This is a genomic window from Glycomyces sp. TRM65418 (assembly GCF_019710475.1).
Taxonomy (GTDB): Bacteria; Actinomycetota; Actinomycetes; order Mycobacteriales; family Micromonosporaceae; genus Glycomyces.
In genome coordinates, this window is sequence record NZ_JAJFAX010000006.1 from 229274 (window position 1) to 343565 (window position 114292).

At 68.6% G+C, this 114292-nt stretch carries 102 protein-coding genes and 2 pseudogenes (2 of these 104 cut by a window edge); 49 read left to right on the forward strand and 55 right to left on the reverse strand.

Annotated features, from left to right (window positions below):
• Positions 1–2243, forward strand: partial view of a caspase family protein gene (locus tag K3N28_RS15370; protein ID WP_228093531.1) — the 3' portion only. Its footprint begins 538 nt before the window's first position; 2243 of the gene's 2781 nt are visible here — the last part of the coding sequence; the start codon falls outside the window, past its left edge; the stop codon is at positions 2241–2243.
• Positions 2244–2602: 359 nt separating this feature from the next.
• Here the strand turns inward: K3N28_RS15370 and K3N28_RS15375 are convergent, their stop codons facing one another.
• Positions 2603–2776: a hypothetical protein gene (locus K3N28_RS15375; RefSeq protein WP_228093429.1), complete on the reverse strand. Its 174-nt coding sequence runs from the start codon at positions 2774–2776 to the stop codon at positions 2603–2605.
• Between the two features lie 229 nt (positions 2777–3005).
• Between K3N28_RS15375 and K3N28_RS23360 the strand changes: the two are divergent.
• Positions 3006–3404, forward strand: a pseudogene (locus K3N28_RS23360) (alpha-hydroxy acid oxidase); the annotation flags it as partial.
• A 51-nt stretch (positions 3405–3455) separates the two neighbouring features.
• Here K3N28_RS23360 and K3N28_RS15385 read toward each other — a convergent pair.
• Positions 3456–4229, reverse strand: coding sequence for a transposase family protein (locus K3N28_RS15385; RefSeq protein WP_228093430.1), 774 nt, complete (start codon positions 4227–4229; stop codon positions 3456–3458).
• Positions 4230–4599: 370 nt separating this feature from the next.
• Between K3N28_RS15385 and K3N28_RS15390 the strand changes: the two genes are divergently transcribed.
• Complete coding sequence (locus K3N28_RS15390) at positions 4600–5499, forward strand: TIGR02391 family protein (protein ID WP_228093431.1); 900 nt, start codon at positions 4600–4602, stop codon at positions 5497–5499.
• A 148-nt stretch (positions 5500–5647) separates the two neighbouring features.
• On the opposite strand, the gene K3N28_RS15395 is transcribed toward K3N28_RS15390, so the two are convergent.
• Both K3N28_RS15395 and K3N28_RS15400 read right to left on the reverse strand, forming a co-directional pair.
• Positions 5648–6037, reverse strand: a complete 390-nt coding sequence (locus K3N28_RS15395; RefSeq protein ID WP_228093432.1) for a hypothetical protein — start codon at positions 6035–6037, stop codon at positions 5648–5650.
• Positions 6038–6414: 377 nt separating this feature from the next.
• Positions 6415–6699: a hypothetical protein gene (locus tag K3N28_RS15400; RefSeq protein WP_228093433.1), complete on the reverse strand. Its 285-nt coding sequence runs from the start codon at positions 6697–6699 to the stop codon at positions 6415–6417.
• Positions 6700–7201: 502 nt separating this feature from the next.
• Here K3N28_RS15400 and K3N28_RS15405 point away from each other — a divergent pair.
• Positions 7202–7489, forward strand: coding sequence for a hypothetical protein (locus tag K3N28_RS15405; protein ID WP_228093434.1), 288 nt, complete (start codon positions 7202–7204; stop codon positions 7487–7489).
• Between the two features lie 472 nt (positions 7490–7961).
• Here the strand turns inward: K3N28_RS15405 and K3N28_RS15410 are convergent, their stop codons facing one another.
• The 6 genes from K3N28_RS15410 to K3N28_RS15435 all read right to left on the reverse strand — a co-directional run bounded on the left by K3N28_RS15410 (position 7962) and on the right by K3N28_RS15435 (position 16126).
• The gene (locus K3N28_RS15410; protein WP_228093435.1) at positions 7962–8726 is read right to left on the reverse strand and encodes a transposase; all 765 of its coding nucleotides are present in this window, start codon (positions 8724–8726) and stop codon (positions 7962–7964) included.
• 697 nt (positions 8727–9423) lie between these two features.
• Positions 9424–10326: a type I-C CRISPR-associated protein Cas7/Csd2 gene (gene cas7c / locus K3N28_RS15415; protein ID WP_228093436.1), complete on the reverse strand. Its 903-nt coding sequence runs from the start codon at positions 10324–10326 to the stop codon at positions 9424–9426.
• Entirely contained in the window at positions 10323–12293 is a 1971-nt protein-coding gene (gene cas8c, locus K3N28_RS15420) for a type I-C CRISPR-associated protein Cas8c/Csd1 (RefSeq protein WP_228093437.1), read from the reverse strand. Before cas8c ends, cas7c begins: the two co-directional genes overlap by 4 nt.
• Complete coding sequence (gene cas5c / locus K3N28_RS15425; protein WP_374209796.1) at positions 12212–12784, reverse strand: type I-C CRISPR-associated protein Cas5c; 573 nt, start codon at positions 12782–12784, stop codon at positions 12212–12214. The genes cas8c and cas5c overlap by 82 nt, the downstream gene beginning before the upstream one ends.
• Before the next feature lie 122 nt (positions 12785–12906).
• Positions 12907–15153 (reverse strand): CRISPR-associated endonuclease Cas3'', encoded by a 2247-nt coding sequence (locus tag K3N28_RS15430; RefSeq protein ID WP_228093439.1) that lies wholly within the window; start codon positions 15151–15153, stop codon positions 12907–12909.
• 715 nt (positions 15154–15868) lie between these two features.
• Entirely contained in the window at positions 15869–16126 is a 258-nt protein-coding gene (locus K3N28_RS15435; protein ID WP_228093440.1) for a hypothetical protein, read from the reverse strand.
• Positions 16127–16228: 102 nt separating this feature from the next.
• On the opposite strand from K3N28_RS15435, the gene K3N28_RS15440 reads away from it, so the two are divergent.
• A complete protein-coding gene (locus K3N28_RS15440) occupies positions 16229–16399 on the forward strand; it encodes a hypothetical protein (protein ID WP_228093441.1) in 171 nt (56 codons plus the stop codon).
• 1720 nt (positions 16400–18119) lie between these two features.
• Here K3N28_RS15440 and K3N28_RS15445 read toward each other — a convergent pair.
• The 3 genes from K3N28_RS15445 to K3N28_RS15455 form a co-directional block, all read right to left on the reverse strand.
• Positions 18120–19976, reverse strand: coding sequence for a carbohydrate-binding module family 20 domain-containing protein (locus K3N28_RS15445; RefSeq protein ID WP_228093442.1), 1857 nt, complete (start codon positions 19974–19976; stop codon positions 18120–18122).
• Positions 19977–20306: 330 nt separating this feature from the next.
• Positions 20307–21368 carry a methyltransferase domain-containing protein gene (locus K3N28_RS15450; protein ID WP_228093443.1) on the reverse strand — a complete coding sequence of 354 codons (1062 nt, stop codon included), beginning with the start codon at positions 21366–21368 and terminating at the stop codon, positions 20307–20309.
• Between the two features lie 512 nt (positions 21369–21880).
• The gene (locus tag K3N28_RS15455) at positions 21881–22192 is read right to left on the reverse strand and encodes an FCD domain-containing protein (RefSeq protein WP_228093444.1); all 312 of its coding nucleotides are present in this window, start codon (positions 22190–22192) and stop codon (positions 21881–21883) included.
• Positions 22193–22214: 22 nt separating this feature from the next.
• Here K3N28_RS15455 and K3N28_RS23565 point away from each other — a divergent pair, with 22 nt between their 5' ends.
• Positions 22215–22574: an alpha-L-rhamnosidase C-terminal domain-containing protein gene (locus tag K3N28_RS23565; RefSeq protein WP_374209797.1), complete on the forward strand. Its 360-nt coding sequence runs from the start codon at positions 22215–22217 to the stop codon at positions 22572–22574.
• 185 nt (positions 22575–22759) lie between these two features.
• Here K3N28_RS23565 and K3N28_RS15460 read toward each other — a convergent pair whose 3' ends face one another.
• Positions 22760–23560: a DeoR/GlpR family DNA-binding transcription regulator gene (locus K3N28_RS15460; protein ID WP_228093445.1), complete on the reverse strand. Its 801-nt coding sequence runs from the start codon at positions 23558–23560 to the stop codon at positions 22760–22762.
• A gap of 136 nt (positions 23561–23696) precedes the next feature.
• On the opposite strand from K3N28_RS15460, the gene K3N28_RS15465 reads away from it, so the two are divergent.
• Genes K3N28_RS15465 through pdxA form a run of 6 tightly spaced genes read left to right on the forward strand, consistent with a single transcriptional unit; the run spans position 23697 to position 30091 of the window.
• Positions 23697–25103, forward strand: coding sequence for an Nramp family divalent metal transporter (locus K3N28_RS15465; RefSeq protein WP_228093446.1), 1407 nt, complete (start codon positions 23697–23699; stop codon positions 25101–25103).
• A 10-nt stretch (positions 25104–25113) separates the two neighbouring features.
• Complete coding sequence (locus K3N28_RS15470) at positions 25114–26073, forward strand: phosphoglycerate dehydrogenase (RefSeq protein WP_228093447.1); 960 nt, start codon at positions 25114–25116, stop codon at positions 26071–26073.
• Positions 26070–27029, forward strand: coding sequence for an aldo/keto reductase (locus K3N28_RS15475; protein WP_228093448.1), 960 nt, complete (start codon positions 26070–26072; stop codon positions 27027–27029). The genes K3N28_RS15470 and K3N28_RS15475 overlap by 4 nt, the downstream gene beginning before the upstream one ends.
• 11 nt (positions 27030–27040) lie before the next feature.
• Complete coding sequence (locus tag K3N28_RS15480) at positions 27041–27796, forward strand: HpcH/HpaI aldolase/citrate lyase family protein (RefSeq protein ID WP_228093449.1); 756 nt, start codon at positions 27041–27043, stop codon at positions 27794–27796.
• An 8-nt stretch (positions 27797–27804) separates the two neighbouring features.
• Positions 27805–29016: a four-carbon acid sugar kinase family protein gene (locus tag K3N28_RS15485; RefSeq protein WP_228093450.1), complete on the forward strand. Its 1212-nt coding sequence runs from the start codon at positions 27805–27807 to the stop codon at positions 29014–29016.
• Between the two features lie 28 nt (positions 29017–29044).
• Positions 29045–30091: a 4-hydroxythreonine-4-phosphate dehydrogenase PdxA gene (gene pdxA, locus K3N28_RS15490; protein ID WP_228093451.1), complete on the forward strand. Its 1047-nt coding sequence runs from the start codon at positions 29045–29047 to the stop codon at positions 30089–30091.
• A 21-nt stretch (positions 30092–30112) separates the two neighbouring features.
• On the opposite strand, the gene K3N28_RS15495 is transcribed toward pdxA, so the two are convergent.
• From K3N28_RS15495 to K3N28_RS15505, 3 genes are all read right to left on the reverse strand, one after another.
• A complete protein-coding gene (locus K3N28_RS15495) occupies positions 30113–31057 on the reverse strand; it encodes a carbohydrate ABC transporter permease (RefSeq protein WP_228093452.1) in 945 nt (314 codons plus the stop codon).
• The gene (locus tag K3N28_RS15500; protein ID WP_228093453.1) at positions 31054–32040 is read right to left on the reverse strand and encodes a sugar ABC transporter permease; all 987 of its coding nucleotides are present in this window, start codon (positions 32038–32040) and stop codon (positions 31054–31056) included. Before K3N28_RS15500 ends, K3N28_RS15495 begins: the two co-directional genes overlap by 4 nt.
• A gap of 88 nt (positions 32041–32128) precedes the next feature.
• Positions 32129–33826 (reverse strand): hypothetical protein, encoded by a 1698-nt coding sequence (locus K3N28_RS15505; RefSeq protein WP_228093454.1) that lies wholly within the window; start codon positions 33824–33826, stop codon positions 32129–32131.
• A 192-nt stretch (positions 33827–34018) separates the two neighbouring features.
• Between K3N28_RS15505 and K3N28_RS15510 the strand changes: the two genes are divergently transcribed.
• The gene (locus K3N28_RS15510) at positions 34019–35230 is read left to right on the forward strand and encodes an ROK family protein (protein WP_228093455.1); all 1212 of its coding nucleotides are present in this window, start codon (positions 34019–34021) and stop codon (positions 35228–35230) included.
• 34 nt (positions 35231–35264) lie between these two features.
• Here K3N28_RS15510 and K3N28_RS15515 read toward each other — a convergent pair whose 3' ends face one another.
• Positions 35265–36239 carry an ROK family protein gene (locus tag K3N28_RS15515; protein ID WP_228093456.1) on the reverse strand — a complete coding sequence of 325 codons (975 nt, stop codon included), beginning with the start codon at positions 36237–36239 and terminating at the stop codon, positions 35265–35267.
• A 552-nt stretch (positions 36240–36791) separates the two neighbouring features.
• Between K3N28_RS15515 and K3N28_RS15520 the strand changes: the two genes are divergently transcribed.
• The 13 genes from K3N28_RS15520 to K3N28_RS15580 all read left to right on the forward strand — a co-directional run bounded on the left by K3N28_RS15520 (position 36792) and on the right by K3N28_RS15580 (position 53193).
• Entirely contained in the window at positions 36792–37241 is a 450-nt protein-coding gene (locus K3N28_RS15520; protein ID WP_228093457.1) for a beta-galactosidase, read from the forward strand.
• Positions 37133–37759 (forward strand): beta-galactosidase trimerization domain-containing protein, encoded by a 627-nt coding sequence (locus tag K3N28_RS15525; RefSeq protein WP_228093458.1) that lies wholly within the window; start codon positions 37133–37135, stop codon positions 37757–37759. Before K3N28_RS15520 ends, K3N28_RS15525 begins: the two co-directional genes overlap by 109 nt.
• Before the next feature lie 64 nt (positions 37760–37823).
• Positions 37824–40358: a glycoside hydrolase family 2 protein gene (locus K3N28_RS15530; RefSeq protein ID WP_228093459.1), complete on the forward strand. Its 2535-nt coding sequence runs from the start codon at positions 37824–37826 to the stop codon at positions 40356–40358.
• Positions 40359–40608: 250 nt separating this feature from the next.
• Complete coding sequence (locus K3N28_RS15535; protein WP_228093460.1) at positions 40609–41556, forward strand: DMT family transporter; 948 nt, start codon at positions 40609–40611, stop codon at positions 41554–41556.
• 141 nt (positions 41557–41697) lie between these two features.
• Positions 41698–42969 carry a DUF3500 domain-containing protein gene (locus K3N28_RS15540; protein WP_228093461.1) on the forward strand — a complete coding sequence of 424 codons (1272 nt, stop codon included), beginning with the start codon at positions 41698–41700 and terminating at the stop codon, positions 42967–42969.
• 486 nt (positions 42970–43455) lie between these two features.
• Positions 43456–44367, forward strand: coding sequence for an alginate lyase family protein (locus K3N28_RS15545; protein ID WP_228093462.1), 912 nt, complete (start codon positions 43456–43458; stop codon positions 44365–44367).
• Positions 44361–44501: a hypothetical protein gene (locus K3N28_RS15550; RefSeq protein WP_228093463.1), complete on the forward strand. Its 141-nt coding sequence runs from the start codon at positions 44361–44363 to the stop codon at positions 44499–44501. The genes K3N28_RS15545 and K3N28_RS15550 overlap by 7 nt, the downstream gene beginning before the upstream one ends.
• Before the next feature lie 199 nt (positions 44502–44700).
• Positions 44701–46134 (forward strand): cellulase family glycosylhydrolase, encoded by a 1434-nt coding sequence (locus tag K3N28_RS15555; protein WP_228093464.1) that lies wholly within the window; start codon positions 44701–44703, stop codon positions 46132–46134.
• A gap of 203 nt (positions 46135–46337) precedes the next feature.
• On the forward strand, positions 46338–47537 hold the full coding sequence (locus K3N28_RS15560; RefSeq protein ID WP_228093465.1) for an RICIN domain-containing protein: 1200 nt from the start codon (positions 46338–46340) through the stop codon (positions 47535–47537).
• A gap of 124 nt (positions 47538–47661) precedes the next feature.
• Positions 47662–48366 carry a hypothetical protein gene (locus K3N28_RS15565; RefSeq protein WP_228093466.1) on the forward strand — a complete coding sequence of 235 codons (705 nt, stop codon included), beginning with the start codon at positions 47662–47664 and terminating at the stop codon, positions 48364–48366.
• A gap of 95 nt (positions 48367–48461) precedes the next feature.
• The gene (locus tag K3N28_RS15570; protein WP_228093467.1) at positions 48462–50039 is read left to right on the forward strand and encodes an RICIN domain-containing protein; all 1578 of its coding nucleotides are present in this window, start codon (positions 48462–48464) and stop codon (positions 50037–50039) included.
• A 141-nt stretch (positions 50040–50180) separates the two neighbouring features.
• Positions 50181–51371 carry an ROK family protein gene (locus K3N28_RS15575; RefSeq protein WP_228093468.1) on the forward strand — a complete coding sequence of 397 codons (1191 nt, stop codon included), beginning with the start codon at positions 50181–50183 and terminating at the stop codon, positions 51369–51371.
• A gap of 64 nt (positions 51372–51435) precedes the next feature.
• Positions 51436–53193: a DUF2264 domain-containing protein gene (locus K3N28_RS15580; protein ID WP_228093469.1), complete on the forward strand. Its 1758-nt coding sequence runs from the start codon at positions 51436–51438 to the stop codon at positions 53191–53193.
• Between the two features lie 50 nt (positions 53194–53243).
• On the opposite strand, the gene K3N28_RS15585 is transcribed toward K3N28_RS15580, so the two are convergent.
• From K3N28_RS15585 to K3N28_RS15590, 3 genes are all read right to left on the reverse strand, one after another.
• Positions 53244–53906 (reverse strand): alpha/beta fold hydrolase, encoded by a 663-nt coding sequence (locus K3N28_RS15585; protein WP_308062170.1) that lies wholly within the window; start codon positions 53904–53906, stop codon positions 53244–53246.
• Between the two features lie 3 nt (positions 53907–53909).
• On the reverse strand, positions 53910–54038 hold the full coding sequence (locus tag K3N28_RS23260) for a hypothetical protein (RefSeq protein WP_255640281.1): 129 nt from the start codon (positions 54036–54038) through the stop codon (positions 53910–53912).
• 74 nt (positions 54039–54112) lie between these two features.
• The gene (locus K3N28_RS15590) at positions 54113–55090 is read right to left on the reverse strand and encodes a carbohydrate kinase (RefSeq protein ID WP_228093470.1); all 978 of its coding nucleotides are present in this window, start codon (positions 55088–55090) and stop codon (positions 54113–54115) included.
• Positions 55091–55238: 148 nt separating this feature from the next.
• Here K3N28_RS15590 and K3N28_RS15595 point away from each other — a divergent pair, with 148 nt between their 5' ends.
• From K3N28_RS15595 to K3N28_RS15625, 7 genes are all read left to right on the forward strand, one after another.
• The gene (locus K3N28_RS15595) at positions 55239–56270 is read left to right on the forward strand and encodes an NAD(P)-dependent alcohol dehydrogenase (RefSeq protein WP_228093471.1); all 1032 of its coding nucleotides are present in this window, start codon (positions 55239–55241) and stop codon (positions 56268–56270) included.
• A gap of 77 nt (positions 56271–56347) precedes the next feature.
• On the forward strand, positions 56348–57694 hold the full coding sequence (locus K3N28_RS15600; protein ID WP_228093472.1) for a sugar ABC transporter substrate-binding protein: 1347 nt from the start codon (positions 56348–56350) through the stop codon (positions 57692–57694).
• 7 nt (positions 57695–57701) lie between these two features.
• The gene (locus K3N28_RS15605; protein WP_228093473.1) at positions 57702–58655 is read left to right on the forward strand and encodes a carbohydrate ABC transporter permease; all 954 of its coding nucleotides are present in this window, start codon (positions 57702–57704) and stop codon (positions 58653–58655) included.
• A gap of 3 nt (positions 58656–58658) precedes the next feature.
• Positions 58659–59564: a carbohydrate ABC transporter permease gene (locus K3N28_RS15610; RefSeq protein WP_228093474.1), complete on the forward strand. Its 906-nt coding sequence runs from the start codon at positions 58659–58661 to the stop codon at positions 59562–59564.
• On the forward strand, positions 59564–60571 hold the full coding sequence (locus K3N28_RS15615; RefSeq protein WP_228093475.1) for a zinc-dependent alcohol dehydrogenase family protein: 1008 nt from the start codon (positions 59564–59566) through the stop codon (positions 60569–60571). The genes K3N28_RS15610 and K3N28_RS15615 overlap by 1 nt, the downstream gene beginning before the upstream one ends.
• 101 nt (positions 60572–60672) lie before the next feature.
• On the forward strand, positions 60673–61485 hold the full coding sequence (locus tag K3N28_RS15620; RefSeq protein ID WP_228093476.1) for a DeoR/GlpR family DNA-binding transcription regulator: 813 nt from the start codon (positions 60673–60675) through the stop codon (positions 61483–61485).
• Positions 61482–62219, forward strand: a complete 738-nt coding sequence (locus K3N28_RS15625; RefSeq protein WP_228093477.1) for an HAD family hydrolase — start codon at positions 61482–61484, stop codon at positions 62217–62219. Before K3N28_RS15620 ends, K3N28_RS15625 begins: the two co-directional genes overlap by 4 nt.
• Before the next feature lie 268 nt (positions 62220–62487).
• Here the strand turns inward: K3N28_RS15625 and K3N28_RS15630 are convergent, their stop codons facing one another.
• From K3N28_RS15630 to K3N28_RS15650, 5 genes and pseudogenes are all read right to left on the reverse strand, one after another.
• Positions 62488–62889 carry a hypothetical protein gene (locus K3N28_RS15630; protein WP_228093478.1) on the reverse strand — a complete coding sequence of 134 codons (402 nt, stop codon included), beginning with the start codon at positions 62887–62889 and terminating at the stop codon, positions 62488–62490.
• Between the two features lie 297 nt (positions 62890–63186).
• Positions 63187–64203: a PLP-dependent cysteine synthase family protein gene (locus tag K3N28_RS15635; protein WP_228093479.1), complete on the reverse strand. Its 1017-nt coding sequence runs from the start codon at positions 64201–64203 to the stop codon at positions 63187–63189.
• A gap of 9 nt (positions 64204–64212) precedes the next feature.
• Positions 64213–64422, reverse strand: a pseudogene (locus K3N28_RS15640) (hypothetical protein); the annotation flags it as partial.
• A 174-nt stretch (positions 64423–64596) separates the two neighbouring features.
• Positions 64597–65856 (reverse strand): ISAs1 family transposase, encoded by a 1260-nt coding sequence (locus tag K3N28_RS15645; RefSeq protein WP_228093480.1) that lies wholly within the window; start codon positions 65854–65856, stop codon positions 64597–64599.
• Positions 65857–66015: 159 nt separating this feature from the next.
• Positions 66016–66429 (reverse strand): nuclear transport factor 2 family protein, encoded by a 414-nt coding sequence (locus K3N28_RS15650; protein ID WP_228093481.1) that lies wholly within the window; start codon positions 66427–66429, stop codon positions 66016–66018.
• An 87-nt stretch (positions 66430–66516) separates the two neighbouring features.
• Here K3N28_RS15650 and K3N28_RS15655 point away from each other — a divergent pair, with 87 nt between their 5' ends.
• Positions 66517–66966, forward strand: a complete 450-nt coding sequence (locus tag K3N28_RS15655) for a MarR family winged helix-turn-helix transcriptional regulator (protein WP_228093482.1) — start codon at positions 66517–66519, stop codon at positions 66964–66966.
• Between the two features lie 81 nt (positions 66967–67047).
• Here K3N28_RS15655 and K3N28_RS15660 read toward each other — a convergent pair whose 3' ends face one another.
• A complete protein-coding gene (locus K3N28_RS15660) occupies positions 67048–67578 on the reverse strand; it encodes a hypothetical protein (RefSeq protein WP_228093483.1) in 531 nt (176 codons plus the stop codon).
• 175 nt (positions 67579–67753) lie between these two features.
• Between K3N28_RS15660 and K3N28_RS15665 the strand changes: the two genes are divergently transcribed.
• Together K3N28_RS15665 and K3N28_RS15670 are read left to right on the forward strand one after the other, a co-directional pair.
• Positions 67754–68230: a hypothetical protein gene (locus K3N28_RS15665; RefSeq protein WP_228093484.1), complete on the forward strand. Its 477-nt coding sequence runs from the start codon at positions 67754–67756 to the stop codon at positions 68228–68230.
• A 43-nt stretch (positions 68231–68273) separates the two neighbouring features.
• Positions 68274–69080, forward strand: coding sequence for an IS5 family transposase (locus K3N28_RS15670; RefSeq protein ID WP_228093485.1), 807 nt, complete (start codon positions 68274–68276; stop codon positions 69078–69080).
• Between the two features lie 9 nt (positions 69081–69089).
• On the opposite strand, the gene K3N28_RS15675 is transcribed toward K3N28_RS15670, so the two are convergent.
• From K3N28_RS15675 to K3N28_RS23570, 5 genes are all read right to left on the reverse strand, one after another.
• Positions 69090–72185 carry an NACHT domain-containing NTPase gene (locus K3N28_RS15675; protein WP_228093486.1) on the reverse strand — a complete coding sequence of 1032 codons (3096 nt, stop codon included), beginning with the start codon at positions 72183–72185 and terminating at the stop codon, positions 69090–69092.
• A gap of 802 nt (positions 72186–72987) precedes the next feature.
• Positions 72988–74256, reverse strand: a complete 1269-nt coding sequence (xerC, locus tag K3N28_RS15680) for a tyrosine recombinase XerC (protein ID WP_228093487.1) — start codon at positions 74254–74256, stop codon at positions 72988–72990.
• A gap of 375 nt (positions 74257–74631) precedes the next feature.
• Complete coding sequence (locus tag K3N28_RS15685) at positions 74632–75393, reverse strand: hypothetical protein (protein WP_228093488.1); 762 nt, start codon at positions 75391–75393, stop codon at positions 74632–74634.
• Positions 75394–75828: 435 nt separating this feature from the next.
• Positions 75829–76431 carry a hypothetical protein gene (locus K3N28_RS15690; RefSeq protein ID WP_228093489.1) on the reverse strand — a complete coding sequence of 201 codons (603 nt, stop codon included), beginning with the start codon at positions 76429–76431 and terminating at the stop codon, positions 75829–75831.
• 38 nt (positions 76432–76469) lie between these two features.
• Positions 76470–77000, reverse strand: coding sequence for a YbjN domain-containing protein (locus K3N28_RS23570; protein WP_374209798.1), 531 nt, complete (start codon positions 76998–77000; stop codon positions 76470–76472).
• 32 nt (positions 77001–77032) lie between these two features.
• Here K3N28_RS23570 and K3N28_RS15700 point away from each other — a divergent pair.
• Positions 77033–77838, forward strand: a protein-coding gene (locus K3N28_RS15700) for an IS5 family transposase (protein ID WP_374209790.1) whose coding sequence is annotated in 2 segments (ribosomal slippage) — positions 77033–77372 and positions 77372–77838 — 807 coding nt in all. Because the reading frame shifts where the segments join, the coding sequence is not laid out codon by codon here.
• Positions 77839–78148: 310 nt separating this feature from the next.
• Here the strand turns inward: K3N28_RS15700 and K3N28_RS15705 are convergent.
• The gene (locus K3N28_RS15705; protein ID WP_228093492.1) at positions 78149–79093 is read right to left on the reverse strand and encodes an SDR family oxidoreductase; all 945 of its coding nucleotides are present in this window, start codon (positions 79091–79093) and stop codon (positions 78149–78151) included.
• A 235-nt stretch (positions 79094–79328) separates the two neighbouring features.
• Between K3N28_RS15705 and K3N28_RS15710 the strand changes: the two genes are divergently transcribed.
• Positions 79329–80168 (forward strand): helix-turn-helix transcriptional regulator, encoded by an 840-nt coding sequence (locus tag K3N28_RS15710; RefSeq protein ID WP_374209799.1) that lies wholly within the window; start codon positions 79329–79331, stop codon positions 80166–80168.
• Between the two features lie 782 nt (positions 80169–80950).
• Here the strand turns inward: K3N28_RS15710 and K3N28_RS15715 are convergent.
• Positions 80951–81616 carry a GAP family protein gene (locus tag K3N28_RS15715; RefSeq protein WP_228093494.1) on the reverse strand — a complete coding sequence of 222 codons (666 nt, stop codon included), beginning with the start codon at positions 81614–81616 and terminating at the stop codon, positions 80951–80953.
• An 806-nt stretch (positions 81617–82422) separates the two neighbouring features.
• Positions 82423–82854, reverse strand: a complete 432-nt coding sequence (locus tag K3N28_RS15720; protein ID WP_228093495.1) for a hypothetical protein — start codon at positions 82852–82854, stop codon at positions 82423–82425.
• Between the two features lie 105 nt (positions 82855–82959).
• Here K3N28_RS15720 and K3N28_RS15725 point away from each other — a divergent pair, with 105 nt between their 5' ends.
• Genes K3N28_RS15725 through K3N28_RS15735 form a run of 3 tightly spaced genes read left to right on the forward strand, consistent with a single transcriptional unit; the run spans position 82960 to position 85043 of the window.
• Positions 82960–83580, forward strand: coding sequence for a TetR/AcrR family transcriptional regulator (locus K3N28_RS15725; protein ID WP_228093496.1), 621 nt, complete (start codon positions 82960–82962; stop codon positions 83578–83580).
• Positions 83577–84035, forward strand: a complete 459-nt coding sequence (locus tag K3N28_RS15730; protein WP_228093497.1) for a DUF6463 family protein — start codon at positions 83577–83579, stop codon at positions 84033–84035. Before K3N28_RS15725 ends, K3N28_RS15730 begins: the two co-directional genes overlap by 4 nt.
• A gap of 27 nt (positions 84036–84062) precedes the next feature.
• Complete coding sequence (locus tag K3N28_RS15735) at positions 84063–85043, forward strand: RimK family alpha-L-glutamate ligase (protein ID WP_228093498.1); 981 nt, start codon at positions 84063–84065, stop codon at positions 85041–85043.
• 1185 nt (positions 85044–86228) lie between these two features.
• Here K3N28_RS15735 and K3N28_RS23575 read toward each other — a convergent pair.
• Entirely contained in the window at positions 86229–86480 is a 252-nt protein-coding gene (locus K3N28_RS23575; RefSeq protein WP_374209791.1) for a hypothetical protein, read from the reverse strand.
• Positions 86481–86618: 138 nt separating this feature from the next.
• Complete coding sequence (locus K3N28_RS15745) at positions 86619–87227, reverse strand: TetR/AcrR family transcriptional regulator (RefSeq protein ID WP_228093500.1); 609 nt, start codon at positions 87225–87227, stop codon at positions 86619–86621.
• Positions 87228–87311: 84 nt separating this feature from the next.
• Between K3N28_RS15745 and K3N28_RS15750 the strand changes: the two genes are divergently transcribed.
• Positions 87312–88256, forward strand: a complete 945-nt coding sequence (locus K3N28_RS15750) for a beta-ketoacyl-ACP synthase III (protein ID WP_228093501.1) — start codon at positions 87312–87314, stop codon at positions 88254–88256.
• Between the two features lie 135 nt (positions 88257–88391).
• Here K3N28_RS15750 and K3N28_RS15755 read toward each other — a convergent pair whose 3' ends face one another.
• On the reverse strand, positions 88392–88970 hold the full coding sequence (locus K3N28_RS15755; protein ID WP_228093502.1) for an ABATE domain-containing protein: 579 nt from the start codon (positions 88968–88970) through the stop codon (positions 88392–88394).
• A gap of 91 nt (positions 88971–89061) precedes the next feature.
• Between K3N28_RS15755 and K3N28_RS15760 the strand changes: the two genes are divergently transcribed.
• The 7 genes from K3N28_RS15760 (at position 89062) to K3N28_RS15790 (ending at position 93138) form a co-directional block, all read left to right on the forward strand.
• Positions 89062–89451 carry a RidA family protein gene (locus K3N28_RS15760; protein WP_228093503.1) on the forward strand — a complete coding sequence of 130 codons (390 nt, stop codon included), beginning with the start codon at positions 89062–89064 and terminating at the stop codon, positions 89449–89451.
• A gap of 416 nt (positions 89452–89867) precedes the next feature.
• The gene (locus K3N28_RS15765; protein ID WP_228093504.1) at positions 89868–90383 is read left to right on the forward strand and encodes a GNAT family N-acetyltransferase; all 516 of its coding nucleotides are present in this window, start codon (positions 89868–89870) and stop codon (positions 90381–90383) included.
• A 195-nt stretch (positions 90384–90578) separates the two neighbouring features.
• On the forward strand, positions 90579–90932 hold the full coding sequence (locus K3N28_RS15770; RefSeq protein ID WP_228093505.1) for a YbaB/EbfC family nucleoid-associated protein: 354 nt from the start codon (positions 90579–90581) through the stop codon (positions 90930–90932).
• The gene (locus tag K3N28_RS15775) at positions 90933–91253 is read left to right on the forward strand and encodes a type VII secretion target (protein ID WP_228093506.1); all 321 of its coding nucleotides are present in this window, start codon (positions 90933–90935) and stop codon (positions 91251–91253) included.
• The gene (locus K3N28_RS15780) at positions 91250–92272 is read left to right on the forward strand and encodes a hypothetical protein (RefSeq protein ID WP_228093507.1); all 1023 of its coding nucleotides are present in this window, start codon (positions 91250–91252) and stop codon (positions 92270–92272) included. Before K3N28_RS15775 ends, K3N28_RS15780 begins: the two co-directional genes overlap by 4 nt.
• Complete coding sequence (locus K3N28_RS15785) at positions 92269–92532, forward strand: hypothetical protein (protein ID WP_228093508.1); 264 nt, start codon at positions 92269–92271, stop codon at positions 92530–92532. Before K3N28_RS15780 ends, K3N28_RS15785 begins: the two co-directional genes overlap by 4 nt.
• 282 nt (positions 92533–92814) lie before the next feature.
• Positions 92815–93138, forward strand: coding sequence for a hypothetical protein (locus K3N28_RS15790; protein ID WP_228093509.1), 324 nt, complete (start codon positions 92815–92817; stop codon positions 93136–93138).
• 70 nt (positions 93139–93208) lie between these two features.
• Here the strand turns inward: K3N28_RS15790 and K3N28_RS15795 are convergent, their stop codons facing one another.
• From K3N28_RS15795 to K3N28_RS15875, 17 genes are all read right to left on the reverse strand, one after another.
• Complete coding sequence (locus K3N28_RS15795) at positions 93209–93943, reverse strand: adenosylcobinamide-GDP ribazoletransferase (RefSeq protein ID WP_228093510.1); 735 nt, start codon at positions 93941–93943, stop codon at positions 93209–93211.
• Entirely contained in the window at positions 93943–94986 is a 1044-nt protein-coding gene (gene cobT, locus K3N28_RS15800; RefSeq protein ID WP_228093511.1) for a nicotinate-nucleotide--dimethylbenzimidazole phosphoribosyltransferase, read from the reverse strand. Before cobT ends, K3N28_RS15795 begins: the two co-directional genes overlap by 1 nt.
• Positions 94983–96611: an Rv2231c family pyridoxal phosphate-dependent protein CobC gene (gene cobC / locus K3N28_RS15805; protein ID WP_228093512.1), complete on the reverse strand. Its 1629-nt coding sequence runs from the start codon at positions 96609–96611 to the stop codon at positions 94983–94985. Before cobC ends, cobT begins: the two co-directional genes overlap by 4 nt.
• Complete coding sequence (locus tag K3N28_RS15810; RefSeq protein ID WP_228093513.1) at positions 96608–97507, reverse strand: sirohydrochlorin chelatase; 900 nt, start codon at positions 97505–97507, stop codon at positions 96608–96610. Before K3N28_RS15810 ends, cobC begins: the two co-directional genes overlap by 4 nt.
• Positions 97504–98115, reverse strand: a complete 612-nt coding sequence (locus K3N28_RS15815; protein WP_374209800.1) for a precorrin-8X methylmutase — start codon at positions 98113–98115, stop codon at positions 97504–97506. Before K3N28_RS15815 ends, K3N28_RS15810 begins: the two co-directional genes overlap by 4 nt.
• A 5-nt stretch (positions 98116–98120) precedes the next feature.
• Positions 98121–98324: a 4Fe-4S binding protein gene (locus tag K3N28_RS23580; RefSeq protein WP_374209792.1), complete on the reverse strand. Its 204-nt coding sequence runs from the start codon at positions 98322–98324 to the stop codon at positions 98121–98123.
• Positions 98321–100090: a precorrin-3B C(17)-methyltransferase gene (gene cobJ / locus K3N28_RS23365; protein WP_304608728.1), complete on the reverse strand. Its 1770-nt coding sequence runs from the start codon at positions 100088–100090 to the stop codon at positions 98321–98323. Before cobJ ends, K3N28_RS23580 begins: the two co-directional genes overlap by 4 nt.
• The gene (cbiE, locus tag K3N28_RS15830) at positions 100087–101292 is read right to left on the reverse strand and encodes a precorrin-6y C5,15-methyltransferase (decarboxylating) subunit CbiE (RefSeq protein WP_228093515.1); all 1206 of its coding nucleotides are present in this window, start codon (positions 101290–101292) and stop codon (positions 100087–100089) included. The genes cobJ and cbiE overlap by 4 nt, the downstream gene beginning before the upstream one ends.
• Complete coding sequence (locus K3N28_RS15835; RefSeq protein ID WP_374209801.1) at positions 101289–102470, reverse strand: cobalt-precorrin-5B (C(1))-methyltransferase; 1182 nt, start codon at positions 102468–102470, stop codon at positions 101289–101291. Before K3N28_RS15835 ends, cbiE begins: the two co-directional genes overlap by 4 nt.
• Before the next feature lie 104 nt (positions 102471–102574).
• Positions 102575–103345 carry a precorrin-4 C(11)-methyltransferase gene (gene cobM / locus K3N28_RS15840; RefSeq protein WP_228093517.1) on the reverse strand — a complete coding sequence of 257 codons (771 nt, stop codon included), beginning with the start codon at positions 103343–103345 and terminating at the stop codon, positions 102575–102577.
• A complete protein-coding gene (cobI, locus tag K3N28_RS15845) occupies positions 103342–104055 on the reverse strand; it encodes a precorrin-2 C(20)-methyltransferase (protein WP_228093518.1) in 714 nt (237 codons plus the stop codon). Before cobI ends, cobM begins: the two co-directional genes overlap by 4 nt.
• Positions 104052–105407, reverse strand: coding sequence for a cobyrinate a,c-diamide synthase (locus tag K3N28_RS15850; RefSeq protein WP_228093519.1), 1356 nt, complete (start codon positions 105405–105407; stop codon positions 104052–104054). The genes cobI and K3N28_RS15850 overlap by 4 nt, the downstream gene beginning before the upstream one ends.
• Complete coding sequence (gene cobO / locus K3N28_RS15855; protein ID WP_228093520.1) at positions 105401–105997, reverse strand: cob(I)yrinic acid a,c-diamide adenosyltransferase; 597 nt, start codon at positions 105995–105997, stop codon at positions 105401–105403. The genes K3N28_RS15850 and cobO overlap by 7 nt, the downstream gene beginning before the upstream one ends.
• Positions 105998–106007: 10 nt before the next feature.
• A complete protein-coding gene (locus tag K3N28_RS15860) occupies positions 106008–108092 on the reverse strand; it encodes a magnesium chelatase subunit D family protein (protein WP_228093521.1) in 2085 nt (694 codons plus the stop codon).
• On the reverse strand, positions 108089–111862 hold the full coding sequence (gene cobN, locus K3N28_RS15865) for a cobaltochelatase subunit CobN (RefSeq protein WP_228093522.1): 3774 nt from the start codon (positions 111860–111862) through the stop codon (positions 108089–108091). Before cobN ends, K3N28_RS15860 begins: the two co-directional genes overlap by 4 nt.
• Positions 111859–113406, reverse strand: a complete 1548-nt coding sequence (locus K3N28_RS15870; protein ID WP_228093523.1) for a cobyric acid synthase — start codon at positions 113404–113406, stop codon at positions 111859–111861. Before K3N28_RS15870 ends, cobN begins: the two co-directional genes overlap by 4 nt.
• A protein-coding gene (locus tag K3N28_RS15875) for a cobalamin biosynthesis protein (protein ID WP_228093524.1) crosses the window boundary here: on the reverse strand, positions 113403–114292 show its 3' portion. 58 nt of this gene lie beyond the right edge of the window; 890 of the gene's 948 nt are visible here — the last part of the coding sequence; its start codon lies beyond the right edge, outside the window; it ends in the stop codon at positions 113403–113405. The genes K3N28_RS15870 and K3N28_RS15875 overlap by 4 nt, the downstream gene beginning before the upstream one ends.

Consider the following 114292-nt stretch of genomic DNA (forward strand, 5'->3'; position numbering starts at 1 on the left):
AGGATAATGCCTGCACGTCCTTCACTGGCGAGCTGCGGGACCTTGTCCGGGCCGGCATCAGCCACGCCCCCATTGACCTGACGTTCGAGGCGATCTATCCAGCGCTACGAGCAAGGTTGCAGGCGAAAGGTCTGCCACTTCCCAACCAGCGCGGAACTGACACCGCCAGTCGATTTCCGCTGGCGCTTAATCAGGCTGCGCTCGCGGCCTCCGGGCACTTGCACCGCACAGAGACGGGCACCCACGACCCCGGTCGCGCAGCAGAGGTAGAGTCAACTGATCCTAGGGTCTCGTCAAGTGAGATCCTCGACTTGGCCATCAAACTTGCCGAGGAAGCAGGCACTCTCAACGAAATCGCATGCAGCGTAGTCGAAGCAGATCCGACCAGGACCGAAGCGATCGCCCGAATGATCCCCGACGAATCAGAGCGAGGATCGAAGCCGGTTGCGCTCGCTGCTATGGCCGACAGCCTCGCGAAAATCGACCCCGTCCGGTCCGAACGTCTCGGGGCAAGTGCAGAGCAGCTTGTTATGTCCTGTGAGGTCGTCTCCAAGAAGATCTCGGGTCTGTCCTGGGTCGCCTGGGCACTCAGCAGCGAACAGCCCATGCGGTCAACGAGAATGATCAACGAGCTTGTTCGGATCGCCGACCCTCGACTGATCGACTCGGATGACTGCATCAAGGCGTTGACAGCCGCATCGGCTCTCATGTATGCCAGAGACCCCAGTCGGTCCCATGCATTCGCCCGGAAGGCCGCTGATCTTGCCGAACGCGATAGGGAAAATCGATACCCGGTACTGAAGGCGATCGCCTCTGCGATGGCACTGGCCGATCCAAACGGCGCGAAGCGTTGGGCAGCTGGGGTGGGACTTCCGCAGGAACTGGCTGAGCCTACATCCACACAGGTCCAGGTCATTGCGATGACCGATCCTCTTCGCGCTGAAGCGGTTGCACAGCACTGCACCCAGGATGCAAACGCTGCTCTTGCGTTGGCTCTGGTTGCCGACATGGTTTCGCGCACGGATGAGGGGCGTGCACGCGAGGTGCTGGCCAGGGCGGAATTGTTTGCTCAACGCATTGAAGATCCCGCACAGTTCGTTCACACGATGTCGTTCATTGCGAGAATCCACGCCGAGATCGGCTCCTACGAGGCCGAACGACTCCTCGAGCAGTGTCAGCGAATAGTGAATGAGATCCTCATTGCTTCGGTGCACCAGCAGGCGAAGGCCGAAGTCGAGCTGGTGAACGCCAGCATTGCGAAGCGCTTGGCGCACATCGATCCCGACGCCGCGATGGAAACCGCGCGGTCGATCGAGAGCAACCGCGCGCGAGCCGTGGCGCTCGCTGGCATCGCGGGCGAGCTTGCGAAATCAGACCGGCGAACCTCGGGTGCAGGCGCCGCCGCCGTGGAGATCGCCAACGCCGATGACCCGAGCGTCATGTTTCAGCGAAGTGTTACCCCAGCGCATGCGGCAGACCATTTTCCTGCAGAAGATGCAGGGCTCGCCCCGAGCGCTTCGGTTCCGATATGGGTAGCTGCCGTGCCTCAACCGATCCGAAACGAGCACTTGCTCGCTGGCGCCCTCGGGACCAGCCCTGATGCACGCAATTGGATATCCAACCGCCTACGGGCGGCCGATGAGGCACTTCAAAAACAAATCGACGACGCGGCTCTCGGCTCGCGGATACATGGACCCGGGCTGGCGGGCACGTTCCAACGAACCAACGTGACCCGCCGAGCCGGTTTTGTTCGGATGCAGCGAGACCACGAAGGCTGGCTGCGAGTAGTCGCGAACGAGCGTGCGGTTCCAGAGGTGAACCTTCTAGAAATCGGAGAATCTGGCAGCTCCGCGATGTTCGCTAACTACCTCACGCCACGTCGATATCGCGATGACGACCCCCGGGTTTTTCAATGGCGGCGAGCGCTGGGGATCGTCTACGCGACCGTTCTGCTATCGAGAGAGCTGGTCACCTCCGTAGGCCTCAAGGCGGACATCGATGTGGCCGTGCGAATCAACGGCATGGAAGGCTTTCTCCCGGAAGTACCTCTGGACGGCCTTCAAGGCATACAGGCCGACTGGAGGGCCGCCGAGCGGAACCCGATCATCGACAACTGCTACGAGGTGCAGACGACATGGACCTTTGCTGAGCTTGAGGCTGGCTCACTCGAGCCGATGTACCGCCTCTTCGGCTCACTTCTGCGGAGCATGAACCTCGACGACTTCCGCAAATCGGGCACCTGATCGCGGGCTCGTAACAGGGTTTCGGCGATCAATCGAATGGTCCATGAGGCTGGTAGGGCAGCCAAAAAGGCAGCCATTGGGAGCGGAAAACGAAGACTAGCATTGGTGAATGACGATTAACGAAGACTATCGCGAGGTATGATCTACCTGCGAGGATGGCATCCAAATCAGACGGTTGCGGACATAAAATAGGCTTTTTTGAGGTGCTAGTGTCCTATTACGGAGGTGGGGGTTCAAGTCCCCCCTCGCGCACAGATTCGAAGGCCCCGGTTGCCCGGGGCCTTTCTTTTTGTAGTGATCCCTGCGAATGGCCTTTGTCGGTTGCTAGCGGGTAGCCATTCATGGAGCCAATTTGGCTCCTACTGTGGTCCTTTTAGGTCTGGGTGTTGATTCCTGAAGGCTTCGTCGAGGAGTTCGGCGCCCTTGGTGATGACGGGGCGGAGCTGGTGGCGGTAGACCTTCCAGGTGGTGGCGATGTCCTTGTGTCCGAGAAGGTCGGCGATGAGCTCGATCCGGGCCCCGTTGTCGGACATGATCGAGGTGAGGTGTGGCGCAGCTCCCGGGCGTCCAGGAACCGCGCAGGCCGGCCTTGGCGGCGATCGCCTGGACCTTGTCGTGGACGGACTCGGCAACCTGGACCGTGTCGGAGCGGGTGCCGAACACGTAGACGATCCCCTCCGACTTCCAGCCGTGCTTGGCGCGCCACTTCTGTTGCTGTTCCTGGTGTTCGGTGAGGATCTCGACCGCGAGCTCGGGGAGAGTGACGGTGCGCCGGCTCTTGGGGGTCTTGGTGTCGCCGTCCTCGCGAACCGAGTGTCACACCACGGCGGCCGCCAACTGGACCGCGCGCCGGTTCCTTTCCACCTGCTGCCTGAGGTTGTCAGGGAAATCGGGGGAGAAGCCGAAATCCACCTGGACACTGGTATTGCTTCCGGCGCCGACATCGTGGCTGCGGTTGCGCTGGGTGCACGGTTCACCATGATCGGAAGGGCATACCTCTACGGGCTCATGGCCGGCGGTCGAGACGGGGTCGATCGGGCAGTCGCCATTCTGCATGGCGAGGTGGAGCGCACCATGCGCCTGCTCGGTGTCGCGTGCCTCGAGGACCTTAAGCCCGGTCACGTCCTACAACTGCATCGACTCACCCCGCGGCAGGGGTGACACCGTTTTTCTAACGAGGCGGTGCTCGCTGGCGCCTACACTGAGCCTTTCTCAACCTGATTGGCGCTCTTGGTTGTTCAGTGCGGCGATGGCGCGGGCGATCGGTGTGGCCCGGTTGGGATCGCAGCGGAGTTTCCGCAGGACACGCCACTTCTTCAACTCGGCGAAGGCCCGCTCGCCAGGGCCTCGGAGCCGGGCGTGGAGCTGGTTGTGCTCCTTCTGATAATCAGGTTTGTCCTTGCCTTTGTAGGGCGTGACCACCAGGTCGTGGTCCAGGCCCTGGTAGCCCTTACCGGCCAGGGCGAACAGCGCATGATCGGCGAGCAGGCGTGGCAGCTGCCAGATCCGGGCCGCCTTGGTGTCGTGGACCGAACCGCGGATCGCCCCCGAGACCCACAGCAGGTTCCCTCGCCAGTCGGTGATGGCCTGGAGGTTCATGCCATGGCAGCGGTGCTTGCCCTGGTAGTGGGGCCGGTCGGCGGCGAGCCGGTCGGTAGGGATGAGGGTGCCGTCGAGGATGACATAGCCACGGCCCGAGCGCTTCGCCGCTCGCAAGCCCTCGCGGAGTTTCGGGGCGCAGGTGGCGAGGAGGTTGATGGTCTCGTGGATGCGGCGGGCAGCGGTGGTGCGGGAGATGCCGAAGCCGGGCGCGAGTTGCTCGTAGGTGTGGCCTTGGTGCAGGTAGGCGAGGGTGAGCAGGGCCTGGCCGGCGGGGTCGAGCGTTCGCCATCGGGAGCCGATGGCGGCTCGGTGGGCGCGGATGAGGCGCGCGGTGAAGGTCAGGGTGCGGCTCGACAGCGGCAGGGCCGCCTGGTACAACAGCATGGAAGCTCCTGGGAGACAACGTGTCTGGCGACTGTTGTTGTACCAGGAGCTTCTTCATTGCCGCGCAACGGAACTCACCCAGGTTGAGAATGGTTCACTGAATGCGGCGACGTGCTCGCCGCACTTGTTCGTGAGAGACGTGCACTCGATGGCGCGCGGAAGTGCTAGCACGTAGTGATCGGAGGCGGTTTGGCGGGCCGCAGAGTGCATTTGACGACCGCGCGAATGATCCGGCAAGGGAGCGCAGGAACTCCACGACCGACGCCAGTGGGCGTGGGCTCGGGGACCTCGGGCTCAGGCTTACTGGTTACGCTGAACGAACCCAGACTCTTACATGCCGGGGGTTTGTGGCGAGAGGAAGCAGATCGAGATGCCAGATTACGGAGCGGACTACCTTCGTCGACTGGACGCGGCGGTCATGGAATTCCAGACCGCCTTCGACGCCTGGATGACTACGCAAGTCGAACTTGGTTTCGGGGCGCCGTACGGCCACTTCCCGACGGTGCGAATGAGGGACAGCCTGGATCGTGCCGAGGAGCGTCGACTCGCACTCGATGTGGCTGAGAAGGCGGGGAGCGCCGCGAGAGCGGTGCAGGTGACGGGGACCTACATGCAGGTAGAGGGCCTGGGGCCACTTGATCCGATTGCGAACTGGTCACTGATGTCTTCGGTGAAGGCAGTGTTCGAGCCGAAAGACATCCGCAATGCCGCTGCCACTACGCGGGGTCGGCTACACGGAATGATCATTGAGGCAGAAGCTGCGGAGGAATCCGACCTTCCGGCGTTCGCGCCCTCGTTGTTCCACGCGGTGATCTGGGGTGCTGCTGCGCCGTACTGGACGACCCACAAGTACCGGGTTGCGGTGCGTGAAGCGGCCGAAGCGCTGACCGAACACTGGCGGAAGGAACTCGGGCGCATGGACGTCAGTGGCACGACCTTCTGGGAGCAGACGCTCTCGGCTCCGAAGTCGCAACGTCCCAAGGACGCGTCGGACTGGCCGCGGCTGGTCTGGCCCGGAGAGCCGAACGACAAAACCGTCAAGAGCATTCGCAATGGACTTCCGCCGCTCGCCGCATCGCTGAAAGGACTTGCGGAAGGGCTGAATTCAACCGTGCGGAACCCGACCTCGCACTCCAGTGAAGAACTCAGCGAACAGGAAGCGATGGAACGGCTCGCGGCCTACAGCTTCCTCGCCCGCCTCCTCGACCAGTGCGACATTCAGCGGCCTGCACGATCTGACACAGAATCGGTCGATGAACCGCGCCCGTAGGGTCGTAGGTCTGCGGTGGCACGTCGGCCGTCACACCAGCCGGGGGTAACAGGCGCGTCGGCAATGTCGAGGCGAAGTTCGATCGCGATGGTAGGCCCTCGTCGAAACGGAGGCGCTGGCTTCCACCGGCGATGCCTGGCGCGAGGTGTCAGGGTGCTCCCGAGGGGCCCTTCAGCCCGAATATTCCTGTTTGGCGTGAGATGACGCGGTGGACCTCCGATACCAAGCGCACGACGGGCGTAGTGGGCTGATCGTCGGCGTATTCGCGTTCACTCTTGCGCAGGAGGGCCGACCACAGTAGCCGCGCAAGCTCGGTCTTGGACTCTGACATGCGCATCTTGGAGAAGACGAACTTGATGTCGACGTGCTTTGCACGTGCGTCGCGTAGCGTCGCGGCAAGGTCTTGCTCCCAGGTGGGTTCGCCCAGCCGAGGGTTCCCCTGTCTCTGTGCGATCTGCGTGAGTGCGGGCATGAGCTCTTCGTCAGTGAAGTTGGCTAGCTCGTAGGTGTCTTCGCCCCAGACGAAGATGTGCACCAACTCGTCGAGGGAAGCATCGGTGATAGCGAACTCGGCTGGCCGCGCTCGCCGGGCGCCACACCGAAGCGCTTGTCTGGAAGGAGGCGATACACAGGGAACTCCTGGAGGCAAGCAACCCGGTTGCCATCCCCGCATTCAAACTATGGGCGGCGTCGCTCTCGGAAAACATGATGCAACCCCAGGACGATATCGCTGCCTACGTCATCAGCGTGCTCGGTCTCGTCAGCCACATGCACCCACTGCCGCCTTTGGCCAATCTCAGCGGACCGACAGGAGAAGCGTGGGCATGCTAAGGCCAGATCCTCTGGCACATGCACTATCCCAGCCTCACCAGCGAGGAGGTAGCCGATCGATGTCGACCACAGTGGCAGCGGCTACTACATGAACTGAACGACCACGCCGCCGAGCCACTCTTCTAAATCAGCGATACCTACCAGACCCCGGTCAGAAACGCCCTCCACAGCATCCTGGACCGATTCCCTGAGGAGACCCGCGCCATCCTCGAGTCCGGCATCGCCCGACCCGAGCGACAGTTGCAATTGACGCGGTGGCCAAATCAACTTGCCCACATGCGCCGTTACATCCAGCTTCTCACCAGGGTTGGCAATCATGCCTCCCAGCGACTGCTCGCCTCCATGGCGGACGATCCCGACCTCGGTCACGACGCAGCGACCGCCGCACGCCACCTCAGCGAGCGCTGAGGAATCAATGCCACTGACGACAGTAGCCGTCGATATGGTCTACGGCACCGATGCCTCCGGCAACTGCACCTGGGCCGCCGAATTGGGTCGGAGGTCTACGGTGTCATCCTCCCGCCTGCGGTTGCCGCCGCGGGGGCGTTAGTGCGGCACACTCAGCTTCCGGCCTTGCCGCGCTGGAGCCACCGCCATCCGGCCGCTGCGGCAGCGAGAGCGACGCCCGAGCGCCAGCCGACCACGAGAGTCACCGAGCCGCTGATGAGTCCAGCGGTAATGAGGGCGGGCAGGACGCAGCAGGCGACATTTCTACGGGAACAACGGGCGGCCGCGTAACAGCAAAAGCGAGATCGTGATGCCGGATCTGCTGGGCCGGTGCACGGACGCAAAACTGTCACCCGTCCGGATCAAAGAAGCGCCCAACGTGCAAGTTCGGCTCGCAATCCGCCGTGCCCGCTACAGTGATTTCATGACCGACATCGAATCGAAGATTCTCGAGGAACTTAAGAACATTTCATTTTTGATGGGGGATCTCAACTTTATTCGTAATGGCGAATACGACCCGCCGTTGGGGTCCGGTTCGACGGGCCGCGCGGTGGGATCCCAGGCCACGCCGAACGACCTCGCGGTGCACCTCGCGAGCATCGCGGGCTCACTGGAGCAGATCGCGGAGGACACCGCCGCGATTCGGGAGGCCGTGGTCGGCGAGGCGGACGGCACGCGACCTTGGTATCGGTCCGAGCACCACCCTCGATGAGGTGGATGCGATCGAGGATGGGCTCAAGGAAGTTCTCGGTGAAGCGTGGCCTGAGGCGGGAAGGGTCCTGGTTTGGCGTGGGCTACGGGAACGTCTCGAACAGATTTGGGCGCGTTCGACGGGAACCGCGCAATGATCGGAACCGATCCCATCTTTGGCCCTTGGAACGTCGGTGCCGCCTTGGTACTGGCACTCGCTCGCGTCTGCATCGTCGTTATCGCATTGCGCGGAACCACTCCCCCGGACCGACCCGCCATCCTGCGTGCGTTGCCTGGGCGGATCTCCATCGGCCGCGGCGGATCGGGATCGCAGATGCAAGAGGAGTCTGAGTGACGCGTGCGGCTAAAGACCCGTGAGTAAAATGCGGCTTAAAGCCGTGGCCACGTTCGCGGTTGAGTTGGCCTAGAGATTGTCCCGTTATTGGTTGTGGGCGTTGCTGATCGCCGTGGTGGCCGTGGCTGTTTGAGGTTGTTCAGGCGGTGCGTGCGAGGTTGTGGAGGCGTGCGATGCCGAGCATCGCTTCGGCGACACCGTCGCCACGGAGGCGGCAGTCGCGCAGGATCTTCCAGGTCTTCATCCGCGCGAACGCGTGCTCGACGCGGGAGCGGACCTGCCGATGGGAAGCATTGTGCGCTTCCTTCCAGGCGGTCAGATCCTCGCCGGGTCGGCGGCGGTGCGGGATGATCGCCGAGGTCGCGATGTAGCCGCCATCGCCGATCACCGTCGCGTTCCGGACGGCGTGCTCGGCTCCGGACTCGCCGAACGCGCGGCAGTCGTTGCGGTTGCCCGGCAGCGGTGTGCCGACGACGACCACCAGCTGGGTGTCGGCATCGATGACCACCTGGTGGTTGGTGGAGTGCCGGTAGTTCTTGCTCGGCGCGGCGATGGATCGGTCGCAAGTGGGAACCAGAGTGCCGTCAACGATCAGTACCGTGCCAGGGGCGAAGCGTTTGCGCGGGCGCAGGGCCAGCTTCGGGCCCAGGTCGTCGATGATGCGGTCGGCAGCGGACTTCGAGACACCGAATAGCGGCGCGAGTTGGCGCATCGTGAGGTTGGTCCGCCAGTACGCGGCGACCAGCAGCACCCGGTCGGCCAACGAAAGGCTCCAAGGCCGGCCCCGACGAACCGGATCGGCGCCCTCGCGCTCCAACTGCCGGACCAGCTTGGCGAGCACCCGAGGTCGCAGCCCCGAAAACGGCTCGATCCACGACTCCTCGGCCGCCGTCACCACACCCACCCGGGCATCCTAAACCCTTGCCCCACAACCAATAACGGGACAACCTCTAGGCACAATTACACAAAGGCGACCCAAGGCGAACCTCCAGCGCGACCTCCCTGAGACCGGGCGGGGCCTGCCAAATCCCGTGGTTGCGATCCTCGCTGGAGGCGGACCTCCGGCGCCACTCGATGGTCGGGTCGAGCTCGACGCCGAGGGAGGCGTTGCGATCCTCGCCGGAGGCGAACCTCCGACGCCACGGACGTCCCTTTCCCGATCGCCGCCTCGAAGACCCTGTTGCGATCCTGGCTGGAGGTGAACCTCCGGCGCCACCTCGGCACGGTCCTTGAAGCCGCCAGGGTCGTTCCAGTTGCGATCCTCGCCGGAGGCGGACCTCCGGCACCGCACGCCCGGACAGCCGCTCACTCCCCAGGCGGCATAGTTGCGAACCTTGCCGGAGGCGAACCTCCGGTTCCACCAAGCTCTCCGGCCTGACCGGGATGATCCCCGACTGGTTGCGAGTCTCGCCGGAGGGGAACCTCCAGCGTCACCTCGAAGACGAGCTGGCTGCCGCGCTGGATGACCCGGTTGCGAACCTCACTGGAGGCGAACCTCCGGCGCCACGTCGACCTCAGCACCTACGACAGGTGGGAGTCAGGGTTGCGATCCTCGTCTACGCAGCGTGGTTCTTCGGAGATCCTCTACCCACGCCCTCTCGTTATGAGGCCGTCCACAAGTCAACGAGTACCGAAGCCTCCACGCCTGCGGGCAGGTTTTCAAGGTCGACTTGCATGCGGTAGTCGGTCATTTCGCGTGCGGGTTTGCCGTCGAGGGCCTCGGTGCGTTCGATGCGCACTCGTTGGGCGAGCGCGTGTGCGGGGGCGTTGCCGAGGAGCGAGGCGTGGCTGAAGACGATCAGGCCGCAGAGTTTCATCTCGCCGCGGGCGGAGGAGCGGTCGTGTTCGAACATGTACTCGATCGAGCGCCACAGCACCTCCAAGTCCTCGGCCTGCACCCCGGTCTTCGCGCCCTTCGCCGCCGAGTAGTGCAAGGTCCCGCGGTAGAGGCCGTAGGGGACGGTCCACTTGCGGCCCATCTCGGAGACCTTGCCGCTCTCGAGGTCCGCGGGTTTCGTGGGCGTGACCCTGGTGATGGTGTGTTCGATGGGTGCGATCTCTTCGATGCTGCGGGCGAAGGAGATCTGGACCGGCCCGTAGACGTGTCCGGCGCCGCGTTGGTTGCCGACTTTCTCGCCGGTGGACATGACCGCGCCGAACATGCGGATGTCGAAGTAGCGCTCGCACAGCCACCGCTGCGCCGCGGCCGGGTCGCGTTTGCCCTTAGCGGGAGCGGTCGCGTCCAAGGCGCCGTCGATGTGGGTGTTCAGAGCGGTGCCGGCCTCGACGAAGATGCCGTAGCGGTCGTCGCCTTCCTTGACCAGCGGCACGGTGTTGCGGATCTTGCGTTTGATGGCGACGTCGCTGACCAGGCCTTGGCCGGTCTCGCCGTCCTGGCGGGGTTGGTTGCCAGCGTCGGGGTCGCCGTTGGGGTTGCCGTCAGTGACGTCGAAGAGCAGCACGGCGTCGTGGCGCACGGCGGGGTTGAGGTAGGGAGCGGTCATTCGTCGTCGCCTTCTGGTGAGTCGTTGTCGGCAGCTTCGCCGTTGTCGTCGGTGGGCTTGACCGTCCGGTGCTGCCCTTGGTGGTGGTAGCCGAGGATGAAGTCCATCTGCTGGTCGTGTCGGCCCCGATCGGGCTCAGGTTCCATGAGCCGGTGGAGTCGCTCGATCTCGTTCTCCACCCAGATCCGGTAGCCCTTCTGCTTCTCGTCGCTGCGCAGGCGCTTGGCCCAGGCGGCCGAGAGCTGCGCACCCGCTCGTAGTCCGAGGGTCGGGTTGACGACCGAGCCTGCGTAGTAACGGTCTTTGAAGGTCGTGTTGATCGCGGTTCTGCCGCCATCCTTGCGGCCTTGCATGTATTCGTTGCTCGAGCGCCGTTGCAGGGATTCGTACAGGGCGAACAGCCTTCCCGCCAGGTATCCGAAGGTGTGGCGGTTCTCGTCCAGGCCCGCTGTCATGCGTCCGCTCCTTTCGTAGTGTCGGTTGAAGACGAGCCGCAGGACGGCGGCTCGGGCGGCGTCGACGCGGCCGTCGCGCCGGATACGGGAGACGAGGTGCTGCGAGATCGCTAGCGGCGGCTGGTGTCCGAACAGGGCGCAGTGCAGCAGGGTCGTCTCGAAGCGAAGTGGCCGGTCTGCGCCGGTCGCGCCGAACGGGGCGTACTCGCCGGCCTTGCCGGTCTTTTTCACGCTGGTGCGGATGAACCGCCCTGATGCGTAGGCGAGTTTCTTGATCGAGGGGTGGATGATCCCGTTCCAGGTCTCGATCGCGATGTCGTCGAACCAGAGCCCGAGGTTCCGCCGCACCGCGGGCAGCGGCATCTCCACCCAGTCGTGCACCATCAGGCGCGACACGTTCCCGCTGATCGTCGCCGAGTAGAACAAGTCGACCGCTGTCTCGGCGTGCTGCACGGCCTTCTCGTGTCCGCGTTCGGCCGCCAGGACCAGGTCCTCGATGACCTCCCGTCGGCGGCGCCGTTCCTCGTTGCCACCGGCTCGCATCACGTACTGGACCGGGATTTCGGCGTCTTCTTTGGTCCACCACACCATCGCTGCGCCATCGGCTTGCGCGCAGTGCTCGGCATTCTCAAGGAGCGACCGCAAAGCGGTCGTGGAGCGCCGGCCGCAGTCGCTGCAGATCGGCGCGTGTCGCAGGTCGGTGGCGCCGAGGAATCCGTGCGTCGGCTTGTTGACGCTGGTGAGCACCACACTCTGCGTCGCGCCGGGCACCAGATGCTTCGGCAGTTGCTGCGGGATGGTCTTCAGCAGCTGCCCGGCCTCGCCGCACAGCAGGCAGTGCCCGGTCTCGCCGCTGCCTTTGCGGCCTTCGGCCTGGGTCCGCCAGAAGGACTGGGCGCTCGGGTGCCCGAACGCGTACTTGCCGTCGACCTTGAACGCCACCAGGTCGCCGCGGGCCCAGGTCGGCATTTCGATCTCGTTGCCCTCGTCATCCTTCCCGATCGCGGTCGGCTGGGCGATCCGCTCATGGTGACCAGCGGCGAAGAACGCCGCGATCACCGCCGCAGGCCCATCCGGGTCGGCACCAGCCCACGCTGCGTTGAGCGCCACGAAGGCATCGTGGCAGCGGTGGACACGTTCCGGCTTCGAGGGAGCCTTCGGATCGGTACTTACCCAGCCGAGCGCGTACTCGAGCGTGTCGACGCCGATGCTCGGGGAGATGGCGGACGTCTTCGTCACCGAGGGCACCGGCAACGGCAGGCCGAATCGGTGCTCCTTCTCGCCCTTGAGGGTCCGCAAGCGGGCTTGCTTGGGGGACCCGTCCGGGTTGAGCGCGATGACCCAGGCGACCGGTTTGCGCTGATAGAACGCGGGTATCTGGTCGCCCGTCTCGAGATGGTCGCGCGCGTATGCGGCCAGTTGCTTGAGCATCAGGGCACCTGCCCGGCCGGCAGCGCGATCCCGCGCGCGGGCACCCGGAGGACGCCGCGTTCGAGCCGGGCGGTGAACCACTCCGTGCGGCCGGTCTGGTAGTCCACGCGCAGCGGCATGGTCCCGAGGTCGCGCGAGTCCATGATGCGCTGCTCGTCGTCGGCGTTCCCGAAGTAGGCCGTGAACTCTCTGGTGCCCAGGTACGGCTGGGCGAAGCAGGCACCGCGGTCGACTCTCCGCCGCAGCTGGTCCCGGTAGGCGGCGATCGGTTTGTCGGCGTGCGGTAGGCGAACCAGGTGCGCGTGGATCCGGTACTTCACCTCGCGCAGGCACAGCGCGTTGCGCTGGTCGCGGCTCGCGGCCGTGTCGACCCGGCGAGTCCCCTTGGCGGCCTCGAAGAGCGGCGGCAGGTCGCTGGTCTCGTTGCGGCGGATCTCGAACTGCTTGATGGGAGCGAGGACCTCGATCGCCGCGATCTCGTAGCGGACCTCGGGCTTCCAGTAGATGGCCTCCAGGACGCCTTTCGCCGCGCTGGGCGTCATGGCGTCGTAGGTGAGCCGCTCGGTCTTCATGTCGGGCCGCGTGAACAGCGCGCCTTCGCCCCAGACCTGGACGACCAGCGCGGGCTGGCGGTCCGGGCCCGGGTCTAGGACCAGCGGCTCGGGGTCGCGGTCGACGACCGCTTGGTTGGGTCTCATTCGATTTCCAGACCGGTGAGTGGGTTGTAGGTTCCTTGCCACACCGCGACCGATCCCGGTCGGGCCGGCTCGCCGATGATGGTCTTGAGACGAGACTTGACCGTGTCCTTCTGGGCGCGGTGCAAGCTCAGATTCACGATGTACGGCTGCAGCCCCCGCATCGCCGCCCGGCTCCTGCCGGGATCGGCGGCGCGTTTGACGAGCGCATCCGGTGCCCCTTGGAGCGGAACACCATGGTGCACCGAGGGTCCGACATGAAGGCCCGAACAGGCCGATGCAGACACGATCACGGCGATCGTCTCGTCATCGATCATCTTGAACGCCCGGCCCCGGTCCCGCAAGCTCGGCTTGTCGCGGTCCTTCGTCAAGGGCCCCAGGGCGACCGCCTCGTAGTCCAGTTCCAAGCGCGCCTGCTGGATCGCGGCGGCCGCGGAGCCGGGCGCGTCGAGGTTCAGCTCGTCCCAGAGCTCGTTCCAGTAGTCGGCCTGCGCCCCGGCCGCATCGGGGTCGGCCAGGCCCGGGCCGAAGTGGTCGAGGGTCAGGCCGATGAGCTTGTCCAGGCCGGCGGGCTTGCCGCCGTCGAGCGGGTTGAACACGACCACCAGACCGCCGCCGGCCCACCGCCGCTCGCGGTCCGCACGCCCGGCCGCCTGGAGGATCGAATCGATCGAGGTGATCGCCCTGAAGACGACCGGGAAGTCCAGATTCACCCCGGCTTCGATGAGTGGCGTCGAGGCGACGAGCGTCGGGAGCTTCGCATCGAGCCGCTGCCGGATCAGCTCCATGACCGCCAGACGGTGGCCGGGCATGAGCAGCGTCGAAAGGTGAAAGACGCCCTCACGGCCTGCCGTTTCCCAGGCCTTCGCGACCGTCGCGGCATCGGCAATGGTGTTCGTGACCACCAGGGCGGACCCGTGCTCGGCGGCCCGCGCCGCCACCTGGCTGAGCCGCGGTCGCGGATCAAGCCACCACTCGTACCGAATCGGCGTCGTTGCCACCGGCACCGCCAGCGGCTTCGGCACGATGTCGGTGACCGGCAGACCCTGGAACGGCTGCAGCGACCAGAACGCCGGCTGCGTGGCCGAGCACAGCAGCACGGTCGCGTTGAAGTGCTCGACGAACGAGCGGAGTCCGTCGAGGATCGGGACCAGCAGCCGGTACGGAAGCCCCTGGACCTCATCGAGGATGATGACCGAGTTGGCCAGCCGATGCAGACGCCGCGTCGCCGAGGCGGTACGACCGAACATCGACTCGAACAGCCGCACCGTCGTCGTGATCACGACGGGCGCATCCCAGTTCTCCGCGGCCTCGCGCTCCCACCTGCGACCCGCCCCTTCCATGTCGACACCCGAATGGTGCTCGAGCACCACCCGCTCCTCCGCCGTGTCAAGGAGATGCCGGTACTCCTCGGCGTTCTGCTCGGTCACCGTCTTCCACGGCACCGCCACGACCACCCGCCGCTTGCCATGAACCGCGGCATGGCTGAGCGCGAACCCCATGCCGCTGAAGGTCTTGCCCAGGCCGGTGCCCACCGAGAGCCGGTAAATGCCCGGCGCGGACACGGCCGCCTCGATGCATGCCTCGTAGATCGCCTGACGCTCAGGATCCCGCGGCGACGGTTCACGATCGGCCAGCGTCGCCTCTCTCGCCTTCTCAAAACGGCGGAGAAGATGATCGAAGTCAGCGGGAGCCGCAGGGGTCGCCTGCTCCTGGTCCGCGAAGTGCGCCGCCGTATCGAGGAAGTCGGCGTCGACCAGCGCACTGAACAGCAGCCGCAGACCCATCTCCGTGACATGGGGGTGCTCCCAGGGAAGCCGGAGCTGCTCGGCCCACTGGAGATCACCGGTCACCTCCGTGTAGCGGCCTCGCGCGTCGGCGAGCGCCTCCAAATCGATCCGGCCCAGCGATTCCCTGCTGCGTTTCACCGACCGCGGCGAGGTCAGCCCGCCGTGATGACCGTGCAGCACTACCGAGAGGTCGCCGAGACCGAGCTGTTCGGCCACTTCGCACCCGAGCGTCTTATGGTCGATACCGACCCGCTCTTTCGTCCCACTGACAGCTTCAAGCTTCTCCTGCCACACAACCGCGCACTTGCCGCAGTCATGCAGCAGACCGATCAACCGCGCCAGATCCGAGCAGTTGAACTCGACCGCGAACCATGCCGCCAACTCACCTACCTCGCACAAATGCACCGCAAGCGGATGCACCTTCCCTCGCTTCGACTTGCTGTGAGCGAATGCCAAAGCCACCTCCTCGATTCCCCGAGCGTCAACACGGCAAAACGCCGCAGACTATTGCAAACCTCGACCACCGCTCGGTCGCTGAAGAAGCCACGCTCGGAAAACTGCACGACCTCTTGTGCGACAAGAGCTCCAACACTGCAAACCACACATGACTGAACTTCAGATTGCGCTATGTCCATCCTCGACGCAAGGACGGGGCGACGGATTCACCCATCTGAGTGTTTCCAACATCGAGGTCGACCAGTACCGCCCGACTCGGGCGAGGATCCGCACCTGCTCGACACTCCCGAGCATTCCCGCGGCCAGCAGGCGATCAGAGGTTCGCCTCCCGCAAGGAGGGCAACTCATCTCAGAGCCGCAGCTCGATGTAGGTTTCGGATAGCGCCGAAGGTTCACCTTCGGCAAGGATCGCAACATGCTCCTGGTGCTGGATGCACTGCGCGAGCGACCGTGACATCGGAGGTTCGCCTTCGTCGAGGATCGCAACGCGGGTGAGCAGTGCATCAGCGTACCGGCCCCCTGGTGACGCCGGAGTTTCGCCTCCGGCGAGAATCGCAACCGATGACCACCACCACCCCTGTCCCGTCCGACACCGACGTGGCGCCGGAGGTTCGCTTTCGGCGAGGATCGCAACCAGCCGCGCTTGCCAAGCTGGACGCCCCATCGCTGTGACGCCAGGGTTCGTCTTCGGTGAGGATCGCAACCCAACTACCGTTTACCTTGAACCGTTCCACGGGAAGTGGCGCCGGAGGTTCGCCTTTGGCAAGGATCGCAACTCGAGGTCGGTCATGCCGCCGCCGGACGGCGTGCGGTGGCGCTGGAGGTTCGTTTTCGGTGAGGATCGCAACGAGCCGACCTGGTCGAGCTTGACCGCCAGCTCGTAGTGGCGCCGAAGATCCGACTCCGGCGAGGATCGCAACGCCTCCTTCGCACCGGGGAGATCGGCCACCACCAGGTGGCGCTGGAGGTACACCTTCGGTGAGGATCGCAAGAAGGGCACCGACGGCTCGGACTACGTGTGCGGGCGTGGCGCCGGAGATATGCCTTCGGCGAGGATCGCAACAGGATCTGGAGGATGATGCCGCCGATGGCGGCGGTGTGGCGTCGGAGGTTCGTTTTCGACGAGGATCGCAACCAATCCATCGTGCAGTGCTGGTGCATGACCACGGGGTGGCGCCGGGGTTTTGCCTTCGGCGAGGATTGCAACCGGCTCCAGCTCGACGACGACGGGCTCACGCTCATGTAGCGATGGAGATTCGTTCGGTGAGGATCGCAACAGCTGGGCCTGGGCGAGGGTGACAGGCATGGCGCATAGCGCTGGAGGTTCGTCTCCGGCGAGGATCGCAACTGCTACACCGATGCTGAGGAGATCGCGCGCACCGAGTGGCGCCGGCGGGTCATCTCCAGTGAGGATCGCAACCGCATCTTCCGCCTGGGCCAGTGGGTGGACGGCGTGTGGCGCTGGAGGTTTGCCTCCGGCGAGGGTCGCAACTGGAATTGGATCGAGTACTCCGTGACGGTGTCAAGGTAGTGCCGGAGGTCCGCCTTCGGCGAGGATCGCAACCACGGCTAAGTCTGGAAGTCCAGGCCTTTCTGGAATGGCGCCGGAGGTTGGCCTCCGGCGAGGATTGCAACGACGAGTACACCGAGCTCAAGGTCTCCGTGCAGTTCGGCAGTGGCACCGGAGGTTTGCTTTCGGCGAGGACTGCAACACGGGCCCTATACTTGACAACCGTCTCACGAGATGTGGCGCCAGAGGTTCGTCTTTGGCGCGGTCTGTTTAGACCTTCGTGTTCTTTCTAATTATCCGCGATCTTCCCGTTTCTAATGGAATTGCACCGAGCCTACGGCCTGGCGTGACATAGCGGATAGGTCTCGCGCTCAGACGTCACTGGATCCAGTCGGACAGGTTTCACCGGTTCAACGCGATTCTTAGGCGTACAGCGGCCCTATAGCGGCCCCGTCCTTCTAACCGCTAATGATTTTGATGCATACCGGCAGGTAGACGCATATTTCTCTGAGAAATGCACGTCCGCCTGAAAAGCGGAAGGTCGCTGTTGGCGAGAATACGGGTTAAGCCGCAGGTCATGGTCTGAGCCAGGAAACTCGGGGAGGAGCCGTATTCGGCCAGTTCAGGGGCGCACGGATCCGCGGCATGACCTGGGTGTGTTCCGGACTGTTCCTACCGGGTTGGAGCCGGCCAATCTGGCGACGCGGCGTCTGGTTGGAACCCTGGGTGCGCGCGCCCTACGCACCCTGTCGCGGAGAGGACGCGCACTTGCCGGAACGCGCGTGCTGGATCTTGGAACCAGGCCCTTTGTGTTGTGCTCGTCCGTCGCATGGTCTCACGGAACTTCGCCGAGCACAGGCGCAGCGAAGCCGGGGGAGAGGGCTCTCTTCGTTGCGGATGGCGTGCGTCTTCCTCGGGGAAACAGAGGCACGCAGCGAGGCGCGGATGGCTTCGTCATGGCCCTGGCGGTCCGGCCGGGCAGCCAAAAAGACCGCCATTGGGAGCGGAAAACTAAGCTTGATTTTTAACCTTTCAGCGATCGAGGGCGCCAGGGGAGTCGGTGTCTTGCCTGCTCAACCCTCCTACCTCGCTGCGTTCGACGGCCGCCTAGCGTTTCGAGACACCGGCCGCTCGAAACGATGCGTTATCGGTGTTCCATAACTCCGCGCTGGCCGATCGGTCATATCAAGCATGGCGCGATCTCGTCGGTTGCCGTCGGCCGGCACGCTGAGCAGCGCCGACGAGGACCGATGGCACCCTGCCCGATCGGGGTGCAGCGCCACCGATTCCCACTGCGAACGCCGCAGCCGACGGGAAAGAGGTTAAAAATCAAGCTAGTGACGTTGTGGTTGGGAGGGTGGATTCGATTTGGTGTGGTGGCAGTGGTGCGCTGATGGGCCGGGTTCGGTGGTAGGGGGCCGACAGCTCGAGTGCGGCCGACCCCCGCCGAGCTGGGTCAGCTGTGCCAGTAGTCGGTGAAAGTGAAGCAGCCCTGGTAGTCGTCGGGTGGGGTGGTGAAGTACCGGTTAGTGCCGGTCTCCCATTCCACCGAGCCGTTCGGGGCGACCTTGATGTACTTGAACTCGAAGTAGGTGTCGGCGGGGAGATAGATGTTCTCGCCCCACCATGGGTAGTGGTCCGCGGCGAGGTGTGCGTCAGCGGTTGGTCTCCAGTCGCCGAGTTCATTGAGGGATCCGGTGATGTAGACCTGTTGGCCGTACCAGGTGGTGGCGTTCACGTTCACGTTGACGCAGACTTTGCCATCACCGGGCCCCCCGGGGTTGCCAGGGTTGCCGGGCGCTTCACAGGCGCCGTCGACGTAGGGGGCGCCGATGTGGATGGCGAGAGCCTTGTTCGCGGCCACGGTGGCGGTGAAAGTACCGCTAGCGCCTACGGTGATGGTGTTGCCGCCGAGGATGTTGCAGTACTGGCCGGCGGGCATGGAGGTGGTGAAGGTGGCGTTGATCGAGGAGGACTCGTTGTTGAGGACGATGTACCCGGCGTTGCCGCGGCCGAAGCCGAGGGCGTCCTCGTCGTTGTGCCACTTGTTGTTCACGCCGGTGCCGGCGACGGATTCGCGGAAGGCAGCCATGCCGGCGAAGTAGGCGCCGCGGTGCTGGCAGACCCATCGGCCGGTGATCGCGTCGCAGTCGACGTCGGCCACGTCGGAGTTGGCGCCGCCGACGAGGTTGGGGCCCTGGTCTTTGTTGCTGTAGGAGTAGTCCGACATCTGCGAGGGGACACCGTAGTCGTAGGCCATCATGTAGGCGTTGGCGAGCAGGTAGTCGCTGCCGCCGGTGAAGTAGTTGAGGTAGTTGGCGGCGTCGCCGGCCCGCGGCGTGTCGTGGTTCTGCACGAACACCTGAGCCTTGTCGTCGGGCGACAGGCCCCAGCTCTCAGCGAGGTTGAGCAGATACGAGGTCTTGGAGTCACCGGCGAAGTGGTTCTTCATCCAACGCGAGAAGTCGAACTGCTGGACCGTGCCCGAGCCGTAGTACTCGCTGGGTTTGATCGGCTCGTTCGAGTCCTTGGCGTAGATGACCTCATGGGTGACGTACGGGTCGCCGTCGAGGCGGCCCAGGATGTTCTCCAGGTCGGCGGCGGGGATGTGCTTGGCGGCGTCGACGCGGAAGCCGACCACGCCGAGATCGAGCAGGTCCTGGAGGTAGGCGGCGATGGTGGCGCGCACGTCGTCCTGCTCGGTGGCGAGGTCGTTGAGGCCGACCAGGTGGCAGTTCTGGACCTGCCAGCGGTTGGTGTAGTCCGAGATCTCGCAGTAGGAGGAGCCGGTGGAGTGGAAGTCGGAGGCGTCGTAGCCGGCTGCGGGGTAGTGGAACTGGCGGTACTCGCTGCCCGCCTGGCCGTGGCGGGTCGAAGTGGAACCGGCGGCCATGTGGTTGATGACGACGTCGGCGACGATGCCGACGCCTTCGGCCGCGCAGGTGTCGACCATGTTCTCGAACTCGGCACGGGTGCCCAGGCGCGAGTCGAGCTTGTAGCTGACCGGCTGGTACTGGATCCACCAGTTGTCCGGTGTGTTCGTGTCGGAGGCGAGGATGTGCTCCTGGGGCGGGGAGATCTTGATGTGGGTGTAGCCCGAGTCGCCGAGGAAGTCGGTGCATTCCTGGGCGATCGAGTTCCAGTTCCACTCGAACAGCTCGATGATCGACGAGTCGCCGGTGACGGCCGGAGCCGCAGCGGCCTCGACCTCTTGGGCGGTCGCGGGTGCGGTGACGGCGGCGAGCGCACCGGCTGCGACGGCGAAGGCACTGGCGAGCGCCGTCGCCCGTCGGCCGTGGCGTGGTTGGCTCAATGACATGTGAGGGTTCTCCGTTCTAACCGTCCTGCAAGTTTTTGCATTCAACGTCGTAACGGACGCATATTTGTATTGAAACTTGCGGATATTGCAAAGAGTATGCAGGCGCCTGTGCGATGTCAAGCACCGATCGTGTGCGGCCATGCCTCGGTCGGGAGAGCGACACCTCCGTCCTCCTGAGAGTGCGAACTCGGCTTCAGGTCCGCCATCGCCTGCTGGCCGCGCCTTCGCTGCTGGCCATGGCGGATCTCAGGGATGATCTGCGCCGTTTGCTGCTGGCAGAGCGCGGCTGCGGTCGTCCCTTGATTCCCTCGCTCGAGGCCGCGTTCAGCGGCGCTTCGGCTCGGCGAGGGCGATGACCGGGTGCTGCCCGGACAGGCTGAGTTGATGGCGCTCGACGAGGTTCCAAGCCGATCGCTCGGTCTCGAAGTCGCGCAACAGCTCCGGCGGCACCAGGCACACGAGCCGCCCGTCTGCGGCGATGACCCGCCGCCACGCTGCCAAGAGCGCGGGGAAGCGCTGCACCGTGGCGACCTGGCGTCCCCAAGCCGGATTGGTCACGATCCGGTCGATGCTGCCGGTGGGCATCGGCAGCCGGGCGGCATTGGACTTCGTGAACGCGATGCCGGTGAGGTGCTGCGCGTTGCGCGCAGCAGCGGCGAGTGCCTCCGCGTTGAGGTCTGAACCGATGAAGTCGCTGCTGGGAGCGAGTCCTCGGGCCTCGACGAGGATCGTTCCGGCTCCGCAGCAGGGATCAAGGACGGTCATCCCCGTTTCAATCCCGGCGAGCCGGGCCGTGGCCGCCGCGACCGGCGGGTGCAGCGTGCCGGGAATCGATGCGGTCTTCCAGGCCCGGCGGTGGAGAGGCGGGCGACGGCCCCGGTAGCCGAGCAGGAGCCCCTCGGGCGACAGCACCGCGCGCCATTCGGCGGCACCGACCGGAGGCCGGTTGCCGCCGCTGCGGGAGGCGAACCGGGCGCCGAGCCGCTCGGACAGAAATGAGCCGATCACGTCCTCGAGGTCATGTCGGTTGTAGGTGCGCCGACCGATCATCGATGCCGAGACGGTGAGCACCGGATCGCCGCGCTCGAAGTCGGACTTGGCCGGCTTCAGGTCGGCGGCGTCGAGCAGAGGGCGCAGGCGCTGCAGATCCGCTTTGGTGGGACCGGGGTCGACGGTCTGTGCTATCTGAATGAGCAGGTCGTCGACCGTACGAGGACGATCGGCCGAGCAAAGCTCCGGAGCAGTGAGCAGTACCTGGCGCTTCTGGACGGAAACGACTCGGCACCCGAGTTCGGTGAGTTCTGCCGCTGTGATGTGCTCGAGTCCGTGGACCGTGCTAGCAAAGAGATTCCGCTGTTCCGGTGTTTCGGGCGTGGACGGGCCCACCGTCGAAGGACGGTTTGGTGACATGACAAGGCTCCCGGTGAGCGATCTGGAGCGGTGGGCAGCCGCACCACATCGCTAGCCACGGGGTTTCCCTCTGGACGGCTAGCGGAGCGCTAACCGAGGCGGAAGAAGCTGCATGTCACGGCGCCATGCTAACTCACCCGAAGGAGGCCCTTGCATCGGCTTGCGCGGTCCAGGGCTCGGGGCGTGAGACTGCAGAAGAGTCAGGTCGTATCGCCGGCGTGCTCCGCGTGGCCGCGAGCGTGACGTTCCGATTCCCAGCAAACGTGCCTGGGGGCATGCGGGTAGCCGTGTTCGTCGGAGTTCGCTTCATCGGTGAGGCACGTGAAACCGTCGAGATTGAGCCCATGCTGGTATCCGACTGGCGAATTGGCGGTTCAGGACGGGGGGACGTCATCCAATACTGGCTCCCCACGCGCTGGACGGGCAAGAGCTACACGAGGAGTTCTTATTCGCCGACGATTGCGAGACCGTCGCCAGGGGGTGGGCGATCAGGCTCTGGGGACGTCGGCCGGCGTCGCGCCGAGCCTGCGCGCCGCCTTTGCTCCGAGGCTGGTGTCGATGTGGCGGCGCATGATGTCGGCGGCGCCTTCGGTGTCGCCGGCTACGACACAGTCGACGAGCGCCTGGTTCTCGTGTGTCTTCTGGTCGCGTTCCGCTTGGCTGCGAACCACTTCGAGTCCGAGGCGCCGGTAGCGGTCGGCCTTGTCCCACAGGCCGTCGAGGGTGTTGATGAGCAGGTCGTTGTGGGACGCGCGGTAGACGGTGGCGTGGAAGTGGCGGTGCGCGACGAGGTCGACCACGGTGGAAGTCCGCCGGGACCGTGTGGAAAGCCAGCGGGAGTCCACTCTGCTGGAATCCTGGGACGCCGACGCGCGCTCACGGAACTACTACTACTTCTTGGGCTCTGTTGCGGCATGGATCCAGCAGAGGGTCGGCGGCCTGCGCCTCCTGGACCCTGGTTGGCAGAGGTTTGAGGTAGCTCCGATCGACGATCCACGAGTCACCCGTGCCGGCATTAGCCACCGGACACCGCTCGGTGAAGCGGCGGTCCAATGGGAGCACGGACCTGGTGGTTGGAAGGTCATCGTCGATGTGCCCCAGGGAGCGACGGCATGCGTCTTCATCGCCAATGCGCATCGCGAGCTCACTGCAGGCCATCATGTCCTTCACCTCGACGGATGAGCTGGTGCCCGTTACTGGCACGCCGACCCGCGCAATCTGTTCGGCCAACGCGCTTCTATGCCGAACGCTTTGCCGCTGAACATCGCGGCCGCAACCACTGAGAGTTCGAGAGCCAATTTGAGGGCTCGGTGGCTCGTGATTGGTGCCCTCGGCGGTGTCGCCGCTTATTAGAGTCGACGTTCGACTCAGTCCGTGTCGGGGTTGATCGTCGCGGCCGCGGCGATGATGACGTGGACGCCCGCGTCGGAGAACGGCAGGAGCTGCTTGTTGGTGGCGCCGTCGTCGGTGATGAGGGTCCAGTCCTCGCCGAGGCGGGTCCAGGCGTGGAACGGCGCGATCCCCAGCTTGGAGCTGTCCGCGAGGACGACGACCTCGTCGCTGGCGCGCACCATAAGCTCCTTGAGGCGGGCCTGCTCGCGGTCGGCCTCGCAGATGCCGCGCTGCGCGTCGACGCCGTCGGCCCCGAGGAAGACCTTGTCGAAGGTCATCCGTTCGAGCGCGGCCTCGGCGATCGGGCCGACCATGCTGTCGCTCATGGTGCGCAGACGCCCCCCGAGACATTCGACGACGACCCCCGGTGCGGACGAGAGGGCCTGCATCGTGTGGAGGGCGGCGGTGACCACGGTGAGTGGGCCGCGATCGTGCACGGCGTGAGCGAGTTGGAGGACCGTGGAGCCGCCGTCGAAGAGCAGGACCTCGCCGTCGTCGATGAGTTCGGCCGCCCGTGCGCTGACGGCAGTCTTCTGGGCGGTCGACTCCTGCAGGCGCTCGCGCAGCGACGACTCCGGATGGGCGACCGCCGGGATGGCGCCGCCGTAGGTCCGCGCGAGGCGTCCGTCGGCGTGCAGGCGGGCCAGATCCCGGCGGATGGTCGAAGGCGAGATGCCGAACTGCTCGGCGAGTTCTTCCACAGAGGCAAGTCCAGTGCGCGAAGCGAGTTCGACGATCAACTCGCGGCGCCGTGCGGCCGAAGGCGGCTTCTCCATGCGATCAGCGTACACAATCCGCCGACTCCTGAATGCGCGAATCGCGCATCTACTTGCGCGATTCGCGCAATATGGCGTATGGTGGTGCGCACTGCGGGCGTGACGCCCGTCGAGCCCCCCGTCAAAGGAGACAGCAGTGGCATCGCAGACCGCAACCGCGGCCGAACCGTTCGACCCCTACGCCCTCGACCCCGCCAACGTGATGGAACCTCCGCGCACGCTGCGCAAACGATTCCGCTACCTCGGTCCGGGCCTCATCCTCTCCGCCGCCGTCGTCGGCTCCGGCGAACTGATCACGACCACCGCGCTCGGATCGCAGGCCGGCTTCGTCCTGCTCTGGCTCGTGGTCGTCTCGACCGCGGTCAAGGTGTGGGTCCAGGTCGAACTCGCGACCTGGTCGATCCTCACCGGCCAGACCGCCGTCCAGGGCTTCGCGCAAGTCAAACCGCGCACTCGGCGCGGCAGCTGGGTGACGCTGCTGTGGATCGTCATGGACTTCGCGAAGATCCTCCAGCGCGGCGGCATCATCGGCGGGGTCGCGGCCTGCCTGTCCATCATGTTCCCCGTCATGGGCGAGCCGCTGGAATTCCCGTCGCTCGCGTTCTGGACCGGCATCGCGCTCGTCGCCACCGTGGCGCTCCTGATCACCAGCAAGTACGGCGTCATCGAGCGGCTCGCCTTCGTCTCGGTCGTGCTGTTCACCCTGATCACCGTCGCGCTGGCGCTCGGGCTGCCGGTGACGCCGTTCTCGTACTCGGCCGACGACGTGCTGGGCGGCCTCTCGTTCGCGCTCCCGGTGGCCGCCATCGGCTTCGCGGTGGCGATGTTCGGGCTCACCGGCGTGGGCGCCGACGAGATGACGACCTACACGTTCTGGGTCCTGGAGAAGGGCTACGGGCGCTGGACCGGGCCGGACGACGGCACCGAGGAGCGCGCGGTCCGCGCCGAGGGCTGGATCAAGGTCATGCGGCTCGACGCGCTCGTCTCCTGGCTCACGTGCACCCTCTGCACGCTGTCGTTCTACGTCATCGGTGCGGCGGTGCTGCATCCGCAGGGCCTGGTCCCGGAGGGCAACGAGATGATCTCGACCCTCTCGCGGATGTACACCGACCTGCTCGGATCCTGGGCGCAGTGGGTGTTCCTCATCGGCGCGTTCTTCGTCCTGTGGTCGACCTTCGTCGCCTCGACGGCCTCGGTGCCGCGGTTGTGGACGAACACCCTCGGCGTGCTGGGCGTCTTCGACTGGTCGAACGTGCGCGTCCGCGAGCGGATCATCCGCGTGCTCACGATCTGCTACCCCGTCATCTGGGCGGCGAGCTTCCTCATCGTGCAGTCGCCGGTCCTCATGGTCATGATCGGCGGCATCGCCTCCGGCCTCTTCCTCATCGCGGTCGTCATCGCCGTGTGGGTCCTGCGTCGGCAGGTCGATCGCCGCTACCGTCGAAGCCCGGTCTGGACGGTCATGCTGACGGTGTCGAGCGTGGCCATCGGGCTGCTCGGGACCTACACGGTCGCGACCATCTTCGGATTCACGATCGGCTGAGAGGGAGCACATGCGAGTACTCGTCACGACCCCGACCTTCGGCGCGCAGTCGCCTGACCCGTGGTCGGTGCTGTCGGACGCCGGGATCGAAGCCGTGCGCCCCGGCGCGGCCCACCCGCTCGACGCCGGCGCACTCGCCCGGGAGGCCGAAGGCTGCGACGCCCTCATCGTCGGCCTGGACGACGTGCGCGGAGCGGTCCTGGAGTCGCCGACCTTGAAGGTGATCGCCAAGCACGGCGTCGGGGTCGACAACATCGACGTGGAAGCCGCTGCGGCGAAGGGCATCACCGTCGTCAACGCGCCCGGCTCCAATGCCGGCGGCGTCGCCGACCTGACGTTCGCGCTCATCCTCGCGGTCGCGCGGCGCCTCCCCGAAGCCGACGCGTCCTGCCGCCGCGGCGAGTGGCACCGGTTCCCTGGCATCGAACTCGCGGGAAAGACCCTCGCCATTCTCGGCTACGGTCGCATCGGACGCGCCGTCGCCATGCGCGCGAAGGCATTCGGACTCAATGTCGTCGCCTACGATCCCTTCGTGCCCGCTGACGCCTTCGGCGACCACGCGCGGCCCGTCGGTCTCGACGAGGCTCTGGCCGCGGCCGACATCGTCTCGCTCCACCTGCCCGGCGGCGGGCCCCCGGTCCTCGACCGCGAGGCGCTGGAGTCGCTGCGTGCCGGCACGATCGTCGTCAACGCCGCCCGCGGCGACCTCGTCGACGAGACCGCGCTCGCCGAGCTGCTCGAAACCGGTCGGCTCGGCGGCGCGGCGCTCGACGCCACCGCCGTCGAGCCGCTGCCCGCCGATAGCCCGCTGCTGCGCGCGCCCAACCTCATCCTCACACCCCACATTGGCGCTCAGACCGACCTCGCCAACCGCGCCATGGGCGTGCTCGTCGCCGAGGACGTCGTCCGCGTCCTGCGCGGAGCAACGCCGCGCAACCCCGTGGCCCCCAAGGAAGGACACACTCCATGACCACCACACCGCCATTCGGCCCGGTCGTGCTCGGCTCGATGACGTTCGGCGACACCGTGGACGAGACGGCCGCGGCCGAGATCCTCGCGCTCGCCGCCGAGGCCGGCGTCCGGATGATCGACACCGCCAACGCCTACGCGGGCGGCGAGACCGAGCGGATGCTCAACCGCCTGTTGGCCGCCGACCCGGACCGCTTCCTGATCGCCACCAAAGCCGGCATGCCGCACCCGGACGCCGACGGCCGCCCGCTCCTTTCTCCCGCCGCGCTGCGCGCGAGCCTCGAAGGCAGCCTGAAGCGGCTCGGACGCGACCGCGTCGACCTGTTCTACCTGCACCAGCCCGACCGCGAGACGCCGATCGAGCAGACGCTCACCGCGGTCGGTGAGCTCCTGGCCGAGGGCGTCATCGGCGCCTACGGCGTCTCGAACTACGCGGCATGGCAGATCGCCCAGATTCAGGCGACCGCCGATCGCCTTGTCATTGCACGGCCCGTCGTCGCCCAACAGCTCTACAACCTCGTCGCCCGCGGCATCGAGGCCGAGTACGCCGAGTTCGCACAGTCCACCGGGGTGTCCACGATGGTCTACAACCCGCTCGGCGGCGGCATGCTGGTCGGCAGGCACCGCTTCGCCGAGCGCCCCACCGAAGGACGCTTCGTGACCTCGCGGCTCGCCACGATGTACACCGACCGGTACTGGAACGAGCAGCTGTTCGCCGCGATCGAGGCACTGGCGCGGATCGCCGAGGACGCTGGGATCTCGCTCGTCGAGCTCTCACTGCGCTGGCTCGTCGGCAAGCCCGTCACCGACGCGGTCCTCGTCGGCGGCTCGGCCCCGCACCAGATCGACTCGAACCTCGCCCTGCTCGCCAAAGGACCACTGCCCCAGGACGTCGTCGCCGCGTGCGACGAGGTGGGGCGGACGCTGCGCGGCCCGATGCCCGCCTACAACCGATGAGAAGAGACGACATGCACCATTCATCCTTCGTGGACACCATGCGCGACGGCGGCACCGCGGTCGGCTACTGGACCGTGCTCGACTCGCCCGTCGCGACCGAGCGGGTCTCGATGACCGGCTACGACTACATCGGCATCGACGCCCAGCACGGGCTGATGGGCTACGACGGCGTCCTGCGCAACCTCATGGCGGTCGACGCCGGGCGCGGCGCGGCAGGCGTCGTCCGCGTGGCGGCGAACGATCCCGTCTGCATCGGTCAGGCACTGGACGCCGGGGCCCTGGGTGTCATCGTGCCGCTGATCGACACCGTTGCCGACGCGGCTGCCGCGGTCCAGGCCGCGCGATACGCCGGGCGGCGCTCGTACGGTCCGATGCGGTCCGGCCTCCGCGTCGGACCGCGCCCCGCCGACGCTGATCGCCAGATCCTCGTGTTCGTCATGATCGAGACCGAGGAGGGGCTCGCGAACGTTGAGGAGATCGCACGGGTGGACGGCGTCGATGGCCTCTACATCGGCCCCTCCGACCTCATGCTGGCGGTCGGCGGCGCATACCCCGGCGATCCCGAGCACACCGACGCGCTCGAAGCCGCCGTCGAGCGCACGCGCACGGCGGCAAACGCGGCCGGGATCGTCCCGGCCATCCACACCCTCGACGGGGCGGCCGCCCGTCGCAGGCTTGCGGCCGGCTTCCGCATGGTCACGATCGCCTCGGACCTGACCCACCTCGAAGCGGCCGCTCGCAGCCACCTCGCGGCCGCGAAGGAGTGAGGACCGCGATGCCAAGCTCGAAGCCCTCTGCCGACGGGTCCGCCGTGGCGATCGTCGCCGACGACATGACCGGAGCCGCCGACTGCGTCCTGGCGTTCGGCGAGGCGGGCTGGCTCGCGCACCTCGAGCTCGGCAACGGCTGGACACCGTTCCCCGGCAACGGGCCCCACGTGGCCGCAGCGCTTTCGACTGATGCGCGCGCGTTGAGCGAGAGCGCCGCCTGTGATGCCACGGAACGCGCCGTTCGCGCGGCCCGTGAAGCCGGAGCGGACCGCATCTACTTGAAAGTGGACAGCACCGGACGCGGATCGCTGGCGGCCCAGATCGACGGCGCCCGTGCGGCCTTCGCCGACACCATCGGCCTGCTCATCCTGATCTGCCCGGCCTACCCCGCCCTGGGCAGGACCGTCGGCTCCGGGCGCCTGCTCGTGAACGACGTTGAAGCGGCAGCGGGCGCCGCCGGAGCTGACCCGATCACGCCGCTGCGATCGAGCGACCTCACCGCGCTCGTCCCCGGCGCGCGGGCGATCGGAGGGGCGCCGGAAGGCATCCCTCCCGAATGGACCGGAGCGGTCGTCCTCGACGGCGCCACGGACGGCGACCTGGAACGCATCGCGCAAGCCGTCGCCGCGTCCGAACGACGGCGTCCGGTGCTCGCGGTCGGCTCGGCGGGGCTGGCTCGCGCGCTCGCGCGCGTATGGCACCCGGCCCCGCACGAGGTGGCCGTCGCCGCGCCGAGGACCGACCTCGTGGTCGTGTCCTCGTTGCATCCGGCCAGCCGAGCCCAGATCGCGCACGCCCGCGCTCGCGGCGCGATCCACGAGGAACTCGACGTCCCGCGCTTGAGCGACGAACAGCTGCAGTCCGCGATCCGGGCGCTGCTGGAGTCGGAGGGTCCCGTCATCGTGTCGACGAAGGCGGAGCGCCTCCCCGGTGCCCAAGGGGCAGAAGCGCAGCGGATCGCACGGCGACTCGGCGCCGCCGCTTCGCGGGCCGTCGCCGCCGCGCGACCGCGAACCATCGGAATCGTCGGCGGCGACGGCGCGGCCGCCCTGCTCACCGCGTTCGGCGCTCACCGCGCGATCGTGGCGGGCCGGATCGCACCCGGTATCCCGCTTCTGCATCTGCGAACCGGCCGGGCGTCACTCGACGTCTGGACCAAGGCAGGCGGGTTCGGCCCGCCGTCGCTCTTGACCGATCTCATCTTCCCGATCCGCTGACCGCACACACCACAGAGAGAACACCACTATGGACAACCTGCCTCGCCTCGCCATGACCCAAGGGGACGTCGCCGGCATCGGCCCGGAGATCATCGCCCGCGCGCTCCTCGAGCACCCCGAACTCCGGACGCGCTGCGCACCGGTGGTCGTCGGCGACGCGGACGCGATGCGCCGAGGCGCACGCCTGGCCGGACTCGACCCTGCCGCGGTCGTCTTGATCGACGATCCGCGGGACGCGGTGAACGACCCCGCGCTCATCGAAGTCGTCCAGACCGGCCCCTCGCTGGGCGACGTACCGCTCGGTGAACTGTCCGCCGCAGCGGGCGACGGCGCCTACCGCTTCGTCGTGCGCGCGTGCGACCTCGCCAAGCAGGGGAAGGTCGACGGCATCGTCACACCCCCGCTCAACAAGGCGGCGATGCACCTGGGCGGCCACCCCTACCCCGGCCACACCGAGCTGCTGGCTCACGAGTTCGGCGTGGAGAACTTCTCGCTCGTCCTCGGGGCGGGCGACCTCTACCTGTTCCACCTCACCACGCACGTCTCGCTGCGCCGGGCCATCGAGGACGTGACGCCCGAGCGCACCGACAACGTGATCGGCCTGGCGGCGGCGTTCGGCCGCGCCCTCGGCGACGACAGCCCGCGGATCGGCCTGGCCGGGCTGAACCCGCACGCGGGGGAGAACCGCCTGTTCGGCGACGAGGACGCCGACATTCTGGCCCCGGCCGTCGCTCGGGCGCGGGACCGCGGCATCGACGCCCACGGCCCGATCGCGGCCGACGCGCTCATCCCGCAGGCCGTGCGCGGCAAGTGGAACCTCGTGATCGCCTGCTACCACGACCAGGGGCACGCGCCGTTCAAGGCCGTCTACGGCGACGACGGCGTGAACATCACCGTCGGCCTGCCGGTCGTCCGCGTCTCCGTCGACCACGGGACGGCATTCGACATCGCGGGCAAGGGGATCGCACGAGAGGCCTCGCTCGTGCTCGCGGCGGAGCGGGCGGCGGAACTCGCCCCGGGATGGCATCACGTGTGGAACGAGGGCCAGCGAGTGGAACGCGGAGCCGACGCCTGAACCTGCAGGTGAGGGTTCCGGTCAGCCCTTGATCGCCCCGGTGATGACGGCCTTCGTGAAGTGCTTCTGAATGAACGGATACATGATCACGATCGGGATGATCGTGCAGATGACCGCGGCCATCTTCAGCGAAGCGGCCGGGGCGTTCTCCATGCCCGCGGAGACCGCCGCCGCCGCGGCGGCATCCTGGCCGGTCGCTCCGGTGGTGGTGAGCATCCACTGCTGGATGAGCACCTGGATCGGCTTGATCTCCAGTCCAGGGGTGTAGAGCACGGCGAGGAAGTAGGTGTTCCAGTACCCGACGGCGTAGAACAGTCCGATGACCGCCAGGACCGCCTTCGACATCGGCAGCACCACTTTGAGCAGGGTCCGGAACTCTCCGGCGCCGTCGATCCTGGCGGCGTCGATGAGCTCGACGGGGACGTTGGTCATGAAGAAGGTGCGCAGGACGATGAGGTTCCAGGAACTGAAGCACACCGGCAGGATCAGCGCCCACATGTTGTTGAGCAGCCCCAGGTCTTGAACGACCAGGTACGACGGGTACATGCCGGGGGCGAACAGGAAGGTGATGAGGATGGCGGTGAGGAGCTTGCGGTGCCACAACGAGCCCGGACGGGAGAGGCCGTAGGCCGCCGCGACCGTGAGCGTCAGGCTGATCGCGGTGCCCACAGCGGTCAGCATCAGTGTGAACAGCAGCGATTGGGTCACCGCTCCGCCGGAGAGGATCTCCCGGTAGGCCTGCAGACTCACTTCGGTGGGGAGGAAGACCATGTTGCCGCCGGCACGCGCGAGCGCTTCATCGGTGGCGAGGCTCGTGGCCAAGACGGCCCACAAGGGAATGACGATCGCGGCGGCGTAGCAGACCAGGAACAGCGCCTTGCCGACCTTGCTGGCGAGGGGCGGCTCTTCGTCCCAGACGGCGCGCCGGTTGCGACGTCTGGATGGTTTCACGGTGGTGGCGGTCATGACTTCTGATAGATCCCTTGCTCTCCGAGGCGGTGGGCGGCTTTGTTGGCGAAGAGGACGAGGATGAACCCGATGACCCCCTTGAACAGTCCGGCCGCGGTGCCGATCGATTCACCGTTCGAGGCCAGGATGGTGCGGTAGTAGACGTACGTGTCGAGCACTTCGGTCGCGCCCCAGCCGACCGCCTGCCGCTGCAGTTGGTACTGCTCGAAGCCGACGGACAGGATGCCGCCGATCTGCAGTATCAGGAGCAGCACGATCACCGGTCGAATGCCGGGCAGGGTGATGTGCCACAGCCGCTTCCGGCGGTTCGCGCCGTCGACGGCGGCCGCCTCGTACAGGGCGGGGTTGATCGACGCCAGCGCGGCCAGGAACAGGATCATGCCCCAACCGGCGTCTTTCCAGGTCCACTGCATCCAGGCCAGGAACATGAAGGTGTCGGGGTCGCGCATGATCTCGAGCCGGTCGCCGCCCAGTCCCATCAGCCAGTAGCTGAGGAGGCCGTCGCTTCCGAGCATCTGGGCGAAGACGGAGACGACCAGCACCCAAGAGAAGAAGTACGGGAGATAGACGATCGACTGGAAGACGCTCCGCAGCATGGTCGACACGACACTGTGCATGAGCAGCGCGAGGCCGATCGAGAGCGGGAAGACGAAGAGCAGCTGCGCGAGCGCGAATTTCAAGGTGTTGAGCAGCGCGCCGACGAAGTACGGATCGTCGAAGAGGATCTGGAAGTGGGTGAACCCGATGATCGGATTCTCCCAGAGCGGCCGATACGGGTTGTAGTCCATGAAGGCGATGACGCTGAATGCCGAGGGGGTGTAGAAGAAAACCGCCAACTGCACGAGTACCGGCACGGTGAGGACCACCAGCTGCCAGTCTCTCCTGAGCCGGTGGCGCAGCGGTTTCGGCCTGCGCCTCGCGGGGCCGGGTGGGGGCGGGTTGTCGGCGGTGCGGGCCACCGGTGTTGCTGTAGCTGACATGCTGGCCTCGTCGTCGCTGGGGCTGTTCGCCGATCGTTCATGCAAGTGCGGGCAAGGAGAGGGCGGGGTGCCGCCCCATTGCCGTGCGCTACTCCCCGTGGAGGGTCTTGTACGCGGTCTCGAAGAACTCGCGCGAATCGGCGCCGCCGTCGGTCCTCCAGGCCTCGACGGCCGCCTCGTACTCGCTCAGTTCGGCGCGGCCGTAGATGATGTCCTTGATCTTCTCGCCGAAGACCGTCCCAGCGGTGGACCCGGTGTCGGGGGCGACCAGGCGCAGTCCTTCGAAGATGTTCTCCTCCAAGTAGGGCTGGACCGCTTCGTCGAACGCGAAGCGCGCTTCCACATAGGATGCCGGGCCTTCGTGGAGGGTCTGGGTGACGCCGCACATGGAGGTGTAGGAGAAGGAGTCCTTGTGGGATGAGTTTCCGGCCTCGGTGAAGACGGGTCGGCCCTGGTCGTCGTACTCGAAATGCTCGCCCTCGAGCCCGTAGGTGATGAGCTCGTACTCCTTGGTTCCGAAGGGTGCCGCGACGAAGTTGCACACGTCGAGCAGTTCGGCGATCGAGTCCTCCTCCAGGTCCTTGCGGAAGAACAGCCAGCCGCCGACGCCGTAGGCGGAGTGGTACAGCGGGTCGCGTCCTTTGAAGTTGAGCGCGCCGAGCGCTCCGATCGTGAAGTCGGGGTTGGTCGTCTCGAACTCCTGGACGGTCTGGGGCCAGCGGGCGAACCCGTCCTGGTCGAACAGGACGTCGCCGGCGTTGAAGGCGAGCTTGCTCACGAAGTCGGGGTTGCCGAAGTTGGGGTGGCGCAGCTTCTCGTCGGTCTGGAGGCGCTGGAACTCGACCCATTCCTTGTACTCAGGGCGCTCGAAGTTGTGCACGAGGCCCGAACCGTCCCACATCCAGCCGTGGCCGCTGGCGAGGCCGAACCAGGCCGGCGACATCCAGTCGGTTCCGGCGAACGCCCATTTGCCGGCCCGGTCGTCCGACCAGGCGCGGGCGATCTCCAAGATTTCCTCGACGGTGGTCGGGACCGCGAAGCCGCCCGCTTCCAACAGGTCCCCCCGGTAGAAGACGCCGTTGCCCGGGCCGCCGTTGAGATGCCAGGGCACGCCGAAGATTCCGGCGGTGCCTTCAGGGTCGACGGGATCGGTCGGCCAGACCGAGTCGGCCCAGGCGGCGTCGCCGCGCCCGGCCAGGAGCGGCCAGCGCTCCGAGATGTCGCCGGAGACGATGTCGGTGATGTTCGCGAAGCTGTTGGCGACGGTCTCGTTGAAGTTGGCGTGGGCCCCGGTCATCCAGGACTGCATGAAGATCGCGTCGCCGAACTCCTGGGCCTTGATCCACTGGACCTTGGCCTCGTTGTAGCTTCCGGGGTCGTTCTGGATGAAGTCGATCCTCGTGCCGCCCGTCGCCTCCTGCATCGCGGTGTAGTAGGGGTCGTCCTTGGTGCGGAGCGGGCCCCAGTTGGGGACGTAGATCTGGTACTCGCCGGAGTTGGCGGGCGGGTTCGGAATCGCCTGGGCGACCGGATTCGGGTAGGTGAGGAAGCCGCTGGGGCGGTCCGGCGGGTCGCCGATCAGGTCCGGCTGGACCGGCAGCGGCCATTCCTTGTATGTCGGAAGGATGTCGAGGGATTCGTCGATCTCCTGGACGTTGCCTTCGCGGCCGCTGACCTCGCCGCAGGCGGAGGCGAGGGGAAGGCCGGCGAGTCCGGCGGTGCCGACGGCGGCGGCTTTGAACATCGAGCGGCGCCTGAGGGGCGACCTGCGGGAGGGAGTGTCCACGTTGCTGTCCTCATCGTCAAGAAGGGATACGGATGGGTGCAGGCATTCCACTGGTGCATCTAGATATCTAGATGCCAAGTAGATGTGAGGTACGATACACAGACTCGGATTGTTTGTCGATAGTTGCAACTAAGTCAGCGCGAACAATCGGCCTCGACAACTAGACAAAACGTATTTATAGGAAGTTATGGTATGAAAAATCAATTGGAAAATATCGATCTGGAAGAAAGATGGGAGCGAGATCCGGCGGGCCGCCCGGGGCCGAGGGCCGTAGTCCCCGAGCCGTGGCCGTCGCTTCGGAGCGTTGAACGCAGTGCCCTGCGCGAGTTGCTCATCCACGGCCCGAAGTCGCGGGCCGAGCTCGCGCGCCTACTCGGCATGTCGCCGTCGAGTCTCACCCGAGTCACGCGGACACTCGTGGAGCAAGGCTTCGTCGTGGAAGGCGCGACGGAGCTGCGCGGCGCCACCGGCAGACCCAGCGAGTTGCTCAACATCCGCCCGGGCGCGCGAAACTTCCTGGGCGTCAAGCTGACCCATGACACCCTGTTCGCCGTGGTCACCGACCTGACCGCGCAGGTGCTCACCGCTCACCAGGAACCACTGGACTCGCAGGCCGTGGGCGACGCGGTCGCTCAGCTCGACCGTGTCCACGAACTCCTTGCGGCGAGCCATCCGGACATCGCGGCGGTAGGAATCTGTCTCGCCGGCGACGTGCAGAATTCGGGCGGCCGCCAGATCGTGGTGGAATCGCCGTTCCTCGGCTGGAGTGAAGTCGCACTCGCGGATCTGGTCTGTGAACGAGTGGGGATACCGGTCATCGCGGAGAACGACGTACGCGCGCTGACCGCGGCCGAGCACTGGTTCGGTGTCGGCGCAGGCTACGAGTCGATGGCGCTGGTCACCGTCGGCACCGGCATCGGAGTGGGTCTGGTGGTGGGCGGGAGGATCGTGGACGGCGCACAGGGGAAGGCCGGCCGCCTCGACCACCTGCCCATCGACCCCGGAGGACGCAGATGCGAGCACGGCCACCGGGGCTGCCTCAGCACTTATGTCCCGAACGGGTCGATCGTCGGAGCGCTGCGCACCCCGGGGCTCGATTACGAGGCGGCGGTCGAGCTCGCCAGGAGCGGCGATCCTGCGGCCCGAATGGTCTTCGGCGAGGCCGGACACGCGCTCGGCGTTTTGGTCGCGACGATCGCGAACGCGATCGATCCGGAGAAGTTCGTGATCACCGGGGACGGCATCGCCCTCACCGAACTCGCGCGAACCGAGCTGGACGCTTCGATCGAAATACACCGGCACCACACGGGAGCCCCGATATCCATTGACATCCAGCCGTTCGAGTTCGTGGAGTGGGCCCGTGCCGGAGCCGTCGTCGCGATCCGCTCCTGCCTGCAATTCTGACGAGGCCCGGGCGCGATGCTCGTCCGCTGTCAGTTCAGGAAGGGCTTACCACCCGGCCGCCGAGGTTCGGTGACTCCAGCAGATTGCGAAGCACCACGACGGCGCCGCCGATCGCCGCGGCGAGGGAAACGTCGTCAGCGAGGTCCACACGCACGTTGTGCACATGGCGCATGAACACCGACTCGTCGAGCAACTCCTGAACGGCGTCCCGGTAGATCGGCCCGATATCGGTGAAGGCGCTCCCGGCGAGCACGACCCGACCCACGTCGAAGAGGTTCACCAGGGTCACGGCCGCGATCCCCATCATCTGCGCCGAAGCATCGATGAGCGCGGCCGCGTCCGGGTCGCCGGCGATCGCCGCGCGCCCGATGCGCTTGAAATCGGTGAGCGGATCGCTGCCGAGTCCGAGGCGTGAGGCCAGCGCACGATCTCCCAGGGCGCGGTCGACGACCGCTATCGACCCGGCGACGGAGTCGAGGCAGCCGCGGTTGCCGCAGTCGCATCGCGGTCCGAAGGCATCGACGGAGATATGGCCGAGCTCCAGGCCGTTCGACGTCACTCCGCGGTAGGGGAATCCGTCGAGGATGACGCCGGATCCGATGCCGCCCGACATGAAGACCACGGCGAAGCTCGATGGTGCGCCCGCAAGCGTGTGCACCCCGATGCCCGCAGCGGTGGCGTCGTTCTCGATCGCCACAGGCAGGCCGGTCGCCTCGGCCAGGGTCGCCGCCAGCGGGTACCCGAGCCATTCGCGGGTCGGCTGCGGGGTGAGCAGGACACCCTGGTCGCGGTCCTGCGGCCCGTAGGTCGCGAGGCCGATGCCGAGCACATCGGAGGGGGCGACGGCTGCGGAGTCCAGCATGGCCCGCACGTGTTCGGCGAACTCCACCACGACCTCGGCAGGTTGGCGCTCACCGGGGGCCGGCAAGGCCTGTTGCGCAAGGACGCGGCCGGCCAGGTCCACGACCACGCCCATCGCCGCGAACGAGTCGAACTGGATGCCGACCATGTAACAGGCCTCCGGTCGGAGTCCGAGGAGGCGGCGCGGCGTTCCGCCGTTCGAGCGAGCGGTGCCGACCTCGTGCACGAAGCCGAGGGTGATGAGTTTGCGGACGGCGTGCGTCATGGTGGCCTGGGTGAGACCGGTCGCCTCGGCGAGCTCGACTCGACTGACCGCGGATCGCTCCCGGATGAGGTCGAGGACCGCGGCCAGGGTCGGCACGCGACTTTCCGATCCGAACGATCTCAACACATGCTCCCTACTGGATGGCCCGCTGGGCTGCAGCGTTCAACATACTCGGCCGCCTTTTCCACCGGAATCCGTCTCGGTGTCGCTCTCGGCCGGACATCACCGGGAATGAAGACCGGCGAATGATTCTTGACAAGCTAAATTTAGCTGATTAATAATGATTGCGGCGTCTTGGCGACGCTACCCCTCGGCTCCCCGGGCAGGCTGTCCCGGACGTGAAAGGACGACGATGTCGCCGCTCAACAGCACCCTGCGCAACGTCCGGGCGGGAGCCCCGCAAGGCTTCGTGCCGACCATCCGGAGGACCGCATCGTGATCGAGTTCGAGGCGGCACTCGTGCCGGAACCTTCTCCGTCTCCGCCTCCCGTGCAGCTCACGGACGGTCTGGCTTTCGGCGTCGACTACAACCCCGAGCAGTGGGACCGCGCGACCTGGGACGAGGACGTGCGGCTCATGCGCGAGGCCTGCGTCAATCTCGTGTCGCTCGGCATCTTCGCCTGGGGCACTGTAGAGACCGCGGACGGCATCCGCGACTGGTCATGGATGGACGAGATCGTCGACCTGCTGCACGGCACCGCCATCGGGATCGACCTCGCCACCACGACCGCCGCGTCGATCTCGATGCGTATGACCTCGTCATCGTCCCCACGCTCATGGTGGTCGACGACGATGCCGCCGAACGGCTGCGCGCCGTCCCTGAACGAGGCGGCACCCTCCTGGTCACCTACCTCTCCGGTATTTGCGGCGAGGACGGAAAGGTGATCACCGGTGGCTTCCCTGGCGCGTTCCGTGACGTGTTGGGCGTCCGGTGCGACGAGTTCTATCCGCTGCAAGAGGGCGAGCAGGTCACGCTCGAGGACGGCGCTCTCGTGGAGGACTGGACCGAGCGCGTGTACCTCGACAGCGCCGAGCCGATCGTCCGGTACGCGTCGAGCTCCCTCGCCGGCGGCCCCGCCGTCACCCGCCGCCAGGTGGGCAACGGCACGGCCTGGTACGTGTCGGCCCCGCTGCAGCCCGAGGCGGTCGACCGCATCGTGGAGAGGCTCGTCGAGGAGGCCGACCTGCTGCGGATCCTGGAGGCCGATCCCGGCTTGGAAGCCGCGCGCCGTATCGGCCCTGACTGCTCATACCTGTTCCTGCTCAACCACACCGACACTGAACGGGCAGTCACGGCGGAGGGCCTTGACCTGCTCTCCGGCACCCGAGTCGGGCCCGCGGGTGGCGTCCGCGTCGTGCGCGAACCGGACCGGTCCACCGGGAACCCCACGCCGGCAACCTGACCCGCCCTCGACCCGTATCCGCGGGTCCCAGTACGACCATGTCCCACCGACTTGAGGATTTCCCATGACGTACCTGCCGTCGACCTTCCGCGCCCTCCACGAGGGCTGGACCCTCACCGCCGCAGACCTCCCCGCCGACGCCCCTGAAGTAGCCGCCGCGCCGCTCGCCACCGGCATTCCGGCCGCCGTCCCGGGCGAGGCCCACCTCGACCTGCGCCGGGCCGGGCTCATCGCCGACCCGTTCGACGGCGACAACGAATCTGCTCAACAATGGATCGGCGACACCGCGTGGCGCTTCACCACCGACTTCGACTGGAACGACGACGGGTCGGCGCGCCACGACCTGGTCGCCCACGGCCTCGACACGGTCGCCGCCGTCGAACTCAACGGCAACGAGATTTGGCGCACCGAGAACATGCACCGCTCCTACCGCTGGGACGTGCGACACCTGCTCCGCGAAGGCGAGAACACGCTCGCGGTCACCTTCGCCGCGCCGGTGCCCGAGGCGCAGGCCCGAGCGGACCGGGACGGCGCGCTGCCGCGCGTCAATCACCACGAGTACAACCAGATCCGCAAGATGGCCTGTTCATTCGGATGGGACTGGGGCATCGACGTGGCCGGGGCCGGGATCTGGAAGCCGATCGGTATCGACTCCTGGTCGGGAGTGCGCATCGCGTCCGTGCGGCCGCTGGTGGACGTGGTCGACCGCGACGGTGGCCACGACGGAGTCCTGACGGTCCACGTCGACATCGAACGCGCCGAAGGGAACGCGGCCGTGGACCTGTCGGTCACGGTCGCTTGCCCCGACGGTGGGACCCTGCGGGTTCCAGGTGTCGTCGCGGCGGGTGCGACCACGGCGGTGCTGACCGTTTTGGTGCCGGACGTGCAGCGGTGGTGGCCGGTCGGGTACGGCGAACAGCCCCTGTACGAAGTGGAGGTCGAAGCCGGCGCCGCCGGTTGGTGCGGACGCGTCGGCTTCCGCACGGTGGAGCTCGACACCGGCCCCGACGATGCCGGGTCCCGGTTCGTTCTGAAAGTCAACGGCGAAGCCATCCTGGTACGCGGCGTCAATTGGATTCCCGACCACGCCTTCCTGACCGAGATCGACCGCGACCGGTACGCCCGCCGAGTTGCCGACGCCCTGGAGGCCAACGTCAACCTGCTGCGCGTGTGGGGCGGCGGCATCTACGAGTCCGATGACCTCTACGACCTCGCCGACGAGCGTGGGCTGCTCATGTGGCAGGACTTCCCGTTCGCCTGCGCCGCCTACAGCGAGGACGAGCCGATGCGCGCCGAGGTCGAGGCCGAGGCCCGCGAGAATGTCACCCGTCTTAGCCCGCACCCCTCGCTCGTACTGTGGAACGGCAACAATGAGATTCACGCCGCTTGGGCCGGTTGGGGTTGGGCCGGCCGGCTCAACGGCCGGCCTTGGGGCGACGCCTACTATTCCGACCTGCTCCCTCGTCTGGTCGCCGAGCTCGACGGCACCCGCCCCTACACCCCGTCGAGCCCGTTCTCCTTCGGCGACTACCGCGATCCCGACGACCCGCGGTACGGCTCGGTCCACATCTGGGACGTGTGGAACCGCGAGGACTACACCATGTACGCAAAGTACCGGCCGCGGTTCGTCGCGGAATTCGGTTTCCAGGCCCCGCCCGCGTGGTCGACCCTCGTCTCGGCGGTGCACGACGAGCCGCTCGACCCGTTCGGCGCGGAGATGTCGGTCCACCAGAAGGCGAACCTCGGCAACGCCAAACTCCAGCGCGGCTGGCAGGGCCATCTGCCCGATCCTGAGTCCATCGAGGACTGGCACTGGACGACCCAGCTCAACCAGGCGCACGCGATCCGGTTCGGGGTCGAGCACTTCCGCTCGCTCTCGCCCCACAACACTGGCACGATCCTCTGGCAGCTCAACGACAACTGGCCCGTGGTCTCGTGGGCCGCCGTCGACTACAACGAACACCGGAAACCGCTGTGGCACGCCCTGCGCGACGCCTACGCGCCGCGCCTGGCCACCCTGCAGCTCCGCGCGTCCGACCGGGCTCGATCCGGGGCCTGGGAGGGGACCGAACCCGAGCCCGACGCGCTCGTGCTCGTACTGGTCAATGACACCGGCGAGCCCTACGCCGGCACGTTCACCATCACCCGCGAGGCCTTCGACCGCACCGTGCTCGCCAAGGCCGTCGTCGAGGCGCGAGCGCCGGCCCGCGGTGCCGCCACGATCACCGTGCCGGCCGAGGTCGCCGCGTTCGACGACCCGCGCGCCGAGGTGATCGCGGCCGTCCCCGACGACAGCGACGCGGGATTCGCGACCGCGCTCCGCTACGGCGCCGAAGTGGTCGACCAGATCCTCGATCCGAGTCCGCTGCTCGTCGAGGCCGTGGCGTCCGACGGTGGCTGCGTGCTGCACGTGACCGCGGCATCGCTCGCCCGGGACGTGTTCTGCCATGCCGACACCGTCGACCCACTTGCGCGAGCGGACAGGGGGATGGTCACACTGCTCGCCGGACAGTCCGCCGCGATCCGGATCGAATCACCGGCAGGCAGCGACCCGCAGGACTTCGCCGCGGCTCTGCGCTGCGCCAACGACCTGCTTTAGCCACGGGATTCCGGCCCGTCCGGTTCGTACCGGGCGGGCCGCTCCACGGTCACCGCTGGAGGCTGCGGCTGGCAAGCGGGCTGTCGCGGCTGTATTCTTGCCGCCATGCGCTCTCACGGTCTGCTTCCCCCGCCCGCCGTCTAAGGCGGGCTTCGAACCTCACTGACGTACCGGGCACGGCCCGGTACGAGTTTGTATTGCGCCCGCAGACGAAGGCCATCTTCCGCTTCGCTCTTCTGGGGAACGCAACTTGCAGACCACCACCGAAACCTTGGCGCGCCCGCGCGCCCGACAGCGGGCCGCCGCACGCCGCGGCCTGATCTTCCTCACCGTCACCGGCCTCGCCTGGGGCACCACCGGGCCGGTATCCGACCTCGTCTACCGCTCCAGCGACATGGGGCCGATCGCCCTGTCGTTCTGGCGGCACCTCGCCGGCATGGTCCTGCTCCTGGCAGTCATCGCCGTGCTTCGCAGGCGCGGCGGTCGGACCTCCCGGGCCCGAGGCGGGCGCTCTCGCCTCGCGACCCTCTGCGGCCTCGGGGTCGCCATGGCGGTCTTCCAGACCGGCTATTTCATGGCCGTCGACCTCACCGGCGTCGCAGTCGCCACCATCATTACGCTCGGATCCGGTCCGATCCTGACCGCGATCGGCGGTCGGGTCTTCCTGGGCGAACGGATCGGTCTGGGCGCGGTGGCGGCCATCGCCGGAGCCCTGACGGGCCTGGCCGTCCTGGTCGGCGGCAATGGCGAGGGCGTCGTCGAACCCGCCGGTGTCGCGCTCTCGGTCCTGTCGGCGGCCGGGTACGCCGCGTTCACGCTGATCGGCCGCAGGCTCGGTGAGCGGGGCGAGGACCCGTTCACTCTGACGGTGTGGGCGTTCGGGATCGGTGCGGCAGTGCTCGTGGTTCCGGCGGCACTTGAAGGGCTCGTCCCGCCGATGGACCAGCTCGCGCACGTTGCGGCGTTGATCGGTTACCTGGCGGTGTTCACGACCGCGCTCGCGTACCCGTTCTACTTCGCCGGTGCGGCGAGGGTGCGGGCGACGACCGCCTCGGTGATGATGCTGTTGGAGCCGGCCACGGCGGCGGTGCTCGCGGTGGCGTTCCTGGGCGAGCCGCTTACCGTCGCGACGGCCTCCGGGGCGCTGATCATGCTGGGGTCGATCGCGGCGTTGGCCGTAGTCGAGTCACGGGCGTAGCCGGTCGGACGGAATGCCGGGCGCTTTCGGTGTTCCGTCCGACCGCGGTCCGCGAGGCGCGAATCGGCCAGTTGCCCGATCTACTGGAATTCTGAGCGAATCGGCAGGAGACGTAAGTCGTGGCTGGCTATGGTTCGGCGCATGAACGGACACACACCGAACACCGCAGTGAAGACGCTGACCCGCCGCACGGTCATGAACCGTTCTCTGCTCTTGGGCGGGGTGTCAGCAGTGGCGATCATGTCGGGTTGCTCGGGTGACACCACCGCCGAAGAGGAGACCACCGATGCTCCCACAGGGGGAATGCCCGACGGCGGCCAAGGCGGTCCCGGCGGATCGGAAGCGATCACCTATGACGACTTCGTGGGAGTCACCACCGACGGCACTGTCATAGACGATCTCTACGAGATCCACTCGACCGGGGTGAGCACCGCGGGTGTGATCGCCGCTGCGACGGCGATGCTGGCGGGGTTCAGCGATGAGCAGCGGGAGGCGACGCTCTACGACGTGGAGTCGGACCAGTGGTTCGACTGGTCGAACATCCACAACTACGAACGCAACGGCGTCACCATGGCCGACCTCGACGACGACCAGAAGCAGCTGGTGTTCGATCTCATCGGAGCGGGGCTCTCGGCCGACGGGCTCACGATCTCGCAGAACATCATGAAGCTCAACCAGTACGCCGGCGACGCCATGGGCCAGACCGACCAGTTCAACGAGGACGCCTACTACATCACTGTGATGGGCACACCGTCTGATACGGACCCGTGGGGCTGGCAGTACCAGGGCCACCACCTCGTGATCAATTACTTCGTCCTCGGGGACCAGGTGGTCATGAGCCCGACGTTCATGGGCACCGAGCCTGCCGAGGGTACCTACGACGGCGAGGACATCGTGCTGTTCACCGAGCACGCTGACGCCGGGCTGGCCCTGGTCAACGCCCTCGACGATGATCGGCGGTCGGTTGCGCTCACCTCTTCGGACAAGGGGAGCGCGAACGAGGTGGCAGGCGCGGGAGGCGACAACACGGAGGTCCCCTACGAGGGACTTCAGGCCTCGGAGATGACCGACGACCAGCGCACCCTCCTCCTCGCCTTGTGCGCGGTCTACATCAACAACCTCGACGAGGGCCATGCCGAAATCCGCATGGACGAGATCGAGGCGCATCTCGACGACACCTACTTCATGTGGGTGGGGGAGACCGAGGAGGACTCGGTCTTCTACTACCGCATCCAGTCCCCGGTGGTGCTCATCCAGTACGACGCACAGTCGCCGGGACCGGCCGCGGCCTCGTACGGGTCCGAGCAGGGCGGCAGCCCGACCCGTCAGCACATCCACACGCTGGTGCGGACGCCGAACGGCAACGACTACGGGATGGACCTGTTGCGACTTCACCTCGAACTCGACCACTAGCGAAACGGTGCCGGTCGGCGCAGCCGAGCGGACCGGCACCGTCGCGGCCACTGCTGGCGGATCGAGACGACCGTCCACGGTTGTAGGACCAGCTCGAAGGCCAGCCGTCCGTCCGCGTCGGCTCGCCGAGTCTCGGAACCGGTGGCCCTGGCCGCCTGACGCCGTTCGGCGGCCTCTTCGCGAGTGGGCGGCTCGGGCGAGTCGAGCGCCTTCCACGCGCCGACCGCGTCCCCCTTTCCCGGAGCCACGCCCTCCACCAGCGCCTCGGCCCCGGCGGGAGCCCGCTGAGCGTTCGCGGTCTTCCCAGAGCGAGGGTCTGATCGGCGATCTCGCGCCCGGGCGTGGACATCGGGACGGCCAGCGGCATCTCGTCGGGGTAGTGGTGGGCCAGCCCGGAGATCCTGCCGCTCTGGGAATTTCGACGAGGTCACCGCTCAGGCCTTCGCGCACCCGGCTCTGCTGCACGACCAGGCCGACTTCAATCGCGTGAAGTCGCTCATCGCCTCCGGCGACTCGCTCGCCACGCAGACCTGGCAGCTGGTGCAGGGCAGCCCACTCGCCCGCCTCAGTCGTGCGCCGCGCCCCACCGCCGCGGTCATCCGCGGTGGGACGGGCCGGAACTACGGCCAGTTCATGCCCGACGTCCACGCCATGTACCAGAACGCGCTGACCTGGAGGATCAGAGGGGACACCGCCCACGGCAACGAGGGCCGTGACATCGCTAATGCCTGGTCGGGCAGCTTGCAGGCCCTCGGCGGCAACGCGCACCGGTTTCTCATGGCGGGCACCCAGGGCTGGCGGCTCGCCAACGTCGGCGAGCTCCTGCGCGGCTACCCCGGCTTCGATCTCGGCTGCTTCCAGTCGATGCTGGGGAACATCTTCTACCCGATGAACAACGACTTCCTCGTCAGCCACAATGGCGCCTGCGATACCCACTACCGCGTGAACTGGGACACCTGCGACATGGCGTCGGTCTTCGCCATCGGGTCGTTCTTGGACGACCAGGGCATGGTGAACCAGGCCGTGAACTACTTCCACGGCGGTGTGGGCAACGGCTGCATCTACCGCGCCGCGAACTCCATGCACGAGAACAACCGCTACTACCAGGGGGAGGAGTCCGGCCGCGACCAAGTGCACACCATGGGCGGTTTCGGCTGGATGACGGTGCTGTGTGAGATGGCGTGGAAGCGCGGCATCGACCTGTACGGCACCGACGGGAACCGTTACGCCAAGGCGGCGCACTACATCGCCCGCTACAACGGCGGAACGAGCGTGCCCTGCACCTCCTACTCCTGGCAGCAGCGCACCAACTGTTCCTGGAAGACCGAGGCGACGATCGGCTCGTGGCAACGGGGCGACACAAGCCCGATCTGGGGCATGGTCCGGACCACTTGGTGAACCGCCCCTGCCTTGACGTCCCCTATGTCGTCTCCTACGCCGACGGGCTCGGTGTTGAGAACGGCGGCGGTTACCGCGGCAACACCAGCGGCGGGTACGACCACCTGGGTTTCGGCACACACACCTTCCGGTGACCGGCATCCCGGCTTGACCGACCGCGCGAGAGAGGAAGGGCGCGCCCAGCCGGAGGCACCCTTCCTTCCGTCGGCCGCCACGAGGTACTTGATCGACTTAAGAAAGTTCCGCCGAAGTACTTGACGAGATTAAGTAGATAGAAGATGATCGATTTAATCTGGGAGCGCTTCCCTCACGGCGATCCGAAGGAATGAACAAATGCGACTCAGCAGCAGCAATCGAAAACGCCTGGCGTCCACGGCGGTCACGACGACCGCGATGATCGCCGCGGCGATCGGCCTTGCCACGGCGAACCAGGCCTCGGCGCAAGAAGGATGCGAGGTCGACTACCGCGTGCTCAGCTCCTGGAGCTCGGGATTCCAGGCCAGCGTGAGCATCACCTCCGGCGACGCGATCGACGGCTGGGACATCGGGTGGACCTTCCCGGAAGGCACGACCGTTACCAGCGCCTGGAACGTGGACTGGAACCAGACCGGTGGCGTCTTCTCCGGCACCGACGTCGGCTGGAACGGCTCCATCGCGGCAGGGCAGACTCGTCAAGTCTTCGGCTTCATCGGCTCGGGTTCCACCGCGGCCCCCACCGGACTCACCGTCAATGGTGTCGCGTGCGGCGAGCAGGGCGAGCCCTCCGAGACGCCCACCGACCCCACGACGGACCCCACCTCCGAGCCGCCCGGCGGTACCCCGAGCGCCCTGCACGCCGAAGGCAACGAACTCGTCAACGAGTCCGGCGAAACGGTGATCCTCAACGGCTTCAACCGCACCGGCACGGAGTGGCCGTGCATCCACGGCTGGGGCTTCATCGACGGCCCCAGCGACGACGCCGCGATCGACCTCATGGCCTCATGGGAGCCCAACGCCATCCGCGTGCCGATGAACCAGCAATGCTGGCTCGGCTACGGCGAGACCGTTCCGGAGTGGACCGGCGAGAACTACCGCGCCTTCATCGAGGACTGGGTGACCCGCCTGACCGAGGCCGGGATCTACGTCATCCTCGACTTGCACTGGAGCTCGCCTGGAACCGAACCCGCCGAGGGGCAGCAGCAGATGGCCGACGCCGACCATTCCCCGGACTTCTGGACCTCGGTGGCCGAGCGCTTCAAGGACAACCCCGCGGTCCTCTACGACCTGTACAACGAGCCGCACGACATCTCTGACGAATGCTGGAGGGACGGCTGCACCGTCGACGCGGGCTGGGAGGCCGCCGGCATGCAGGACCTCGTCGACGCCGTGCGCTCGACCGGCGCGACCCAACCGGTGGTCGTCACCTGCAACTGGTGGGGCAACGGCTGCGGCGGCTATCTCGACTACATGCCGAGCGACCCCGAGGACAACCTCGTCGCCAGCGTCCACGTCTACGAGCAGACCGGCTGCAACACGCAGGTCTGCTGGGACGCCGACATCGCGCCGATCGCCGCCGAGGTCCCGACGATGTTCGCCGAGTTCGGCGACGCCGGCTGCAACCACGACTGGAGCGACCTGCTCATCGACTGGGCTGACGCCCGCGGCATCGGCTGGACCGCCTGGAGCTGGTACCCCAGCTGCGATATGCCGGGCCTGATCAGTGACTGGGACGGCACGCCGACCGGCTACGGCGAAGGCATCAAGGAGGCGCTCGCCAACCGGCCCTGACTCGAACCTCGATACGGCGGGCCGTCCCTCGCGGGGGCGGTCCGCCGCTGCATGTTCGCCACGCGGCGGTGAGCGCCGTGGCCTGAGATGCGGAGGAGCGATCGCGTTGCCACTGAGGTTCGCAGAATCCTTGCATCTATGTATGTCGATGTGATTAATTTACCTAGTTAGTAAATTAATGCTCCCATCGAAGGAGGCCTGCGGTGGCCAAACTCCGTTCACTGCTCATCCTGCTGGTCGCCGGCTTGACGGCGGTCATCGGCGGTGTCGTCGCCAGCCCGGCACAGGCGGCGACGACTTGCGACGCGTTCGGTTCGATCACGCAGGGCAAGTACTGGCTCAACAACAACCTGTGGGGCCAGGGCTCCGGCAGCGGCTGGCAGTGCGTCAGCGACAACTACACCAGCGGCGACACCATCGGCTGGTCCACCGACTGGTCCTGGAACGGCGGCGAGAACAGCGTCAAGTCCTACGCCAGTGCGGTCCTCGGCTGGCACTGGGGCTGGAAGAACCCGAACAGCGGCCTTCCTGTGCGGCTTTCGGGATCCCAAGACGTGACGTCCAGTTGGGACTTTCAGGTCTCCAGCAACCCCGGCACCATGAACGTCGCCTACGACATGTGGCTGCACGAGCGCCCCGACCCCACCTACGAGCACAACCCCACCGACGAGATCATGATCTGGCCCTACAGCTCCGGCGGCGCGGGCCCGATCGGCAACGTGGTCGCCAACGTGACCATCGACGGCGTCAACTGGAACCTCCACCGGGGCAACATCGGCTGGAACGTATTCTCGTTCGTCGCCACGAGCAACCGCACCTCGGTCGACCTCAACCTCAGCAGTTTCCTCGACAACCTCGTCACCCGCGGCTGGGTCCCGGACAGCAAATACCTCACCAGCGTCCAAGCCGGCACTGAGGTCTTCCACGGCACCGGCACGCTCACTACCACCGCCTACTCGGTGAACGTCGGGAGCGGGAGCCCCGGCGGCTCCGACTCCGGGGTGATCGCCAGGCACTCGGGCAAGTGCCTCGACGTCATCGGCGCCTCGACGGCCGACGGCGCCGAGGTCGCCCAATACACCTGCAGCGGCGGCGCCAACCAGCAGTGGCGGCTCCAAGACGCGGGAGGCGGCTACGTGCGACTCGTCGCCGGCCATTCGGGCAAATGCCTTGACGTGGAGGGCGCCTCGACCGCCAACGGCGCCAGGATCCTCCAGTGGTCCTGCAACAGCGGGGCCAACCAGCAATGGCAGGTCCAGGACGCCGGAGGCGGCTACAGCCGACTGATCGCGCGTCATTCGGGCAAATGCATCGACATCGCAGGCAGCTCGACCGCAGACGGCGTCCGGCTCACCCAGTGGGACTGCGGCTCAGGGCAAAACCAGCAGTGGGCTATCAGCTGACACCGGACGAACCCGGCGGCGCGGGCATGATCCCCGTCCGCACCGTCGCTCCACCCAGCCATCGCATTCATCGATTCTCCTCGAGAGGTCCACTGTGAATCGCCTACGTTCCCTGATCACTCTGATGACCACGGCTTCGCTGGCCGTCATCTTCACCGTCGTCGCTCTGCCCTCGGCCGCGCAGGCCGACACGTGCGGCGGCTACTACTTCAAGTACTTCCCCACCTCGGGCAGCATCTCGACCTGGTGCGACAACGCCGACAGCTGGGGCGTCAACGCCCCCGACGGCACCGGATACGTCGCCCAGGTCTACGGCGAGGACTGGGGGACCTGGTCTCCCGGCACGGTCCTCCCCAAGCGGCTCAACGCCATCCCCTCCACCGCCACCACCTGGTTCTCGCAGTCCTCGTCGCCCGCATCGGACGCCGGCTTCAACTCGACCTACGACATCTTCATCGATCCGCAGGCCGCACCGCAGGGCCGCAACTCGCTCAACGAGATCATGATCTGGCTGAGCTACTCCCGCAACAAGCCGCTATCCGACAACTGGGACTCCGCCGGCAACCCGGTGCCGTGGGCCACGAACGTCGGTCTCGGGGGCCGCCAGTGGGACGTGTACCTCTACCACTGGCCCAACGGCGGCCTGACGATGTCCTATCTCGACCGAGCCAACAGCGGCTGGTGGTCGGGCAGCCTCTCGCCGTTCTTCAACCACGGCATTGCGAACGGCTGGTACAGCGGCAACGACTACCTCAACAGCATCCAGGCCGGTTGGGAGTTCGGCCACGGCAACTACAGCGCCTCCTCCTGGGGAGTCGCCGGATTCTGACCCCGCGGCCGGTGCCCTCCGGGGCGCCGGCCGCCGAACCTCACGACTGCCCGCGGAGCACGCGGGCCCACCGACCCGAATCAGGAGTGCGTGTCATGCGCAGAACCCTCGCCCTGCTGCTGTCTGGGCTCATCACGGCTATCACAGTCCCCTTCCTACTCGTCAGCGCACCCCCGGCACAGGCGCTCGACAACGGACTGGCCCTCACACCGCAGATGGGCTGGAACAACTGGAACACCTTCGGCTGCGACATCAACGAGACCCTGGTCCGCCAAACCGCGGACCTCCTCGTCTCCAGCGGCATGGCCGCCGCCGGATACGAGTACGTCAACATCGACGACTGCTGGATGGAATGGGAACGCGACTCCGGCGGCAACCTCGTCGCTGACCGCGACAAGTTCCCCAGCGGCATGAAGGCCCTCGCCGACTACGTCCACAGCAAGGGCCTCAAGCTCGGCATCTACTCCTCGGCGGGGACGACCACCTGCGCCGGATTCCCCGCCAGCCTCGGCAACGAGCGGCGCGACGCCGCCCTCTGGGCCTCCTGGGGCATCGACTACCTCAAATACGACAACTGCGGCGACCACCAGGGCCGCTCCGCGCAAGACCGGTACACCGCGATGCGCGACGCGCTCGCGGCCACGGGCCGCCCGATCCTGTTCAGCCTGTGCAACTGGGGCCAGCACAACGTCTGGACCTGGGGCGACGCCGTGGGCAATTCCTGGCGCACCACCGGCGATATCACCGACAACTGGAGTTCGGTGATGAGCATCCTGGACCAGCAGGTCGGCAAGGACTCTTACGCCGGACCCGGCGGTTGGAACGACCCCGACATGCTCGAGGTCGGCAACCCGGGCCTGTCCGACACCGAGTCGCGCGCCCACTTCAGCCTCTGGGCGCTGCTGAACGCGCCTCTGCTGGCGGGCAACGATCTCCGGTCGATGTCGGAGGCGACCCACACCATCCTGACCAACACCGAAGTCATCGGCGTCAATCAGGACTGGGGCGGACGGCAGGGCCACAAGATCAGCGACAGCGGCAACCTCGAAGTCTGGCGCAAACCCATGTCCGACGGCTCGGTCGCGACGGTGCTCCTCAACCGCGGCGGCAGCACTTCGACCGTGTCCACGACCGCCAGTGCGCTCGGCCTCGGCAGCGCCGACTTGTACCGGGTGCGAGACCTCTGGTCGCACACGACCAGCACCTCGGCCGGCACGATCAGCGCCTCCGTCCCCGCCCACGGTGCGGCGATGTACATCGTGACCGGCGGCGGCATCACCGAACCCACAGACGGCGCCGTTCGCGGCGAGACCTCGGGGCGATGCCTTGACGTGACGGGCGCATCTCAGGCCAGCGGTACCGCCGTCGTCATCTGGGACTGCAACGGCCAGACGAACCAGGCCTGGACCAGCACTGCCGCCCAGGAGCTCCGTGTCTACGGGAACAAGTGCCTCGACGTCTCAGGAGGCGCCACCGCGAACGGCAGTCCCGTGATCATCTGGGACTGCAACGGCCAAAGCAACCAGCAGTGGCGATTCAACGGCGACGGCACCATCACCGCCGTGGGTGCGAACAAATGCCTCGACGTGACCGGCGGGGCCAGTGCCAACGGCACCCGTGTGGTGATCGGGGACTGCAGCGGTCAGGCCAACCAGCGCTGGAACCGCGCCTGACCCGAGGTGTGCGGCCGTCGCCCGTTCCTCCGTTGCAGATCCGGACCGGAGGACGGGCGGCGGTCGTGCATTGAGGCGCCACGACGTGGTCGCCTAGCCGAGCCCGGCGATGACCTTGGAGGACGCGTGTACGTTAGCGCCATGCCACACCTCCGCGCCGCCACCGATGCGCTCTGGGAGCCCTCGACCAATCCGGCCTCGGTCGCCGTATTCACGACGGTGCTCACCCGGCAGCCGGTGTCCCGCGCCGAGATCGCACGGCTGACCGGGCTGTCCGGGGCCGGGGTCACCAAGACCGCTCGCCCCTTCTTGGCGGCGGGCTACTTCACCGAATCCGCCTCGGGCGCCGACGGTATCGCGAGCGGCCCGGGCCGCCCGACCAGCCCGTTGGCCATCCACGCGGATCGCGAGTACTTCATCGGTGTGAAAGTCACCGGGGACGAGGTGATCGGAGTGGTCACCGACCTGCGGGCGGAGGTGCGCACCGCCGCACACCGCCCCTTGGAGAGTACTGAGCCAGGCGCAGTGGCCGACGCGATCGCCTCAATCGTCAAGGACCTGCGCGGCCGCGACCTGGTGTACCAGAACCGTTGTCGTAGCCTCGGTCTCGCGGTCGCCGGCGACGTGGACCGGCGCACCGGCCTGGTCCGGTACTCACCGTTCCTGGACTGGCACGACATTCCACTCGGCGACATGCTCGGCCGCGCTACCGGCCTCACCACTGTGGTGGAGAACGACGTCAAGGCGCTGGCGATCGCCGAGTGGTGGTTCGGCGAAGGCGCTGGGTCGGACTCCTTCGCCCTGGTCACCGTCGGTTCCGGCATCGGCGGGGCGCTCATGCTCAACGGCGGCATGGTCGCCGGCTCGTACGGGGTGGCGGGGGAGATCGGCCATCTTCCGGTGAGCGGTGAGGAGGCCGTCTGCCAGTGCGGCGGGCGCGGCTGCCTAGAGACGATCGCCTCGGAACGCGCCATCGTGGCCCGAGTGCGCGACGGTGTCGGCGATCCGGACCTCACCATGACCGAGGCCGTTCGCCTGGCCCGGGACGGCGATCCTGCCGCCCACGCCGCGTTCGACGAAGCCGGGCACGCAATCGGACTGGCTCTCGCCACCGTGGCCACCTTGGTCGGCCCGGAGCTGATCATCGTCTCCGGTGAAGGACTGGCCGCCTACGACCTCTTCGCCGACCAAGTGCAGCGAACCTTCACCGCGAACGCTTTCGGCGCCGCGGGCCGGTGCGCGCTGGTGGTCCGGCCGCTCCCCTTCGAAGAATGGGCGCGGGGCGCCGCGGCCGCCAGCATCCAGGCCCTCTTCTCTCCCACCCGCCACTGACCCGGCTGTATGGCGGCTGACCGCTTCCAGCGGCCTTTCGGAGCGAAACGGTTAGGGTGCTGTCATGCCTACTCCCACACAGCAGTTCGGCCCCTTGGGCCCGACCCGGGACGGCTGGGCCCAGGCCGCGATCGCACTCTGCGCGCCCGCAATACGTTCAGCCGCACGCGGGCCGGAGCGTCAGCCGGTGACCATGAGCAACCACGACCGGAACGCCAGCTGGTTCGAGTGCCTCGTTCGTCCTCTATGGGGCCTGGCGGCCGCGGCAGCAGGCGGCTTCGGCGCTCCTGAGCTGTGGACCGACGTCAGGAACGCGCTGGCTGCTGCCACCGACCCCTCCCATTCCTGGTACGTCGGCGATCCCGGCCGAGGATCGCCGCAGATCCTGGTCGAATCGGCCTCGGTCGGGTTCGCGGTCGCCGCGGCGCGCGAGCAGTTGTGGGAACCGCTCACCGGGCCCGAACGCGACCGTCTCGCCGCGTGGCTGGCGAAGGCCTATCGAGGCTCCCCCTTCGACAACAACTGGCGGTTCTTCCCGATCCTCGCAGGGCTTGGGCTCGACGCGGCGGGTATCGACCGCGACCGTTCCATCGAGCGGGCCCATCTGGACCGCCTCGCCGAATTCGCGATCGGCAACGGCTGGTACACCGACGGACCGGGCGGCCGGGTCGACTACTACAACCCCTTCGGCTTCCACTTCTACGGACCGCTCCTCGCGCACCTGACCGGTGACGAGCGGTTCCTCCCTGCCGCATCGCGGTTCGCCGCGCAATTCGCCGAATGGTTCGGCCAGGACGGCGCATCCGTCCCCTATGGGCGAAGTCTCGGCTACCGCTTCGCGGCCGGCTCGTTCTGGGGAGCGCTGCCGTTGGCCGACGCGGCGCCCCTGCCGTGGGCCGAGATCCGCGGATTGGCACAGCGGCATCTGGCATGGTGGTGGGACCGCCCGATCCTCGACGAGTCGGGACGCCTCACCGTCGGCTACGGCTACGCCAACAGCGCCCACGTCGAGCACTATATTTCAGCGGGTTCGCCCTACTGGGCCATGAAGTGCTTCCTTCCGTTGATGACCGAGCTCGATCATCCCTTCTGGACCAGCGAACCGGATGCGCCTGAGCGGGGCAGCGTCACGGTGCACTCGCAGCCGCACGCTCTGGCGGTGATGTCCCGCGACGAGCACGGCGACGTGGTGCGGCTGAACGCTCAGTCGGAGCCGACCTGGGCCAAGGGCGGCCGGGCCGCCTACGCGAAGTTCGCCTACTCCAGCTTGGCCGCGTTCTCGCAGCCGACGGTCGGCAGCGGCTTGGAGTTCGCCGCCCCGGATTCGTCGCTGGTGTTCTCGCTCGACGGCCGGGACTGGCACGGTCGTGCCGATTCCGCGGACGGGACTATCGATGGCGACACCGCCTCGATGGAGTGGAGCCCGCTTCCCGGAGTCGACATCGAGACGGAGCTGGTGGCCCACGGCGGATGGCATCTGCGATTGCACCGCATCCGATGCGCGACTGCCGTCCACATCGGCGAAGGCGGTTGGTGCGTGCCGTGGGGCGACGACGGGAGCGACGAGGCAGCGAGCGAGACCGAGGCGTGGGCGAAGAGCGGCGGTGTCGAGAGCAGGATCCTCGAGCTCCACGGGAACCGCGCCCCGGCGGTCATTCGCCCCGTGCCCGGGACGCACTTGCTGTGGCCGCGCTCAATCCTGCCCGTCCTCACTGGAGTGCTGGCTCCCGGCGAGCATCGCCTGGCCTGCGCGGCCGCCGTGGGCCGCGGCCCGATATGCCCATTCCCGCAGGAGCTCCGCGCCCGGTTCGACGACTGGTGACGGCGACAGGCCGGACGCGGAGGTCACACTGCCCTGGAATCGAGCGTTCATCATTCGATGAAGCGGCGGATCTCCTCGGCCAGCACAGCAGGGGCGGTCAAGTACGCCTCGTGCGCGTGGCCGGGGATGTGGACGAGCCGTGCTTCGGGCATGGCGCCCTGGAGACGCTGCGACGTTTCCAGGAGCAAGGGAGGGCTGAGCTCCCCGGTGACGAGGAGCGTCGGGCAGGTGATCCAGGCGAACCGGTCGAGGTCGTCCCCGAAGCCGTCGATCGCCCGCGGCTCGTGCACCCAGGTGGGCGCCATGGACGCCCGGGCAGCCCACATGGGACTGGCGCTGAACGCCTCGATCGCCTCGTCCGGCATCCGCAGGAAGTTCCGTAGGCAGAATTCGAGGGCCTGTGCGTAGTCGCCCTCGGCCACGAGCTTCTCGTAAGGGGGATGGCGTCCCCGCCGACCGGACCGTGCAGCGGGACCGGGGGGCTCATAGAGGATCAAGGCGGCAGGGGCCTGCCACGGGGCGAGGCCCAGGGTGATGAGCCCGCCGTACGAGTGGCCGAAGAGGATGGTGTCGGGACCTGCGAGGTCGAGCACGGCGGCAATGTCTTCCTGCTCGCGCTTGAAGTCGAATTCGGGGCCGTCCTCGCTGGCGCCGTGGCCGCGGCGGTCGACCGCGTAGGCGGTGAAATGCGGAGCGAGCGCGTCGGCCAGCAGCTGTCAGTCCTGGGCGGGGTTGAGGGCACCGGGGGAGATCACCAGCGGACGCCCTTGCCCGGTGACCGTGGCGGCGATCTTCGTGCCGTCGGCGGAGGTCGCGTAGACCTGTCGAACTGATTCGCTCGTCATGGTGTTCGTCCTCTGCATAGTGGTGATGAGCTGGCAGGTTGGAGGACTGCCGGAAGTCGTACGGTAGGCGTTTTCTAGGCGGATCGCAGCGCTACTGACGCGATGCTCGACTGAGCGGCTCGGTCGCCCGCGAGATGGGTGGCGAGTTCGTGGAGATTCGGCGGTTCGGCGCCATGGCGGGCGCAGGTGAGCGCGGCGACGGCCGCCGCAGTGTCGAGCACTCGGATCACCTGTTTGGGGTTGATGTGGTGCAGGGCATCCCGGTTCCCGCCACCGAGCAGACCTTCGCGGCCCAACTGGTGGAGCATGCCGGCAGTGAAGGCGTCGCCGGCTCCCACGGTGTCGGCGACGTCGACGGTCGGCGCAGGGCGACGGACGAGGCCTTCGCCGGTGAGGGCCAGGCTGCCGTCGCCGCCGAGGGTCACCACCACGATCGCCGGGCCGCGCCCGAGCCAGTCGGCTGCAACGCGCTGCGGTGCCGTTTCTGGGTAGAGCCAGCGCAAGTCCTCGTCGCTGACCTTCACCACGTCCGCCGAAACGACTTGGCGCTCGGTGCGAGCCCGCGCCTCGTCCCTGGACGGCAGTAGTGCGGGACGGATGTTGGGGTCGAAGCTGATGGTGCGGTGCCCCGAGCGCCGCTCGCGCTCGAGCAGCGCTTCCACGACCGTTGCGCCCGGGTCGAGAGAGGTGGCGAGCGAGCCCGTGTGCAGGCACGTGGTCTCGCGGGGGAGATTCAGGGTTTCGGGCAGATCCCAACCGAGGTCGAACTCGTAGCGGGCGCCGCCGTTCGCGTCGAGGACGGCGGTCGCGGTGCCGGTGGCGGCGTCTGAGCCGACCGTGCGCACCTGGACTCCGGAGTCCGTCAGGTGGCTGCGAACGACGGCGCCCTTCGTGTCCTGACCGAGCCGCGTGACCAGCGTGACCGGTTCCTCCAAGCGGGCGAGGCCGAGGGCGACGTTGGCGGGTGATCCGCCGGGGTGCTCCGCGACCGGAGCGGTCGCTCCCTCCCACCTCACCAGGTCGACCAGGCTCTCGCCGATAACTGTGAACATCCGATCTCCTTCAATGCGTTGGGCTTCCGACGACGCCCATCAACATGTGACGACCATCTATCGAGTTAACAAATTATATGTTAATATCTCTCACATCTTACGATAAGAGTTAGCCACCTCGAACCTCAAGCCACAAGGATGTGTCCGGATGCCACTGCCGCAGTCCATGCGAACGTCGGTCCTGCGGGGACCCCGCAGCGTCGCCCTCGTCGAGCGGCCCGTCCCCGAGCCCGGCCCCCGCCAGGTGCTGATCAAAGTGAGCGCCGTCGGCGTCTGCGGCTCTGACGTGCACTACTACGAGCACGGCCGCATCGGCCAGTACGTCGTCGAACAGCCGCTGGTCCTGGGGCATGAGGCCTCCGGCGTCATCGTCGATCGAGGCCCAGGCGCCGCGCGCCACCGTGTCGGCCAGCGGGTCTCGCTGGAACCCGGCGTCCCTGACTTCACCTGCGTGCACTGCCGCGCGGGCCGCTACAACCTGTGCCTCGACATGCGGTTCTTCGCGACGCCCCCGATCGACGGAGCCTTCGCCGAGTACGTCGTGTTGCACGAGGAGTTCGCCCACCCCGTCTCCGACTCGCTCAGCGACGAGGCCGCCGCTCTGCTCGAACCGCTTTCGGTGGGAGTCTGGGCTTGCCGCAAGGCGAACGTCGGCCCCGGTGACCGCGTGTTCGTCTCCGGCGCCGGCCCCATCGGACTCGTCTCCGCACAGACCGCCCGCGCCTTCGGCGCGAGCGAAGTCGTCGTCACCGACGTCAACCCCAAGCGCCTGGCGCTGGCGGCCGAACTCGGTGCCACCGGCGCAATCGACGTCGCATCGACACCCCTGGCCGAAGCCGCCTTCGAACCCACGGTGCTCTTGGAATGCTCCGGCAACCCGAAAGCCGTCAATGCCGCGATCCGCACCGTCGCCCCCGCAGGCCGAGTCGTCCTCGTCGGCATGGGCGGCGACGAGTTCGCCCTTCCCGTCTCTCGCATCCAAGAACGCGAGCTTGTCCTCACCGGCACCTTCCGCTACGCCAACACGTGGCCCGCCGCGATCGACCTCGCGGCCTCCGGCCGCGTCGACCTCGACCGGCTCGTCACCGGCCGCTTCCCGCTCGCCCAGGCCGAACAGGCCCTCACCAGCGGCATGCGCGATCCGGCCTCGGTCAAGGCGGTCGTCCTGCCACAGGAATGACGGCCCGCAACTTCCTACCTGCCCATTCAATGAGAAAGCACGCTCAAGCTGAGCGTCGATAGGACGAGGAGGTCCTGATGAAAACCCCTTACCGAACCAGAACACTGCTGGCGGTGGCCGCCGCCACGGCGCTGGCCGCGGCCGCATGTTCCGGCGCAGGCGGTGGAGGCGCCGACACGATCACCATCGCCACGGTCGCCAACCCGCAGATGCAGGACATGGAGCAGCTGTCCTCGATCTACGAGGAGGAGACCGGCAACAAGGTCGAGTTCGTCGTCCTGCCCGAGAACGAACTGCGCGACAAGGTCACCCAGGACATCGCCACCGGCTCCGGCCAGTACGACATCGTCACCATCGGCTCCTACGAGGCGCCGATCTGGGCCGAGAACGGCTGGCTGGCCAACCTGGACGAGTACGCGAGCGACCCGGAATACGACGTCGACGACCTGCTCCCGCCCGTGCGCGAGTCGCTGACCTACGAGGACAGTCTGTATGCGGTCCCGTTCTACGGTGAATCGTCATTCCTAATGTACCGCAAGGACCTCTTCGAGGCCGCGGGCGTCACCATGCCCGAGAACCCGACCTGGACCGAGGTCGCCGACCTCGCCAGGCAGCTCGACGACCCCGAGAATGACGTCGCCGGCATCTGCCTGCGCGGCCTGGCCGGCTGGGGCGAGGTGATGGCTCCGCTGGACACCATGATCCACACCTTCGGCGGCCGCTGGTACGACGAGGACTGGAACGCCCAGCTGACCAGCCCCGAGACGAAGGAGGCCGTGCAGTTCTATGTGGACCTGGTCCGGAACTACGGCGAGGACGGCGCTTCCAATGCAGGCTTCTCGGAGTGTCTGACCGCCACCAGCCAGGGCAATGCCGCGATGTGGTTCGATGCCACGGTCGCCGCCTCAGTACTGGAGGACCCGAACTCCTCCGACGCGGCCGGGAAGATGGGCTACGTGCCGGCCCCAGTGATGGAGACCGAGCACTCCGGTTGGTTGTGGGCCTGGTCCCTGGCGGTCCCCGAGACGTCTGAGAAGAAGGACGCGGCCTGGGAGTTCATGTCCTGGGCGACCGGCAAGGACTACATGAACCTGGTCGGCGAGGAACTGGGCTGGGCCCGCGTCCCGCCGGGCAGCCGCGCCTCGACCTATGAGATCCCCGAGTACGCCGAGGCGGCCAGGGCGTTCGCCCCGCAGACCCTCGCGGCGATTGAGAACGTCGATGTGAACAAGCCCGGTCTGTACGAGCAGAACTGGACCGGGGTGCAGTACATCGGCATCCCCGAATTCCAGGACCTGGGCACCAAGGTGGGCCAGGAGATCTCCGCGGCGATCGCCGGGAACCAGACCGTCGACGAAGCACTCGAGAAGGCGCAGGAGTACGCCGAAGAGGTCGCCGTCGAGGGCGGCTACAGGGATCAGTGATCGACCTATGACGACAACCGTTTCCCCGTCCGCGGCGCGCGAGCGCCGCGGGCCGGGGCGGCCCCAGAGCCGCACGAAGGTCAAACGCCCCGTCCGTGAGCGTTGGGTCCGACGCGGGCCGCTGCTGCCGGGCCTGCTCGTGGTCGTCCTGCTGACGCAGATTCCGTTCGTCGTGACGATCTACTACAGCTTCCAGGACCAGAATCTGCTGCGTCCGGGCCAGAGCGCCTTCGCCGGTTTCGACAACTACGTCGCGATCCTCGGCGACCCCCATTTCCGCGGCGCGGTGTTCCTCAGCCTGTTCCTGACCGCGTCCGTCGTGGTCCTGGCGACGGTGCTCGGCATCGCGCTGGCGCTGCTGCTGGACCAGAAGTTCTTGGGCCGCAATCTCGTCCGCACGCTGCTGATCACGCCGTTCCTGGTCATGCCCGCCGCCGCGGCACTGATCTGGAAGCACGCGATGTTCAATCCGATGTTCGGGATCCTGAACTGGGCGCTGTCCCCGTTCGGCGTGGAGCGCGTCGACTGGGGTTCGGAGTACCCGCTGTTCTCGCTGGTGCTCATGCTGGTGTGGCAGTGGACCCCGTTCATGATGCTCATCGTCCTCGCCGGACTGCAGAGCCAGGACACCGAGATCCTGGAGGCCGCCCGCATGGACGGCGCGGGACCGGTGCGGATGTTCTGGCGCATCACGCTGCCGCATCTGCGCCAGTTCATCGAACTGGCGGTCGTGCTCGGCACCATCTTCATCGTCAACACCTTCGACCCGATCTACCTGATCACCCAGGGCGGGCCGGGTCAGGCCACGACGAACCTGCCGTACTTCATTTACCAGAAGGCCTTCCGCGCCTTCGACGTCGGCGAATCCGCCGCGGCGGGCGTGCTGGTCGTCATCGGCACGATCGTCATCGTGACGTTCGCGCTGCGCCTCGTCTCCGGCATGTTCCGAGAGGAGAAGTAAGTCATGACCGCGCTGATCTCGAATCCTCCGCTCACCGAAGGCGACGCCGAACTGCCGGATCCGCCGGTACGCCGCCGCAGCCGTCGAGGCGCGTTGCGTCCACTCTTGCGCACGGGCACGCTCGTCCTGGTGGGCTGGGCTGTTGCGCTGGTGTTCTTCTTCCCGGTGCTGTGGATGTTCGTCTCCGGGTTCAAGCAGGAGGCGCAGGCCGCGACGAATCCGCCGACCTTCTTCTTCGAGCCGACGCTCGACCAGTTCGAGGCGATCCTCGGCCGCGACTTCCTGCCGTTCCTGCTCAACTCGCTGATGGCGTCGCTGGGGTCGACGGTCCTGGTGATCATCCTGGGCACCCTCGCCGCTTATGCGCTGTCGCTGCGGCCGATCCCGGGCTGGAGGGATTCGCTGTTCTTCTTCCTCTCCACCCGCTTCATGCCTCCGGCGGCGATCATCCTGCCGCTGTACGTCCTCGCGAACAACGTGGGCGTGCTCGACAACATCACGATGCTCACGCTGATCTACACGGCGATGAACCTGCCGATCGCGGTGTGGATGATCCGGTCGTTCATGATGGAGCTGCCCAAGGGGGTCCTGGAGGCCGCCAAGGTCGACGGGGCGCCGTTCCTCACCGAGATCCGTAAGATCATCCTGCCGATGATCGCGCCCGGCCTGGCCGCGACCGCGCTGATCTGCTTCATCTTCGCCTGGAACGAGTTCTTCTTCGCCGTCAGCATGACCTCGACGCAGGCCGCCACGGTCCCTGTGTTCCTCACCGGGTTCATCACCAGCGAGGGCCTGTTCCTCGCCCGCTTGTCCGCCGCCGCCACCATGGCCGCATTCCCGGTGATCCTCGCCGGCTGGATCGCCCAGAAATGGCTGGTCCGTGGCCTTACCATGGGAGCCGTGAAGTAATGCGCGCCATCATCGTCGAAGCGCCCGGCCAAATCAAGAGCACCACTGTGGACGAGCCAACGCCGGGGCCGCGCGAGGTCCTCGTCGCGGTGTCCGGCGCAGGAATCTGCGGGACCGACCTCCACATCATCGACGGCGACCTGGAAGGCACGGTCTACCCGATCGTGCCCGGCCACGAGTTCGCCGGCACCGTGGCCGCGGTCGGCTCGCAGGTCACCGAGTTCGCCGAAGGCGACCGCGTGGCCGTTGACCCGAACGTGTTCTGCGGCGAATGCCACTACTGCAAGATCGGGCGCGGGAACCTGTGCGAGCGCTACAACGCACTCGGCGTGATCAACAGCCCCGGCGCGGCGGCCGAATTCTGCGTCGCTCCCGTGGCGAACTGCTTTCTCCTGCCCGAGAACGTGTCGCTGGCGGACGCGCCGCTGATCGAGCCGCTCTCCTGCGCCGTGCACGGCTTTGACCTGCTGCCCGGCCGGGTCGGCGAGCACTACCTCATCTACGGCGCGGGCACGATGGGCCTGATGATGGCCCAACTCGCCCGCTTCTCGGGGGCGGCGAGCGTATCGGTCGTCGACCTGAACGCCGACCGCCTCGGGGTCGCCGCCGACCTGGCCGCTGATCGCACCGCCACGGAGGCGAACGCGTTCGACCGACCGCAGGGCTGGGAGGTCGTCATCGACTGCACGGGCGCCGTTCCGGCGATCGAGGACGGTCTGCGCCGAGTCCGCAAGGGCGGCACATTCCAGGTCTTCGGCGTCGCACCCGAGGCCGCGGCCGCATCCTTCTCGCCGTTCCAAGTCTACAAAGACGAGATCCACATCGTCGGATCGATGGCGGTCCTGCACAGTTTCGGTCGCGCCGTCGAGCTCATGGGCAGAGGAGTGCTCGACCCAGCGGTGATGACCAGCCACCGTTTCGGCCTCGACGAATACGCCGACGCGATCGACCGCTTCCGCGTCGGCGTCGGACGCAAACTGCAGATCACCCCGGGAGCCCCCGCATGACGTACGCGGAACACCAGGAGCGCCGACGCCATCGTCTACGCTTTCACTTGCAGGACGATCACCACAGCGGCCGTCGCCGAGGAACGGGGAGGAGGATTCGTATGACCGGTAAGACCAGGCCTACGCAGGCCGATGTCGACCAGCGCCGCCAGGCCGTCCTGAACAGCGTGGCCGAGGAAGGCGAGATCCGCATCGCCGACCTCGCGACCCGCTTCGAGGTCAGCCTCATGACGATGCACCGCGACCTCGATGTCCTCGCCGAGCGGCACATGCTCCGCAAGGAACGCGGCCGCGCCGTCGCCTACCCCGCACTGACCATGGAGACCGCCACGCGCTTCCGAGAGGACGCGAACCTCGCCGAGAAGCGCGCGATGTGCGACGCGGTCGCCTCCCACATTGAGGCCGGCAGCACCGTGCTCATCGACGATTCGAGCACCTTGTACCCCCTCGCGGGATCGCTCGCCCGCAAGGGAGTCGAACGGCTCACGGTCATTACCAACTCGATCGGCGTCGCCCAGCACGTTACGAGGGAACTCCCGCGCGTCGAAGTCACGCTGCTCGGCGGGCGCTTCCACGGCGAGTTCAACTCCTGCACCGGGCCCGAGGTCACGCGCGCCCTCGGACGCCTCCACGCCGACCTCGCCCTGATGTCCGCCACCACGATCCTCCAAGGCCGCCTCTACCACCCACTGCGCGAGTTCGTCGAGGTCAAAGAATCCATGATGGAATCGGCTGAGCATGCCATGCTGCTGGTCGACCACACCAAGTTCGGCAAGACCGCCACCTTCCAGTACGGCACGGCCGCCGACTACCTGACGACCTTCATCGACGCCGCCGTCCCCGAGGAGGAGATCGCCGCCATGCGCGAGCTCCGAGCCGACGTACACATCGTCTCCCCGGACGCGGCCCGATGATCCACGGCCTGTTCGACATCGAAGCGGCCTACCGGCCCACGGAAGCCGAATCGGCCGCACCGGTACCGCCGGTCCAAGCGGTCTTGTTCGACTTCAGCAACACGCTGTTCAGCATGATCGACCTCCCGACGTGGCTGCGCCGCGTTGCCGCCGCCAGCGGCCGCTCCGACCTGCTGGACGCCGAGGGCGCTTTCAAAGCCGCGGTCCACCAGCTCAACGCGGGGTACCGCGACCCGGAGGTCGCCCGGCTCCAAACCGGCCGCGACCTCTCGTCCGAACGGCACTGGGAGGCCATGCACGCCTGGTGGAGCCGTGTTGACCTCCTGCAAGGCGCCGAAGAGGCCGCCTACGAAGTGCTTCGCGCGCCCGACTCATGGGTCCCGTATCCGGACACGGCGCCGGTCCTGCGGGCACTGAAGGAAGCCGGCATCCGGTTGGGCATCGTCAGCGACTTCGGCTGGGATCTGCGCTTCCACCTGAAGCGTCATGACCTGGCCGAGCTGGTCGACACCTGTGTCATCTCCTGCGAGCTCGGCCGGGAGAAGCCCGACCCCGAGCTGTTCCGCATCGCTTGCGACCGACTGGGCGTCGACCCCAGGGCGGCTCTCATGGTCGGCGACAACCCCGTTCGCGATGGCGCCGCCGTCGCTTGTGGGCTCCGCGCGTACCTCCTACCGGCCGAACCCCGCACCGGCGAACGAGGCCTGAGCCACGTCCTCGACTTCCTCCACTGACTGCTGAGAGCGTCGCCATACCCAGGCTGCGCGCCGGAAAGCCACTAAGAGCGCGTCTCAGTTGGTGGGTTTTTGGAAGCGGATGCGAGCCACGGTGTCCCGTCTCGTTAGTTCCGGGGCAGTCTCGTTTTAGCGGAGGCATCTGGGGGTTGTCTCAGTCGAGCTGAGGTACTCATCCTGAGCCGGTCTTGTGTTGCTGCGTCCTAAAGCACCCCGGAAGGTACGAAAGGGCCGAACCACCGCACGCAAGCGGCATCCGGCTCCTCCGCTATCTGATGCTCTTCCTGTGGGCGACGATCGCCGCGACGGCGAACCCGACTGTCGCGGCGATGAGCAGTATCAGTGCGGGATTGGCCCCAGCCGGAACGAGCTGTACTGTCCACTCCGTGCATTCGAGCACGAAACTGGGTGGGAACAGCCACTCTGTGAGGTTGACAAACTCGCCTGCGCCGTGCCGACTGCATTCCTCTCCGGTGTCCCACGGGGAAGACACGAAGAGCGTGCCCACGTAGAGCGGGATTGCGATACACAGGGAAGCAAGCGATGCGGCGCTGAACACCGTGCTTCGCGCGGGGCGGCGCTTCCTCAAGGGGGCGGTCACGGCGGCGACCGCCAACACCACGAGGATGAGCAACGAGACCGGGCACAGCACCGTCGCGGCGAAGATCATCGGGTGACTTTAGCCGGTGTGTATCAGAAGGACTCGGCGGTAGGCCAGGGGTATGACTCCCTGGGGAGGAATTCGCTGAAGACGTCCTCCGTCGCATCGCCGACGGAGAGCGATCTACCCCAACTGAAACGAGGCAGATCGACCCGGACCTTGCCCCGGGAACAATGAGAAACCGCAGTTCAACAGCGGTCTGACTGCCTCGGCCTAATTGAGACCGGTCACACGGCGAAGCAGGCAGTGCGGTCAGCGTGGCGCAGGAGTGTTGAGCGCCGCGGGGCGTACGCCGCTGCGGCGCGACTAGCCGCTCGATTCCTCGAGAACACTGCGCCAGGGGCCGGTGTCGATGCCCTTGCCCGCCAGCCACGCGTCGCTGTAATACGTGTCGCGGTACCGTTCGCCCCCTTCGCCGGCGACGATCACCATCGCGCCGGTTGCGCCGGTGCGGGCGGCGAGTTGGCGTGCGGCCCAGAGGCAGGTACCCGTGGCGGGGCCGTAACGGGTGCCGGTGCGCTCGGCGAGATACCGCATGGCGGCGATGCTCGCGGCGTCGGGGACGGGAACGACGCGGTCGGCCAGGTCGATGCGGAACGCCGGTTCGATGCGGGGGCGGCCGATGCCGGGAACGCGCGAGGGCATGCCGGTCCCATAGCCGGGGTCGCCGCTGGCCCAGCCGGGGAAGTACGCCGAGTGCCCGGGGTCGGCCACGGCCACCCGCGTCGGCGCGTCCGCGTACCGGAAGTGGCGCGCGAGGGTCGCGGCGGTGATACCGGTTCCGGCACCGCATACGACCCACCCTGGGGGTGTGTCGCACTGGGCGAGGAGTTCGCTGCCGATGTTCCCTGTGCGCCAGTCGGTCGCGGCTTCGGCGCGGTTGAACATGTCGAGGTAGAACCCGTTGTCCTGGGCGGCGATCCGCTCTGCGGTCGTGTAGATCGCCAGGGGCGGGTCGACCAGTTCGCACCGGCCGCCGAGCGACTCGATCGCGGCGACTTGGGCGGGGTGGGCGCGGGCGGGCATGACGGCGGTGAACGGCAGTCCGAGGAGGTTTGCGAAGTGTCCCAGGGAGAGGGCGCCGCCGCCTCCGGTGGCTTCGACGAGCGTCGCGCCTTCGCGCAGGTCCCCGCTGGCGAGCGCGTGCAGGAGGAGGTCGCGGATGAGGCGGTGCTTGAGCTTGCCCGAGGGGTGGGCGGACTCGTCCTTGAGGTGGACGACGGCGCCGCCGAACCGCGCGATCGCGCGTCGCAGTGGCGTCGCCGGCGCGGGTTCGGCCCGCAGCGCCGTGATCGCCCCGCGTGCCCATGCCGCTTCGGTCATGCGCCCATCCTACGCCGGATGCAAAAGTGGCCGCACTGCGCGAGGTGTGTAGCAGGTGAGAACTGCTGCGAGGGCGAGGAATGCGGTGAGGAGGTGGACATGGCGCTCATATCGGATGGTGAGGCGGCGGTGGCCGCCGAGCCAGGCGATGGTGCGTTCCACGGCCCGGCGGTGGCAGCCCAGGCGCGCGGAGGACTCGATACCCCGGCGGGCGATGCGGTCGCTGCCACCGCCCTGGGCGCGTTTCGGTGCGACTGGAATCAGCGGCTCAGTGATTTCCCACAGCCCATCGGGCACCAGACGCTTGGCGAACTCATCCACATCAGATCGATATCAGATGCCTTGCGTGGCAACCGAGACAAGCTCTTACTGGCCGTGCTCATCAGGGCTTGTTCAAGTTCCTGAAGGGTTCGGGTGGTGGTGGGTGCCCAGGATTGGGAGGGCTCGTTCGGGTTCTTCCCGGATCGCCCTGGTGGTCGTGGCGATGTTGACGGCGCCGAGGGTCTTGAGGGCGCCGATGGCGAGGTTGCGGAAGGCGGCCATGGCGCGGGGTGCGGTCCCGGCGTGGACGGTCGAGGCGTCTTCGCCGAAGGTGACGTCCCTGATGTGGGGAGACGAGTTCTCTATGGACCAGTGGCCCCTGATCCAAGCGGCGAGGACGGCCGGGGTGGCCTGGTGCGCGTCGAGGCTGGTGACGGGGAAGACGGTCTCTCTGGTTTCGGATTGGCCGGATTCCTTGCGGCGGGGGCGGACGCGGATGGCGAGTTCGGCCTCGGGGAAGGCGATGCCACCGAGGTTGTTGGCGACGGCCATGGTGTTGATCGAGCGGGACTCGGTGCGGCCGTGTCCATTCTCAGAGGCGGTAGGGGCGACGGGGAGCTGGCTCCAGGGCAGGGCGCTGATCTGGGTGTGCGTGGTCGGCTGGTTCGTCTTGATGACCGCGATGTAGTGCGCCTGTTTGGCCTTCACCAGCCATGTGGCGTGGTCTTGGACGGTGTGGAGGGCATCGAAGGTGATCACGTCGCCGGCCCAGCCCAGTGGCGCGAGCAGGGGCTTGCAGTGCGCGGTCTCGTTCGTCGTCGCTCCGACCTCGGCCTGGGCGACAGTGACCGGCAGGCGGTGGGTAAGGGCCGAGAGCAGGTGACGGTGCCGCTGGTCGAGCCGGGCCGAGCCTTTCAGGGCTTTGCCGTCGACGGCGATGATCCGCTGCGGGCGCCCGGGGCCGGTCGGGTCGGTCAGTGCGTGGTGGCGGTCGGCCGGGTAGGAGCCGATCGCTTGGTCGAGCGCGTCGCCGTCGAGACGTTCGAGGGCGCGGCCGATCGTGGCCCGCGAAGGGAAGCGGCGCCAGCAGAGCAGATGACGGCGGATCCCGACCGCTTCCAGGATCTCGGCCCCGGCGCGGGCACCCCATTCGGCGAGTTCGTCGATGCTCCTCGCGCCCGAGACGGTCGCGCAGGCGCAGACGAGCAGGATCGCGGTCAGGGAGTACCAGCGGCCGCGCCGGGATCTCGGATCGGGGACCGAGTCGAGGTAGGGGGCGCAGGTCGGCGACTGTGTCGGGTTCGAGCGGACCCGGCTTCGCGAGCACGGCGGGGATCGGGGAGGGCGAGCGGGCAGGCACGGGATGCTTTCGTGATGGTTGGGCTTCAGCACCCGAGGATCACGAACCCCGCGCCTGCTCCGCTCAGCAACCCAAATCAGTTTCAGCCCGGCGATGTGCTTGACCGCGGGCATCAAACACACCCGGCATTGTCAGTGGTGAGGGCTGGATCAACCCGATCATCGAATCCTGTTGAGCTGCAAGGACAAACATCAGTCCTTCCTGATCCATTGCGGCTTGACCTCGTGTTCGCTGACCCGCCAGCCCATTGGCGTCCGCACCACGACACTGCTCGAGCGCAGGCCGCCGATCTGATGGGGCGGCTCGCCCTCGCGGAAGTAGTACACGACCGAGTTCGCCGAAACGGCCGCCCGGTCGCCGTCGAGCTCCACCAACACGTCGAACTGCGTGTGCTGCGTGAGCTCTCCCTCGATCTCGGCTTTGCGCATGAAGTCGACGAGGCTGTCGAGGCCGCGCATCGCTCCTCCCCGCGGCGAGTGCACCACCACGTCGTCGGTGAAGACGGTGCCGGCGTCGTCCCATCGGCGTTCGTCGAGCAGGAGCGCGAAGCGGGTGAACAGGTCAGCGATCTCGAATCGGTCGGCGATCATCGCGTGGTTGGACATGCCATCCTCTTTCGTTTGTCTTACTAACGTTGGTGGAGCCAACTATAGATGGATTCGTTGGCGATGCCAACCTTGTATCGTGAAGTGATGGAGCAGACTCCCGCACGCTTGATCGAGATGCCCAGCTGGCTGCTCACCCAGTTGGCAGTCCACGCCCACCGGCTATCGGCAGAGGCCTTCGCCGAGGCGGGCGCGCGCGGGTACCACTACCGAATCCTGTCCTCCCTGGATGAGTTCGGCGTCGTCAGCCAGGCCGAGCTCGGCCGCCACTCCAACATGGACCGCAGCGATGTGGTGGCGGCGGTCAACGAACTCGCCGAGCAGGGCTGCCTCGAACGCACCCCCGACCCCGACGACCGCAGGCGCAACCTCGTGTCCCTCACCAAGACCGGTGAGGAGCAACTGCGGCGACTGGACCGCGCGCTCGACAAGGCACAGGAATCACTGCTCGAACCGCTCGCGGCCGAAGACCGAGCAGCCTTGACTCGCATGCTCGGTCAGCTACTCGCACACCACCAGCGCACCCAACGGAGTTAGGACACGCCTCGACCGTCCATCCCAGCATCGCGCCGCAACCACAACCCACACCGACCCGGAACTTGAACACACCCTGCGTGCTCATCTCGTGATGCGACGACTTCCCACTTCGCGATGCCAGTAGTCGGCATCGGCGCTGGTGCTCTGGATGATCGCATCGGGTCGGACCGGGGCCGGCCACAGCTCCAGCAGGTAGCGGTCCACTGCGCCGTCGGCGAACTCGCCCTGATGACCGGCATCGCGCCCGCAGGCGCTGACGCGCACCCGGTAGGCCCCGGAAGGAAGGTCAAGGCCACCGCCGTCTTCGCCTGCCCAGACACCCCACACCACCTCAGCGTCAAGCGGAATCGCGATGGAGACCTCGACGATGTCCTCCCAGGCTTCGACATCAGCCGGAGAAGGCTCGGGCGCCAGGACGATACGCACAGGCGAGCCCCCGGACCGCCTGGCGAGATTGACGTACAACCCTAGGCCGGAAGCGGCTCCGACCAAGCCGTTCACCTGACCGGCGAAGTTTCGATCGAAATCGCCGTCGAAACCGTAGTCGCCCCAGCACAGTTCGAACAGTCCGTAGTCGGTCTCGACCATCTCGTCCAGCAGCACTCGCCCCATACACCGATTCTGGCACCGGGAACCGACGGCCCAGAACGCCGCCCACGGACGGCTACTCTCGCCAACCCACACTCCGAGAACCTACTGAGACACACTCTAAGAGCGCGTCTCAGTTGGTGTATTCGCTGCTCCCCACGAAGGGCCGCGGTGAGGATGCTCGGTAGGCTTGGGTCGCATGAGCGAGCAAGTGAACCCCCAGGGGCATGAGAGCCGATCCGTCTTGCGGCGTAGGGGACGCGAGATCGCCTTGGGCAAGACCCTGATGGTCAGTCTCGCTCAGGTCGCCGCTGCCGCTGCGGTCACGTTCGGCGGCGATGCCGTCTCCTCGTCCTGGGCTGGCACCTCAGAGGAGTTCGCCCCCGGCGCGGGCGTACCATACATGCTGGCCCTCCTGCTGCTCGCCCCGCTCAGCGCGGTGATCATCGGGCCCCTGGTGGCCGGGAAGTTGCAACTCGGCGCCGCCGGGTTCTACTGCCTCTCCTTCGTCGTCGGCTATCTGGTTTGGCTGTTCGCATTGTGGAACCCGAGTAGCTCCGGGAACGTGCTGTTGCTCCTTCTGGTCATAGCTCCTGCGAACCTGCTCGTTGGCTACAACGCCGGCATGCATCGAAGCTGGACACCTCCTCCAGGCACATCCAGCTCAGGCTTATGAGTTCGCTCCGCCTGGCGTGCAAGGCATCTGGTATAGATCGTGCATGGACGAGTTCGCCAGGCGCCTGGTGCCCGACGGGTTGTGGGAGATCGTCGAGCCGCTGATTCCGGCCTCGCCGAAGCGGGCGCAGGGCGGCGGTATCCCCAGGGTCGGTGACCGGCAGGTGTTCGCGGCGGTCGTGTTCGTCCTGACCACCGGTTGCGCTTGGCGGCTCCTGCCGCCGGTCTTCGGCGTCTCGCACCAGACCGCGCACCGGCGGTTCACCGAGTGGTCCGAGGCCGGACTGTGGGCGAAGCTGCACCGGGCTGTGCTCGACCGGCTCGGCGCCGCCGGCGAGATCGACTGGTCGCGGGCGATCGTCGACGGCGCGAGCCTGCGCGCCAAAGAAGGGGGATCGCTGACCGGCCCCAACCCGGTCGATCGCGGCAAATCCGGCTCGAAGATCCACGTCCTTACCGACCGCGCCGGACTGCTACTCGCACTCGGGGTCTCGGCCGCGAACATGCATGACTCGCAAGCCTTCGAGCCGCTGGTCCAGGGCATCCCGAAGATCCGGTCGCGGCGTGGCCCGCGTCGCAGGAAACCCGCGAAGGTCCACGCCGACAAGGCCTACGACATCCCCGGCTGCCACCGCGCGCTGCGCGAGCGGCGTATCGGCAACCGGATCGCCCGCCGCGGCATCGAGTCCTCGGCCCGGCTCGGCCGCCACCGTTGGGTCATCGAACGCACCATCGCCTGGCTCGGCGGCTACCGCCGCCTCACCATCCGATACGAACGCCACGGACACCTGTTCGCCGCATTCCTCGCCCTCGCCGCAGCGATCACCTGCTACAAGAAACTCACCAACTGAGACGCGCTCTTACTCCCGGGCGAGAAGGATGATCTCCAACGGTGCCGTGCCGTTGAGTCGATGTTCGAGCAAAGTGACGCCTGCGGCGACCGAGCGGAAGGCCGAAGCGACCGAAGGGTTGCCCGCGAGTTCGGCTTCCCCGGCCAACAGCAAAGCGGGGATCCGAACGTTCGCGAAGTCCTTGAGTAGAGGTCGTTGCGTACGTGTCAACACCGGCTCCGCAGTGTGGAGAAGCTTCCACGCGACCGACGGTGCCCAGATCGGCTCTCGTCGGTTCACGTTGTCGCCTCCCATGGCGGAGCATGCCACGCGAAGCTTCTCGAAAAGTGAGTCAAGATCCACTGATTCGCTGAAGAGTAGCCGGTATCCAAAAACTCCCGAACATTCAAGGAGACTCAGCTCGAAAGTTTCCTTCGGAACTGCAAATTTCTTGTCTGTGTGCGTCATCACCTCCGTGTCGGATGCGACGTTTGTAAGAACCTGAGTTAGGGTCCGTCCCATTACATTCTCGAACGCGGTCTTCCTTGTGCTGGCGTAGTCGAGGGTCCGCGGGTCGAAGTTGGCTGAGAATTGGCTCGCCGATGAGAAAGCATCGTCGAGCTGGCGTGCGAGTGCCAAGGAGTGCGTCAAATTGCGAGCGCTGGGTTGAGTGGATGCGAGTTGCTTCGCCAGCCCGTGCACGAGTTGAAAATCGAGCTTGTGCGCTCTCTTGAGGTCATAGGCAGGGAAGGAGTCCTGCAGCAGCATCCTGACGATCTCGACGTTGAGGAGGAGATCCTTTGTGGTGAGAAAGGCGTATTCGACCTCATCATCGTATGTTCCGCGAGAGTAGTGGGAGAGCGATCGGCTGAAGGCATCGGCGATCGCACGAGCATCGAGACGAATTCCGGCGAGGATGAAATCGATGATCAACGGCGAGTGCACAAGATCGAGCCGGACTGCAATAAGCAGGTCCTCACCGGTTACCTCAAGGGGATCACTCTCATCCGCCGACCACGATTTGCGAGCCACTGTGCCCTGCGCGCTTGCCGTCCAAGCGGTTCGGCGCAGTTCGGCGTCCTGACTCTGCGCTGTTCCATTGCTCATCAGGAACTCGACTTCAGGGCTGGTGGGCAGTCGAAACGTAGTGGCGTTCTCGGGTACATCGACGCTGTTGATCCAGTCGATGAAGGCCCTTACATCGCTGCGCCAGATCCCGGCCGCAGGTCGAGACGGATCGAGCTCCATTTCATTCATGCCCTCAGGAAATGGGACACCCGTGTCTTCGCAGAACAGCCAATAGAGATGCTCGGGGATCGGGTACGGGCAAAGCATCGTCCCATGCTCGTCGGTGACGAGCCTGCTCAAGTGACCCGCCGCGAGAGCGCTGGCAATGAGACGGCGGCGTTCGGGGTCTGCGCCGTCCTCGAACGCCTCCTTCAGCAGTCGGTCGAGGCTGGCGCGAACTTCGCGATCCAGTTGTCCGTGCCACACGCAGTCGAACGCCAGCGCCAGCGAGGCACCCGTGTTCTTCTTCAAGCACGCCTCAACGATGTCGTGTGCGTCAGCGTCGGTGACGTACAGCAGCGTCGTTTCCCGCCACCAGGGGTCGCCGACCGAGCGGACCAGCGTCGAGACCAAGTTCTTACTGCGAATGTGCTTGGAGGCCAAGTATTCACCGAGGGTGTGGTGTGCGAACGCGTACAGATCCTTCTCCCGTTCGACCAGCAGCCCGCTGGTCTCCACGAGCGCGGTCAGTAGGTCCTCAGCGCTTATGTCGGAGTCGACCTGCTGCAGGACACGGTTGAAGACTTCTAGCACCTGATGCTTCGGGTAATCGCGCGTCTCAGCGACCATCATGTCGTACGCCAGTGCCGCGAGGATTCGCTGCCGGACCGTGCCAGGCGGTTTGACCTCGAGTTTCTTGGACTCCTGGCGTCGCCAGAGCATGACGTCGCAGACTTGGTCGTAGAGGTCGGCTCGACCCGCCGGCAGCGAACGTCGATCGCGGTGCACCAACACCATCATCGTCAGCAGCAGGGGGTTGACCGCCAACTCCATCAGCGCCGGAGCTGAGGAGAGCTGGCTGATCAAGTCTTCGGCCTCTTCGCGGGCGCGCTGGTCGATCTCAGGGCCGGATGCTCCGGTCGCCAGTCGTTCGGCGGCGCGGCACCAGCCGAGGACGAACTGGCGGATCTGTTGAGTCGTGAACGGCCGCACTTGAAGCACGGTCGCTTGAGGTATGACCGCGGTCTTATATCCGTGAGGCCGAGAAGTGATCACGAAGTCGTTCTTCGGGTGCTTGGCGATCTGCTTCTCGATCCATTCAGCGATGGCGGCGCGGTGTTCGCTGCGCGCGACTTCGTCGAGGCCGTCGAGAAGGATCAGACAGTTACCGGCGCGCAGCTGAACTTCCCACCAGCCCGGAGGCTCGGCGACCGCGAGAGTTCCCACGTCAGCCCTGATAAGGTGCGCGAGTGTCGGGGGCGGTTCGGGCGACTCAGAGGTCTTGGTGGTCAGCGATTCGGCATGGTCGCGAAGCGCTAGCATCACGGGAATGCGGCGTCGGCGATCCTTGCCCTGATTGGCCGCGAGTCGGGCCGTGTGCCGAAGCAGTGTGCTCTTGCCGCTGCCCGGGGCGCCGATGACCGCGCAGACGGCCGGTCGCTCCTGGTCCAGGAAATCGTGGATCGATTGTCGCCGAGTCTGATCGACGCGCGGGGCGGGAAGCAGCCCGCCTGCCTTGCCAGAGGGAGACCCGGGAGCCAGACCGACATCCACATAGACCGCGTCCAACTCAGGGATGTGGCTGGGTGTGTGGGCTAGGTCCCGCGCGTTGATGTGGCCCTCGCGCTCCAGTACGTAACGGCGGTAGTAGCGGGCGTAGCGCGAGACCCGACGGCCGAGAGCGAGGTCGACAACGTCCATGACCTGCTCAATGCGGCGGCGCACGACCTGCTGGGCGACCGAAGCCACGATCGCGCCCAACAGGATCACGACCTCATACAGCGCCAGGAGCACTGCCGCGACCCACCCCGTGGCAAACCCCTGCTGGACCACCAACCAGGCGAGCGGGATCCCCAATACCCCGATCAGTCCGGTGAGCGCTTTACCCGCGACAGACATCCGTCAGCTCCTACCCACCTGCGGCACCACCCGGCAGGTGCGTAGCCGCACCGCCTACAGGCCGTGAATGAATATGAGGAAGGTTACCGCAACAGGCCACGGCCACATCGGCTTCGTTCAGCCGTTCGGTCCCTCCGACCGCACCTCCTCAGACAATTCCCAGCGTGTGGTGGGCTCCTGGCACCGCTTCTAAGGACGTTGTCGCCAACCCTCGGCAATGGTGGCGTCTACTGATCAAGGAGCTGTTTGACTCTCTAGGCGTGATTCGACTCCGAGGGTGCGCGCACCCTGCGCACCCTGGCGCGGACATACCCGCGCACCCTGCCTATACCGAGCGGGTCCTGGAACGATTGCCGCATCCATCTAGCGCCTGCGTTGTCCTTGACGGTGAGCGCGGCGATCACCGCTCGTTCGCACCGGTTTGATCCTGACGCGGGACGGAGCGGGACCCGTTCTGCCGGATCCAGTGATCCTGAGGTGATCAAAGGCGGGTTGGCCGCGGCGCCCGGGGAGCCAATAAGGGAGCCAATAGATCGAGAAAATGATGACCAATGACGACCGACTGAGACCGGCAGTGACTGCTGCCCTTCGGCATTGAGCAGCATATCCATTCAAAAAACCGGATATTACGATATATAAATTTAGCTTGAGGTGCTAGTGTCCTATTATGGACGTGGGGGTTCAAGTCCCCCCTCGCGCACAGAATCGAAGGCCCTGGGCAACCGGGGCCTTCTTTTTCATGCTTGCTCCTTCCTGCTTCCGTTGGTGCCCGCTAGGGGTGAGCCAAATTGTGAGCCAAAAGTTAACCAATATTCCGTCCCTTTAGGTCCCAGGTCCAGCCGCTCACGGCGTCGTCGATCAGTTCGGCACCTCCGGTGATGACTGGCCTGAGCTGGTGTCGGTACACCATCCGAGTCGTGGCGATGTCCTTGTGCCCGACGAGGTCGGCGATGAGCTCGATCGGCGCGCCCCGGTCGGACAGGATCGACACGTAGGTGTGGCGCAGTTCCCGCGGCGTCCACGAGCCGGCGATCCCTGCTTTGGCCACCACGGCCCTGAACTGGGTTCTGATGACTTGCGCGTGCGGGACGGTGTCGTGCCGGGTGCCGAAGACGTAGACGATTCCAACCGACTTCCAGCCGTGCACGGCCCGCCATTGCCGCTGCCGCACTTGGTGGCCGCGAAGCAGGTCGATGACCAGTTGCGGGAGCGCGGACGTGCGTCGGCTCTTCGGAGTCTTAGTGTCGCCGTCTTCGCGTACCGAGCGCCACACCTCGACGTGGGGCGGAAGATCATGATCGTGGACGCGTCCGCACGAGCACTGCTGGCCCTTGAGGGGGTTGAGGTGGAGATGGCGCCATTCGAGTGGTCGGGCCTCCTCGGTCCGGATGCCGGTAAGCGCGGAGATCGCGATGTAGGCGCCGATCGGCTTGCCCGCACTGGCTGCCAGGAGTGCGCGGATCCGGGTGAGGTCCAGGGCCTTGCTCGGCCGGCCCGGTGTGCCGCGGGGCGGGTCGACGAGCTTGGCGACGTTCCGCTCGACACGGCCGCGCGCCTCGGCGTCGAGGTCCGCGGTCACCTTGGGGCTGACGGAGGTGTCGATCAGGGTGGCGATGTCGACCGCGTCCTGCTCGCTGCGCCCGACGACGACCAGCGAGCCGCCGGGCCGCAACGCGCCGGCCGCGGCGTCGAGCCCACCCGTGCAGCGCAGCAGCCAGGACGAGGCGGCCACCATCCCCAGGCGCTGCTCGACGGCGAGTTTGGCCGCGACCGTGGTGCGGGTGACGTGATAGGCGGTCGTGCGCCGCCGCGGTGCATCAGGCAGCGCCGCGAGCGCGGCGTGGGTGGCGCGGGTGCGCCAGAACAGGCGGGCGGCGCGGCCCGCGAGCGGCAGCGCGGCCCAGCCGGGCAGATCGATGGCCGCGACCGGTCCGGTCGGGGCCAGCTCGACCAGGAGCCCGTCGACCAGGTCGGCGGGTCCCTCGACGGTCCACACCGACAGCGGCACGTCGAGACTGCCGCAGCGGTTCACCGCCAACTGCGGCTTCGAAGCAGTAGTACGGTTCGGCAAGTGATGGTCTCACCGGACACCGATAGATCTAGGCTTCTTCTATAGGCAGGGTGCGCGGCCACTTCCGTAGCGGGTGCGCGAGGCTGCGCGCACCCAACGGACAAGACGGAAACCCCTCCGGTCACCACTTGCGCGGGAACCACTATAGGGGGCGTCCCGGGGAGTCGGTCTCGAGCCAGGCGGCATTCAGGCCGCTGACGCGGTAGAGGGAATCAAGGAGAGTCGATCCACGCTGCGGTTCGAGCTTGAAGCTACCGATCGGTGACTGCCAAGTTCAAAGCATCGAGTGAGCGAGTTTAGAACGGGTTTCGAACTTCGCGGTGGAGACGAAAAGGGGCGACACGGCGGTGAGCCGTGCCGCCCGAGGCGTATGGGTCAAAGGCCGCTGACCTTGACCGGGAACTTGTCGATCTGGGCGATGGTGTTCTCTGGGTCGTCGGGTATGACCAGCTTGATCGGGTTCTCCAGCTGGTAGATCTCACCCTTGGGCGGGAAGTTGTCCAGTTGGCCGATGAGCTTGCCGGGCTCTTTGGTGCTCAGCACCAGTGGTTCTTCCGTGCGTCCGGCCAGCGCGATGAGCTGTTCGGGCGGGCGCTCGATGGTCATGGTGAAGTCGAGGAACATGGTCTGCTCCCACTGGGGCGGCGATTGGGAGAGCATCTTCACCAGCGAGTCCGGTGTCGTCTCGAAATCGCCCTGTTCGAGGGTGATCTCGCCCAGGCCCTGGTCCTGCTCCGCGGAGTCGGTCGGCGCTGCGGTGCCCTCGCTGGTCGCGGAGAACCCGGTGATCTTCATCGGCGTGGTGCCCGGGTTGAAGGGATCGGGCTGCTTGATGGTGAAGGTCAGTTTGCCGGTCAGCCCGGGGATGTTGAGTACCGTCGACTCCTCACCCGGTGCGGGGCCGGCGGCTGCGCCGTTGGCGAGCCCCAGGTCGAAGGGCCCGATCTCGACGCCCAGCGGGATCTCACTGCCGGGGGTGAGGTCGAGCTGCTCGGGCAGCGGGGGCCCCTGAGCAGGCGGATTGGAGGCCGCGCCTGTACCGGCGGCGGCCAGCAGCAGGAAGGCGGCGGCCGCTACCGGTGCCAGGCGTCGCCACGGTCGGCGCCTGCCGCTGTGGTCCTCAAAGTGTACGTTCACGGGCATGTCTCCTCACGATGTGGTGATGGACCGGTGGTAGGCGCGCCTGCGCCAGAAGGTTCCTGATACACAGACTCAACCTCACTAACCATTGCATTAAGCGCATATAACCTAACTGTGAGTGATTGTCGTTGTCGGGTTTCTAGAGCCACGCCCCTTAGGCCTGCGGAGGACGGCGGCGGTGCGGGCGAGGCCGGTGCCTTGGTTGCCGACGAGGGCGGCTCCCGCGGCTCCACCGACATCACCCTCATCCCCGGGGCCGTGGCCATCAACGTCCAGTACGCCTTTCAGGGAGGCGATCCTTGCCCGGGTCGGGGCCCGTATGCTGCCGCTACATGAGCTGCGAGGCCCCTCGATGCGGTTTGGGAAGATCTCGCTGTCAGACTCCGCCGGCCCGGGAGACCGTTCGATTTCCGGGCCGGCGGAGTGGTGGGATCAGGGCAGCAGGCAGAAGAGGTTGTTCGCGCTGAAGCTCTGGCACTGCCAGCCGAAGCCGAGGTAGCAGGCCTGGCCGCTGACCCCGAAGCACAGCTTCTCGCCGGAGAAGCCGATCGTCAGGTCGGCTTTGGCGACGACGACGCTGGGATGGAGATCGATGGTGGCGTGCGTACGCGACAGCTCGAAGCTGGAGCTGCCCACCCCGTTGCCGAAGATCGTCGGGGTGACCGTGACCGACGCCTTCCAGTCGTCGCCCATCTGGACGGTGTACTCGACCTTGATGGCCACGACCCCGGGGATGATGGTGATGTCGGTAGAGCCGCCGGGGCCGCCCTCATCGTCGCTCTCGTCGTAGGCGACCAAGGGGCCGCCCTCGCCCGGACCACCGCCGTCCTGCGCGGGTCCCACCTTGATCGGCGAGGGGTTTTCCAGGTGACGGGCGACGGCCTCGAAGTACTGTCCCCGAAGGTCATTTACCTCCATGCCCGTTTTCGCGGAGAGGTACGCCCACTGCTCGGGATGCGAGGGCGAGAACAGGGCGTTGGCGAGGAGTCGATCGGATGCGGTGTATTGATCGGTCCTGACGAGTTGATCGGTCATGGTGAGCCTCCTTGGATGGTGGTTGCATGGTTGCTCTCTCAGGACACCACGGGCCGGGGTGACCGGTGCCGCTTTCTACGACCGAGGATTGTCGTACATCCGATACGGCGCGTTGAAGCCCCTCGCCGGCAACAAGATCCACCCGAACCGGAGGTCCAGCACGGCCGCGAGATCACCGTGGCGGCTTCCCGGGCGGCTCTGTTCGTTCCAACGGGGGCGGAAGCGAGCGCCCGAACGGATCCGGTCGGCTCGCCGAGGTGGGCCTTGAGGAAGCGGCGGGTGCGGTTCCATTCGTTCATGGCCGCGTAGCCGCGCTCGGCCCACTCGCGCGGGACGGTCTGGTAGGCGCGGGCGCGCAGGACCAGGATGTCGGCGTCGGGGCCCTCGGCGCGGACCTGGACGATGTGCCGCTCCCAGAGGGCGACGATGCCGCCGTTCTCGTCGACGAGGTAGCGGATGTCGAGGTGCCTCAGCGCCGCGATGATCCGGTCGGCGACCGCCTTCGCCGCAGCTCCAGGCGCCCCGCCGATCTCGAGAACGCGCAGCCCCGGCCTTAGAGCTTGTCTCAGTTGGCTCTCAACGGATCTGGTATAGACCTGGTGTGGACGAGTTCGCCAAACGTCTTGTACCCGATGGGCTCTGGGAGATCGTCGAACCGCTCGTACCGGAGGCGCCCAGGCGTGCTCAGGGCGGTGGCATTGCCCGAGCCGATGACCGTGTGACCTTCGGTGCGATCGTGTTCGTGCTGACCACCGGCTGCGCATGGCGGCACCTGCCGCCGACCTTCGGCGTCTCCCACCAGACCGCACACCGGCGCTTTGTCGAGTGGTCCGAGGCCGGGCTCTGGGCGAAGCTCCACCGGGCCGTCCTCGACCGGCTCGGCGCCGCCGGCAACATCGACTGGTCCAGGGCGATCGTCGATGTGGCGAGTCTGCGGGCCAAAAAGGGGGATCACTGACCGGACCAAACCCGGTCGATCGCGGCAAGCCGGGCTCGAAGATCCATGTCCTGACCGACCGGAACGGCCTGTCGCTGGCGCTGGCCGTCTCCGCCGCGAACCTGCACGACTCCCAAGCACTGGAGCCGCTGGTGCAGGGCATTCCGAAGATCCGGTCCCGGCGCGGCCCGCGCCGCCGCAAACCGGCGAAGCTCCACGCCGACAAGGCCTACGACATCCCCGACTGCCACCGGGCACTGCGCGAGCGGCGCATCGGCGACCGCATCGCCCGCCGCGGCATCGAAACCTCAGCCAGACTCGGCCGCCACCGGTGGGCGATCGAACGCACCATCGCCTGGCTCGGCGGCTACCGTCGCCTGACTTTGCGATACGAACGCCACGGCCACCTGTTCGCCGCGTTCCTCGCCCTAGACGCGGCCATCACCTGCTACAAGAAACTCGCCAACTGAGACAAGCTCTTAGAGGGCATCTCGCGCGTCCCTGGCGAACGCGGCACGGCGACCGCGGCCGACCGCATGGCGAACGGCGTCCCGGTGGCGCCGAAGGTCTGGAGTCAACTCGTAGAAGCGGCTCAGCGGCTCGGGGCGACGCTTCCCGCCGCGACCTGAACCTGCTCGGCGTCTGACGGCGCCCCAGCAGATTTCCGCAAGACCGCGCTTTGACCGACAGCGGGCAGCGTCCTGACCGTGCCGCCCCGCCGGATCCGGGCGGGAGGAACGAGTGCTTCGCCACGGACGCCATGTCTCCGTGCTGGAAAGCTCACGCGGTGGAGATGGTGGTCTTGGTGAGCCGCTCGGAGACCTCCCAGACGCGGGCAGCCGCTTCGGCGCTGCGCAGGGGCGGGTACAGCCGTTGCTCGGCGGGCGGGCCGCCGAGGCCGCCGAGGCCGTTGGGGCCGTAGAGCGCGCCGCGCTTTGCGGCGGGATCGGTGGCGGCCATGAGCGCGGGCAGTGCCGCGGTCTCGACCGTGCCCAGCAGGATGCCGCGGGTCGAGAGCCAGCGGATCAGGCGGACCTGCGCGGTGTCCTCGCTGCGGCCGAGCTCGGGCCGGGCCGCAAGCAGACTCGTCGGGGCCACCCCCGGATGAGCCAGGTTGCTGGTGATGCCCCACCCGCCGGCCCTGCTGCGCCGGTCCAGTTCCAGACCGAACAGGCCGAACGCGATCTTGGATTGGCTGTAGGCGCGCCTGCCGCGGTAGCCGCGCTCCCAGTTCAGGTCGTCCCAGTTGATCGCTCCGCGCCACGCGGCGACGCTGATCTGCGAGGTCACGCGGGCACGGCCCGCCCGCAGCAGCGGCATCAGGTGGGCGACGAGCGCGAAGTGGCCGAGATGGTTGGTGCCGAACTGCAGCTCGAACCCGTCTGCGGTGGTCTGCCGGTTCGGCGGCTCCATCACGCCGGCGTTGTTGACGAGTATGTGGATCGGGCGGCCCTCCGCGCGGAGGGTTTCGCCGAGGGCCGCGACCGACTCGAGCGAGGACAGGTCGAGGCTGCGCAGCGAGACCTCCGCGCTCGGTGTGCCGCGGCGGATCTCCGCGATCGCGTTCTCGCCCTTGCCTTGGTTGCGCACCGGCATGACGACTTCCGCGCCGGCCGCGGCGAGCCGGGCGGCTATGCCCAGTCCCATGCCGTCACTGGCACCGGTGACCAGCGCGCGCTTCCCCGACAGATCCGGGACGACGATGTCGATCGCTCGACGTGACATGGTGCTCCTCCTTCTGATGCCTGCTGCGATCACCATCGCCGACGACGCGGCGTCTATCCAGGACTTCCCGATCCGCGGCTGCAGGAGCCGCCCCTCGAACGCCGGACAGGCCGTCACCGACCCGCCGCTCTCCGGCTCAGAAGGTCGCGCCTCGCCGCCTGAAGGGGGGATCGTCAAGTCGTGGCTGGGCACGCTCGGCGGCTGTATACATGGAGTTCTCAAGAAGGAGGCACCCTTGATCGACCGCACCGGGCTGGCCGAGTTCCTCCGGGCGCGCCGCGAGGCGCTGCAACCGGAGGACGTGGGCCTGCCGCGGGGCTTTCGCCGCAGGACCAGCGGACTTCGGCGCGAGGAGGTCGCCGCGCTGTGCCACATGTCGGTCGACTACTACGCCCGGCTGGAGCGGCAGCGCGGCCCCCAGCCCTCGGAGCAGATGCTCGCCTCGATCGCTCAGGGCCTCCACCTGTCCCGCCTCGAACGCGACCACCTGTTCCGCCTCGCAGGCCAACAGCCGCCCACCAGCGGCGTGGTCAGCGAGCACATCAGCCCCGGCCTCCTGCGCGTCCTCGACCGCCTCGACGACACCCCCGCCGAAATCGTCACCGAACTCGGCGAGACCTTGAAGCAGTCCACGCTCGGCGTCGCCCTCACCGGTGACACCACCTCCTTCAAGGGACCCGAACGCAGCCTCGGGTACCGCTGGTTCACCGACCTGGCCACGCGCCGCTTCTACGCCCCGGACCAGCACGCCTTCCTGAGCCGCATGTTCGTCTCGGGACTGCGCGAGGTCCTGACCCTGCGCGGCCCCGACTCCCGCGCCGCCCACCTCGCCGATCTGCTGCTCGACCGCAGCGAGGAGTTCCGGCGCCTGTGGGCCGACCACGAGGTCGGCGTCCGGCCCGACCAGGTCAAGCGTTTCGTCCACCCCGAGGTCGGCGCCCTCGAACTCCACTGCCAGCACCTCGTCGACCCGGGCCACGCGCACTCGCTGCTGGTCTACACCGCCGTCCCCGGCAGCGAAAGCCACGAGAAGCTCCGCTTGCTCGCCGCCATCGCGGCGTCCCTGTCCCACTGAACGACGGCCGCCTGCCATGCCCGAGCCGCCGCCAGGAGGCACTTGAGGGCGGACGGTTCCATCGCCCGCGAAGCGATCGACCGATCGACAGACGTGCCTCACTTTGTCGCACTGGAGCGTTGCCGCGCGATTTCGCGCATGCTCGTTTCGAGGTCTACGCGCGGTTCGCCGCCGAGTTCGCGGCGGTGATGTCGTAGATGCGGTCGCGGCCCAAGGAGGTGACGAGCCAGTTGTCGAACGGCGGCGCCTTGCGGGCGCGGAGCAGGCGTGAGGAGGGCCGCGACGGTCAGCGGGACGCTGCGGCTGTTCATAAGTGCCGGTCTCACCGGACCCCGATAGATCCAGGCTTCTTCTATAGGCAGGGTGCGCGGCCGTTTCCGCGCACCCGGCGAACCGGGCAACTGACCCTTGCGAATGCCCCACACAGTCGAAACACTCTGCTTTGGTACGTTCCTCTGGAGGACCGTTTACCGCTTCCTCACCCGATATGGCGCATCCAGGCCCCCGCACAACGACGTTCGGGGCTTTCGACATGTTTCGAAGCGGTGTTGTCGGTATGCGGTAGGGATCTGGGGGCAAGGCGAGTCCCACTGCGGCACCGCCGACGTTCTCGTCGATGAAGTTGTCTATCTGCGCGGGGTCGAAGCCCATGTTCGCGGGGATGGAGCCGGTGAGCCTTTCCCATCGTGACCGAGCGCGAGGTCGTCCTCCTTCGAATAGGGCCTCGCTTCGGCGCCGGTAATCCGCGCATGGCCGAACGGAGCAGAAGGCCGTCGGTCGGTTCAGCCGACCCAGAGGAACAGGACGGCGAGGCTGGCGGCGGCCCCGGCGAAGCAGACCGCGGCCGCTTTCGGGCTCGGTCCGGCGGTCCCGGAGGTACGGCCGCTGAGCATCGACTGGAGCTGCTCGCGCAGCTCCGCGTTGAACGCCAGGCCGGCCGCGAGGATCAGCGCCGAAGGCAGCGCGTAGACCAGGGTGTAGCCGACCAGGACGACCACTGCGGCCGGGGTCGCCACGTCGGCGTCGATGAGGCGTTCGACGGCCAGGACCATGGGGAACGCGTTGGGGAGATCGCCGACCGTGGCGAGCATCCCGAACGGCAGGGCGCTCCAGGCGTTCACCCACGGCGGCAACGTGTAGCCCTTTCGCTTGCGGGGCTTGAGCCTGCGCACGCCCATGACCACCAGCCCCACCGCCAGGCCGGCGAACAAGAGGCGGCGCAGCCACAGCGTGAACCCCTCCAGCACCGAGTCCGCGAACGCCAGACCGAAGTAGAACATCAACGCGAAGGTCAGGAACGACGCCGCGGCTCCGAGCATGAACGCCCAGCCTGTCGGCGCGGGGCGCTTCGCGCCCAGCAGGATCACGATGACGATCCAGATCGTGGCGGCGTTGACCGAGTCGAGCAGTGCCAGGCCCGTCAAGCCCCACAGCAGTCCGCCTGTCAACGGCCACCGCCTCTTGCTCGGGCGCGCTCCAGCAGGTCGCCACCGTTGCGGCCCATGCGCGATCCCTTCCGCACTGTGACACCCGCGCCGTAGGCCGGGTCGAGGGCGGCCCACGCCGCCCGACCACACAGTACCCGCCTCGACCCGTCCGCCTTCCCGGCCGAGCGGCGCCGCTTCCTGGCTCCCAAGGGCCGCAAGCTTACCGGCTTGCAACTCCAACGACGCGAACCCGAACGGCGATACCCGAGCCCGCTCACGCTCCTCTCGCGGTTCGCCGTCCACGTCCTCGGCCAAGCCGTCTCCGGCCGCGAGTCCTACGCGCGAACCAAGGTGAACAAGGCCCTGGCCGAGGGCGCAAAGACCGGCGATCAGACCGGATGCCGCCGATATCGGGAGCTGCGGCCGGTCGGCGTTCTTACAGGAGAGCTTGTCGGAGAAGACCCGCCGGCGCCCACGCTCACGGAGCTGGGAGTCGAGCTTCTGGTCCCGCGTGGACGCGCGCGTAGCCGATGAGGGTGTCCCCGGGCCGGCACCGGCTCCAGCAGCTCGCCGCGCGGCTCGAAGTCGATCACGAGGTAATCCCGGGCCCCACGGGCCGTGCTCCAGGACCGCTTGCCGCAGGCGGTCAGGGTCGCCGCCAGGACCCGCCATCACGTGGGATCGTGCGGTGGGATCCGCTCTGCAACGAGAACTGGACTGGGCTTCCGTGTCCATGAGGGACTCAGATCGATCCAGGAGGCGGTTCGATAAGCGATACCGCCGGGCGGGTTCGCGTGCTCGACGGCGCGAGAGGTCGCCTCAGGCGGTCACCGTTCGTTCGACGCGGTGCGGCCGAGCGCGCGGCGTCGGACGGCCGCCCAGACGGCGAAGGCCGACAAGGCCAGTCCGCAGCCGACGTCCACGATCACGTGGGTCTGCCGCCACCAGGCCATGTCGGTAGCGCCTGGCACGGCGTAGTGCGCGATGCCCACCAGCCCCGAAAGCGAGTAGACCCCCAGCGCGACCGCGGACCACACGATCGCGCGTCGGCGCCAAAGCAGGATCGCGAGTCCGCCGAACGCGGTGAACACGAACCACGAGAGGCCGATGACCGTCGCGGGCGGGGCCGGGATCCGGCTGTGGGCGTGGGGGACAGGGTAGGCGTCGTAGTTCGCGTAGTTGTCGACGTAATGGACCACCGAGACCGCCACCGCGATCGCGAGCGTCCAATACAGGAATCTGCCGGCCCGTTCGTACATGCTCTCTTTCCCCTCCTCGGCGGCAAGGTCGCGGGTGTGCGCGCGGTCGGCCGCTCGGCCGGCGTGAGGCGGCCTCGTCTCGATGACCGTACCATACAGTATGGTATGGTCGTGATGGAGGTGATGGCGATGCCTACTGCATCGAACGCGCGATGGCTCGACGAGGGCCTGGCGGTTCTCGCGGAGTCGGGTGTGCACGCGGTGACGATCGAGGCCCTCAGTGAACGTCTCGGCTTGAGCAAGGGCTCTTTCTACCACCACTTCAAGGGCATGGCGGGGTATCACGCCGCGCTGCTGGCCCACTACGAGAAGCGCGAGACGCAGGCGTTCATCGACCTCGTCGACGCACTCCCGGTCGAGGACGGCGCGGAAAAGCTGCGGGCTCTGATCAGCGCGGCCGTGGCCGACGAGGCGAGCGTGGCCGTCGAGCCGCAGGTGCGGATCTGGGCGAGCCACGATCCGGTGGCCGAGGCGACCATGAAGCGAGTCGACGCGAAGCGGGTCGACTACCTGCAGCGCCAGTGTCGCGCCATCGTCGACGCCGATCGGGCCGACGACGTCGGCAAGATGATCTATCTCGTCGGCATCGGGTCCGGGCACATCGTCCCGCCGATTCCGGTGGCGGACCAAGTGCGCATGTGCGACCTGCTCATCAGCGACCTCGAGGCCGCCGCCGCGAACGCGTCGACACGCGAGGCGCGCCAAACGAAAGGAAGCGGTTCATGAACCAGCGGCGAAACCGCCCCGTCATCGCCGGAGGCGCGATCATCACTCTGTGCGGCATCGGCCACTCGGTCGCCGCCCTGCTGCAGGTCGCGCCGCACCACGGCGAGGCGTGGTTCCAAGGCGCCCTTTGGGAGCAGGCGAACCGGAACGTCACCGAGTTCACGCCGGTCACCGGTGCGTTCTGGTACAGCTTCAACAGCTTCGGGTTCCCGCTGCTGATGCTCGGCGCACTGGTCATCGCACTTGGACTGAGGGGCACGGCCGCGCCCCGACCTGTCGTGTGGCTCATGATGCTGTGGACGGTCATCGGCGAGATCGCCTCCGGGCCCTCGCCCCTCCTGCTGCTCCTGATCGCAGGAGTCCTCATGCTGATCGGCGCCTCGCGCCGCACGCCGACCCGCAGGCGAGGGGCCCACGACCAAGGCGGGGTCGCCGCCCGACTTTCAACGACCTGATCGCAGACCCAAGAAGGACGACCGACGATGACGAACCGACACCCCGCAGGAGCGCACACCGAACGGACACGGCCTCCCCGAGACACGCGCGCGCGAACCTCACCGGTCTCCACCGGACCCCACAGTGCCCTCAGCGGGCAGGCGTCGAAGCGGATCGCGATCGCGACCTGCGCCGCCCTGCCCGACGGTTTCGAGGACGACCACCATGCGGTGGCGCTCCTCGGCGGCGAGTACGCCACGTGGACCGACGCTCACGTCGACTGGCAGGACTTCGACCGCGTCCTGATTCGCAGCACGTGGGACTACACGTCCAACCGAACCGAATTCGTGCAGTGGGCGCATTCGGTCGGGGCCGGGCGGTTGCTCAACGCTCCCGCTCTGATCGAGTGGAACTCCGACAAGAGCTATCTGCGCGATATCGACGCGCCGACCGTCCCGACGACGTTCGTCGGTCCGACCGCATCCCTCCCCAGGCTCGAAGGCGAGGTCGTCGTCAAGCCGACGATCTCAGCAGGCGCTGTCGACACCGGACGGTTCAGTCCCTCCCATCATGACCGAGCGCGCGCCTTGGTGAAGCGCATCACCGACTCGGGTCGCACCGCGATGATCCAGCCGTACCTGCGCGGCATCGGCACGAAGGGCGAGACCGCACTCGTCTTCATCGGCGGCGAACTGTCCCATGTGCTGCACAAGAAGCCGGTGCTCCGGCCGAACGAGATCGCTCCACTTGCGGAGGCAACCGGTTCGGTCGTCGCCGCTAAGGCGATGTTCGACCCGGACCTCGTCACCGCCGGCCAAGCCGACGCGGCCCAGATCGCACTCGCGGAACGGGTCATCGGCCAGGTCTCCGACCGGTTCGGCGTCCCGACCTTCGCACGGGTCGACCTGGTGCCCGGGCCGGACGCCGAGCCGATCCTGCTCGAGCTCGAAGCCGTCGAACCCTGCCTGTATCTCGATACCGCACCAGGCGCCGCCGCAAAACTCGCCGACGCCGTTCTCCGCTCGTGATCGCCCACCACGAGCCGGGTTCGCAGGCGATCGCGGCGGTGAGTCCCTGGTCCGCGACTCGAAACCCGACGAGGCCCCGCCGATTCCCGACGCCTCGGCTGCCGACTGGCGTGGCGTTCTCAACGCCACCCTGAAATTACCGACCGCCAGGAGTTTCCCGGCCTCCCTCCGCCGGGGGACCGCTGCCCCCCGGCGGAGGGAGGCCGGAGCGGTTCGCGGGCGGCACGATGGCGGCATGATGGTCGATTCGCCTCCCCCGCAACAGTTTCGACGCCGTGTCGCCGCGGTCGGTGCCGTCGCCGCCACCGTGCCCTATGTGGCGCTCAAGGTGCTATGGCTCTCGGGCAACCTGGTCGGGGTGCCGGCCGATTCCCCCGCCGCCGGGGATGAGTTCGTGTACGCCAACGCGATCACGTTCGGCATGGACGCATTCGTGGTGGTGCTCGCGCTGGCGCTGACGCAGCGCTGGGGAATGCGGGTGCCGGCCTGGCTGCTGCTGGCGCCCGTCTGGGTCGGGACCGGTCTGCTCGTGCCCGCCGTGCTGCAAGCGGCCGCGGGCGGGCTCGCCTGGGTGGTCAGCGGCGGGCAGGCGATGCGGTTGGAGGGCGGGCTGGTCGAGCCGTGGGTGTACGCGGTCGTCGGGGCGTCGTTCGCGCTCCAGGGGATCTTCCTCGCGGCCGCGTTCTGGTGGTACGCGAGAGCGCGCTGGAGTCACGTGTTCCAACCGGCCGAACCGGCGAAGGGCGCCACCGACGAGGTGCAGACGGTGTTCGTGCGCGGGGGCGGCGGGGCAGCGGTGGTCATCGCGATCGGATACGCGGTCTGGCAGTTCGGGGACGCGGGCCCGTTCGGCGAATACGAGCCCGGGTGGGAGGTGTCGCAGCGGATGCACCTGGTGATCGCGGCCGCGACGGCCCTCGTTGCCGCGATCGGCGCCGCCCGGATGCTCAGACCCACTGTGCGGGTGCCGTTCGGGCGGGCCGCGGTACTCGCGTGGGTCGGCTCCGGCAGCCTGTGCGGATGGGGGCTCTACCAGGTGGTGGTCGTCCTTTCCGGAGCGTCGCTGACCGAGGACGTGTCGCCGGTAGGGAACCTGATGCAGCTCACGTCGATGCTCGCCGGGTTCGCGCTCGCGTTGGGGTGCGTGCTCAGAATCGTCGAACGGCGCGTGCTCACGGGTGCCGATCAGGCCTTACCCCAGGTGGAACCCCGGCCGAAGCGGCGGCTGCGGGGCCGCGAAGCAGGGTTCGCGATCACGGTGCCCGGTCCGAGGGTCGATGCGTCACCCAGGAGTCCGGGGTCGACATCGGCACTGGCCGGCGGGGTGGAGACAAAACCCTTCGGAACAGATCCGGTCGCCCGTTCGAGGCAGTGCATCTGGAATCGGTCGAACACGGCGGTGCCCCGTCCGAAGACGAAGTCGAGGTCGCCTTCCACCTCGCAGTACCGGTAGTACTGGCGGCCGGGATCAGCGGTTCGACGATCTCCCCAAGTCCTTCGGGTACAAGGTCCTGGGCGAAATCCTCTACACCAGGTCTACTACCAGACCCATTGGGGGACACTCGAAGCAAGCGCTCACCCTGCGGCGAGAAGGCGGTTCAAGGCGTTTCGGGTGCGCTGTGCGGCTTGAGGTTCGGCGAAGAGTTGGATCTCCTGATTGAGCGCCATGAAGAGGCCGACCAGTTCGTACGCGACCTGTTCAGGGTCGGTGTCGTGCGGCAGTTCCCCCGCGGTGACGGCGGTGCGGACCTCGGTGGCGAGGAGCCGCCGCCAGAGCTTGTGCAGGCGCGCCACGGTATCGCGCACGGGCCCGCTGCGGGCGTCGAATTCGACTGCGGCGGTGGTGAAAAGGCAGCCGCCGGGGAAGATCCCGCGTTCGTGCTCGAGGTAGTCGATCCACGCCTCGCACGCGGCCCGCAGGCGCGGCAGGCCGGGCTGTTCGGGTTCGGCCCGCCTCCACACGATGCGAAGGAAAGCGTCCGCGGCGGCGTCCAGAACCGCCAACTGCAGTGCCGGTTTGGAACTGAAGTGCCCGAGCACGCCGCCTTTGCTCATGCCGAGGTCGGCGGCGAGCTGCCCGATGGTCAGCCCCTCGAGGCCCTCGACCGAGGCGACGGCGACGCCGCGCTGGAGGATGCGCTCTCGGGTCAGGCGGGCTTCGGCGACGGATCGGCGCGGGCTCATGCCGCCATCCTAACGAACCGAGAGCCATTTAGCGACCGATCGGTTGCTATATTGGCGGTCCGGTCGTCGATCTGAGGAGACCCCATGTCAGGAAGCCGAATCGCCGCCCTCGGGCACTATCAGCCGCCCCGCGTGCTGACCAATGACGACCTGGCCGCCATGGTCGACACCAGCGACGAGTGGATCCGGCAACGCACCGGCATTGCCACCCGGCGCATCGCCGCCGCCGACGAGTCGGTGACCGACCTGGCGGCGTCGGCCGCCGCCAAAGCCCTCGGCGCCGCCGGTCTGGAGCCCGGCGACATCGACCTGGTCACCGTCGCCACCTGCTCGGCGATCGACCGGTGCCCCTCGATCGCCGCCCAAGTCGCGGGCCGGCTCGGCATCCCCGCCGCTGCCGCATTCGACATCAACAACGGATGCGCCGGATTCTGCACCGCTCTGGCGACTGCCGACCACGCGGTGCGGGTGGGCGCGGCGAGGCACGCATTGGTCATCGGGGCGGAGAAGATGTCGGACGTGACCGACTGGAGCGACCGCAGCACGTGCGTGCTGCTCGGCGACGGCGCGGGCGCGGCGGTGATCAGCACCGCCGAGGAGGCCGGGATCGGCCCGGTCGTGTGGGGCGGCGACCCGGCCCGTGCCGATGCGGTACGCCTCGCCGGCGAATGGCGGCCGCGCTTCACCCAGGCCGGACAGGCCGTGTACCGCTGGGCCACGACCGAAGTCCCCGACCTCGCCATAGAGGCCTGCCACCGCGCCGGTCTCGAACCGGCCGGTCTCGCCGGCGTGGTGACCCACCAGGCCAACCTTCGCATCATCGAGGCCATCGTTCGCCGACTCGGCCTCGACGAGGAGGCGGTCATCGCCCGAGACGTCGTCGATTCCGGCAACACTTCCGCCGCATCCGTGCCGCTCGCCTTGTCCAAGCTGGCGGAACGACACGCGATCCCCTCCGGCGCCCCAGTGCTCCTGTTCGCCTTCGGAGGCGGCCTGTCCTGGGCCGGACAAGTCGTCGCCGTCCCCTAGACGGTGCTCGGCCCAGGCACATTTACGGCGGCCTCGAAACCGTCGACTGATCACGTGTCTCGTTGGCGCCACCGGTCCGGCATCGATCCGGAGACACTGAGGTCGCCGACCGTCTCCTACCCGCCCGGCGACGGGTCAGGGGTCCGTCGCCTGGCGGGCTCGGAGCGCTCGGAGTTTGTGGCGGTTGCCGCAGCGTTCCATGGAGCACCAGCGTCGTGCGCCGGGGCGGGAGGAGTCGACGAACACCAACGGGCAGTTGTCGCTCGCGCATTCGCGGATGCGTTCGGCCAGTGGTCCGGACAGGAGCTCGATCATCTCTCGGGCCAGTGTCGAGAGCGCTTGCGAGGCCCGCACCGGTGGAGCCCATTCCATGTCCGCGCCGCCTTCGGCGAGTTCGGGGGTCAGCGGCGGCGCGGCAGCGGCCCGGTTGATGGCGGCGACCGCTTCGGTGGGAAGGGGTCGGCGGTCCGCTTGGGCGTGGGCCGTCTCCCAGATCGCCTGCCGGAGGACTTTCGCCTCGGCCAGTTCACGAGACGTCACGGGGACGGTCAGGATCGCCGTCAGTGGCGGCTCGGCCAGCCATGCGCCTAGGTCGGCGGGGTCGTGAAGGGTTTCGAACACTGCATACCGGCCCTCCCCGCCGGTGTGGGCGAAGTCCAGGCAGACCGCGCCGGCGTCGAACCGGAACGACCCTCCCCGGGGGTCGTTCAGCATCCGTCCTCTTGCGTTCGTGCGCATAAACCAGTATAACTGGTGTCGCACAAGAAACCGGTATAACCGGTTTCCTCATTCGAGGAGGCAGCACATGGGCGTACGTCACGTCAACCCCGAAGGACTCCACCGCAGTCCGGCCTTCAGTCAGGCCGTCGTGGTCGAGCAGCCGGCGAAGACGATCTACATCGGCGGGCAGAACGGCGTCGACGCCGACGGCAAGGTCGTCGGCCCCACCGTCGGCGAGCAGTCCGAGCGGGCGTTCCGCAACCTCGCGACGATTCTGGAGAGCGAGGGGGCGAGCTTGGCGGACATCGTCCACTGGAGGATCGCCGTGGTGGAGGGCCATTCGTTCGATGAAGGCGTGGCCGCATTTCAGCGGGTGTGGAATCGGAGCGATCCGCCCCCTGCCATCACGGTCCACGTCGTGTCGGCCTTGGGTCCGGGGTTCCTCGTCGAAATCGACGCCGTCGCCGTCGTCTGATGACTCCGGGCTCACCCTTCCAGGAGCGGCCCGCCACTCACCGTCGGGTCGCCCGGTGCTGAAACCGGGCGACCCGACACCGCGCAGTACCGATGGACCGGCCCGGATCGTTCGGCCACTCATCGATCCACAGACTCGCCGCCACGACGGCGCCCGTGATCGCCGCGCGTGCTCCGAGGACTCGGCACGGCCGCGGTCGCCCCGCTGACGGTCCTCACCACCGCCTTCCCGCCGGGCCCACGCGGACCAGGGCCATCGCCACCTGGATCGCGGTCGGTGCAGCCGGAGACGCGGTGGGATCGCCAGGGGAACCGCGCCGCCATCGATGAGGCGACCGCTCTGCTCGCCGGGAGCGTGCGGCGCCGCCGCGACTATTGCGTTGCACGGAACAGGCGCCGGGCGGAAGAATCGCATGCATGCCACCCGCGAAGACCAAGATCCGCCCGTATGCCGACGACGACTGGGACGCCATCGCGCGTATCCACGATGCGGCCCGCCTCGACGAGCTGCGCGACTCCGTCGGCGTGGAGGCCTTTCTGACACTGGCGCAGACCGCCGAAGGCGAGGGGCTGTTCGACGGCCAGGTCTGGGTCGCCGAGGACGAGGGCACCGTTACCGGTTTCGTCGCGTTCGACGATGACGAGGTCACCTGGTTGTACGTCGACCCTGGACACTACCGGCGGGGTGTCGGCAGAGCGCTGCTGCGGCATGCGCTGGCCGCGACCGGGACCCGGATGGAGGTGACCGTTCTCGAGGGCAACCCGGCCGCTCTGGCGCTGTATCTGAGCGAGGGCTTCATGATCACCGAGACCCGCACCGGCCCGTTGGTCGGCAATGAGGCGTTCACTGCCACCGGTCACATCATGCACCGCGACCCTTCGGCGACCCGGGTCGAGTTCGGCCCGGACATGACCGACGTCCGTTCAGCCTGATATGGACGCCCGCCTCGCCCGCGGCCGGCATGCCGTCACGGGGTCTCGCTGATACGGAGGCGATGCGTCGGGCCGAATAGCGCCCTGCCGGTCCCGGCTCGTTCAAGATCATGCCATGGGTTGTTCACTCTTGTTGGCTAGCTTGGCTTTCGCACCATCAAGCTCAGTTTGCGAGCGCTACAGCGAAGGGCGACGATGCGCACTCCTGAAGAGATCATGCGGGACCTGGACGCCCGAGTGGCCCAGATCCAAGAGCAGGCCGGGCGCGCCGAGCAGCTTCTGGCCGACGCCGAAACCACCGTCGCCAGCGACGACGAGGCCGTCACCGTCACCGTGAACGCCGGCGGCGCCCTCACCGGCCTGCGCTTCTCCCCGCAGGCCCGCGGCATGTCCGCCAACGGCCTCGCCGACCTCGTCCTCGACACCTACCGCCGGGCCGTCGAGGAGTCGGGGCAGAAGACCTCCCAGATCATGGCGGGTCTCCTCGGCGCCGATTCCGAGGCCATGGGCGTCATCAACTCCTTCGCCCAGCCTCGCCGGGAGCCGTGAATGCCCCAAGTAGACCCCCAGGGACTGCGCGACCACGCCGATAGACTCGTCAACGGCCCCATGCCGATCGTCGTGCAGGCCGCCGACGCCGCCAAGCAGGTCCGCCTCGGTGACGTGGACGCCTACGGCATCATCTTCGCCCAGCTCATCCCGCCGGCCCTGGATCTGTTCCTCGACGACGGCTCCGAGACCCTCGACGCGATCGACGACCTCGGCAACGGCTTCGCGGAAGCGCTCCGCCAGACCGCGATCACATACCAGACCGATGACGAAGAGGTCGCCGCGATCTTCGACGCGCTGCTGAAGGAGCTGGACGCGTGAACGCGAACCCGCTGATCGCCGGAGAACCCGAGACCCCGCTCCCCCAGAGCGCCAAGATCGTCTACGGAGTCTACAAAGCCGGCGAGGCCTACGGTCAGGCCGTCACCCAGGGGAAGGTCGACCTCGGCGACATCGCCTCCTCCACCTTCTCGGTGGGCCTGGACGCGCTCTCGTTCATCGCCAACCCCTTCAAACACCTCATGCAGGCCGGCGTCTCATGGGCGTTCGAGCACATCGCGTTCCTGCGCGAACCCCTCGACTGGGTCGCCGGCAACCCCCAAGCCATCGAAGGACTGGCGCAGACCTGGAACAACATCGCCATGGCCCTCCATGACGCCTCCACCGAGTGGACGAACGAGCTCCAGTCGACCGTCGACTGGGACGGTGCCGACGCCGACGCCTACCGGCAGAGCGCCGGCGCCTTCGGCGAGGTCATCAACGTCGCCGCCGAGGGCGCGGCGTCAGCGGCCAACTTCATCACCGGCGCGGGGGTCCTCGTCTCCATCACGCGCACCATGCTCTTGGAGATCATCTCCAACTTCATCGCCGAAGCGGTTCTGTGGCTCTGCAGCGCCGTGGCCATCGCCCCTTTCACCTTCGGCGCCCCGGTCGCGGCCGCCGTCGCCCGGGTCGTCTCCAAGGCCGTCAGCGTCTTCGCCGACCTGGTCGCCAAGATCGGCGAGCTCACGACGAAGCTCGGTCGCTGGGTCGTCGCCCTGCGCAAGTTCGGCACCGGCTCGACCGGCCTCAAGAAGTCCCTCGACGACGCCACCGACCATCTGCTCAAGGGCTCCGGCAAGGTCCTGACGGCTTCCGGTCCGGCGTTCGGCAGGGGGGCGGACCGGTTGCGCAACCTCTCCGACGGCGCGCTCCTGAGATCGTGGGATCCGCTCAAGAACAGCTGGAAGAACCCCATCGACGGGCTGAAGACCGTCAAGTACACCGGGAACTCCCTCGCCCACGGGGAGAACCAGTACAGCCAAATGGAGGCGGAGCGTCAAGCGAACGGCGGCCCGTGACGTGGTGCGCCGTCGCGACGACCGCGGTCGTCGCGCTCCTGATCGTCGCGGTGGCGCCCGCCTGGCGCCGCCACCGCCGCCGTGAGGAGGCCGAGACGGCCGAGATCCTCGCCGGCCTCACCGAGGAGCAGCGCGCCGAATACGAGCGACTGACCGACGAACGCCGCCGGCGCCGGGCCGAGGAGGACGCCGAGCGCGCCCGCACCGCCGACCTCCTGCGCGAACAGGAGGAGCGCCGGCGCCGGGCCCGAGGCGATTGACCGTTCGAGCCTTCGGCCGGACGGTCTCCTGAAGCGTTCGACCACGCCGACGTCCACGGTGCCGCTCACCACGAGTGGGAAGCCCGTTTCGGTGCCTGTGAGGCCTCTGAGCCTTCGTATCGCGGCCGAACACCGGGCCGACATGGTCCGGTGTTCGGCCGCGTCGCGTCCGCGGTTCGCTCCAGTGCGTGAAGATGTCCGGGGCCCGAATGGTCGGTGAATCCTGCGGTAGGTTCTGACATCAGCGACATTCCTTGCGGCGCAATGTGTCAGGATCGATGAGTGAGGAAGAGCAGTGACCGTGAAACGTCCGCCTCCGGCATCGCCGAGGAGGCGCGCGCGTTCATCGAGCAGATGATCGAGTTCGGCGAGCGGTCCCGGCCGCTACGGCGCCTGCTGGAGCCCGCCGGCATCCGGGTCCAGTCCCCCGGTGGCGAGGCGGCGGTCGTCGTCACCGGCGGCGGCGTGCTGATCGGCGTGGATTTCGGTGCGGGGCACGAGGACATGGACCAGCGCGAGCTCGCCGAGATGCTTCTCGACGCCTACGACAGCGCTCTGGCCGAAGTCGAGCGGCGTCGGATCGAGAGCCCTGAGAAGGCCGCCTGACCGAGAGAACGGCTCGATGCGGCGGATGCCGCCGCTCATGCGCCGGCTCGCGACGCCGATTCGGACGGGTTCACGACACCCCGAGGGCCAGGCTCGCGAGCGCGACGGTCTCGGCGACGATCCCGCTCGCCCCGATCGTGTCCCCGCCCGTGCCGAGCCGGCGTCGCCACCGCTGGTATGCGAGGTGGGCCGCGGCGGTACCGGCGGTGAGCGCCAGCCCGGCGGGCCATCCGAAGCCCGATAGGGCCCCCGCGGCCGCGACGACGGCGACCGTGACGAGCGCAGCGGCGACCGTGACCGGCAGCGTCGCCGCAGCGGCCGGTCCCTTCGCCACCGATCGCTCACGGGGTGCGCTCCGGTGCAGCTGCCACACCAGCGCGAACCGTCCGATGACCGGCGCCAGAGCGATCATCCACCATCCCTGGCCGACCGCTGCGACGGCGCCGACCAAGGCGAAGCGAAGCAGCAGCACGGTCCCCAGGGCGGCGGCCCCGACCGCGCCGACGCGCGGGTCTTTCATGACTTCGCGGGCCTCTTCGGGCGGCCGGTGGCTGGCGAGGCCGTCGGCGGTGTCGGCGAGGCCGTCCAGGTGCAGTGCTCCGGTGAGGGCGAAGTCGATCAGCAGCACCAGGCCGGCCGCGACCAGCGGCCCTCCGATGTGGAGTCCGAGCCAGGCGGCGCCCGTCCAGGCGAGGCCGATCACCAGTCCGGCCGCCGGGAAGAGGACGACCGCGCCCCGGGTCGGCGGACCGGCCTTGAGCGGCAGGACCGTCAGGAAGCCGAGGGCGTCGCGCAGCGGCGGCATCAGGCGCCGAGCTCGTCGAGCCCGGCGACGTCGCGCAGCACGGCGGCCGCGCTGCGGATCACGGGTATCGCGAGCAGGGCGCCGGTGCCTTCCCCCAGGCGCAGCTCCAGGTCGAGCAGCGGTTCGAGCCCGAGGTGGGCGAGGCCGATCGAGGCGCCGGGCTCGACCGACCGGTGCCCGGCGATGAGATAGCCGGTCACGGTCGGGCACAGGGCCGCGGCCGCGAGCGCGGCGGCGACGGTGTTGACGCCGTCGAGCACGACCGGAAGACGCCGTGCCGCCGCGGCGAGGGCCGCCCCGGCGAGGGCGGCGTGTTCCAGGCCGCCCAGGGAGGCGAGGACGCCCAGCGGGTCGCGGTCCGGTCCGTGCCGGTCGAGGGCGTCGGCGACGACGTCGACCTTGCGTGCGAGGGTCGCATCGTCGATGCCGGTGCCCCGTCCGGTCACGCGCTCCGGGCGCTCCCCGGTGTACGCGGCGATGAGGGCGGCCGACGGGGTGGTGTTGGCGATGCCCATGTCGCCCAGGGCGAGGAGACCGACGCCCGCGTCGACCATCCGGTCGGCGAGCGCGGCCCCGGCCAGGATCGCGCCGGTGCACTCGGTTTCGGTCATGGCCGGTTCGGTGCGCAGGTCGGCGGTGCCGTTCCTGACGTCCGCGGCGGAGAGCATCCGGTGCGGGGCGGGCGGGCGCACGGCTCCGGCGTCGAGGACGGCGACGTCGACGCCGCAGGCCGAGGCGATGGCGTTCGCGCTGGCGCGGCCGGAGCAGAAGTTCTCGATCATGAGGGTGGTGATCTCCTGCGGCCACGGGCTGACGCCGTGGACGTGGACGCCGTGGTCTCCGGCGGCGATCAGCAGGCCCGGTCGCTCGACGGCGGGCGGCGGGCAGGACCGGTCGATCGCGGAAAGCCGCGCGCCGAGCCGTTCGAGCCGGCCGAGGCTTCCCGGTGGTTTCGCGAGTCCGTTGTGGCGCTCCTCGGCCATGGTCGCGAAGCGCTCGTCGGTCGGTTCGATCGACGCGAGGAGGGCGGGGAGTCGGTTCATCGATGCTGCTCCAGGGTGCGGATGATCGCGGATCGGAGTTCCTCCGCGGTGGCGCCGTCGCGCACGGCGATGCGGAGGTAATGGGCGTCGAGCCCGGGGAAGGTCTCGCCGCGCCGCAGGGCGAAACCCTCCTGGAGGAGGCGCTCGCGCAGGTCGGTCCGCTCAGTCCGGATGAGGACGAAATTGGCCGCCGCAGGCCAGACGCGGAGCCCGGCGATGCCGCTGAGCGCCTCGATGAGGAAGGCGCGCCGTTCGGCGACGAGGCCGGCGCGTTCGGCGCGTTCGGCCTCGGCCGCGACGCAGGCTTCGATGGCCTCCAAGGCGAGCGAGCCGACCGGCCATGGCTGGCGGGCGGCGTCGAGCCGGGCGACCGTGTCGGGGTCGGCGAGCAGGTATCCGACCCGCAGGCCGGCCAGGCCCCACAGTTTCGTGAGGCTGCGGATGACCACGAGGCCGGGCAGGTCGCCGCGCCCCGCCAGGTCGTCGGCCACCGCAGGCGCCGCGTCGGGAGCGTCGCCGAACGGGGGCAGGAAGTCGGCGAAGGCCTCGTCGACGACGACGGTCCGGCCGGGGCGGCACAGCCGTTCGACCGCGGCGACCGGATCGAGGGCGCCGGTCGGGTTGTCCGGTCGGGTCAGGAGGACGAAGTCGGCCTCGTCGGGCACGTCGGCGGGATCGAACGTCCAGTGCTCGCTTTCGCGGAAGACCCGCCTGACCGGCACCCCGGCGGAGCGGAGCGCCGCCTCCCCTTCGGTGAACGTGGGGTGGACGCACACGGCGAGCCTCGGCCGGAGTACCTGGGCGAGCATCCAGAATCCCTCGGCGGCGCCGTCGAGGACCATGCACTCCGAGGCGGCCCGGCCGTGCCGGGACGCGGCGGCGGCCCTGGCGGCGCGCTGGTCGGGGTAGGCGGCCAGGTCGCGGACGGCCGCCGCGAGTCGATCGGCCAGCCACTGCGGCGGTCCTTCGAGGACGTTCACGGCGAGATCGACGGCGCCCTCGGGCACCTGGGTGTCGCCGTGGTCGCGGAGGCGGTCCCCGGCCTCCGCCTGCGGCGGGGCTTCGGGCGCGGGCAGGGGCACGGCGCGCCCGGCGACCACCAGCTCGCACGTGTCGGCGGCCTCGCTGATCGACTGCACGACTGCGCCGTGGAGGTCGAGCCAGCGGCGCGAGGAGGCCGAGACGGGTACGAGCCCGCCGCCGGGCTGCCCGGCGGCGACGACGACCCGGGCGGCCCTGGAGCGGGCGAGGTCGCGCCAGTCGGCGGCCTCGGCGAGGATCCGCTTCCAGGCCGCGCGCTGTGCCTCGTCGAGGCGGGCCACCGGGTCCTCGGTCCACAATCGGCCCTCGAACATCCGGTCGGTGACCCAGCCGTCGAGGTCGTCGATGAGGACGCAGGCGTCGGGCGGCGCTGCACGCAGCGCGGCGGCGATGTCGGTCGTCTCCACCGTCCGCCATGAGCCGGGGCGCCGTTCGCGGTGAGCCGCGATCCGCTCCCGCATCTCCTCGTCCGCCGCCGAGCCGGTGGCGATGTAGACGACGGGTCCGCCGCTTCCGGCGGCCAGGTGCTCGGCGCGGGCGCTCTTGCCCGAGCGGATGCCGCCGAGGACCAGGTGGAGGGTCACTTCGGGGTCTCCGCGTGGTGGTGGCCGTGGTGGTGGCCGTGCGTGCCGGGATCGTCGGGGTGGAAGTGGAGGGTCTGCGGCGCGCCCACCCGGTGCTCGAAGCCGGGCATGGCGACCCGGTACAGGCAGGTGTCGCAGTTGACGGCGGTCAGCCCGGCCTCGGCCTCGTCGGCGCGGGCGAGGAGCGCCTCGGCGACGGCCCGGTCGGGTCCGAGGTACGGGGCGTCGATCACGTCGCATTCGGGGTACTGCGCGGCCCACTCGCGGGTCTGGGCGCGGATGCGCCGCTCCAGCACCCCGGTGAACAGGAAGTACGGCAGGAGCGCGATCTTCTTGGCGCCCAGAGCCCGGCAACGGTCCAGCGCTTCGGGCACCGAGGGCTCGGCGAGGCTGACGAAGCCGGTCTCCACCAGCGGCCAGGGCCGGCCCTCCCAGAGCATGCGCGCGATCTTGAACAGGTCGGCGTTCGCGTCGGGATCCGAGGTGCCGCGTCCGATGAGGACCACGGCCGTCTCCTCCCGGTCCTCGGCGGGCACCGCTTCGCACAGCCGCCGGTCGACCAGGTCGAGCAGCTCCGGCCGGACCCCCAGGGGCGCGCCGTACGTGAACCGGACGCCCGGGTGGCGCTCCCGTTCGGCGGCGATCGAGGCGGGCACGTCGCCCTTGGCGTGCCCGGCCCCCAGCAGGACCAGGGGGACCACCGTCATGTGGTCGACGCCGTCGGCCACGGAGGCGGCCACGCTCTCGCTGATGGGCGGCGGGCACAGCTCCAGGAAGGAGAGGTCGGCGCGCAGTCCGGGCCGCAGGGCCCGCACTCGGTCGAGCAGCCGGCGCGACTCGGCCTGCCCGGCCGGGTCGACCGTCCCGTGGGCGACGATCATCAGTTGGTGGCTCATCTGGGCTTCTCCTCGAAAACGGTAGGTGCGGAGTACAAGAGGGCGTTGACGGCGGCGGCGGCGACGGCCGAGCCGCCGAGCTCGGAGCGGTTCGAGACGGACGGCAGCCCCGAGGCGCGGAGCGCGGCCTTGGACTCGACCGCGCCGACGAAGCCGACGGGGAGGCCGACCACCAGCGCCGGTGCGGGCGCGTGGGCGAGGATCGCCTCGAGCGCCGTGGGGGCGTTGCCGACCGCCCACACCGCTCCGGGTCCGAACCGCTCGCAGGCCAGCTCGACCGCGGCGGCGCTCCGGGTGGTGCCGCGCTCAAGGGCGCGTTCGGCCACGCCCGGCCAGGCCAGCGGGACCTCGACGTCGGCGCTGGTGATGCCTGCGGCCACCATGCGGCTGTCGGCGATGATCGGTGCGCCGTCGCTGAGCGCCCGCCAGCCGTGTCGCAGGGCCGCTTCCTCCACCGCCAGGTCCTCGGCGTAGCGGAGGTCGGCGGAGGCGTGCACGACCCGTTCGGTCACCGCCCGGCTGAGCGGCCCGAGCCGCGAGAGGTCCACGCGGGACGCGAGGATGCGCATGCTCTCGACTTCGATGGGGTGCACCCGGTCCCGGCCCATGCGTCTCATCGGGACACCTCCGCCGGCGGGCGGATCGCCTCGGCGGGGCAGACTTCGGCGCATTCACCGCAGCCGGTGCACCGGTCGGCCAGGACGACCAGGGGCGTCGCGCCGCCGGGGGTCGGCCGCAGGCACCGCTCCGGACAGGTCCGCAGGCACGCCCCGCACGCGGTGCAGTCCGCGGTGACGGCGAACGGCCCGCCGGTCATGCGCCCGCCGCCCGGTAACCGCGGGGGGTGACCATGCGGCCCGCGACCATGCGGGTCCGGCTGGTCCCCACCAGGACCAGTGTCGTCATCTGGACCGAGGCGACGTCGAGTTCACCGAGGGCGGTCACGGTGACCTGCTGATCCGGGCGTTCGGCGTCGCGGACGACCCCCACCGGTGTGTCGGGATCGCGGTGCCGCAGCAGGATCTCCTTCGCGCGGGCGAGCTGCCAGTCGCGCCCGGCGCTGCGGGGGTTGTAGAAGGCGACGGCCAGGTCGCCTCGGGCGGCCGCTTCGATGCGCGCTTCGATGAGCTCCCAGGGCGTCATCAGGTCCGACAGGGAGATCGAGCAGTGGTCGTGTCCGAACGGCGCGCCGAGCAGGGCGCTCGCGGCCAGCGCGGCGGTCACGCCCGGCACGACGACGACGTCGATGTCGTCCCCGGCCAGCTCCAGCGTCGGGGAGGCCATCGCGTACACGCCGACGTCGCCGGAGCCGACCAGGGCCACGGCCCGGCCCGTGCGCGCCAGTTCGATCGCCCGCTCGGCCCGTTCCACCTCCTGGCCGAGCCCGAACCGCTCGAAGTCGGCGCCGCGCGAGGTCCAGCGGGCGGCCTGGTCCACATAGGGCCCGTAGCCGACGACCGTGGCGGCGGCGGCGAGTTCGGCGGCGGCGCGCGGCGCGGTCAGGTCGGGGGCGCCGGGTCCGAGCGAGACGAGCGCGAGGCGGCCTCGGACGGGCCTGCGGGCGACGGCGACGGTGGCCATGGCGCTGCGCCGTTTGGGGACGAGGAGTTCGCCGCCCAGGTGGAGGGCGGCCGCTTCGGCGACCGAAGCGGTGCCGACCGCGGCGCGCACCACCGCCGACGGATTGGGCACGTCGATGGCGGCGAGCCGGTCGGCGGAGAGGTGGACGATCGGCCAGCCGCGGGCGGCGCAGGCGTCGTTGATGCCGGCCTCGTCGGCCTTGAGGTCCACGGTGGCGGCGGTGTGCACGGACGAGGGGGACAGGCCGGCTTCGGCGAGCGCGGTGTCGATCAGCCGGCCGACTTCGGCGGCGGTGACGCCGCGGGAGGCGCCGATGCCGACGATCAGGGAAGGGGGCCGGTAGAGCACGGTCCGCTCCGCGGGCGGGACGGCGCGGTCGGTGACGCGCAGCAGCGGCGCGGCCGGATCGGCGGTGACGGCGGCCGGGATGGGGCCGAGCGGCCAGGGGCGGTCGCGTTCGACGCGGACCGGACCGCCGGCGAGGACGTGGCCGCCGACGGCGGCGAGCTCGCCTTCGGCGCGGAGGCCGAACCGGGCGCCGAGCGAGCCGAGGCCGGGCGTTCCGGCCGACTCGGAGGCGGTGGTGACCACGGGAGTCGCGTTGAGATGGGCGGCGAGGCGTTCGGCCAGGGCGTTCGCGCCGCCTTCGTGGCCGGAGCTGAGGCTGACGGCGAAGCGGCCGGCGTCGTCGACGCAGACGACCGCGGGATCGGTCCGCTTGTCGCGCAGGTGGGGGGCGATGAGGCGGACGGCGGCTCCGGCGGCCATGACCATGACGACGGCGTCCGCCGCGGGCCACGCGGCGGCGACGGCGTCGCGGGGCCGGGCGTCGGCCGTCTCGCCGCCGAGGTGGGCGGCGATGTCGGCGGCGAGGCGCCTGCCGGTCGCGGTGGCGGCCACCACGACGATCCGTGACGCCGCGGTGGGCTTCGACGCAGGCGCGACCGCGGACTCGGTCGCAGGGCGCGGTGCGCGCTCGCGCGCTGCTCGTGGTGCGGTCACGGGCGTTCTCCTTGGACGAGCAGGACGGGGTTGCGCGGGGCGAGGCGGTGGCCGTCGCCGAGCGGGACCAGGTCGGCGACCTCGAGCAGCTGCGCGGCGGCCTTCCATCCGTGCGTTTCGAGCCGACGCACGGCTTCAGGGCAGCGTTCGAGGGTGGCGAGTGCGATCACGATGCGGTCGCCGCAGCGGGCCGCGGCGGCGTCGATGACGGACTCCAGTCCGGCTCCGCCGCCGCCGATGAACACCGCGTCCGGATCGGGCAGGGCGGCGAGGGCGTCCGGGGCGCGGCCGTGGACGAGTCCGATGCGGACACCGTGCGCGACGGCATTGGCTCGGGCCCGGTCGAGCTGGTCGCCGTCGGCGTCGACGGCGACGACGCCCGCGCCGAGCCGGGCGGCTTCGACGGCGACGCTGCCGGAGCCGCAGCCGACGTCCCACAGCAGCCGCCCGGGGCCGGGCCCGAGCGCGGCGAGGGCGGCGGCGCGGACGGCGGGCTTGGTGATCTGCCCGTCGCGGTGGGCGAACTCGTCGACCGGGCGGCCCCAGCCGGCGGCGGCGCCGCGGCTGTGGGCGAGCAGGGTCGGGCCCTGTCGGGCGTCCGCGGCGGGGTCGAGGACGAGCATCACGTTGGGTTCGGGGAAGTCGCGCCCGGCGGCTTCGGCGAGGCCGCACCGGTCGAGCGTCTCGTCGGGATGTCCGAGGCGGCCGGCCACGACGACGTCGCGCGGGCCGCTCCCGGCGGCGACGAGCGCCCGCGCGATCACCGCGGGAGTGGTGCGGGCGTCGGTGAGGACGGCGACCTTGGGGCCGCACAGGGCCGTGGCGATGGCCGGGCGCGGATCGCGCCCGTGGGCGGACACGACCTGTGCGTCCTCCCAGGACAGTCCGATGCGGGCGAAGGCGCCCGAGACCGAGGAGGCCGCGGGGTGGATCGTCAGGGGCCGGCCGACGGCGGCGAGACGGCGGAGGATGCCGAACCAGCCGGGGTCGCCCGAGGCGAGGACGGCGACGGGGCCGGGAGCGGCCTCGATCGCGGCCACGGCCGCGTCGAGGTCGCCGCCGATGGCGATGGTCGCCGCGTGCCGGGGGGCGTGCGCCTCGAGGTGGCGGCGGCCTCCGGCGATCACGGTCGCCTCGGCCGGGATCGGGCGGGCGAGGCGGCCGTCCGGACCGACGCCGATCACGATCAGCGGGTGGTTCACGGCCGCCGCCACCGTTCCGGGTCGGCTCCGGCGCGGGCGAGGCGGTCGGGGGCGCGGGAGTTCCAGGCGACGGGTTCGAGGTCGCCGAAGTCGACCAGGACGGCGTCGACGTCGAGTTCGCCGCCGCAGTGGCGCGCCCAGGCGGCCAGGTTGGCGGCGACGTCGTCGCAGAGGGTGTCCCCGGCGGCGGCCAGCAGGCCCTCGCGGGACCACAGCTCGTAGGCGTGGCGGCCGGTGTTGGCCGCGTCCACCTCGGCGACGAGCGCCGCCGTGCCGCCCGCGCGCGCGGTCACCTCCGCCAAATACCCGGTGTCTACTTTGGATTTGGTGTAGTGGGTCATCATGACCCCCGCGCCGAGCTTGGCGAGCTTCCCGGCCATGCCGACGAACACCAGCCGCGTCAGGCCGGCCTGGACGCAGCGCTCCACGGCCGCGCCGGTGAAGTCGCCGACCTCGGTGAAGCACACCTCGTCGAGACCGGGCAGGAGCCTGATCGCGGCCCGCTCGGTGCGCCCGCCGGTGGTGAGCACGCACGTGTCGCGTCCGGCGGCGGCCATGACGTCGACCGCCTGCAGGACCGAGGCCCGCCAGGCCGCGGTCGAGAAGGGCCGGACGATCCCGGTGGTGCCGAGGATCGAGATGCCGCCGAGGATCCCCAGGCGGGCGTTGGTGGTCCGCTTGGCCATCCGCTCCCCTTCGGGGACCGACACGACGACGTCGACACCGCGCCCGGCATAGGGATCGCAGACCTCCTCCACGGTGATGCGGATCATCTGGCGCGGCGTGCCGTTGATGGCGGGCCCGCCGACCTCCAGGCCGAGCCCGGGCCGGGTCACCACGCCGACCCCGTCGCCGCCGTACAGGTGCACGCCGGGCTCGTCGCTCCAGGCGACCGTGGCGGTCAGGTGCGCGCCGTTCGTGACGTCCGGGTCGTCTCCGGCGTCCTTGACGACCACCGCCTCGGCGGCCTCGCCGACGTGCTCGCAGCGGTCGACGGTGAACTCGACGCGGCGGCCGACCGGCAGCCACACGTCCACGGTGCGGCTGCGTTTCCCGGTGGCCAGCAGCAGGATCGCGGCCTTGGCGGCGGCGGTGGCGCAGGCGCCGGTGGTGAAGCCGGTGCGCAGGGCCTTGCCGGCGCGGGCCTTCGCGGTGCGCGGCAGGTCCGGTTCGATCAGCTCGCGCGCCGCGGTCGGCGGCGGCGAGGCCCGCTCGACGTGCACCGGCCCGGCCTTGGCCCGCCGGGGCGGACGGGTCGGGAAGGAGCGCTCGGGTCCGGCGTTCACGTCGCCCTCGCCGGTCGGTGGGTGTGGGCGAACGACGGCGAGTACAGGTGGCTGCGCGTGCCGCTGGCGCCCAGCGCGGGACCGACGAGCACGAGGGTGTGCATGGTGACCTTCATGGCCCGGACCGTGGCGGCCAGTTCGTCGAGTCGGCACGTCTCGACGCGCTCCTCGGGCCAGGAGACGCGGTAGCCGACCACGCAGGGCGTTCCGGGCGGGTAGCCGCCGGCGAGGAGTTCGGCCTGGAGCCGCTTGGGCCGGGAGGCGGAGAGGAACAGGGCCAGGGTGGTGCCGTGCCGGGCGAAGGAGGCCAGATCCTCCCCTTCGGGCATGGGGGTGCGGGTCGCCATCCGGGTCATGACGACCGATTGGGCGACCTCGGGGACGGTCAGTTCGCGGGCGACCGCCGCGGCGGTGGCGGCCACCGAGGTCACGCCGGGGACGACTTCGACGTCGACGTCGAACTGGGCGACGGCCTCCAACTGCTCCTGCATCGCGCCGTAGATCGAGGGGTCGCCCGAATGCAGGCGGACCACGGTCAGTCCTTCGGCGGCGGCCCTGCGGTAGACGTCGAGCACGTCTTCGAGCGTCATCGTCTTCGAGTCCAGGACCGCCGCGCCGGGGCGGGCGTGCTCGAGGACGTCCTCGTGGACGAGGCTCGAAGCCCACACCACGATGTCGGCCGTCCCGATCACCTCGGCGGCCCTGAGGGTCAGCAGGTCGGCCGCGCCGGGCCCGGCTCCCACGAACCAGATCTTCGCCCTGCTCACACTCGGTCCTCTCGTTCGGGGGCGACGATGACCGTGGAGAGGTACGGCGCGGGCGTGTCGGGAAGGTCGGCCCGGACCTGCTCGCCGGCGTGGCCCAGGTGGGCGCCGAACACGGCGCGGTCCAGCGCCCCGGCCTCCTCCAGCACGGCCCGGATCTCCGGGAGCTTCCTGCCGCCCTTGTAGAGGACGACGGTCCCGCCGCCCGCGAGGGCGGCGCGGATGCGGTCGGTCCCGGCGGTGATCGGCATGAGATGGAGCGGTTCGTCGTGCTCGACCAGCACCGTGCCGGTGCGGGAGGCCAAGTCCTGCATGGCCGTGATGCCCGGGACCGTCCGCACGGCGGCGTCCGGGACGAGGCGGCGGACCTCGCGGGCCAGATAGGTGAAGGTGGAGTAGACGTTCGGGTCGCCGATGGTCGCGAACGCGGCGGTGCCGCCGGCGGCGACGACGTCGGCGACCTTGTCGGCCGCTCTGGCCCAGGCGATCTCCCGACGGTCCTTGCCGAGCTCGAACACCAGCCGGTGGATCGGCTTGTCATGCGGCACATGGTGGGCCACCACGCGCTCGGCGTAGCCGGGCTCGTCCGCGGACGAGGAGGCCGCGACCGGCACGAAGACGCGGTCCGCCCGCAGCAGGCTGTCGCGGCCCTTGACGGTGATGAGGTCGGGGTCGCCCGGTCCGGTGCCGATCCCGATGAGAGTGCCGCTCATGCTGTTGCCTCCTGTGCGAGCGCGTATGCCACTAGACACCGTGCCATTTCGGGGCGCGCGGCCCAGGCGGTATGGACATAACTGGCGTGGACATTCCGCACGACGAAGCCCTCGGGCGCGCGGTCCTCGAACTCCCAGGCCGGAGCGGCCCCGGCCCTCGGGCGGACGGTGGTGCGGTGGAACTCGTGTCCACGCGCCGGGGTCCCCTCAGGGCCGAGCGGCCCGGGGCTCGCGGCGCGGAGAGCGCGGTATCCGAGCGCGAGCTTGTCGGTGAACTCGGCCTCGGCGTCGACCAGGCCCACCATGGGCCGCCCGTCCAGGCTGCGGCACAGGTACAGCAGGCCGCCGCACTCTGCCACGATCGGACCGCCTGATGCCGACAGCGCGCGCAGATCGTCGGCGAGACCGGTGTTGGCGGCGAGTTCCCGTGCGTAGACCTCGGGGAAGCCGCCGCCGAGATAGGCGGCGCCGGTCCCTTCGGGGAGGGCCTCGTCGCGCAGCGGGTCGAAGTCGGCGACCTCCGCTCCGGCCGCTTCCAGCAGCTCCCGGTGTTCGGTGTAGACGAAGGTGAAGGCCGGGCCTCCCGCGACGGCGACGACGGGTCGAGTCACGTCGCCAAGGTGGACAGGAGGCCGCCAGCGTTCGGCGTCGAGCGCGGGCGCACTGCGCGCCATGCGCACCACCGCCTCCATGTCGACCCCTTCGTCCACTCTGCGCCGCAGAGCGTCCACGAGGTCGAGGGCCTCCGTTCGTCGTTCTGCCACCGGAACGAGACCCAGATGCCGCGAGGGCGCTGCAACGCGTTCGCCGCGCCGCAGCACGCCGACCACCGGTATTCCCAACGGTGCCAGCGCCTCTCGCAGCATCTGCTCGTGCCGGTCCGAGGCGACCCGGTTGAGCACGACGCCGGCGACGCGGATCGACGGGTCGAAGCTCGCGAAGCCGTGGACCTCGGCGGCGACCGAGCGTGACTGCGAGGAGGCGTCGACCACCAGCAGCACGGGCGCGTCGAGGAGCCTGGCGATGTGCGCGGTGGAGGCCTCGTCGGTGCCCGCCCTGCCGTCGAACAGGCCCATGGCGCCCTCGATCACGGCCACGTCGGCCCCGGCGGTCCCGTGCAGGAACAGCGGGGCGATCAGGTCGGGGCCGTGCATGAAGGCGTCGAGGTTGCGCGGCGCGCGTCCGCAGGCCAGCGCGTGGTAGCCGGGGTCGATGAAGTCCGGCCCGACCTTGTGCCCGGAGACGCGCAGGCCGCGGGCGCGCAGCGCGGCCATCAGGCCGGTGGCCACGGTGGTCTTGCCGACGCCCGAACGGGTCCCGGCGACCACGACGCGCGGCGCGAGGGTCACCATTCGATGCCCTTCTGGCCGCGCCACCCCTGGTCGAGCGGGTGCTTGACCTTGGTCATCTCGGTGACGAGATCGGCCGCCTCGACGAGCTCGGCGGGGGCGTCGCGGCCGGTGATCATGACGTACTGCAGGCCGGTGCGGCGCTCGAGGGTCTCGACGACTTCGGCGGTGTCGACCCAGCCCCATTTCATCGGGTAGGTGAACTCGTCGAGCAGGTAGAAGCGGTAGCGCTCCTCGGCCAGGCAGCGCTTGACCTCCTCCCAGCCCTCGCGTGCCAGATCGGCCGATTCGGCGAGGTCGCGGGAGGTCCAGCTCCAGCCGTCGCCCATCTTGAACCAGTCGATGCCGCCGAGTTTGGCGGCGGCGGCCTGCTCGCCGACCCGCCACTTGCCGGACTTGACGAACTGGAACACCGCGATCGGCCAGTCCTGGTTCCAGGCGCGCATCATCATGCCGAACGCGGCGGTGGACTTGCCCTTCCCGGTTCCGGTGTGGACCATGAGCAGCGGCGTCTCGCGCTTGCGGCGTTTCGGCTGGGCGTCGGCGGTGTCCTTGTCGGTGGCGCCGTCGTATCGGCTGCGTTCGTCGGTCATGGGTTCCTTCTCAGCGTCCGGTGGCGAGGCGGATGGTGCGGGCGAGTTCTCCGGAGGCGAACTGTTCGAGTTCGACGCAGGGAGCGGCGAGGTGGCGGGCCAGTTCGGCGGCCAGTCCGGTGCGGACGAATCCGGATTCGGTGTCGACGACGAGGGCCGGGACGTCCTTGGCGGCCAGGTGAGCGGCGGCCCGGCGCGACTCGGCGACGGCCTCGGCGGTGGCGTTGGCGCGGCCGTCGGTGACGGCGACCAGGAGCGGGCGGCGGTCGGGGTCGCGGCGGGCGTGCCGTTCGATGAGGCCACATGCGTGGAGGAGCCCGGCGGCGAGGGGGGTGCGCCCGCCGGTCGGCAGCACGGCCAGGCGGCGGTCGGCCAGCTCCACGCCGGCGGTCGGGGGCAGCGCCGTCTCGGCGTTCCGGCCGCGGAAGGTCACGAGGGCGACCAGGTCCCGGCGCTGGTAGGCGTCGAACAGGAGGGCGCGGACGGCGCCCTTGACGGCCCCCATGCGGCGGCGCGCGCCCATCGAGCCGGAGGCGTCGACGCACAGGACGATGAGGTGGCCCTGCTTGCCCGAACGCTCATAGTGCCGGAGGTCGTTGCGGCCGACCAGGGCCTGGCCGGGACCGCCCATGCCGGCGCCTGCGGAGGCGTGACGGCGCAGAGAGGCGGCGATGAGCGTGGCCGAGACGGCGAGGTCGGAGGCGTGCGGGGCCTCCCCGTCGCGCAGCGGGCGGTTCCTGACGGCCGCGCCGCGGCGGGACCGGCCGCGGCTGCGGCGGCCGGAGGCGCCGAAGCGGCGCTGCGGGGCGGTGATCAGGGCGGGCGCCGCCGCGGTCTCGGTCGCGGCCTCGACTCGGCCCGACGGGGCCGGGACGAGCTCCTCGGTGGGCTGCGGAGCGGACTCCGCAGTGGACTGCGGCGAGGAGCCTCGCTCCGGTCCCGTCTCGGACTCGGGGACCTCCTGACTGGGCGGGCCGTTCGAAACCGGGCCCGGGCCGTGGCCATCGCGGTCGTCCGGCCCGTCGTCCGGCCCGTCGCCGGGTCCACGGTCCGGACCGTCCCCCGGTCCGTCTTCCGGGCCGTCTTGCGGCGGTTCGGGTTCATCGTCGCCGAGGAGGCGGTCGAGCTCGTCCTCGTCGATGCCGGGGTCGTCGAACGGGCCTCGGCGCCGGCGATGCGGCAGCGCGAGCAGACAGGCGGCGCGCACGTCGGCGCGGGTGACCTCGGCACGGCCGTCCCAGGCCGCCAGCGCGGCGGCGGTCCGTGCGGTGACGATGTCGGCGCGCATGCCGTCCACGCCGAAGGCCGCGCAGACCTCGGCGATCTTCAACAGCCAGAAGTCGTCGAGTGCGACGTCCTCCAGCAGGTCCCGAGCGGCGACCAGCCGTTCGGCGAGGCGCTTCTCGTCCGTCGCGAAACGGTCGGCGAACTGCTCGGGGTCGGCGTCGTAGGCGAGGCGGCGGCGCACCACCTCGGCGCGCTGGCCGGGGTCGAGCGGGGCAGTCGCTTCGACGGTGAGGCCGAAGCGGTCGAGCAGCTGGGGCCGCAGCTCGCCCTCTTCGGGGTTCATGGTGCCGACCAGCTGGAAGCGGGCCGGGTGGCGGGCGGAGACGCCTTCGCGTTCGACGTGGTTCCAGCCCATGGCGGCGGAGTCGAGGAGCGCGTCGACCAGGTGGTCGTCCAGCAGGTTCACCTCGTCCACATAGAGCAGTCCGCGATGGGCGCGGGCCAGGAGCCCCGGCTGGAAGCTGCGAACACCCTCGCTCAGGGCCCGTTCGAGGTCGATCGATCCGATGAGCCGGTCCTCGGAGGCACCGACCGGGAGCTCGACCAGCGGGGTCGGCCGGTGATGGACGGGCGCGTCCGCGCAGGTCGGGCACAAGTCGGCGGGCCGATCCGGCGGGCAGTTGTAGGCGCAGCCGGCGCGGGTGGCGATGTCGGGCAGCAGGGCGGCGAGGCCGCGCACCGCGGTGGACTTGGCCGACCCCTTGGAACCGCGCACGAGCACGCCGCCGATCCGGGGGTCGACCGCGCCGAGCACGAGCGCGACGGTCAGCTGCTCGGAGCCGACGAGGGCGGTGAACGGGTAGGTCATGCGTCTCCTCCGCGGTCCTCAACGGCGCCTTCGGCTTCGAGATGGGCTTGGCGCAGCCGGTCGAGCAGTTCGGGGTCGGGTTCGGCCCACATGCCCCGCTGGACGGCTTCGAGGAGCCGTTCGGTGATGCCGTGCAGCGCCCAGGGATTGCTCGTCTCCATGAAGGAGCGCACGTCCTCGTCCAGGACGTAGGCCTGGGCGACCTTGGCGTACTGCCAGTCCTTGACGACGTTCGCGGTGGCGTCGTAGCCGAACATGTAGTCGACCGTGGCGGCCAGTTCGAAGGCGCCCTTGTAGCCGTGGCGCCGCATCCCGGCGATCCAGCGGGGGTTGACCACGCGGGAGCGGAAGACCCGGTCGACCTCCTGGCCGAGGGTGCGGGCGACGGGCCGGGACGGGTCGGAGGAGTCGCCGATGAACGCCTCCGGGGCGGCCCCGGTGAGGTGGCGGATGGCGGCGATCATGCCGCCGTGCTCCTGGAAGTAGTCGTCGGAGTCGAGGATGTCGTGTTCGCGGGTGTCGGTGTTCTTGACCGCCACCTGGACGCGTCTGAGGTTGGCGTGCAGGTCGGCGTGGGCCTCGACGCCGTCGAGGCCGCGGCCGTAGGCGTGTCCGGACCAGACGGTGAAGACCTCGGCCAGGTCGGCGGTGTCGCGCCAGTTGCGGGCGTCGATGAGCGGCAGCAGGCCCGCGCCGTACGCGCCGGGTTTGGCGCCGAAGATCCGCGCGGTGGAGCGGCGGGCCGCTTCGGCCTCGCCGACGCCTTCGCCGCGGAGCCGGTCGCGGTCGGCCAGCGCGTGCGCGCGCACGAAGTTCGCCTCGGGCGGTTCCGGGAGCGCCGCGACCGTCTCCACGGCCTGGTCGACGAGTGCGACCAGGTGCGGGAAGGCGTCGCGGAAGAAGCCCGAGATGCGGACGGTGACGTCGATGCGGGGCCGGCCGAGCTCCTCCAGGGGGATCACGTCGAGGCCGGTGACGCGGCGGGTCTCCTCGTGCCAGGTCGGGCGGACGCCGAGGAGGGCGAGGATCTCGGCGATGTCGTCGCCGTGGGTGCGCATGTTCGCGGTGCCCCACACGACGATGCCGACGGTCTCGGGCAGGCGCCCCTGCCGTTCGGCGTGGGTCTCCAGGAGCGCGTCGGCGAGTTTGACGCCGACCTCCCACGCGAGCGGGCTGGGCAGGGCCTTGGGGTCGACGGAGTAGAAGTTCTTCCCGGTGGGGAGCACGTCGAGGCGCCCGCGGGTGGGGGAGCCGGAGGGCCCGGCGGGCAGGTACTCGCCGTCCAGTCCGGACAGGAGCCGGTCGATCTCGTGCGCGGAGGCGCGCACGCGCGGCACGACCTCGGTGCACGCGAAGCGGAGTACGTCGGCGACGGGGGGAGCGGTGCGTCCGAGGACGTCGGCGACGATCCCGTCGACGGCCTCGGCCGACCATCCGGCGTCGGCCACGGCGTCCACGAGGCGTCCGGTGAGGGCGTCGACGCGGTCGAGGACGTCGCCGCGGGTGGCGGCCGGGCCGGGGGCGAGACGGGTCAGCTCGGCGCAGTCGGCGCTCACGCGGCGGCCGCCGTCGCGGGTCAGCTCGTCCTCGTCGAGGCCGAACTCGGCGGCGACGGTGGCGCGCAGCCCGGGCGTCTCCCCTTGCGGCAGCCGCAGAATCGCGCGGACCAGGCCGCGCAGCTGCTCGCCATCGGGGGGCGAGCCGAGGATGTGGAGGCCGTCGCGGATCTGGAGGTCCTTGATCTCGCAGAGGTGGCCGTCGACGTGGACGATGAGCTCACCGAAGTCGTCCGGGTCCTCGGGCATGGCCTCGACGTCGAGTTCGCGGGCGATGTCGGCCTGGACCAGGAGCTCCCACACCTGCTCGCGGACTGCAGGGAGCTTGCTCGGGTCGAGCAGTTCGAGTTCGGCGTGCTCGTCGAGGAGCTGTTCGAGCCGGGTGAGGTCGTCGTAGGTCTCGGCGCGCATCATGGGCGGCACCAGGTGGTCGACGATGACGGCATGGGCGCGCCGCTTGGCCTGGGTGCCCTCGCCGGGGTCGTTGACCACGAAGGGGTAGAACAGGGGCACGTCGGTGAGGGCGGCGTCGGGGGCGCACGAGGCCGAGAGCCCGACGCCCTTGCCCGGCAGCCATTCGAGGGTGCCGTGCTTGCCGACGTGGACGATGGCGTCGGCGCCGAAGACGCGGGTGAGCCACCAGTAGGCGGCCAGGTACTGGTGGGTGGGCGGCAGGTCGGGGTCGTGGTAGATCGCGACGGGGTCGTCGCCGAAGCCGCGCGGCGGCTGGATCGCCAGGACCACGTTGCCCATGCGCATGGTGGCGGTGACGAGGTGGCGGCCGTCGGGGGTGAGCAGGACCTCGCCGGGCGGCGGCCCCCACTGGGCCTCCACGGATTCGCGCAGGTCGCGGGGGAGGTGCTTGAACCAGGTCTCGTAGTCCTCGACGGGCAGCCGGGCGTCGGCTGCGGCGAGCTGGGCGTCGGTGAGCAGGTCGGCGTCGAAGCCGCCTCGGTCGATCAGGGCGTGGATGAGGGCGTCGCCGTCGTCGAGGAGCCGTTCGTCCAGGTCGTCGCCGAGGTCGTAGCCCGTCTCGCGCATGCGCCGCAGCAGAGCCGCGCAGGAGGCGGGGGTGTCGAGGCCGACGCCGTTGCCGATGCGGCTGTGCTTGGTCGGGTAGTTCGACAGGACCAGGCCGATCCGCTTCTCGGCGCGCGGGAGGCGCCGCAGGCGGGCGTGTCCGACGGCGATGCCCGCGACGCGTTCGGCGCGTTCGGGGTCGGGCCGGTAGCGGACGACGGGGCCGCCGATGCGCTCGTCGTCCTCGGTGAGCTCTTTGAACGAGAACGGCACGCCGATGATGCGGCCGTCGAACTCGGGCAGGGCGATCTGCATGGCGGTGTCCATCGGGGACAGCCCGTTGCCGCTCTCGGTCCAGGCCTCGCGGCTGCCGGTGGAGGCGAGCGCCTGGACGACGGGGACCCCGAGTCGCTGCAGGGCCTCGGCCTTCCATGCCGCGGTGTCGGCCGCGTTCGCGCCGCCCATCGCCAGGACGGTGAGCAGCAGCGCGTCGGGGCGGACCCCGGCCTCGTCGAGCATGGCCAGGAGCCCGACGCGGCCTTCGGCGTCGGGCCGCAGCGAGTAGCAGTGGAGGCCGATCGCCTGGGCGCCTCGGGCCTCGATCGCGTCGATGAGGGCGTCGACGAACTCGGTGTTGCCGCTGACGAGGTGGGACCGGTAGAAGACGACGCCGATGAGCGGCCGGTCGGGGTCGACGCCGGTGAGCGGGTCGGCGCGTCGGGGATGGTAGGCGCCGTGGTCGGGCAGTTCGGCGGGCGCCTCGAAGCCGAGTCCGGTGAGCAGGAGGGTGTCCGACAGGAACCGGAGCAGCTGCTCGGTGTTGTCGGTGCCGCCGAGCCGCAGGTACTCGAAGGCGTGGGCGACGGCGGCGGTGGGGGCGGTCGACAGTGCGGTCAGCTCGGCGTCCGGCGAGCCCTCGCCGGACAGGGCCAGCAGCGGGATGCCGGCGTCGATGCAGCGGCGGCGCAGATCGTCGAACAGGTCCGGGAACGCGGCACGGCCGCCCAGCAGGCGCACCACCACCGCCCCGGCGTCGGCGAGGGCCGCCTCCAGCCAGGGCCCCGGGTCGTCCTTCGGGGCACGGGCGGGGTTGAGGGCGCGCACGCGCGGGGCGCCTTCAGGGAGCCGGTCGACCGCGCCCGCCGCGGCGAGGATCTCGGTGTCGGCGGTGCTCAGCAGCAGGATCGTGGTCAATGCGACTCCTCAGTCCACATGCGAGGCCTCGGTGCGCCGCCCGGAGGGGCGACCGGCAGCCCGGCCGGGGCGCCGCGGGCGATCAGGTCTTCCAGCGCGGCCGTGTCGAGATGCTCGGCGACGAGGTCGCCGAGGCGGTCGAGACGGCGCTCGCGGACGGCCGCGAACGGCTTCGTGCCCGCCTTCCAGTCCAGCCCGGCGTCGCGAGCGATGCGCGCGAGCAGTTCCCGGCGGACGTCGTCGTGTTCGAGGACGCCGTGCCAGCTGGTGCCCCAGACCGATCCGGAAGCGCAGCCCTCGTCGGCACCGGAGTCGTCGAGCAGCCATGCCCGCCCGCCTTCGACTGCGGGCCTGCCGTGGCGGATCGAGTAGCCGCCCGCGGCCGCGCCGCCGAGCCCCGGCGCGGTCCCGGTGTGCAGCGCGAGCGTCTTCTCCTCGAAGAACTCGCAGGTCACCGGGAGCAGCCCGAGGCCGGCCACGACTCCGGCCTTCGATTCGACCGTGTCGACGATCTCGCGCCCGAGCATCTGGTAGCCGCCGCACACGCCCAGTGTCGGGCCGCCGGAGGCGGCGCGGTCCACGATCGCCTCGGCCAGGCCGGTGCGGCGCAGCCATGCGAGGTCGCCGACGGTGTTCTTGGTGCCGGGGAGGACGACGAGGTCGGCCCGGCGCACGTCTTCCGGATCGGTCGTGAAGCGAACCGCCACGCCCGGTTCGGCCGCGAGGGCGTCGACGTCGGTGAAGTTGCTGATGAGCGGCAGGCGGACCACGGCCACGTCGATCCGGTCGGGGCCGACCGGCGGCAGCACCGGCAGCGGCCGGTCCAGGGCGAGCGAGTCCTCGGCGTCGAAGTCGAGGCCGTCGGCGTGCGGGAGCACGCCCAGGCAGGGCCGGCCGGTCAGCTCGCGAAGCTGTTCGAGGCCGGGTTCGAGGACGCGCGGGTCGCCGCGGAAGCGGTTGACGACGAACCCGGCGACGAGCGCCTGGTCCTCGGGTTCGAGCAGCGCGAGCGTGCCGTAGAGGGCGGCCAGCGCCCCGCCCCGGTCGATGTCGGCGATGACGACCACGGGCATCCCGGCCGCGCGGGCCAGGCCCATGTTGGCCAGGTCGTGCGGGCGCAGGTTGATCTCGGCCGCGCTTCCGGCCCCCTCGCAGACCACCGCGTCGAACCGTCCTTTGAGGTCGCTCAGGGCGCCGAGGACGGCGGGCATGAGGACATGCCTGCGGGCGTGGTAGTCGCGGGCGCCGGTGTCGAAGGCGGGCCTGCCCATCACCACGACCTGGCTGCGGTGCGCGGCGGTGGGCTTGATGAGGATCGGGTTCATGGCGGTCTCGGGCGGGATGCCGCAGGCCGCCGCCTGCGCGGCCTGCGCGCGGCCGATCTCGCCGCCGTCGACGGTGACCGCCGCGTTGAGCGCCATGTTCTGCGCCTTGAACGGCGCCACCGCGATGCCCTGGCGAGCCAAATGGCGGCACACCCCGGCGGTGATGACGCTCTTGCCGACGTCGGAGGCGGTGCCGGCCAGCAGGATCGCGCCGCTCATCGGCCCCTCCGAGGCCGGCGCCGCCGGCAGATCACGGCGGCGCCGACGACCGCCGCCATGCTGACCGCGGCGGCCAACCGGTTCGCGCGGCGCAGGTCGGCCCAGGTCGGCGCGGGCCCGTCACCGAGGGCCGGGCGGGTGTCGGTGTGGCCCGGGTAGCGGTTCTCGCCGCCCCCGAGGGTCCGGTCGAGGGCTCCGGCGAAGGCGGCCTCGACCTGCCCGGCATTGGGGCTGGGGTGGCGGCGGCCGTCGCGCCGCCAGATGTGCAGCGTCCGCCTCGGCGAGCCGCCGACCAGCGGAGCGAGCCCGACCGCCAGCGCGGCCGACAACCGGGCCGGGACCCAGTTGGCCGCGTCGTCCAACCGGGCGGCGGCCCAGCCGAAGCGGCGGTAGCGCGGCGACTTGTGCCCGATCATGGCATCGAGGGTGTTGGCGACGCGGTATCCGGCGAGACCGGCCGATCCGGCGACGGCGCCCCACCACAGCGGCGCGACGACCGCGTCGGAGGTGTTCTCGGCGACCGACTCGACGGCGGCGCGCACCAGTTCGGCCTCGCTCAGATGCGAGGGGTCGCGTCCGCACAGCGACGGCAGGCGCCTTCGGGCGTCTTCGAGGTCGCCGCGTTCGACCGCGTCGGCGATCCCGGCGGCCTCGCGTCGCAGGGAGCGCCCGCCGATGACGGTCCAGGCGAGGGCGGCGGTCCAGGCCGCGCGCACCCAAGGACGGTGCCGGACCGCGACGTCCACGGCCGCGCCCAAAGCCGCGCTCCCGGCGACCAGCACGCCGGTGTGGACGGCCCCGGCGAGGCGGGAGTCGCGGTGGGTGCGCCGTTCGATCACGGCGGCGAGCCGCCCGACCCCGGCCACGGGGTGGCAGCGGCGCGGGT

What these genes read in the sequence shown, in the direction of transcription:
- K3N28_RS15850 (WP_228093519.1), bottom strand. Translation starts at nt 105,407, where the DNA reads ATGGTGACCCTCGCGCCGCGCGTCGTGGTCGCCGGGACCCGTTCGGGC.
- K3N28_RS15440 (WP_228093441.1), top strand. Translation starts at nt 16,229, where the DNA reads ATGATGCCGCCGATGGCGGCGGTGTGGCGTCGGAGGTTCGTTTTCGAC.
- K3N28_RS15595 (WP_228093471.1), top strand. Translation starts at nt 55,239, where the DNA reads ATGCCACTGCCGCAGTCCATGCGAACGTCGGTCCTGCGGGGACCCCGC.
- K3N28_RS15635 (WP_228093479.1), bottom strand. Translation starts at nt 64,203, where the DNA reads ATGACCGAAGCGGCATGGGCACGCGGGGCGATCACGGCGCTGCGGGCC.
- K3N28_RS15720 (WP_228093495.1), bottom strand. Translation starts at nt 82,854, where the DNA reads ATGTACGAACGGGCCGGCAGATTCCTGTATTGGACGCTCGCGATCGCG.
- K3N28_RS15590 (WP_228093470.1), bottom strand. Translation starts at nt 55,090, where the DNA reads ATGTTCACAGTTATCGGCGAGAGCCTGGTCGACCTGGTGAGGTGGGAG.
- K3N28_RS15810 (WP_228093513.1), bottom strand. Translation starts at nt 97,507, where the DNA reads ATGAGCCACCAACTGATGATCGTCGCCCACGGGACGGTCGACCCGGCC.
- K3N28_RS15555 (WP_228093464.1), top strand. Translation starts at nt 44,701, where the DNA reads ATGCGACTCAGCAGCAGCAATCGAAAACGCCTGGCGTCCACGGCGGTC.
- K3N28_RS15570 (WP_228093467.1), top strand. Translation starts at nt 48,462, where the DNA reads ATGCGCAGAACCCTCGCCCTGCTGCTGTCTGGGCTCATCACGGCTATC.
- K3N28_RS23260 (WP_255640281.1), bottom strand. Translation starts at nt 54,038, where the DNA reads ATGACGAGCGAATCAGTTCGACAGGTCTACGCGACCTCCGCCGACGGC.
- K3N28_RS15775 (WP_228093506.1), top strand. Translation starts at nt 90,933, where the DNA reads ATGCCCCAAGTAGACCCCCAGGGACTGCGCGACCACGCCGATAGACTC.
- K3N28_RS15475 (WP_228093448.1), top strand. Translation starts at nt 26,070, where the DNA reads ATGACCACCACACCGCCATTCGGCCCGGTCGTGCTCGGCTCGATGACG.
- K3N28_RS15745 (WP_228093500.1), bottom strand. Translation starts at nt 87,227, where the DNA reads ATGAGCCCGCGCCGATCCGTCGCCGAAGCCCGCCTGACCCGAGAGCGC.
- K3N28_RS15735 (WP_228093498.1), top strand. Translation starts at nt 84,063, where the DNA reads ATGACGAACCGACACCCCGCAGGAGCGCACACCGAACGGACACGGCCT.
- K3N28_RS15605 (WP_228093473.1), top strand. Translation starts at nt 57,702, where the DNA reads ATGACGACAACCGTTTCCCCGTCCGCGGCGCGCGAGCGCCGCGGGCCG.
- K3N28_RS15750 (WP_228093501.1), top strand. Translation starts at nt 87,312, where the DNA reads ATGTCAGGAAGCCGAATCGCCGCCCTCGGGCACTATCAGCCGCCCCGC.
- K3N28_RS15390 (WP_228093431.1), top strand. Translation starts at nt 4,600, where the DNA reads ATGCCAGATTACGGAGCGGACTACCTTCGTCGACTGGACGCGGCGGTC.
- K3N28_RS15480 (WP_228093449.1), top strand. Translation starts at nt 27,041, where the DNA reads ATGCACCATTCATCCTTCGTGGACACCATGCGCGACGGCGGCACCGCG.
- K3N28_RS15765 (WP_228093504.1), top strand. Translation starts at nt 89,868, where the DNA reads ATGCCACCCGCGAAGACCAAGATCCGCCCGTATGCCGACGACGACTGG.
- cas5c (WP_374209796.1), bottom strand. Translation starts at nt 12,784, where the DNA reads ATGAAGACCGAGCGGCTCACCTACGACGCCATGACGCCCAGCGCGGCG.
- K3N28_RS15460 (WP_228093445.1), bottom strand. Translation starts at nt 23,560, where the DNA reads ATGGAGAAGCCGCCTTCGGCCGCACGGCGCCGCGAGTTGATCGTCGAA.
- K3N28_RS15385 (WP_228093430.1), bottom strand. Translation starts at nt 4,229, where the DNA reads ATGCTGTTGTACCAGGCGGCCCTGCCGCTGTCGAGCCGCACCCTGACC.
- K3N28_RS15660 (WP_228093483.1), bottom strand. Translation starts at nt 67,578, where the DNA reads ATGGGGCGAGTGCTGCTGGACGAGATGGTCGAGACCGACTACGGACTG.
- K3N28_RS15690 (WP_228093489.1), bottom strand. Translation starts at nt 76,431, where the DNA reads ATGACCGATCAACTCGTCAGGACCGATCAATACACCGCATCCGATCGA.
- K3N28_RS15485 (WP_228093450.1), top strand. Translation starts at nt 27,805, where the DNA reads ATGCCAAGCTCGAAGCCCTCTGCCGACGGGTCCGCCGTGGCGATCGTC.
- K3N28_RS15625 (WP_228093477.1), top strand. Translation starts at nt 61,482, where the DNA reads ATGATCCACGGCCTGTTCGACATCGAAGCGGCCTACCGGCCCACGGAA.
- K3N28_RS15770 (WP_228093505.1), top strand. Translation starts at nt 90,579, where the DNA reads ATGCGCACTCCTGAAGAGATCATGCGGGACCTGGACGCCCGAGTGGCC.
- K3N28_RS15670 (WP_228093485.1), top strand. Translation starts at nt 68,274, where the DNA reads ATGGACGAGTTCGCCAGGCGCCTGGTGCCCGACGGGTTGTGGGAGATC.
- K3N28_RS15860 (WP_228093521.1), bottom strand. Translation starts at nt 108,092, where the DNA reads ATGACCTACCCGTTCACCGCCCTCGTCGGCTCCGAGCAGCTGACCGTC.
- K3N28_RS15615 (WP_228093475.1), top strand. Translation starts at nt 59,564, where the DNA reads ATGCGCGCCATCATCGTCGAAGCGCCCGGCCAAATCAAGAGCACCACT.
- K3N28_RS15510 (WP_228093455.1), top strand. Translation starts at nt 34,019, where the DNA reads ATGAAAAATCAATTGGAAAATATCGATCTGGAAGAAAGATGGGAGCGA.
- K3N28_RS15470 (WP_228093447.1), top strand. Translation starts at nt 25,114, where the DNA reads ATGCGAGTACTCGTCACGACCCCGACCTTCGGCGCGCAGTCGCCTGAC.
- K3N28_RS15760 (WP_228093503.1), top strand. Translation starts at nt 89,062, where the DNA reads ATGGGCGTACGTCACGTCAACCCCGAAGGACTCCACCGCAGTCCGGCC.
- cobO (WP_228093520.1), bottom strand. Translation starts at nt 105,997, where the DNA reads ATGACCGACGAACGCAGCCGATACGACGGCGCCACCGACAAGGACACC.
- K3N28_RS15795 (WP_228093510.1), bottom strand. Translation starts at nt 93,943, where the DNA reads ATGCCGCCGCTGCGCGACGCCCTCGGCTTCCTGACGGTCCTGCCGCTC.
- K3N28_RS15730 (WP_228093497.1), top strand. Translation starts at nt 83,577, where the DNA reads ATGAACCAGCGGCGAAACCGCCCCGTCATCGCCGGAGGCGCGATCATC.
- K3N28_RS23580 (WP_374209792.1), bottom strand. Translation starts at nt 98,324, where the DNA reads ATGACCGGCGGGCCGTTCGCCGTCACCGCGGACTGCACCGCGTGCGGG.
- pdxA (WP_228093451.1), top strand. Translation starts at nt 29,045, where the DNA reads ATGGACAACCTGCCTCGCCTCGCCATGACCCAAGGGGACGTCGCCGGC.
- K3N28_RS15630 (WP_228093478.1), bottom strand. Translation starts at nt 62,889, where the DNA reads ATGATCTTCGCCGCGACGGTGCTGTGCCCGGTCTCGTTGCTCATCCTC.
- K3N28_RS15375 (WP_228093429.1), bottom strand. Translation starts at nt 2,776, where the DNA reads ATGTCCGACAACGGGGCCCGGATCGAGCTCATCGCCGACCTTCTCGGA.
- K3N28_RS15530 (WP_228093459.1), top strand. Translation starts at nt 37,824, where the DNA reads ATGACGTACCTGCCGTCGACCTTCCGCGCCCTCCACGAGGGCTGGACC.
- K3N28_RS15755 (WP_228093502.1), bottom strand. Translation starts at nt 88,970, where the DNA reads ATGCTGAACGACCCCCGGGGAGGGTCGTTCCGGTTCGACGCCGGCGCG.
- K3N28_RS15405 (WP_228093434.1), top strand. Translation starts at nt 7,202, where the DNA reads ATGACCGACATCGAATCGAAGATTCTCGAGGAACTTAAGAACATTTCA.
- K3N28_RS15500 (WP_228093453.1), bottom strand. Translation starts at nt 32,040, where the DNA reads ATGTCAGCTACAGCAACACCGGTGGCCCGCACCGCCGACAACCCGCCC.
- K3N28_RS15650 (WP_228093481.1), bottom strand. Translation starts at nt 66,429, where the DNA reads ATGTCCAACCACGCGATGATCGCCGACCGATTCGAGATCGCTGACCTG.
- K3N28_RS15515 (WP_228093456.1), bottom strand. Translation starts at nt 36,239, where the DNA reads ATGGTCGGCATCCAGTTCGACTCGTTCGCGGCGATGGGCGTGGTCGTG.
- K3N28_RS15575 (WP_228093468.1), top strand. Translation starts at nt 50,181, where the DNA reads ATGCCACACCTCCGCGCCGCCACCGATGCGCTCTGGGAGCCCTCGACC.
- K3N28_RS15815 (WP_374209800.1), bottom strand. Translation starts at nt 98,115, where the DNA reads ATGGGCCGGGACCGGGTGCACCCCATCGAAGTCGAGAGCATGCGCATC.
- K3N28_RS15540 (WP_228093461.1), top strand. Translation starts at nt 41,698, where the DNA reads ATGAACGGACACACACCGAACACCGCAGTGAAGACGCTGACCCGCCGC.
- K3N28_RS15620 (WP_228093476.1), top strand. Translation starts at nt 60,673, where the DNA reads ATGACCGGTAAGACCAGGCCTACGCAGGCCGATGTCGACCAGCGCCGC.
- K3N28_RS15665 (WP_228093484.1), top strand. Translation starts at nt 67,754, where the DNA reads ATGAGCGAGCAAGTGAACCCCCAGGGGCATGAGAGCCGATCCGTCTTG.
- K3N28_RS15580 (WP_228093469.1), top strand. Translation starts at nt 51,436, where the DNA reads ATGCCTACTCCCACACAGCAGTTCGGCCCCTTGGGCCCGACCCGGGAC.
- K3N28_RS15870 (WP_228093523.1), bottom strand. Translation starts at nt 113,406, where the DNA reads ATGAGCGGCGCGATCCTGCTGGCCGGCACCGCCTCCGACGTCGGCAAG.
- cobT (WP_228093511.1), bottom strand. Translation starts at nt 94,986, where the DNA reads ATGAACCGACTCCCCGCCCTCCTCGCGTCGATCGAACCGACCGACGAG.
- cobI (WP_228093518.1), bottom strand. Translation starts at nt 104,055, where the DNA reads ATGAGCGGCACTCTCATCGGGATCGGCACCGGACCGGGCGACCCCGAC.
- K3N28_RS15610 (WP_228093474.1), top strand. Translation starts at nt 58,659, where the DNA reads ATGACCGCGCTGATCTCGAATCCTCCGCTCACCGAAGGCGACGCCGAA.
- K3N28_RS15600 (WP_228093472.1), top strand. Translation starts at nt 56,348, where the DNA reads ATGAAAACCCCTTACCGAACCAGAACACTGCTGGCGGTGGCCGCCGCC.
- K3N28_RS15565 (WP_228093466.1), top strand. Translation starts at nt 47,662, where the DNA reads ATGACCACGGCTTCGCTGGCCGTCATCTTCACCGTCGTCGCTCTGCCC.
- K3N28_RS15675 (WP_228093486.1), bottom strand. Translation starts at nt 72,185, where the DNA reads ATGTCTGTCGCGGGTAAAGCGCTCACCGGACTGATCGGGGTATTGGGG.
- K3N28_RS15705 (WP_228093492.1), bottom strand. Translation starts at nt 79,093, where the DNA reads ATGTCACGTCGAGCGATCGACATCGTCGTCCCGGATCTGTCGGGGAAG.
- K3N28_RS15495 (WP_228093452.1), bottom strand. Translation starts at nt 31,057, where the DNA reads ATGACCGCCACCACCGTGAAACCATCCAGACGTCGCAACCGGCGCGCC.
- K3N28_RS15525 (WP_228093458.1), top strand. Translation starts at nt 37,133, where the DNA reads ATGGTGGTCGACGACGATGCCGCCGAACGGCTGCGCGCCGTCCCTGAA.
- K3N28_RS15655 (WP_228093482.1), top strand. Translation starts at nt 66,517, where the DNA reads ATGGAGCAGACTCCCGCACGCTTGATCGAGATGCCCAGCTGGCTGCTC.
- cas7c (WP_228093436.1), bottom strand. Translation starts at nt 10,326, where the DNA reads ATGACCGCTCCCTACCTCAACCCCGCCGTGCGCCACGACGCCGTGCTG.
- K3N28_RS15725 (WP_228093496.1), top strand. Translation starts at nt 82,960, where the DNA reads ATGGTCGTGATGGAGGTGATGGCGATGCCTACTGCATCGAACGCGCGA.